Source organism: Mycoplasma sp. P36-A1 (assembly GCF_049478495.1).
In the GTDB taxonomy this organism is placed as follows: Bacteria; Bacillota_I; Bacilli_A; order JAJDGJ01; family JAJDGJ01; genus P36-A1.
In genome coordinates this window covers 1-115,343 of sequence record NZ_CP168083.1, presented here as the reverse complement: position 1 = coordinate 115,343, position 115,343 = coordinate 1, and the positions used below count along the sequence as shown (strand labels likewise).

101 protein-coding genes, 2 pseudogenes, 1 riboswitch and 1 other annotated feature (1 of these 105 running past the window's edge) are annotated in these 115,343 nt (G+C 27.4%); of the genes and pseudogenes, 19 read left to right on the top strand and 84 right to left on the bottom strand.

Going from position 1 to position 115,343, the window contains the following annotated elements; genetic code table 4:
* From ACD762_RS00515 to ACD762_RS00380, 28 genes are all read right to left on the bottom strand, one after another.
* Nucleotides 1-564, bottom strand: the 5' portion of a protein-coding gene (locus ACD762_RS00515) for a CYTH domain-containing protein (RefSeq protein ID WP_423363864.1). Its footprint begins 24 nt before the window's first position; only the first 564 of its 588 coding nucleotides appear in the window; its start codon is at nucleotides 562-564; the stop codon falls past the left edge of the window.
* Between the two features lie 71 nt (nucleotides 565-635).
* Complete coding sequence (locus ACD762_RS00510; RefSeq protein WP_423363863.1) at nucleotides 636-1,622, bottom strand: hypothetical protein; 987 nt, start codon at nucleotides 1,620-1,622, stop codon at nucleotides 636-638.
* 116 nt (nucleotides 1,623-1,738) lie between these two features.
* Nucleotides 1,739-2,350, bottom strand: coding sequence for a hypothetical protein (locus ACD762_RS00505; RefSeq protein WP_423363862.1), 612 nt, complete (start codon nucleotides 2,348-2,350; stop codon nucleotides 1,739-1,741).
* 112 nt (nucleotides 2,351-2,462) lie between these two features.
* Nucleotides 2,463-3,065, bottom strand: coding sequence for a nitroreductase family protein (locus ACD762_RS00500; RefSeq protein ID WP_423363861.1), 603 nt, complete (start codon nucleotides 3,063-3,065; stop codon nucleotides 2,463-2,465).
* A gap of 102 nt (nucleotides 3,066-3,167) precedes the next feature.
* A complete protein-coding gene (locus tag ACD762_RS00495) occupies nucleotides 3,168-3,806 on the bottom strand; it encodes a C39 family peptidase (protein WP_423363860.1) in 639 nt (212 codons plus the stop codon).
* A 14-nt stretch (nucleotides 3,807-3,820) separates the two neighbouring features.
* Entirely contained in the window at nucleotides 3,821-5,182 is a 1,362-nt protein-coding gene (gene ffh, locus ACD762_RS00490; RefSeq protein WP_423363859.1) for a signal recognition particle protein, read from the bottom strand.
* A gap of 150 nt (nucleotides 5,183-5,332) precedes the next feature.
* A riboswitch (SAM riboswitch) is annotated at nucleotides 5,333-5,434 on the top strand.
* 109 nt (nucleotides 5,435-5,543) lie between these two features.
* Nucleotides 5,544-7,022, bottom strand: coding sequence for an exopolysaccharide Pel transporter PelG (pelG, locus tag ACD762_RS00485; protein WP_423363858.1), 1,479 nt, complete (start codon nucleotides 7,020-7,022; stop codon nucleotides 5,544-5,546).
* Nucleotides 7,022-8,431: a GT4 family glycosyltransferase PelF gene (gene pelF, locus ACD762_RS00480; protein ID WP_423363857.1), complete on the bottom strand. Its 1,410-nt coding sequence runs from the start codon at nucleotides 8,429-8,431 to the stop codon at nucleotides 7,022-7,024. Before pelF ends, pelG begins: the two co-directional genes overlap by 1 nt.
* A gap of 1 nt (nucleotide 8,432) precedes the next feature.
* Nucleotides 8,433-10,271: a DUF2194 domain-containing protein gene (locus tag ACD762_RS00475; protein ID WP_423363856.1), complete on the bottom strand. Its 1,839-nt coding sequence runs from the start codon at nucleotides 10,269-10,271 to the stop codon at nucleotides 8,433-8,435.
* A complete protein-coding gene (locus ACD762_RS00470; protein WP_423363855.1) occupies nucleotides 10,261-11,172 on the bottom strand; it encodes a hypothetical protein in 912 nt (303 codons plus the stop codon). Before ACD762_RS00470 ends, ACD762_RS00475 begins: the two co-directional genes overlap by 11 nt.
* Nucleotides 11,173-11,188: 16 nt before the next feature.
* Nucleotides 11,189-12,073 (bottom strand): hypothetical protein, encoded by an 885-nt coding sequence (locus ACD762_RS00465; protein ID WP_423363854.1) that lies wholly within the window; start codon nucleotides 12,071-12,073, stop codon nucleotides 11,189-11,191.
* Nucleotides 12,074-12,090: 17 nt separating this feature from the next.
* Nucleotides 12,091-12,924, bottom strand: coding sequence for a putative glycoside hydrolase (locus ACD762_RS00460; RefSeq protein WP_423363853.1), 834 nt, complete (start codon nucleotides 12,922-12,924; stop codon nucleotides 12,091-12,093).
* 576 nt (nucleotides 12,925-13,500) lie between these two features.
* Nucleotides 13,501-15,243 carry an FAD-dependent oxidoreductase gene (locus ACD762_RS00455; RefSeq protein ID WP_423363852.1) on the bottom strand — a complete coding sequence of 581 codons (1,743 nt, stop codon included), beginning with the start codon at nucleotides 15,241-15,243 and terminating at the stop codon, nucleotides 13,501-13,503.
* Between the two features lie 611 nt (nucleotides 15,244-15,854).
* The gene (gene hutG, locus ACD762_RS00450; protein WP_423363851.1) at nucleotides 15,855-16,865 is read right to left on the bottom strand and encodes a formimidoylglutamase; all 1,011 of its coding nucleotides are present in this window, start codon (nucleotides 16,863-16,865) and stop codon (nucleotides 15,855-15,857) included.
* 135 nt (nucleotides 16,866-17,000) lie between these two features.
* The gene (locus tag ACD762_RS00445; protein WP_423363850.1) at nucleotides 17,001-18,671 is read right to left on the bottom strand and encodes a formate--tetrahydrofolate ligase; all 1,671 of its coding nucleotides are present in this window, start codon (nucleotides 18,669-18,671) and stop codon (nucleotides 17,001-17,003) included.
* An 11-nt stretch (nucleotides 18,672-18,682) separates the two neighbouring features.
* Nucleotides 18,683-19,321: a cyclodeaminase/cyclohydrolase family protein gene (locus ACD762_RS00440; RefSeq protein WP_423363849.1), complete on the bottom strand. Its 639-nt coding sequence runs from the start codon at nucleotides 19,319-19,321 to the stop codon at nucleotides 18,683-18,685.
* 16 nt (nucleotides 19,322-19,337) lie between these two features.
* Nucleotides 19,338-20,591, bottom strand: a complete 1,254-nt coding sequence (gene hutI, locus ACD762_RS00435) for an imidazolonepropionase (RefSeq protein ID WP_423363848.1) — start codon at nucleotides 20,589-20,591, stop codon at nucleotides 19,338-19,340.
* 22 nt (nucleotides 20,592-20,613) lie between these two features.
* Nucleotides 20,614-21,573 (bottom strand): glutamate formimidoyltransferase, encoded by a 960-nt coding sequence (ftcD, locus tag ACD762_RS00430; protein WP_423363847.1) that lies wholly within the window; start codon nucleotides 21,571-21,573, stop codon nucleotides 20,614-20,616.
* 29 nt (nucleotides 21,574-21,602) lie between these two features.
* On the bottom strand, nucleotides 21,603-23,624 hold the full coding sequence (locus ACD762_RS00425; protein ID WP_423363846.1) for a urocanate hydratase: 2,022 nt from the start codon (nucleotides 23,622-23,624) through the stop codon (nucleotides 21,603-21,605).
* Nucleotides 23,625-23,654: 30 nt separating this feature from the next.
* The gene (gene hutH / locus ACD762_RS00420) at nucleotides 23,655-25,184 is read right to left on the bottom strand and encodes a histidine ammonia-lyase (protein ID WP_423363845.1); all 1,530 of its coding nucleotides are present in this window, start codon (nucleotides 25,182-25,184) and stop codon (nucleotides 23,655-23,657) included.
* A gap of 633 nt (nucleotides 25,185-25,817) precedes the next feature.
* Entirely contained in the window at nucleotides 25,818-27,425 is a 1,608-nt protein-coding gene (locus ACD762_RS00415; RefSeq protein ID WP_423363844.1) for a DUF2130 domain-containing protein, read from the bottom strand.
* A 253-nt stretch (nucleotides 27,426-27,678) separates the two neighbouring features.
* The gene (locus tag ACD762_RS00410) at nucleotides 27,679-28,935 is read right to left on the bottom strand and encodes a murein hydrolase activator EnvC family protein (protein ID WP_423363843.1); all 1,257 of its coding nucleotides are present in this window, start codon (nucleotides 28,933-28,935) and stop codon (nucleotides 27,679-27,681) included.
* Nucleotides 28,936-28,967: 32 nt separating this feature from the next.
* On the bottom strand, nucleotides 28,968-29,882 hold the full coding sequence (gene ftsX, locus ACD762_RS00405) for a permease-like cell division protein FtsX (RefSeq protein WP_423363842.1): 915 nt from the start codon (nucleotides 29,880-29,882) through the stop codon (nucleotides 28,968-28,970).
* The gene (gene ftsE / locus ACD762_RS00400; RefSeq protein WP_423363841.1) at nucleotides 29,860-30,558 is read right to left on the bottom strand and encodes a cell division ATP-binding protein FtsE; all 699 of its coding nucleotides are present in this window, start codon (nucleotides 30,556-30,558) and stop codon (nucleotides 29,860-29,862) included. The genes ftsX and ftsE overlap by 23 nt, the downstream gene beginning before the upstream one ends.
* On the bottom strand, nucleotides 30,551-31,666 hold the full coding sequence (gene prfB, locus ACD762_RS00395) for a peptide chain release factor 2 (RefSeq protein WP_423363840.1): 1,116 nt from the start codon (nucleotides 31,664-31,666) through the stop codon (nucleotides 30,551-30,553). Before prfB ends, ftsE begins: the two co-directional genes overlap by 8 nt.
* Nucleotides 31,667-31,671: 5 nt before the next feature.
* Entirely contained in the window at nucleotides 31,672-34,002 is a 2,331-nt protein-coding gene (gene secA, locus ACD762_RS00390) for a preprotein translocase subunit SecA (protein WP_423363839.1), read from the bottom strand.
* A gap of 460 nt (nucleotides 34,003-34,462) precedes the next feature.
* Nucleotides 34,463-34,669 (bottom strand): hypothetical protein, encoded by a 207-nt coding sequence (locus ACD762_RS00385; RefSeq protein ID WP_423363838.1) that lies wholly within the window; start codon nucleotides 34,667-34,669, stop codon nucleotides 34,463-34,465.
* Nucleotides 34,670-34,980: 311 nt separating this feature from the next.
* Entirely contained in the window at nucleotides 34,981-35,976 is a 996-nt protein-coding gene (locus ACD762_RS00380) for a helicase-related protein (RefSeq protein WP_423363837.1), read from the bottom strand.
* A 190-nt stretch (nucleotides 35,977-36,166) separates the two neighbouring features.
* Between ACD762_RS00380 and ACD762_RS00375 the strand changes: the two genes are divergently transcribed.
* Entirely contained in the window at nucleotides 36,167-37,357 is a 1,191-nt protein-coding gene (locus tag ACD762_RS00375; protein WP_423363836.1) for an FprA family A-type flavoprotein, read from the top strand.
* 381 nt (nucleotides 37,358-37,738) lie between these two features.
* Here ACD762_RS00375 and ACD762_RS00370 read toward each other — a convergent pair whose 3' ends face one another.
* From ACD762_RS00370 to ACD762_RS00320, 11 genes are all read right to left on the bottom strand, one after another.
* Nucleotides 37,739-38,797, bottom strand: coding sequence for a hypothetical protein (locus tag ACD762_RS00370; RefSeq protein ID WP_423363835.1), 1,059 nt, complete (start codon nucleotides 38,795-38,797; stop codon nucleotides 37,739-37,741).
* Between the two features lie 693 nt (nucleotides 38,798-39,490).
* The gene (locus ACD762_RS00365; RefSeq protein WP_423363834.1) at nucleotides 39,491-39,736 is read right to left on the bottom strand and encodes a DUF3781 domain-containing protein; all 246 of its coding nucleotides are present in this window, start codon (nucleotides 39,734-39,736) and stop codon (nucleotides 39,491-39,493) included.
* Nucleotides 39,737-40,040: 304 nt separating this feature from the next.
* Nucleotides 40,041-41,921 (bottom strand): DUF2207 domain-containing protein, encoded by a 1,881-nt coding sequence (locus ACD762_RS00360; protein ID WP_423363833.1) that lies wholly within the window; start codon nucleotides 41,919-41,921, stop codon nucleotides 40,041-40,043.
* 1 nt (nucleotide 41,922) lies between these two features.
* On the bottom strand, nucleotides 41,923-42,477 hold the full coding sequence (locus ACD762_RS00355) for a LemA family protein (protein WP_423363832.1): 555 nt from the start codon (nucleotides 42,475-42,477) through the stop codon (nucleotides 41,923-41,925).
* Between the two features lie 121 nt (nucleotides 42,478-42,598).
* The gene (locus ACD762_RS00350) at nucleotides 42,599-43,705 is read right to left on the bottom strand and encodes a hypothetical protein (protein ID WP_423363831.1); all 1,107 of its coding nucleotides are present in this window, start codon (nucleotides 43,703-43,705) and stop codon (nucleotides 42,599-42,601) included.
* On the bottom strand, nucleotides 43,692-44,546 hold the full coding sequence (locus ACD762_RS00345; RefSeq protein WP_423363830.1) for a DegV family protein: 855 nt from the start codon (nucleotides 44,544-44,546) through the stop codon (nucleotides 43,692-43,694). The genes ACD762_RS00350 and ACD762_RS00345 overlap by 14 nt, the downstream gene beginning before the upstream one ends.
* 20 nt (nucleotides 44,547-44,566) lie before the next feature.
* Nucleotides 44,567-45,433: a DegV family protein gene (locus ACD762_RS00340; protein WP_423363829.1), complete on the bottom strand. Its 867-nt coding sequence runs from the start codon at nucleotides 45,431-45,433 to the stop codon at nucleotides 44,567-44,569.
* 3 nt (nucleotides 45,434-45,436) lie between these two features.
* Nucleotides 45,437-46,513 (bottom strand): MraY family glycosyltransferase, encoded by a 1,077-nt coding sequence (locus ACD762_RS00335; RefSeq protein WP_423363828.1) that lies wholly within the window; start codon nucleotides 46,511-46,513, stop codon nucleotides 45,437-45,439.
* A gap of 12 nt (nucleotides 46,514-46,525) precedes the next feature.
* On the bottom strand, nucleotides 46,526-47,119 hold the full coding sequence (locus ACD762_RS00330) for an NUDIX hydrolase N-terminal domain-containing protein (protein ID WP_423363827.1): 594 nt from the start codon (nucleotides 47,117-47,119) through the stop codon (nucleotides 46,526-46,528).
* Between the two features lie 2 nt (nucleotides 47,120-47,121).
* Entirely contained in the window at nucleotides 47,122-48,708 is a 1,587-nt protein-coding gene (locus ACD762_RS00325) for a UDP-N-acetylmuramoyl-tripeptide--D-alanyl-D-alanine ligase (RefSeq protein ID WP_423363826.1), read from the bottom strand.
* Nucleotides 48,708-49,466 carry an alpha/beta fold hydrolase gene (locus ACD762_RS00320; RefSeq protein ID WP_423363825.1) on the bottom strand — a complete coding sequence of 253 codons (759 nt, stop codon included), beginning with the start codon at nucleotides 49,464-49,466 and terminating at the stop codon, nucleotides 48,708-48,710. The genes ACD762_RS00325 and ACD762_RS00320 overlap by 1 nt, the downstream gene beginning before the upstream one ends.
* Nucleotides 49,467-49,836: 370 nt before the next feature.
* Here ACD762_RS00320 and ACD762_RS00315 point away from each other — a divergent pair, with 370 nt between their 5' ends.
* The 5 genes and pseudogenes from ACD762_RS00315 (at nucleotide 49,837) to ACD762_RS00295 (ending at nucleotide 53,959) form a co-directional block, all read left to right on the top strand.
* The gene (locus tag ACD762_RS00315) at nucleotides 49,837-50,943 is read left to right on the top strand and encodes a M20/M25/M40 family metallo-hydrolase (RefSeq protein ID WP_423363824.1); all 1,107 of its coding nucleotides are present in this window, start codon (nucleotides 49,837-49,839) and stop codon (nucleotides 50,941-50,943) included.
* A 764-nt stretch (nucleotides 50,944-51,707) separates the two neighbouring features.
* Nucleotides 51,708-51,866 (top strand): annotated as a pseudogene (locus tag ACD762_RS00310) (transposase); the annotation flags it as partial.
* A gap of 3 nt (nucleotides 51,867-51,869) precedes the next feature.
* Entirely contained in the window at nucleotides 51,870-52,055 is a 186-nt protein-coding gene (locus tag ACD762_RS00305) for a hypothetical protein (protein ID WP_423363823.1), read from the top strand.
* 6 nt (nucleotides 52,056-52,061) lie between these two features.
* Nucleotides 52,062-52,253, top strand: a complete 192-nt coding sequence (locus tag ACD762_RS00300; protein ID WP_423364700.1) for a transposase — start codon at nucleotides 52,062-52,064, stop codon at nucleotides 52,251-52,253.
* A 116-nt stretch (nucleotides 52,254-52,369) separates the two neighbouring features.
* Nucleotides 52,370-53,959, top strand: coding sequence for an IS1182 family transposase (locus tag ACD762_RS00295; RefSeq protein ID WP_423363416.1), 1,590 nt, complete (start codon nucleotides 52,370-52,372; stop codon nucleotides 53,957-53,959).
* A gap of 283 nt (nucleotides 53,960-54,242) precedes the next feature.
* Here the strand turns inward: ACD762_RS00295 and ACD762_RS00290 are convergent, their stop codons facing one another.
* The 6 genes from ACD762_RS00290 to ACD762_RS00265 are packed head-to-tail and all read right to left on the bottom strand — an operon-like array spanning nucleotide 54,243 to nucleotide 60,615.
* On the bottom strand, nucleotides 54,243-55,256 hold the full coding sequence (locus ACD762_RS00290) for an electron transfer flavoprotein subunit alpha/FixB family protein (RefSeq protein WP_423363822.1): 1,014 nt from the start codon (nucleotides 55,254-55,256) through the stop codon (nucleotides 54,243-54,245).
* A gap of 12 nt (nucleotides 55,257-55,268) precedes the next feature.
* Complete coding sequence (locus tag ACD762_RS00285; protein ID WP_423363705.1) at nucleotides 55,269-56,051, bottom strand: electron transfer flavoprotein subunit beta; 783 nt, start codon at nucleotides 56,049-56,051, stop codon at nucleotides 55,269-55,271.
* A 15-nt stretch (nucleotides 56,052-56,066) separates the two neighbouring features.
* Nucleotides 56,067-57,206 carry an acyl-CoA dehydrogenase gene (locus ACD762_RS00280; RefSeq protein ID WP_423363706.1) on the bottom strand — a complete coding sequence of 380 codons (1,140 nt, stop codon included), beginning with the start codon at nucleotides 57,204-57,206 and terminating at the stop codon, nucleotides 56,067-56,069.
* A gap of 5 nt (nucleotides 57,207-57,211) precedes the next feature.
* On the bottom strand, nucleotides 57,212-57,631 hold the full coding sequence (locus ACD762_RS00275; RefSeq protein ID WP_423363707.1) for a MaoC family dehydratase: 420 nt from the start codon (nucleotides 57,629-57,631) through the stop codon (nucleotides 57,212-57,214).
* Between the two features lie 21 nt (nucleotides 57,632-57,652).
* Nucleotides 57,653-59,050 carry a GntP family permease gene (locus tag ACD762_RS00270; RefSeq protein WP_423363821.1) on the bottom strand — a complete coding sequence of 466 codons (1,398 nt, stop codon included), beginning with the start codon at nucleotides 59,048-59,050 and terminating at the stop codon, nucleotides 57,653-57,655.
* 11 nt (nucleotides 59,051-59,061) lie between these two features.
* A complete protein-coding gene (locus tag ACD762_RS00265; RefSeq protein ID WP_423363820.1) occupies nucleotides 59,062-60,615 on the bottom strand; it encodes an acyl CoA:acetate/3-ketoacid CoA transferase in 1,554 nt (517 codons plus the stop codon).
* A gap of 156 nt (nucleotides 60,616-60,771) precedes the next feature.
* Here ACD762_RS00265 and ACD762_RS00260 point away from each other — a divergent pair, with 156 nt between their 5' ends.
* Nucleotides 60,772-61,680 (top strand): LysR family transcriptional regulator, encoded by a 909-nt coding sequence (locus ACD762_RS00260; protein ID WP_423363819.1) that lies wholly within the window; start codon nucleotides 60,772-60,774, stop codon nucleotides 61,678-61,680.
* A 316-nt stretch (nucleotides 61,681-61,996) separates the two neighbouring features.
* Here ACD762_RS00260 and ACD762_RS00255 read toward each other — a convergent pair whose 3' ends face one another.
* The 7 genes from ACD762_RS00255 to ACD762_RS00225 all read right to left on the bottom strand — a co-directional run bounded on the left by ACD762_RS00255 (nucleotide 61,997) and on the right by ACD762_RS00225 (nucleotide 67,853).
* Nucleotides 61,997-63,274 carry a hypothetical protein gene (locus tag ACD762_RS00255; protein ID WP_423363818.1) on the bottom strand — a complete coding sequence of 426 codons (1,278 nt, stop codon included), beginning with the start codon at nucleotides 63,272-63,274 and terminating at the stop codon, nucleotides 61,997-61,999.
* On the bottom strand, nucleotides 63,267-64,241 hold the full coding sequence (whiA, locus tag ACD762_RS00250; RefSeq protein ID WP_423363817.1) for a DNA-binding protein WhiA: 975 nt from the start codon (nucleotides 64,239-64,241) through the stop codon (nucleotides 63,267-63,269). Before whiA ends, ACD762_RS00255 begins: the two co-directional genes overlap by 8 nt.
* Nucleotides 64,220-65,200, bottom strand: coding sequence for a gluconeogenesis factor YvcK family protein (locus ACD762_RS00245; RefSeq protein WP_423363816.1), 981 nt, complete (start codon nucleotides 65,198-65,200; stop codon nucleotides 64,220-64,222). Before ACD762_RS00245 ends, whiA begins: the two co-directional genes overlap by 22 nt.
* Nucleotides 65,181-66,044 (bottom strand): RNase adapter RapZ, encoded by an 864-nt coding sequence (gene rapZ, locus ACD762_RS00240; RefSeq protein ID WP_423363815.1) that lies wholly within the window; start codon nucleotides 66,042-66,044, stop codon nucleotides 65,181-65,183. The genes ACD762_RS00245 and rapZ overlap by 20 nt, the downstream gene beginning before the upstream one ends.
* Before the next feature lie 85 nt (nucleotides 66,045-66,129).
* On the bottom strand, nucleotides 66,130-66,480 hold the full coding sequence (rplS, locus tag ACD762_RS00235; RefSeq protein ID WP_423363814.1) for a 50S ribosomal protein L19: 351 nt from the start codon (nucleotides 66,478-66,480) through the stop codon (nucleotides 66,130-66,132).
* A gap of 131 nt (nucleotides 66,481-66,611) precedes the next feature.
* Nucleotides 66,612-67,121, bottom strand: coding sequence for a hypothetical protein (locus ACD762_RS00230; protein WP_423363813.1), 510 nt, complete (start codon nucleotides 67,119-67,121; stop codon nucleotides 66,612-66,614).
* A gap of 15 nt (nucleotides 67,122-67,136) precedes the next feature.
* A complete protein-coding gene (locus tag ACD762_RS00225; RefSeq protein WP_423363812.1) occupies nucleotides 67,137-67,853 on the bottom strand; it encodes a hypothetical protein in 717 nt (238 codons plus the stop codon).
* Nucleotides 67,854-68,175: 322 nt separating this feature from the next.
* On the opposite strand from ACD762_RS00225, the gene nox reads away from it, so the two are divergent.
* The 4 genes from nox (at nucleotide 68,176) to ACD762_RS00205 (ending at nucleotide 71,787) form a co-directional block, all read left to right on the top strand.
* Nucleotides 68,176-69,522, top strand: coding sequence for a H2O-forming NADH oxidase (nox, locus tag ACD762_RS00220; protein WP_423363811.1), 1,347 nt, complete (start codon nucleotides 68,176-68,178; stop codon nucleotides 69,520-69,522).
* Between the two features lie 676 nt (nucleotides 69,523-70,198).
* Nucleotides 70,199-70,540, top strand: a complete 342-nt coding sequence (locus ACD762_RS00215) for a matrixin family metalloprotease (RefSeq protein ID WP_423363810.1) — start codon at nucleotides 70,199-70,201, stop codon at nucleotides 70,538-70,540.
* A 17-nt stretch (nucleotides 70,541-70,557) separates the two neighbouring features.
* Nucleotides 70,558-71,214, top strand: a complete 657-nt coding sequence (locus ACD762_RS00210) for a hypothetical protein (protein ID WP_423363809.1) — start codon at nucleotides 70,558-70,560, stop codon at nucleotides 71,212-71,214.
* 126 nt (nucleotides 71,215-71,340) lie between these two features.
* Nucleotides 71,341-71,787 carry a hypothetical protein gene (locus ACD762_RS00205; RefSeq protein ID WP_423363808.1) on the top strand — a complete coding sequence of 149 codons (447 nt, stop codon included), beginning with the start codon at nucleotides 71,341-71,343 and terminating at the stop codon, nucleotides 71,785-71,787.
* Here ACD762_RS00205 and ACD762_RS00200 read toward each other — a convergent pair.
* From ACD762_RS00200 to ACD762_RS00175, 6 genes are all read right to left on the bottom strand, one after another.
* Entirely contained in the window at nucleotides 71,776-72,003 is a 228-nt protein-coding gene (locus tag ACD762_RS00200; RefSeq protein WP_423363806.1) for a transposase, read from the bottom strand. The two genes, ACD762_RS00205 and ACD762_RS00200, sit on opposite strands and share 12 nt — an antisense overlap.
* A complete protein-coding gene (locus ACD762_RS00195) occupies nucleotides 71,936-72,691 on the bottom strand; it encodes a transposase (RefSeq protein ID WP_423363805.1) in 756 nt (251 codons plus the stop codon). Before ACD762_RS00195 ends, ACD762_RS00200 begins: the two co-directional genes overlap by 68 nt.
* Nucleotides 72,692-72,786: 95 nt before the next feature.
* The gene (gene deoD / locus ACD762_RS00190; RefSeq protein WP_423363804.1) at nucleotides 72,787-73,503 is read right to left on the bottom strand and encodes a purine-nucleoside phosphorylase; all 717 of its coding nucleotides are present in this window, start codon (nucleotides 73,501-73,503) and stop codon (nucleotides 72,787-72,789) included.
* A gap of 583 nt (nucleotides 73,504-74,086) precedes the next feature.
* On the bottom strand, nucleotides 74,087-75,196 hold the full coding sequence (locus ACD762_RS00185; protein WP_423363803.1) for a glycoside hydrolase family 3 N-terminal domain-containing protein: 1,110 nt from the start codon (nucleotides 75,194-75,196) through the stop codon (nucleotides 74,087-74,089).
* Entirely contained in the window at nucleotides 75,196-75,849 is a 654-nt protein-coding gene (locus ACD762_RS00180; protein WP_423363802.1) for a hypothetical protein, read from the bottom strand. The genes ACD762_RS00185 and ACD762_RS00180 overlap by 1 nt, the downstream gene beginning before the upstream one ends.
* Nucleotides 75,850-75,861: 12 nt before the next feature.
* On the bottom strand, nucleotides 75,862-76,767 hold the full coding sequence (locus ACD762_RS00175) for an ROK family protein (RefSeq protein ID WP_423363801.1): 906 nt from the start codon (nucleotides 76,765-76,767) through the stop codon (nucleotides 75,862-75,864).
* Nucleotides 76,768-77,125: 358 nt separating this feature from the next.
* On the opposite strand from ACD762_RS00175, the gene ACD762_RS00170 reads away from it, so the two are divergent.
* Entirely contained in the window at nucleotides 77,126-77,404 is a 279-nt protein-coding gene (locus tag ACD762_RS00170; protein WP_423363800.1) for an HPr family phosphocarrier protein, read from the top strand.
* A gap of 41 nt (nucleotides 77,405-77,445) precedes the next feature.
* On the opposite strand, the gene ACD762_RS00165 is transcribed toward ACD762_RS00170, so the two are convergent.
* The 4 genes from ACD762_RS00165 to ACD762_RS00150 form a co-directional block, all read right to left on the bottom strand.
* Nucleotides 77,446-78,078: a class I SAM-dependent methyltransferase gene (locus tag ACD762_RS00165; protein WP_423363799.1), complete on the bottom strand. Its 633-nt coding sequence runs from the start codon at nucleotides 78,076-78,078 to the stop codon at nucleotides 77,446-77,448.
* Between the two features lie 2 nt (nucleotides 78,079-78,080).
* A complete protein-coding gene (locus ACD762_RS00160) occupies nucleotides 78,081-79,202 on the bottom strand; it encodes a YibE/F family protein (protein WP_423363798.1) in 1,122 nt (373 codons plus the stop codon).
* Between the two features lie 123 nt (nucleotides 79,203-79,325).
* The gene (locus ACD762_RS00155) at nucleotides 79,326-79,667 is read right to left on the bottom strand and encodes a hypothetical protein (RefSeq protein ID WP_423363797.1); all 342 of its coding nucleotides are present in this window, start codon (nucleotides 79,665-79,667) and stop codon (nucleotides 79,326-79,328) included.
* 425 nt (nucleotides 79,668-80,092) lie between these two features.
* The gene (locus tag ACD762_RS00150) at nucleotides 80,093-81,262 is read right to left on the bottom strand and encodes a M20 metallopeptidase family protein (RefSeq protein WP_423363796.1); all 1,170 of its coding nucleotides are present in this window, start codon (nucleotides 81,260-81,262) and stop codon (nucleotides 80,093-80,095) included.
* Between the two features lie 258 nt (nucleotides 81,263-81,520).
* On the opposite strand from ACD762_RS00150, the gene ACD762_RS00145 reads away from it, so the two are divergent.
* The gene (locus tag ACD762_RS00145) at nucleotides 81,521-82,699 is read left to right on the top strand and encodes an MFS transporter (RefSeq protein WP_423363795.1); all 1,179 of its coding nucleotides are present in this window, start codon (nucleotides 81,521-81,523) and stop codon (nucleotides 82,697-82,699) included.
* Between the two features lie 64 nt (nucleotides 82,700-82,763).
* Here the strand turns inward: ACD762_RS00145 and ACD762_RS00140 are convergent, their stop codons facing one another.
* From ACD762_RS00140 to ACD762_RS00130, 3 genes are all read right to left on the bottom strand, one after another.
* Nucleotides 82,764-83,234, bottom strand: a complete 471-nt coding sequence (locus ACD762_RS00140) for a hypothetical protein (RefSeq protein ID WP_423363794.1) — start codon at nucleotides 83,232-83,234, stop codon at nucleotides 82,764-82,766.
* Between the two features lie 11 nt (nucleotides 83,235-83,245).
* Nucleotides 83,246-86,653, bottom strand: a complete 3,408-nt coding sequence (locus tag ACD762_RS00135; protein WP_423363793.1) for an amidase domain-containing protein — start codon at nucleotides 86,651-86,653, stop codon at nucleotides 83,246-83,248.
* A 66-nt stretch (nucleotides 86,654-86,719) separates the two neighbouring features.
* Complete coding sequence (locus tag ACD762_RS00130; protein WP_423363792.1) at nucleotides 86,720-86,977, bottom strand: hypothetical protein; 258 nt, start codon at nucleotides 86,975-86,977, stop codon at nucleotides 86,720-86,722.
* 172 nt (nucleotides 86,978-87,149) lie between these two features.
* Between ACD762_RS00130 and ACD762_RS00125 the strand changes: the two genes are divergently transcribed.
* Nucleotides 87,150-87,389, top strand: coding sequence for a transposase (locus tag ACD762_RS00125; protein WP_423363791.1), 240 nt, complete (start codon nucleotides 87,150-87,152; stop codon nucleotides 87,387-87,389).
* A 529-nt stretch (nucleotides 87,390-87,918) separates the two neighbouring features.
* On the opposite strand, the pseudogene ACD762_RS00120 reads toward ACD762_RS00125, so the two are convergent.
* From ACD762_RS00120 to uvrB, 4 genes and pseudogenes are all read right to left on the bottom strand, one after another.
* Nucleotides 87,919-89,427: pseudogene (locus ACD762_RS00120) on the bottom strand (AbgT family transporter).
* 1 nt (nucleotide 89,428) lies between these two features.
* Entirely contained in the window at nucleotides 89,429-90,268 is an 840-nt protein-coding gene (locus tag ACD762_RS00115) for a M20 metallopeptidase family protein (protein WP_423363790.1), read from the bottom strand.
* Entirely contained in the window at nucleotides 90,259-90,609 is a 351-nt protein-coding gene (locus ACD762_RS00110; protein WP_423363789.1) for a hypothetical protein, read from the bottom strand. The genes ACD762_RS00115 and ACD762_RS00110 overlap by 10 nt, the downstream gene beginning before the upstream one ends.
* 255 nt (nucleotides 90,610-90,864) lie before the next feature.
* Nucleotides 90,865-92,838: an excinuclease ABC subunit UvrB gene (uvrB, locus tag ACD762_RS00105; protein WP_423363788.1), complete on the bottom strand. Its 1,974-nt coding sequence runs from the start codon at nucleotides 92,836-92,838 to the stop codon at nucleotides 90,865-90,867.
* Nucleotides 92,839-93,339: 501 nt separating this feature from the next.
* Between uvrB and glmU the strand changes: the two genes are divergently transcribed.
* The 4 genes from glmU (at nucleotide 93,340) to ACD762_RS00085 (ending at nucleotide 97,305) form a co-directional block, all read left to right on the top strand.
* On the top strand, nucleotides 93,340-94,701 hold the full coding sequence (gene glmU, locus ACD762_RS00100) for a bifunctional UDP-N-acetylglucosamine diphosphorylase/glucosamine-1-phosphate N-acetyltransferase GlmU (RefSeq protein ID WP_423363787.1): 1,362 nt from the start codon (nucleotides 93,340-93,342) through the stop codon (nucleotides 94,699-94,701).
* A gap of 29 nt (nucleotides 94,702-94,730) precedes the next feature.
* On the top strand, nucleotides 94,731-95,678 hold the full coding sequence (locus tag ACD762_RS00095) for a ribose-phosphate diphosphokinase (RefSeq protein ID WP_423363786.1): 948 nt from the start codon (nucleotides 94,731-94,733) through the stop codon (nucleotides 95,676-95,678).
* Complete coding sequence (gene pth, locus ACD762_RS00090) at nucleotides 95,679-96,242, top strand: aminoacyl-tRNA hydrolase (RefSeq protein WP_423363785.1); 564 nt, start codon at nucleotides 95,679-95,681, stop codon at nucleotides 96,240-96,242.
* A gap of 121 nt (nucleotides 96,243-96,363) precedes the next feature.
* Entirely contained in the window at nucleotides 96,364-97,305 is a 942-nt protein-coding gene (locus tag ACD762_RS00085) for an FUSC family protein (RefSeq protein WP_423363784.1), read from the top strand.
* A 109-nt stretch (nucleotides 97,306-97,414) separates the two neighbouring features.
* On the opposite strand, the gene ACD762_RS00080 is transcribed toward ACD762_RS00085, so the two are convergent.
* Nucleotides 97,415-97,957 (bottom strand): ferritin family protein, encoded by a 543-nt coding sequence (locus ACD762_RS00080; RefSeq protein WP_423363783.1) that lies wholly within the window; start codon nucleotides 97,955-97,957, stop codon nucleotides 97,415-97,417.
* Nucleotides 97,958-98,282: 325 nt separating this feature from the next.
* Between ACD762_RS00080 and ACD762_RS00075 the strand changes: the two genes are divergently transcribed.
* The gene (locus ACD762_RS00075; protein ID WP_423363782.1) at nucleotides 98,283-99,563 is read left to right on the top strand and encodes an ISL3 family transposase; all 1,281 of its coding nucleotides are present in this window, start codon (nucleotides 98,283-98,285) and stop codon (nucleotides 99,561-99,563) included.
* A gap of 118 nt (nucleotides 99,564-99,681) precedes the next feature.
* Here ACD762_RS00075 and ACD762_RS00070 read toward each other — a convergent pair whose 3' ends face one another.
* The 14 genes from ACD762_RS00070 to dnaA form a co-directional block, all read right to left on the bottom strand.
* Nucleotides 99,682-100,308, bottom strand: a complete 627-nt coding sequence (locus tag ACD762_RS00070; RefSeq protein ID WP_423363781.1) for a TetR/AcrR family transcriptional regulator — start codon at nucleotides 100,306-100,308, stop codon at nucleotides 99,682-99,684.
* Complete coding sequence (locus ACD762_RS00065; protein ID WP_423363780.1) at nucleotides 100,308-100,568, bottom strand: RNA-binding S4 domain-containing protein; 261 nt, start codon at nucleotides 100,566-100,568, stop codon at nucleotides 100,308-100,310. Before ACD762_RS00065 ends, ACD762_RS00070 begins: the two co-directional genes overlap by 1 nt.
* Entirely contained in the window at nucleotides 100,568-102,016 is a 1,449-nt protein-coding gene (gene gltX, locus ACD762_RS00060; protein ID WP_423363779.1) for a glutamate--tRNA ligase, read from the bottom strand. The genes ACD762_RS00065 and gltX overlap by 1 nt, the downstream gene beginning before the upstream one ends.
* 12 nt (nucleotides 102,017-102,028) lie before the next feature.
* Nucleotides 102,029-102,619: a rhomboid family intramembrane serine protease gene (locus tag ACD762_RS00055; RefSeq protein WP_423363778.1), complete on the bottom strand. Its 591-nt coding sequence runs from the start codon at nucleotides 102,617-102,619 to the stop codon at nucleotides 102,029-102,031.
* On the bottom strand, nucleotides 102,603-103,094 hold the full coding sequence (gene ispF, locus ACD762_RS00050; RefSeq protein WP_423363777.1) for a 2-C-methyl-D-erythritol 2,4-cyclodiphosphate synthase: 492 nt from the start codon (nucleotides 103,092-103,094) through the stop codon (nucleotides 102,603-102,605). The genes ACD762_RS00055 and ispF overlap by 17 nt, the downstream gene beginning before the upstream one ends.
* A gap of 283 nt (nucleotides 103,095-103,377) precedes the next feature.
* Complete coding sequence (gene serS / locus ACD762_RS00045) at nucleotides 103,378-104,655, bottom strand: serine--tRNA ligase (RefSeq protein WP_423363776.1); 1,278 nt, start codon at nucleotides 104,653-104,655, stop codon at nucleotides 103,378-103,380.
* Nucleotides 104,656-104,699: 44 nt separating this feature from the next.
* Nucleotides 104,700-104,920: a binding site (T-box leader), on the bottom strand.
* A 142-nt stretch (nucleotides 104,921-105,062) separates the two neighbouring features.
* Nucleotides 105,063-105,782 (bottom strand): glycosyltransferase family 2 protein, encoded by a 720-nt coding sequence (locus tag ACD762_RS00040; RefSeq protein WP_423363775.1) that lies wholly within the window; start codon nucleotides 105,780-105,782, stop codon nucleotides 105,063-105,065.
* Nucleotides 105,783-105,848: 66 nt separating this feature from the next.
* Nucleotides 105,849-108,395, bottom strand: coding sequence for a DNA gyrase subunit A (gene gyrA, locus ACD762_RS00035; RefSeq protein ID WP_423363774.1), 2,547 nt, complete (start codon nucleotides 108,393-108,395; stop codon nucleotides 105,849-105,851).
* A 10-nt stretch (nucleotides 108,396-108,405) separates the two neighbouring features.
* Nucleotides 108,406-110,322: a DNA topoisomerase (ATP-hydrolyzing) subunit B gene (gene gyrB / locus ACD762_RS00030; protein WP_423363773.1), complete on the bottom strand. Its 1,917-nt coding sequence runs from the start codon at nucleotides 110,320-110,322 to the stop codon at nucleotides 108,406-108,408.
* Between the two features lies 1 nt (nucleotide 110,323).
* On the bottom strand, nucleotides 110,324-111,400 hold the full coding sequence (recF, locus tag ACD762_RS00025; protein ID WP_423363772.1) for a DNA replication/repair protein RecF: 1,077 nt from the start codon (nucleotides 111,398-111,400) through the stop codon (nucleotides 110,324-110,326).
* On the bottom strand, nucleotides 111,391-111,603 hold the full coding sequence (gene yaaA, locus ACD762_RS00020; RefSeq protein ID WP_423363771.1) for a S4 domain-containing protein YaaA: 213 nt from the start codon (nucleotides 111,601-111,603) through the stop codon (nucleotides 111,391-111,393). The genes recF and yaaA overlap by 10 nt, the downstream gene beginning before the upstream one ends.
* Nucleotides 111,604-111,835: 232 nt before the next feature.
* Nucleotides 111,836-112,522 (bottom strand): YjjG family noncanonical pyrimidine nucleotidase, encoded by a 687-nt coding sequence (locus tag ACD762_RS00015; RefSeq protein ID WP_423363770.1) that lies wholly within the window; start codon nucleotides 112,520-112,522, stop codon nucleotides 111,836-111,838.
* Between the two features lie 183 nt (nucleotides 112,523-112,705).
* Nucleotides 112,706-113,809, bottom strand: a complete 1,104-nt coding sequence (gene dnaN / locus ACD762_RS00010) for a DNA polymerase III subunit beta (RefSeq protein WP_423363769.1) — start codon at nucleotides 113,807-113,809, stop codon at nucleotides 112,706-112,708.
* Between the two features lie 151 nt (nucleotides 113,810-113,960).
* Nucleotides 113,961-115,343 (bottom strand): chromosomal replication initiator protein DnaA, encoded by a 1,383-nt coding sequence (gene dnaA / locus ACD762_RS00005; RefSeq protein ID WP_423363768.1) that lies wholly within the window; start codon nucleotides 115,341-115,343, stop codon nucleotides 113,961-113,963.

The window sequence follows — 115,343 nt, the reverse complement described above, 5'->3', positions numbered from 1 at the left end:
TGTAAGAGCTTCTATTTTAGTTGTTTCACTAAATCGTTGTATTTTATTTTTGTGATTTGCTTTGTATTGTATGTTGTATGTTTCTAATAGACTTACTAGAACATTTTCACTTTCATAGTCTTTAGCTTCAAATTCTATTTCATAATCTTCTATTCCATTATATTTACTATGATCTAATGCAAATGTACCTTGTTCTGTATGCCATTCTAATCTAGTATTTTTAAGTTGTCCTAAAACTATAATTCCCTTTGAAAGATTTGGTAAATACTCACTTATTCCTTCATCAGGATGTGCTAATATTAAATTATAATCATCACTACTTATATCAAAGTTGTGTTCTAATTGGTCTTTTTCTCTTTTTTCTTTTAAGGTTAACTCATATCCTTTAGGCATTGCGATTCTAATTCTTAACGCTTGTTTTTTAGCTGCTAATTGACGATCTTTGGTATCAAAATAGATGTTTGTTTGTTCTATTTTTTCTGCTTTACTTTTTATGTCTTCTTTTATTAGATTATATTGTTCTTTTGTTAGAAGCATTTTATATTCAATTTCTACATTTTCCATAATTTCACTGACCTCTCTTTTAATTATTGTAACATAACTTATTTTATTAAGGCCTTGTAACTACATTATTTTTATTCCATGTTATAAGTTGTAATACTTTTACTGTTTATTACAATTATTTGATTACCATCTAATTCGACTTTATCATTATCATTTAAAGGTAATTCACTATATAACTTATTTTTCTTATCTATTATATATGTTTTATTATTTATTTCATTTACTGAATAATAGTTATTGAATGTTATTGGTTCTATATCAAAATAGTAACATTTTGTAATTTCATCATCACACTGAAGTTGGCTATCTACATGATATGCATATTTATAAATATTTTTAAAAGTATCTTTCTTTTCTCTATTGGTGTTATAACTTTTTCCTAAATCGAATGTTGAAGTGCTTCTTTTAATATTATTCAATATTCCTGGTTGTCCAAGTCCATAAAATGATGCGATATTTCTACCTAAAAAATCACTTGTATATGATATTACCACATTCTTTTCGGTTAATGTTATCGACTGCAATTTAGATTCATTAGTTTCCATAACCATTACTGTTTCTTTATTATTGTTATCAATATATACAAGAGTGTTAGTTCTTTTTTCTTCATTGTAATCTGATGAAAAGATTATTGTATTGTCTACTACTTCAAAATCGCTAACTAAATTATATTTTCCAAATTCTATTATGCCACTTTCACTAATTTTATATAAATGATTACTCGTTGAAAATAATGAGTAGTCTTCATACTCTCTTATTTGTTGTAATTTCTCTTTTGTTTTTATCACTCTTATTATTTTACAGTTATTGTTTATGATTGCATATACTTCTATTCTATTTGTATTTTGTTTTATAAAGTATTTTGAATCATAAAGATTTCTATTTTCAGCATGTTCATAACTTTGGCAAATATTTGTTAGTTCTTTAGTTTCTATATTGCTTAGTAATGTTGTGCTTTCGTTTAATTGATTTAAATTAATTTCTTCTAGTTTCACATTATCATCACAACATCCTGTTATTAAGATTGTCATTAACAATGCAAGTATTATTTTCTTCATATATACACCTCTTTTAGTAAATTATAAGCTTTATTTTACTGAAAGTAAATGTTTATGTTATATTTAGGTTAATTTTATTCCATAAATATGAAGGTAAGTATTTATAATCATTTGTCTTAGTGCATATTGTTTCGATTATGTTGTCTTTGTGTATTTTCATGTTTTTTGCTTTTAACTATTTTTATTAGTATTATTAGGTAAGATATTAGTAATATTACTAATGTATAGTTATGTGTTATTAATACTATTTTCAAATTTTCAATATAAAACTGTAATCTAAATGGTGGTATAAAACTAATATTATTGATGGTATTGAATGAATTATCATAAGTATCACTAAGACTAATATTATATGTATAATACGCTTGATAGATAATTATTAACAAAATACTTACTATTAATATTATTTTATATCTACTATAATCTTTTAATATTTTTCTTTTTAACTTTTTATCATATCTTTCTAACCTATATATATAATAATATATTACTCCTGCAATTAATATTGAAATTGGTATTGTTAAATTATAGATGTTTATTTGTGAAGCATCAAAACTCTTTATGTTTATTATTATTGGAAATAGTTTATTATTAATACTCATTATTGGACTAACTTTCAAGACTTCAATGCACTTTGATGCAAAATGATGCATAAAATATATTTGATAGATACCTATTATTAAGTAGCAAAATGCTATACTTTGTAGTATTTTATTTTCATTTTTCATAAACTGCTCCTTTGCATTATTGTTAATATATTTACATATTATTATAGAGAAATACCACTAAAATTATATTTATTTAATTTTAGTGGTATTCTTTGTATAACTTAATTTTTTATTATTTTATGTATGATACTTTAGAATCATCTCTATCTGGTGCAATAGGATTATCTTGTTTTGTTTTACCTAATAATATTCCTGTTATTGGAGTAAAGTTATTTGGTATTTTAAGTCTTGTCTTAAATTCTTTTTGGCTTTCACTTGCTAAAAACAAGGTACTTGTAGCTGATATGCATGTTGAATATTTATATGATTCTGCAGCTAGTAAAATATTTTCGGTTGCAAGTCCGCAATCAAACTCTGAAAATTTATTATTCATTTCAGCACTTACTACAATTAAGCATGGTGCATTATATAATAAATCTTCTGAAGGCATTTTACTTATTAATTTTTTTATTGTTTCACCTTTTGTTTTAATTGCAATGTCTTTAGAGTTCACCATACTGTTTAGATCTTCTATTTGTCTTTTTTTTATTTCTTCTAGTACTTTTGGATTTGTAATGACACTAAAATGCCAACTTTGTAAATTTCTAGCACTAGGAGCATATATTCCACTCTCCATTATTGTTTCTAATATGTCTCTATCTATACTTTCATTTGTAAAGCTTCTTATGGTTCTTCTTTTTTGTATTAATTTTATAAATTCGTTTAATTTTTCCATATCTATTACTCCTTTTATGTTATATATTTATCATAAAATAATTATGCTATTCATTCAAATAAATCACTTTATATTTATTTTCATAAGAAAAAAGACCACTTTTTAGTGATCTTCTATTGTATAGTATATATTATTAAACATTGGTAGTTTATTATCCCAATATTTTAAAAATACTTTATTATTAAGTTTTCTATTATAATATTTATTAGTTTGATTTTTTACTAATGAATCATATAAATAAACATTGTTTTCATCATATCCTACAACATTTACATAGTGTTGCCATTTCAGACCTTCTCCAATTAATACTATTATTGGAAAACCTTTATTTAGTCTAGTTTTTAGTTGTTTAAAACTACCTTGATTTAATGTTATTTTAAACCCTTTTTCTTCTAAGTAATTACTAATGCTCTCTGGAAGCACATAACCATTTCCTAGTTTGTATTTCATTTCTTCATATACTTTTTTGGAATTTACTTTTATATTACGTGTTCTTAGATTGTAGGCTGTAGCATAACCTGAACACTCATTATATTCTTGCATAGGAAAGCTACTAATTTTTTCACTTAAAAATGTATTAGAGTATTTTACTTCTATGTTATCTTTTAAAGGAAGTTTTTGCTTATATATATCAAATAGTGTAATATTACTATTTGATACTTTTAAGCCTATTGCTAATAGTAGATTTAATACTAAAAATATAGTTAGTAATATTAATACTCCTCTTTTAAAATATTTCATATAAATGAACTTTTCTAAAAGTTCATTCCTCCAAGCATCTTTTTGATATCTTTCATGTTTTTAGGCATTTTTCCATTACCCATCATACCACTCATTTGTTTCATCATTTTCTTCATGCTTTCATGTTCTTTTAATACTTTATTAATTTCCATATTGTTTGTTCCACTACCTTTAGCAATTCGATCTTTTCTTCTTGCTTTTATCAGTTGTGGATTTTTTCTTTCATATGGTGTCATTGATTGAATTATTGATCTTGTTTTCTTTAATTTAACATTAGCTTTTTCTTCATCTTCATCACTAAGTTTTGGCATTCCAGGAATCATTTTAGCAATTCCTCCTAATGATCCAAGTTTACCTACTTGTTCCATTTGGTTTAACATATCTTCTAAATCAAATGATCCATCCATCATTTTATCTGCTGTTTTCTTTGCGGAATCTTCATCTATTACATTTGATGCTTTTTCGATTAAACTAATAACATCACCCATACCAAGCATTCTGCTTACCATTCTATCTGGGTGGAATGTATCTATTTGATCTAATTTTTCACCAGTACCTATAAATTTAATTGGAACTCCTGTAACATGCTTAATTGATAGTGCAGCTCCACCACGTGAATCTCCATCTAATTTAGTTAGTATTGCCCCGGTAATACCAAGTTGATCATTGTATGATTTAGCAACATTAATTGCATCTTGTCCTGTTAATGAGTCAACTACTAACATTATTTCATCTGGTTTTATTATTTGTTTTAAATCTACTAGTTCTTGCATCAATACTTCATCTAAGTGTAGTCTACCAGCTGTATCGACTATTACTAAATCATTACCATTATTTTTAGCATACTCAAAACCTTCTTTTACAATTTCTCTTGGATCTATTTGACCCATTGAGAATACTGGTACATCAAGTTGTTTACCAACAGTTTCTAATTGATCTATTGCTGCAGGACGATAAACATCGGCTGCAATTAGTAATGGTTTTTTTGAATATTCTTTTCTTAATAAGTTCGCAAGTTTCCCAGTTGTTGTTGTTTTACCTGCTCCTTGTAGTCCAACCATCATTAATACCGTTATACCACTTGATTTAAATTTAATTTCTTCTAATGAATCTCCAAATAAATGTATTAATTCATCGTTTACTATTTTTACAACCATTTGGCTTGGATTAAGTTGATTTATAACATCTTGACCTAAAGCCTTTTCTTTAATGTTTGCGATAAATTCTTTTACAACTTTAAAGTTAACGTCTGCTTCTAATAGTGCTAGTCTAATTTCACGGAACATTTCATCCATGTTATCCTGTGTTAATTTATTATTTCCTCTTATTTTTTTAAGTGAATTTTGAAGTCTATCAGACAGATTTTCAAATGCCATTAAAACACCACCTTTTGTTTATTTTTTTCCTATACATTATATCATTTACAGTTCACATTCACAATGTACAACATTGGTAAGTATCCTGTTTTTTTTAGATTCTTTATAATTAAGCATTGATTATTTTAATATTATATGTTATTATTCTTGTAGACATCATGAGAGATGGAGGGACAGGCCCTATGAAATCTCAGCAGCCTGCATTAAGTAAGGTGCTAAATCCTGCAGAAAGATATTTCTGAAAGATGCTTTAATAAGTAATTTAAAGTAGCTTTCATTCAAAGCTACTTTTTTGATGTCTGTACGAAAACCCTTAAATTAACACTAATAGTTTTCATAAAAACCAGCTAAGGCTGGTTTTTTAATTTTTATTTGTTTGATTATTTATTATGTTATGTGATATTTTGTGATACAACATACTCATTCTACCATTTTTTACTGATGTTTGTTCAAAGGTAAATAATTTACAATCTATTTTCTCGATATATTTATATAGGATAATCATTCCATATGAGAAGCTTATCACACCACTTATTATTAGGTTTAATCCATATGCTCCTTCTTTAAATAAAAGATATGTAATTATACTTGCAAGGATATTTGTTATACAAAATATTTTTGAAATCTTTAAAGCTCCTTTTTGATTATCTAAATACATATTCATCATAATTAGTATTAATATGAATCCATTTAATGTTGTTCCTATTATTACTAATTGTAGTATTGAAGAGTTTAATGAGAAGAATATATTTTGTGATGAATATATCCATATTATTGTTAAAGCTATGATACTTATAACTGATTGTAATCTAAATGTTCTTTCTAATTCATTTAATAGTAGTTTATTAAGATAATTTTTGGTGTGCTCTATCATCTCCAAGGTTCCGCCTTTATTTACAAAAGTTAAAAACTTTCTAAAGACTGGGAAAACTTTACTATTTATTGCCATAAAGAAACTTAAATATGTTGGTATTATGATTAAATATCCGATAAATACTGATGTATCATAGACTATATTTACTCTAAAACTTCCTAGTAGTGTTGTACTATCTTGACTGAACCAATATAAGATATTAGGTATCCACATACCAAGTGTATATAGTAAACTTACATACCTTAGATCTTTATATTTATCAAAACTTTCTAACCATGAATATTCTGCTTCTGTTTTACCATATTTTGTTCTTTTAAATATTGATATTGTTTGAAGTATATTACATAGCGAAATTCCTAATATGAATGATAGTAGCATTATAGCTACTTCATAATCTAATTTGAAATTAAGATTCATATACAGTGATACAAACATTGTTATCGTTGCAATTATCATTCCAACAATTAAAAATAGCACTCCATATTTTGTAATTCCTATTGATGCCATTATTGGTTGTACGGTTAAAAAGTATACAACTTGAAGAAATAATAATAGTATTAGAACATTAGTGACTGGTGTTAACTTTGAAAATGTTAGAAATATTAGCCATAATAATAATGCTATTATTATATTGGTTTTTATTATTCCTATCATATTTGGTTGAATATTGGTTGCATCTTTATTATATAGATTATCTGATAGATGCCTTGAAAATACTGTTTGAAAGAAACTTGTTATCAATTGTCCAAAGACAAAGCTATAAGTTATGCATACAGTAAATAAGTTTACTTCTAAAGTATCAGCTATATGATACTTTAATATAAAGTATCTTATTATTAGTACTGTACTCATAATTGCAAGCCAACTACCTATGTTATTAACTATGGTAAAAGCAAAGATATTAAGTTGCTTTGATGCAAATTTTTCTTTAGTTATTCTTTTTAATGAATACTGATTACCTGCCATTAGTTAACACCTGCTCTTTCATATAAGTCATTTATTGATTTCAACATATCTTTAACATTATAATGGTTTCTGACTCTTTCTTTTCCGGCATCACCCATACTTATTAAAAATTCAGGATTATCATATAAGTATTTTATTTTTTCTGCTTTTTGAGTTGGACTTACTGGATTACAGGCAAAACCACTGCTTCCAATATTATCATCTTTAGTACCACTTTGTATTTCTACACACGAACCTACATCTGTTGTTACTGAAGGAATACCAACTGCCATTCCCTCAAGTATACATAATGGTTGTCCTTCTGAAATACTTGAAAGTAACAATAAATCTATTTTAGGTAGATAGTCTTTTATATCAGCTTCTCCTGTAATTGTAATTTGATTATTTAATTGAAGTGATGTTATTAAATCTAGACATTCTTCATAGTATTCATTATTTTCTTCTGTTGGTCCTATTAATGTTAAATGAAATGGTACTTTTAAGTATCTTAATTGATCACAAGTATAGATCATTGTTTTTATATCTTTTATACTTACAAATCTAATTATTGCTCCTAATTCTATTTTATCCTTATTGAATTGATGTCTTTTGATGTTGGATAACATCTCTACATTTACTCCATTTGGTAGTATTGTAATTTTATTACTTTCTGCTCCTTTTTCTATTTGATATTGGGCATTTTCTTCAAACAACGATGTTATTTGGTTACTTTGATGATAGCTCATTAATGATAGTTGATGGTAAAATTTTATCCATATATCTTTAAATATTACTGGTATCCAATCAAATTGTAAGATGTCTTCTTCTCTTTCTCTTGAGTATATACCATGTTCTGATAGTATTAATGGTATTTGATTAAGATAACTATGATTAGCTGCAAATACTCCTCCATAACCGGTTGATACTGCATGTAAGACATCTACATCGTCTATTTTTGTTTGTATTACTTGCAGTAGTGGACTCATAATATTTTTCCATGTCCAAAAATATTCTATAAATGGTTCTGTTCTGTTTTCTTCTTTGTATATTTGTGTAACTAGTTCATAAAATATTTCACTGTGCAAAAAGTCTTGAGTATAGCCTACTTTACTAGTATCATTTAATAATTTATATATTTCACTATTTATGTTTTTGAACCTCATCCAGTTTTTTAAGAGTTCCTTTTCTAAAGCAGTGATTTTTATTTTGTTTTCTTTTCTAGGATATTCATATTGTACTAGTGGTATTTGAGTTACTTTTTTTATATTACTAGGTAATTCATATTTATTTTTTTGTATTTCTTCTGAAGGAGAAATTGCATAAATATAAAATTCATGTTGGGGCATATTAGTTACTATTTGTTGTATCCAGCTTGATACTCCACCTGTTACATAGGGATAGCATCCTTCTGCGATTATTCCTATTTTCATATTAACGCTCCTTTAGTTCAATTTCTAGTACTGGAATATCTGCATTTATTGCCCATAGATTGTCATTCATTTTTACTATTTCTGCTTTCCCATTTTTAATAACTGGTTCTTTATTATCTTCTACTCTTATTACGAATGAACTTTCTATTGGCATGTTATGTTGATATATTGTAATTATATTATTTTTGGTTATTACATCAAAATCACCACTTAAATATTCTTTTAAATATTTTGTTGCTTCTTCTTGAGTGTAACTTTCCATAAATGGATATCTTGTTTTTATAAATTCTTGCATCTTTTCATACTCACTTGATAGTTCTTTCCAAGTTAGTCCATTAGATCTTTTTAAATCAAATGCATCATCTGGATGAATAAAATGTGATATTACTCCCATATTAGCCGATACATCTACTAAGCTGTATTGGTTATAACCTGTAAATTCATATCCTGATAGTGTTCTTGGAAATAAGAATATATTTTTATATCTATCATGTGCTTCAAACTCTGTTACATAGTTACTTTGTTCTTTGCTTCCAAAATATAATCCAGCTATTGTTTCTAACTTCGGAAATACATTGTTTAGTGCATCTACACCTGTTTCAGATAAAATATTTGAAGGGGCTACATATGTCTTGATGTCAGTTTGTGAAAAGATTTTTTTAAGTGTTGTTTTTAATTCTGTAAGACCTTTTTCCATAGCTTTTTGTGATGTCCAAGGTGTATATCCTAAAGCTTTATCTACAGGATCATCTTTTAATAGTAGTGGTTCATGATTATATCCATGTACACTTAGTTCACTATTCATATTTAATAATAATCTTCCATATTTTATAAGTGTGTGTTTCATCGTTGTAAATATTTCAGATATATTTTCTACTTTATTTTCATAGGTTCCTATTATTGCTCCTGTATACTTGATGTTATACTTCTTGGCAGTATTGTACATATCATTCCACCAATAATCTTCATAAAATTCTGCTACAGGCATTTTTGTTTTACCATCTAAAACATTTGTTTCATTTCCTGGAATTGGTGCTGGAAAGTCATCTATATGCATTACTTTTAAACCGGCATGACCTGTTACAAATGAAGGCATCATTATTCCCATTGTTTGTATTGCTAGTCCTCTTTTTAGTTTGTCATTTATGTTTACATTATTCCAATATATTACTTTACCTTTACCAAAGCTATTCATCCATATTAATGGATTGTTTTGACTATCTATTATTCTAGTAGTTGTCTTACTTAGCTCTACTGCTCTTGTTGAGTAAATAAAGGCATCACTATCAGTATCATCTACATTTGAATACCCTGGATAAATATCGTATTTGAAATCTAGTCCTTGGTTGGTTTCATAACTACCTACCTTGTCTATTCCTGTTATGGTTTTTAGTTTTGAATCCTCTATGTTTAAGATATATTGTAAAAAGATTACTCTACCACCTTTTTCTATATAGTAATACAAGTCACTTATTTCACTTTCTGTCAGAGTGTTTTGACTTAATGCTACAATTGAGTATTCTGGATTAGATATCTTATCTAATCTACTCAAATTTACATTACCGTATTGTATTTTAGCATTTTTTAAGGCGTATTTTATATTTGTTTTGATCTCTTTGTTTTCAGGATATTCTGACTTTGCAAAATATACTTTTTGCTTATCTTGGCTATTTTCTGTTTGTATATCAGTATTATATAGTTTTGATGTTTTTTTAATTGGTGCTGTTTCGGTAAATACATCTTGGTATATTTTATCTGAACGATATAATAATATTGCAGCACTAAAAAAGATTGATACAAACAATACTCCGACAATTATTCTTTTTATTTTATGTTCCATGTTTTACCTCTCTTTCTACAACTAATAACAACCGATGATCTTTTTCTGATAATTTATTTGCTTCATTTGTATTTAGTTCTTTTATACATGTTTTTACTAAATTCCAATCTTTTTGGTACAGTGCAATTTTCATTAAATGGAATTTAGTATAATCATCATGATTATTTGTTTCTAACATATTTAAAGCGATTTTTTTTGCTCTTGTAAATTCTTTACTATTCATTAAAAGTAATAAGTAGTAATTTTTTATTTCTATGTTATCTGGATTATCTTTTACTAATGGTATTATAAAATCATAATAATCATTTACTTTCCTTGTATAGTCTTCTGGATATAATAAATGACTTGATAATAATCTTTGGTATACATCACATATTTTGATTGCTGTATCTAGATTGTTGTTATTATTATCATATTCTGTATATAACTCCGCTAATCTTAAATGATATTTATTTATTAAGTTTACAAACATTGTTGCTGAATAGTGTACTATATCTTTATTTTTACTTTTAAGAGCTGCTTTGATATATTTACCTTCATTTTCTACTCTACCTGAAGCTAATTCTAATAATAGGTGTCTTGCTAATTGTGGATCTTTTAGATTTAGACCATCTATTATAGGTGTAATGTCCTGGTCTAGTTTAGCTCTATATGTTAAATCTGTATAGTTAATGAAATCTTTTATTAATAAATCATCATATTTTTTTAACCATTCTTCATGTATATCGTCTTGATTTATATTCAATAGATACATACCTAAAAATATTCCTAGTACTGGAAATATTATTGCTACTAAAATACTATAACTTACTATATTTCTTGGTATATTTTTATTTTTACTTTTTATCTTGAAGAATAGGAGTATACATATAATATAAATTGTTATTGCTAGATAAATCATAATATAACCTCCTATTTTAGTTTTTATCTTTTAAACCTAGTCTTAAACCATAGATTTTAGTAAACATTGAAAATAAAGTAAAGTGTTCTGAACTTATATTAGCTATGTCTACATCATCTATTGCAATTACATATTTTAATTTGTCATTTTCATAAACTGGTCCTAACAATATTGTTTTAGTATCATTATCTAGTAATGGCACTATTGGTAATCTATCTTCATTCATTAATTCTATTAGTTTATTGCTTATTTCTATTTCTTGTTTTTCTTTATCGCTGATTAAATGTGCTGTTTTCCAATTATCGCTTTGATTATTTTGTTCATATATTACTACATCTTTAAAATCTAGTTCTGAGCTAAGTATTTCTAAAGCTGTTTTTTGTAGATTATTATTTGGTGTTTGTTGAAATGTTGTAAGCATATCAAACATTTTTCCTGTTTGATTATCATATACTAATACTTTGTTTTTTAATTTATCTTTTGTTACATTAAGTTGGTTTATAGCTTTTTTTAATTCGCTATTTTCTAATGACAACTCAAAATTTTCATCTTTATTGTAGGCTTTTTGTTCTACTTTGGCAGTTGCCATTGATCCACAAAGGTATGTTAAAACTACTAATGTTAGTAATTGAAATAAATATGTACTATCCCAAAAATATAGTAACAAATCTTCATGTCTTGTTATACCAAGCAACATTTGAGATGCTAAACTTAAACTTAAAGCTATAATTCCTATATATATCCCATAGTAACTTGCAAAAAATACCACACTTACTAGTAATATGTAATATTCTAATTCTTTTGGTATCTGTGGAATAAGTATAAATAATATTGTAATTATACCTATTATGATTACTATTTCTATTATTTTTCTTTTTGTTGGTTTTACATTATTTTCCATTATTATTCTCCCCTTTTCTAATCTAAATTATCATATATATCATTTGGATTAATGCTGTAATCAAATCCAAGTGATCTTGAATATTTTGCATCCTCTTCTGTTCTAATAATTGTTAATACTTTTACATTGTTTTCTTGAAAATATTTAATCCAATTTAAAGACCACTCATCATTTCTAATTTTATCATTTACAAAATCTTCCCAAAGTATCATATCAACATAGTCTTTGGTATGATTTTTAAAAGTTGTAAATCCCCAGTTTTGAATTAGTATTTTTGTGTTTGTTTCTTTTTTTAATTTTATTAAAAATTGAGCTAAGGCATCTTGCATTTCGTTTTGTTCTTTTTTATGATTGTTTAAATAATCATCAACATCTCCTATTGTATCTAAAAATATACCATCATATATTTTTTCAGAAATATTATCATTTGTAAATTTTATTAAGAAATTTTGAAATTCTTTTATCCTTATATCCATTATTACAGTATTCCATTTTTCTATTTTTATTTGTTTTTCATTGATTAATAAGGCATATTTCATTATTTCATATTCATACTTTGATGGATCATATTCTAATACATCTAAATAACCATACACTTTAGTATTAGAATCTCTAATTTTCTTAATACCTAGATTTGTCCAATTTAGTGGTTCTACAATTACATAATCATATTTTTTTAATTCTGTTATTGCCTCATCTGATTCTATTCCATAATACACTTTAAATAATTCGCTTTTTTGGATATTCATTAATTTATTTTCCTTTTTTGTGTTTGATAGTACAGTCGCTATAAAAATTAAAACTATAACAAGTAAAACAATTGCTATTTGTATATTTTTTCTTCCTGTCATTTCTCACACCTTTTTCTCAATTTTAAAGTTAATACAATGTAAATAATTGGTTATTAGAAAAGTATATTTATTAAGCGTTTTGTCTTAAAAGTAATACTTTATACGATTCTATCACACTATTTTTACACTAACAAACGTAACACGATATTTAATATTTGATGTTTTCTTATTGATTCTAATGTTGCAATTAGTCAATTTTTATTCGAAAACTGTCTATTTATTATTATCGTCTAATTAAGTTCATTTTTTACTTGTTGTTGATATATTATAATTATATTATTTGTATTAAAATAAAAAAAGAAATAACCCTTTAAGCAGATGATTTCTTACTAATTATATATTAACTATTTTAGTTTGTATTTTTAACAATATTATTTATATTGATACTTATCGTATTATTTTTATCTATATTTTAATAATTAACCTTATGTATCTTTTGTGTATTTATAAACACCTTTTTTTAAAATTTTTTCTTATAATAAATTTGTTTAATAATTTTATAACTATCCTATTTATTATTTTTATATTGATGTAAAAAAAAGACAAGAACTTTTTCTTGTCTTTTGATTTTTACTATTATTGCTTATTTTTAATATCTTTTACTGCTAAGTATCCATAAGTCATTGCAGGTCCTAATGTTGCACCGGCACCTGCATATGAATTTCTACCTATTCCACATATACAGTTTCCTGCTCCATATAATCCTTTTATTACTTCATTATTGTTATTAAGTATTTGTCCATGCTCATTTGTTATTACTCCACCATTTGTGTCTAGAGTTCCTGCTGCTAGAATTATAGCATAATATGGTCCTTTATCACTAATTGGGTACATACTTGGATTTTTACTAGTATTTAGTTTGTGCTTTGTATTAGGATTTGTTGGAGGAAATGTTGGATATTCCAAATCGTAATTGCTTTCTCCTCGTTTGAAATCTTTATCTACTCCTGTTCTAGCAAATTCATTGAATCTTTCTACTGTTTCTTTTAAATTTTCATTAAAATCATCATCTAATACATAATCTTTTATTGTATGACCGATATCTCCAATATGTAATGCTAAATGCTCTGATAGTTCATCTATTGTTTCACCACTTAAGACATGTGGTGCATCAGCAATATTGGTTGCACTGTATGGTGGAAAACCTGCCCACATTTCAGCTGTTCTTTGATCGAATATTAAATACATAAATCTATTTGGATAACCTGCATAATTTTCATCAAAAACAAAGTGTTTCATTGTTCGATCATTGTAACCTCTTTTTTCATTCATTACACGTTTTCCAAATTTATTTACTTGTATAACACTATCTCCTACTGTGTAAAACATGTTTGAGCTACCATCTGGATTTGCACGATAAAAGTCTAAGATACTTTGTGCTCTAAATGCATTATTCATATGTCCTAAAGGCAAATTATGCTTTTGTGCTATTTCCACTAAATCTCCAGTGTTTTCTTTAACGGCACATCCACCATAGTGAATACCTGTTTGAAATCTTTCCATTAAATCTTTATTTTTTGAAAAACCACCACTACCAAAGATTACACCTTCTTTTGTTTTAACAATTTGATTGTTTACTACGATTGCTTTAACTTGGTTATTTTCTAGGATAATATCTTCAACTCTTGATTCTAAATGAATTTCTACTTTTTCTTTAATTAAAAAATCATGTAATAGTTTGACTAATCCATTACCCATTTGTGGTTTACTATCTTTATCTAAAGTTACTACACTTCTTCCTCTAATACTTTTATTTTCTACTATATTTTCAACATAATCTGTATATGCTTCATTATTATGATTAATATCTATATCATATTTTAGAACTTTATTTTTTTCTAAGTAATCAATCATTACTTTAGCATTATCTATATATGATAGGATCTTGTTATATTTTGATTCATCTATTCCTAAGAAGTCTAATCCAGGATCATATGTTTCTGGATATGCAATTCTTACAAAATATCTCAAGCAATCTTGTTTATTATCTAGTAGTCCATGTTCGATTTGTTTAAGATTTCCAGGAACCCAAATTCTACCACCTGATCTTTTACTAGTTCCTCCAACTTTGTCTGCTTTTTCAAATATCGCAACTTTAAATCCATCTAGATGTGCTGTAATTGCAGCTGTTAATCCAGCTACACCACTTCCAACAATTGCTATATCTAAATCTGTTGCATAATTTGTTTTGTCGTTTATTTCAGTCTCATTTTCTAGTAAGATAAACAAGCTTTGATCTGCATTGCATACTGGGCAGTTTTGTGGTGGCATTACATCGTTATGTATATAACCACAAACTGAGCATTCCCATTTTTTCATATAGTTTCCTCCTGAATTTAATATAAATTCATTTTATCATAAATGTTCAATCAGTTAATTAAAAATGATAATTATTTATGAAATATATTAAGGAATTATTAATCATCATGCAATAAGACATAAAAAAAAAGCTATATTTACTTTAAATAATGTAAATATAGCTTATTTTGTTCATTATATATTAGCGTAAGTTGTGAGTTACAACATTATGTAAGATAAATTTAATTTCTTTTAACATATTAACACTTCTTTCTTTTCTTCTATAATTAACGTTTTGACTTGTTTGTTATCTTAAGTTATGACTAGCGATATTAGATAAAATACGACGTAACATATTAATACCTTCTTTCTATTTGTAATTTTAGTTGTTTTAATTTTTTTGTAAATATAATTAGATTGATTATTATATAAGAAATATTAATGATTAATTATAATTCACTAATGTTTTTTCTTATACATATATTATAGTACTATTTCTATTTGTAAACAACCCTTAATCTTGTATATACATAATATATTCATACTGCATATATATTTATGTATATTTCTTAATTATTAATTTATATGTTTCTGCAAATAAAAACAGTCTAAATTCAGACTGTTTTTTTGTATTATATTATTTTTTCAAACAGATCTAATCCTGCATTTTCAGCAAATTGTGCTACTAAGCCATATATTATTATAGAACCTAGTGCACTTGTAGTATTACTTCTATCTAAATCAGGTGATATTTCTGCGATATCAAATGATACTACTTTGCCACTACTAGTTAGAAATCTAAATAATTCCATAAATCTATCTGGCATAATTCCCATTGGTTGTGGAGCACTAACTCCTGGAGCAAAGGCTGATGAAAAGACATCTGTACATACTGTTATGTAAATGTGATCTAAATCCTTAATAAATTCTGATAAGATATATTCATTTATTTCTTTTCTTTCCATAGTAACATTTCGTGCAAGTATGTGTTTTGTTCCAACTTCTTCTGCATATTTAAATAGTGCTAGTGTATTTCCACTTTTTTGAACACCTATTGTCATATGATTAAATTTTGCATCTATTTTTTGCATATCATTTCTTATTTGTCTAAACATTGTTCCTGATGTAGACTGTGTTGATGGTCTATTGTCAAAGTGTGCATCAAAGTTAATAAAGCCTATTTTTTCTTTATTAAGGTTTATTGCATTATATACTCCTGACATATTTCCATAACTTACATCATGTCCTCCACCTATGACTATTGGAAAGTAACCTTTTTTAAGCAACTCTGCTACTAATTTACCTAATGCTTTTTGTGAATTTTCTACACTATCTACAAATTTAATGTTACCACCATCGTATAATTTTAATTCTTGTGTGAAAGAACATGGCTTATTACATAAGAAATCTCTTACTATATCTGGGGCATTAGCAGCTCCTCTTTTACCTTTATTAAGAGCTATACCCTCATCTACTTTATAACCTATTATTACAATACTATGGCCTTCTGTTGTTTCTGGGATTTCCTTATCTAAATCTAGTGGCTTAATGTATTGATGCCATCTAAAACTGTAGTAATCTTCTTCACTATCTATTCTTCCATGCCACAATGACATATCAGCTTGTTCATAATATTTATTCATTTTTAACATCCTTTGCAATATTATTTTGAAATCTATATTAATTCTAACATAATATTTTTGTTATTTGTGCTTTTAGACCTGATTATCATATTTATTTCATAATTATAAAAAGGGATGCTATGCATCCCTCATTTTTTAGAATAATCCTACTATTTTTCCTTCTTCTGTTACATCCATAGCTTCTGCTGCTGGAACTTTAGGTAATCCTGGCATTATCATTACTGATCCTGTAAGCACTACTATAAATCCTGCACCTGCTGAAACTTTAAGTTCTTTTATGTGGATATCAAAGTTTTCTGGTCTTCCAAGTATTTTTGGATCGTCTGTTAGACTTGCTGGTGTTTTAGCCATACATATCGGTAACATATCTAATCCATTTTTTCTAAATATTTCTAGTTGTGCTAAAGCTTCTTCACTTAGAATTGCTTTGTTAGCACCATAACATGTTGTTACAATTTTTTGCATTTTTTCTTCAAAAGTATCTTCTAAATCATATACATATTTAAAGTTATTTGGTTCTGAACATTTTTCAACAACGGTTTTGGCTAATTCAAGTCCACCTTCGCTTCCTTTTGCCCATACATCACTTTCTACAACTGTTGCACCTTGTTCTTCAACCCATTTAAATAGAGCTTTAACTTCTGCTTCTGTATCAAATAGGAATTTATTAATTGCTACTACAAATGGTAACCCATAAGCTTCAATTGTTTCCATATGTTTTTTTAGGTTGGCGCAACCTGCAAGCATAGCTTCAACATTTTCTTCTTTCAAGTTATCTTTTGCAACACCACCATGCATTTTTAATGCTCTTACTGTTGCAACTATTACTACACAACTTGGTTGTATATTACCAGTTCTAGATACGATATCAATAAATTTTTCACTACCTAAATCCGCTCCAAATCCTGCTTCTGTTACTACATAATCACTTAGTTTTAATGCCATTTTAGTTGCTATTAATGAGTTAGCTCCATGAGCTATATTAGCAAATGGCCCACCATGAATTAACATTGCATTATTTTCTAGTGTTTGTACTATATTAGGATTCATTGCATCTTTCATTACAACAGCAACTGCTCCTACTGCTTTTAGATCTTTAACTGTAACTGGTCCACCTTTTGAATTATAAGCTACAATTATTTTACCTATTCTATCTTTAAAGTCATTCATATCTGTTGCAAGGCAAAGAATTGCCATTACTTCTGATGCAACTGTAATGTAAAACCCATCTTTTCTTTCTACACCATTAGCTTTTGAACCTTGAGCTATTGTTACTTGTCTTAATGTACGATCATTCATATCGACACATCTTTTCCAAGGTATCATATCTAAATCGATATCTAATTCATTTCCTTGGTGTATATGATTATCTAACATTGCAGCAATCAAGTTGTTTGCTATTCCTATTGCATGCATGTCTCCAGTAAAGTGTAAGTTAATATCTTCCATTGGTACTACTTGTGAATAACCACCACCAGCAGCTCCACCTTTAACACCAAATACTGGACCTAAAGATGGTTCACGGATACATCCCATTGTATTAACATTTATTTTATTTAGTGCTTCTACTAAACCAACTGTAGTAGTTGATTTTCCTTCTCCAGCTGGAGTTGGATTAATTGCAGTTACTAGCACTAATTTTCCATTTTCGTTTTTTTCTAGTTCTTTATTGATTGAAGTATCGATTTTTGCTTTATCGTTACCATATTTTACTAAGTATTTAGAGTCTATTCCTGCTTTTGTTGCGATTTCTTCTATGTCAAGCATTGTTGCAGCTTGTGCGATTTCAATATCAGTTTTTGGCATTTTTCTATCTCCTATAGCATTTTTTCAATTATTTTCATATTTGATTCTACAATATCATGCGCTTTAAATTGCATTGTTGCACATTTTTCTAGAAATTCTTTTGCTGCTTTTTCGTCTTTTAATCCTGAAGCATTAATTTTAACATTTAAGATTGAACAATTCATTCCTGCTTCTAATAAGTACATTCCACTTGCTAGATCACTTATTGCATTTGAATTTCCATTTTCAATTAATTTTGGAACTTCATTTAAAGCATTAAAGGCAATTTCTGCTGCTTCTAAAGGTGCTTTTGTTGCTTCTAAAGTTGCATCCTGTATTGCTTGTGATCTAATTTTTTTATCTTCATCTGTTTCTTTTGCTAGTTTGAAGGCTGCCATTACTTTATTAAAGCTTTCAGTATCTTCATCTACCATTTCCATTAAACGATTATAAGAATTTTCTAGCTTATTGAAAGTATCTTTAAAATCTTGTTGAATTTTTTCATCTAATTCTGAAAATTTCTTTTTATTAATTGTTAAGTGTGCCATCATTCTTGAAAGAGCAACACCTAAATTACTTACATAAGCTGCAACGCTTCCACCACCAGGTGCTGGTGCATCTGAGTCCACTGCTGCTGAAAATTCTGTTAATTTCATATCAATTAATTTCATTGATTTATCCCCTTTATTATAGTATTTGTTGTTCGTATACTACTAAATCTCCACCTTTGAAAACATGTTCTACATGATTTGATCCAAAGTTGTATATTGTGAATTCAATATTTGGTGCATTCATTATAACTATATCAGCTTTTTTACCTACTTTTATAGATCCAATTTCATTGCTTTTTTCAACTGAACATGAACCGTTAGCTATTGCACTATTGTACACTTCTAAAGGTGTCATTGAATATCCTCTAGATGCTATTTGTAGCACTAGTTGCATATTAGCATTTGGACAACTTCCTGGATTGAAGTCAGAGCAGATGGTAACTGCAATACCTTTGTCTATCATTTTTCTAGCTTTTGCATAATCTTTTCCTAAATTAAAAGATGTTGCTGGTAATAAGTTTGCAATTACATTTTGTTCAGCCATTTTATCCATGTCTGCTTCTGATGTTGCCATTAAATGTTCTGCACTTATAGCATTTATTTCTGCTGCTAATGCTGCTCCACCCATTGGTACAACTTCATCAGCATGTATTTTTACTTTAAATCCAAGTTCTTGTGCTTTTACTAATATCTTTCTAGATTGTTCTTTGTTGAACACTGCATCTTCTGTAAATATATCTACATAGTTAGCAAGATCTGTTTCAGCAATTTTTGGTAGCATTTCATTTATTACTAAGTCTACATATCCATCTGGATTGTCTTTAAATTCAGTTGGTATTGCATGTGCTGGCATAAATGTATTTATTACATCTATTGGATGATCTTCATTTATTTTTCTAGCAACTTTAAGTTGTTTCTCTTCTGTTTCTATGTTTAAACCATAGCCACTTTTTGCTTCTACTGTTGTTACTCCATGTAATAACATTACATCAGCAACATGCATTCCTCTTTCATACAGTTCATCAAAGCTTGCATTTCTAGTTGCTTCTACTGTATTTAAGATTCCACCACCTTGTCTTAGTATATCTAGATAACCAACACCTTGAAGTTTTAAATCATATTCGTGTTCTCTTGATCCACCAAAGACTAAATGAGTGTGAGCATCTATTATTCCTGGTAATGCAATATTACCCATTGCATCGAATAATTCTGTTTCTTTTTCAACATATTTTGAATAGTCACCTGTTCCAAGTGCTAGTATTTTATCATTTTTGATTACTATATAGGCATCTTCTAATATTTCACTATTCTTAAGTTCTTCCTTTTTTACGGGAAGAACTTGGTGATCTAGTGTATACAGTTTACCTATGTTATAAATTATTGTCTGCATTATATCATTCCATTTCGCTGTATTATTGTAAATAGTATTCGATAATTTTGTCAGTAGAGAATCCTCTAAGCCCTAAATTTTTTGTTACTATTGCTGTTAATTCATCTAAAGTATAATCTTTAAATTTATCTGTTGTTCTTTCTTTTTCATAGTATGCTGCAATGTCTTCTAAACAATTACGAGGTACTAATCCAATAAACTCTGAACCTGTTACTTCTATATCAAATCTTTTAGCTTCCATTTTAACTGCTTCAAAAGCTCTATACACACTTGTTTGAGTATAATCTGTAACATTCATAGTTACTTGAATAAAGTCTTCCATTTCTGCTGGTCCTGCTTGTATACATTTGTATCCTCCGCCACTATTTCTAATTGCTTTTGCTATGAAAGCACAAGCTGGACGATCTTTTGTTGCACAATCTATATTATACGCTATTAAAGCTGGTCTGCAACCAACAGCTGTAACTCCACCTGTTGGATGAATTTGAGCTTTTCCATAATCTGGAGCCCATTCTGGATCTTTTAATTTTTTTGGCATTCCTTCAAATTCACCTTTACGTATTGTTGGTAATTTTTCTCTTTCTGGTTTAGTTGCAGAGTGAGAATAAAGAAAGACTGGTAAATCATATTTTTCACTTATTTCTTGACCACATTCTTTTGAAAGTTCTACAGCTTCTTCAATGCTCATTTCATTTATAGGTATAAATGGAATTACATCTACTGCACCCATTCTTTTATGTTCTCCTCTTTGAATGTTTAAATCTATTAATTCTAATGCTGTCTTTACTGATTCTACTACTGCATCTTTAACTTTTTGTGGATCACCTATTACTGTAACAACTGTTCTATTATAATTTGCATCTGCATCTACATCAACTAATCTTACTCCATCTTTATTTTTAAAGGCTTCTGTAATTTTTTCGATTTTGCTCATGTCTGTTCCTTCTGAGTAATTTGGTACACATTCTACAATTTTAGCCATTTTATGTTCCCCTTATATTTAAAGTATTTTTATTTATTTCTTTTTGCAATAATTTCTTTTACGAAGTTTCTTGTTGCAATATATGGTAATGTTATGTGATCTTTACCCTTCATTTGATCATTGTATTCTATACAAGTTTCAATTGAAGCTTCATTTCTTGCCCAGTTTCTACGAGCAACTCCACCCATTACATCCCAAAGCATTGCTTCATATAGTATTTCATCAACTCTAGTGCTTCCGTCTAATACCATTCCAAAACCACCGTTTATTGATTTACCAACACCAACTCCACCACCATTATGTAGTGCAACTAGTGACATACCTCTTGCAGCATTTCCAGCAAAACATTGTGTTGCCATTTCTGCCATTATGTTTGAACCATCTTTTATGTTTGAAGTTTCTCTAAATGGTGAATCTGTTCCAGAAACATCATGATGGTCACGTCCTAGCATTACTGGTCCAATTTCACCATTTCTAACCATCTCATTAAATTTACGAGCTATATTTGTTCTACCCCATGCATCTTGATACAAGATACGTGCTTTTGATCCTACAACTAGGTTGTTTTTCTTTCCATCTCTAATCCATTTCCAGTTATCCATATCTTGGAATCGTCTATTAGGATCGATTAAGTCCATTGCAGCTTTGTCTGTTGCATCTAAATCTTCATCTTTTCCTGATAAACAAACCCATCTAAATGGTCCATAACCATAATCAAATAACATTGGTCCTAAGATATCTTCTACATATGATGGCCAGATAAATCCATCAAGGTCATTTACTTTATTTTTTGAAATTTCCATTACACCAGCATCATATACTGCTTTCATGAATGAATTTCCATAATCAAAGAAATATGTTCCTTTTGCAGTAAGATGTTTTATAGCTTCAAAGTGACGAACTAATGATTCATTAACTAGTGTTTTAAATTTCTTATGATCTGTTGCTAGCATTTTTGTTCTATCAGCAAATGATAATTGTACTGGACAATATCCTCCATCATATGGTTCATGACATGAAGTTTGGTCTGATAATAAGTCTATATGAATATTGTTTTCTACAGCATATTCTAATAAGTCTACTACATTACCTAAATATGCAATTGCTAAAGCTTCTTTTTCACTTGTTGCTTTATTAGCAACCTCAAAGGCTTCTTTAGCACTTCTTGTAATTACATCTACCCAACCTTGTTCAAATCTTGTGTTTATTCTTGATTCATCAACTTCAGCTACTAAGGCAACTCCACCTGCAATTTTACCTGCTTTACCTTGAGCACCAGACATTCCACCTAATCCAGAAGTTACAAATAATAGTCCTTCCATGTCTTGAGCACCTTCATGTATTTTACGTGAAGCATTTAAAAGTGTTGAATAAGTTCCATGTACAATTCCTTGTGGTCCAATATACATCCAACCACCTGCAGTCATTTGTCCATAGTTTGCAACTCCTAAAGCGGTAACTCTTTTAAAGTCTTCAGAGTTGTCTTTAAGACCTACCATTAGTCCATTTGTAATTACTACTCTTGGAGCTTTTTCATGTGAGTGGAACAATCCTACTGGATGTCCTGATTCAATAACTAATGTTTGTTCATGTGTCATAACTTTTAAGTATTTTTTAACTAAATTATACTGCATCCAGTTTTGGAATACTTGTCCAGTTTCTCCATAAGTTACTAACTCATATGGATATAAAGCTATGTCAAAGCAAAGGTTGTTGTCAATCATTAATTGAAAGGCTTTACCCTCAGTTGTTGATGCTTCGTATTCTTGAATTGGTTTTGGATAAATTGGTGTTGTTGGTCTAAAACGATAACCATATATTCTTCCTCTTGTCATTAATTCTTCTAAGAATTCTGGTGCAAGTTCTTCGTGATATTCTTCTGGAATATATCTTAATGCATTCATTAAAGCTAATTCAATATCGCTATCACTTAATGTTAATTCACGCATTGGAGCACGTCTTATTCCTTGTTCAAATTGTGGTACTTCTTTAGGTATTTCAGTTAATTTAATTTCCATACCGTTTTCAATTGTTTTGTTTTCAATATTCATGATATTCTTCCTTTCAAATTACACTAAATACTAGTTTTCTAATTCTACTACTTTTTCTACTTCTTCTACTATTTTATTTGAGAATACTAATTCATCTACTTTATTCATATCTGGTTTTAGTAATCTATCTGTTCTCATGAATGATACTTTTTCTCTTACTAAATCATAAGCTACTTTTGTTCCAGCACCTAATGTATCTATTTTACGTAAATCTATTGCTTGACATGCAGTCAAAATTTCCATAGATAATACTGATTGTGCATTGAATAATATTTCTCTTGCTTTTCTTGCTGCAATTGTTCCCATTGAAACGTGATCTTCTTGGTTTTCACATGATGTAATACTATCAACACTTGCTGGATGAGCTAAGACTTTATTTTCACTTACTAATGAAGCTGCTGAGTATTGAATAATCATGAATCCACTATTTAATCCACTTTTCTTAACAAGGAATGAAGGTAAACCATTACTTAATTGGTGGTTAACCATTTTTTCTATTCTTCTTTCTGCAATGTTTGCTATTTCTGATAGCGCTATTCCTAAAAAGTCAAATGGAAGTGCCATTGGTTGACCATGGAAGTTACCACCACTTATTACATCTTCTTCTTCTGGGAAAATTAATGGATTATCAGTTACTGCATTTAATTCAATAGCTACTTTAGATTCTACATAATTTATAGCATCTCTTGAAGCACCATGTATTTGTGGTAGACATCTTAATGAATAAGAATCTTGAACTCTTAATTCACCTTGTCTTGTAATTGATGTACTTCCATCAATTAATTTTAAGAAGTTTCTTGCTGTTGCTAGTTGTCCAATATGACCTCTTGCTTGATGTACTCTTGGATCATAAGCATCTTTAATTCCAGTTAATGCTTCAGCACTTAACATTGCTGAAATATCTGCTAATTTTAGTGTATTTAAAGCATCATATGTTGTAATTGCACCAATAGAAGTTAAACATTGAGTACCATTATTTAATCCTAAACCTTCTTTACTTGAAAGAGTAATTGTTTGTAATCCTGCTGCTTTCATACCGTTTTTACCAGTATATTTTTTACCATTGTAGTATACTTCTCCATATCCTAACATTGGTAGAACCATATGTGATAATGGTGCTAAGTCTCCACTAGCCCCAAGTGATCCTTTTTCTGGAACTAAAGGTATTACATGATTATTTAACATGTCAAGTAATAATTGTACTGTGCTTACTCTAACACCTGAGTTTCCTTTTGCTATTGAGTTAGCTCTTAATAGCATCATACCTCTTACAATTTCTATATCTAAGGGTTTACCTACACCAACAGCGTGTGTAATGATTAAATTTTCTTGTAACTTACTTGTATCTTTCTTACTTATAGCTACTTCACAAAGTGAACCAAATCCTGTAGTAATACCATATCTAATTACATCGTTTTCTACGTAATGTTCTACTAAATCTCTTGATCTTTGCATATTCTTAATTGCTTGATCTGTGAATTCTACCTTTGCATCAAATCTTGCTACTTCAATAAATTCATTTAATGTTAGGTTGTTACCATCAATTTTAATCGTTTTCATTTTATTTTTTCTCCTCTCAAAAAGAAATAATTTGTTTGAGTTCATTATATCCTTATAAAATAATAGTATCAACCTATTGCTTCAGTTAATGCACTATTAATTTTATTAATATTGCCAAAAATTTGTATTATTTATTCTAAATTTTGTTTAAAACATACATTGTAACCGGTTTTAGTTAAAAAAACAGTAATTAGAAAGTAAAATACAGTGTCAAATAAAACTATTGTCTTTTTTGTGAACTCGTGTACTTTTCGCTAAAATTACATTTTTCACATGTTTTTATAGTGTTTTTTGCCTTTTTAGAGACTAGTCAACTAATTTTATAATATTTTTATATAATTTACAAATGCAATATATTATATTTTCTTATTTACAATAATGCAATTAAATTTTATATTATCTATTTCTTATATTTTGTTATTTATATATATTATAGTTATTTCTACTAACAAATATTTATCTTCTATATAATATATTGGTTTAATATTTAAGATTTTTATTTTAGATTTATTTCTAATATTACTGAATTATTCATTTTTATCATCTAATTTGGTTTTAAATACTTTTTTAAAACAAAAAAACATGGCTATATTATTAGCCATGTTTAGTATTTTAATTCTTATTTTTTATGTTTTATACTTTGTTTGTTTCAATTAAATCTACATCTACTGTATTTTTTAAATCATCAAATTTTTCTTTCATTGTTGGATTCTTTTTAACTAGTTTTTTTATTGTTAGATCTTCTGCTTTATTATTTGCAAGTCTTAATTGATTTTCTGAAGTAAGTAAACTTTTTTTAACTTTTTCTAAACTAGCAATTGATTTATCTATGTCTATAATAGCTTTTTCAAAGTTATTACTTGCACTTAGATAATTTTTTTCAAATGCTGATTTAAACGTATTTAGATCAGATTCAAAGTTTGTTACATCGATATTTTGTTGTCTTATTAAATCTAATTCATTTTTGTAGTGTAATGATCTCATTGCAGCATTTCTAAGTAGTGTTATTAGTGGTATAAAGAATTGAGGTCTTATGACATACATTTTATCATACTCAAATGATACATCTACTATGCCTTTGTTATATAAGTCACTATCAGCTTCTAATGTTGATACTAAAACGGCGTATTCACATTTTTTATCTTTTCTATCTTTATCTAATTTTTTGAAGAAATCTTGATTTTTATGTTTACTTGATGTATCGTCTGCTTCATTTTTCATTTCAAACATTATTGAGATTATTTCTGTACCATTTATATCGTTTTCTCTATAGATATAATCTCCTTTACTTCCAGATGCAACATCATTATCTTTATAGAAGTTGGCATTTGGAAATGCACTCATTCTTATACTATTAAACTCATTCTCACAATGTAATTCTAAACTTTCTCCTATCATTTTAGTTGATTGTTTAGCTTTAAAGTCTTTATAAAAGGCTACTTCTTCATTCTTTTGATTTATAACCATTTCATATTTTTCTTTCAATGCGGTTTTATCAAGTTCTATTTTTATATCTTTTAATTGTAATTCACTTTTAAGCTCAATAATTTCTTTTTCTTTACTTGATTGTAAATTTTGTAGTTCAAATTTATTATTATTTTCTATGTCGTTTATTTTGTTTTTTAGTTTTTCCATTTCTTCATTTTTAGAATTAACTGCTTTTTCTTTTTCTGCTTCTTTTGCAGATTCTATTTGTTTTGCTTTTGCTTCAAGTTGAACTATTAATATATCTTTATCTGCGATTTTTTTATCATTTAATGATTGGTTTTTTTCTAATTCTAGTTTGTTGTCATTTAATAAACCATCTATTTTATTATTTAAAGCTACAAGCTCTTTGTCTTTATCAATTATTGCCTGTTTTATTTCTAGTTCTTTTTGCTCATAATATGATTCTGCTTTTGTTTGTAGTTCTTTAATCATATTGTTTTTGGTGTTTATTAATTCATTCATTTCATTTTTAGCATTTGTAACTGCTGCTTCACTGTCTTTTTCTTTTATTAATATTTCACTTTTTAAACTTTCTAAATCTTTATCTTTTTTGGCAAGTTCTTGCTCAAGACTATTCTTAGCTTTTTCTGTGATTAACTCTTTTTCATTTTCATGTTGTTGATCTAGTAGCTTTATTTTTTCTTCTACTTCTTTTGAAAACTCTTTTGTTCGGACTTGTGCTAATATATCTGCATAACCTGCTTCATCAATTGTAAAGCTTTTATGACAGTGTGGACATTTTATTTCGTGCATTATTTAACTCCCCTTCTATATTGTTAATTATAACATTTGATATTGCTGTATTTATGTAATATATATTACTTTATAATTATTGTTTTTACTAGTTCTTTTGTTTAGATTTTAAATTATTATATCTTTAAATTAAGTTGTATTTAATATAAAAATACGTATATTTATATTTATTAAATCTAAACTAATTAGGTTGTTATAAAAAAAGGAGGTAACTATTGTTACCTCCTAGTGATTGACTTAATGTCGTTTAGGATTAATATGATTGTCCATATTTTAAACCGAATACTGAATGTGGTTTAAGTCGACATACATTAGAACAACTACCTACACTTGCATAACCTAGACCAAAATATAAATCTCCATTTGCTCTATAAGTGTTTATAACATTTTTTAATGATTTTCCAGTATGCTTAAATATTTCCATATGTAGATGAGGTCCCGTTGAGTTTCCTGTTGATCCTACATAGGCAACTGTTTGTCCTTGTTTAATTGAAGAACCAAAGTTTGCATATCTACTCATATGTCCATATACAAATGTATATGTATCATTTCCGATTTGGTGTGCTGTTACCATATAGTTTCCATAACCTAATCCATTACCTGTTAATAGTACTACTCCATTTGCAGGTGCTTTGATTGGTGTTCCTGTATTTGCCGCAAGGTCAATACCTGGGTGCCAACCTCCACCAAAGCTTGCTGGATAGTACCATGCTGTTGCAGTTACAACTGCATGTGAAACTGGAATTTGTAGTGTTCCTGATTTACCAACTTGAGCTACTAAATCATTAATATTTAAATTGTTTAACTTGCTATTATAAACTGATTTCTTTTTGTGCTCATCTTCTAACTTCACAAATAAATCTTTTTCTTTTTTACGATATTCAGTTAACATTTCATTTTGTGTTTTTTCATATTCTACTAATTCTTTTTGCTCTTTTTCTAATTGTACTTTTTTCTCTGCTAGAGAGCTTTTAAGTGCACTTAAATCTTTTATTGATTCTGTGTTTGAAAAGTTAATTGCATTTATACCATCCATTTTAGTGAATAAATCATCTAGACTTGCTGAGCTCATTAGAAAATCTATTACAAAATTTTCGCCATTAATTTCTTGCATTAATGCAATTCTAGATTTTATTTCAGCTTCTAATTTTTTGATGTTTTCTTCTGCAATTTTTATTTCTTCATTTGTTCTTGTTACATCTTTTTTCTTTGTTTCTATTAGTGCTGCATTTTTATTGATCGCTTCTAGTAATTTAGAAATATCTCCTTTTATTGAGCTTATTTCACCTTGAATAGACTTTGCTGATGCTTCACTATCTGATTTTTGTTGTTTTAGATAGCTTTCAAATGCAGTACATGTTTTTTTATTAGCGTTAAAACTTGATCTTTTAGCACATAACTTTTGATAGTGAGCTTCATTAGCAGAGAAATCTATTTCTGCATTGACATTGATTAATGATATTGAAGCTGTAAACAAACCTAAAGCTAAAACTGCTTTTACAAATTTCATATGCAACCCCCTATTTGTAAATTTCAGTTATTCTATACTTTTAAATATCTACTTACTGAAATAAGTGATCCTACCATACCTACAACTGCACCTATTACTAATAAACCAAGTGCTACTAGTTCTACTTGAGAAGTTGGAGCAAGTATTAGGCTTGATGATACAAATCCATTGCTATATTCTGCCATTAATTTTTCATAAGCAAATAATGTAGCAACTATTGGTATTATTGAACCAAGTATACCTATTAATATTCCTTCTAATATAAATGGGAATCTAATATATCCATTTGAAGCTCCTACTAGTCTCATTATAGATATTTCATTTTTCCTTGCATAAATAGTAAGTTTAATAGTATTTGAAATTAAGAATACTGCTAGTAATATTAATGCTGACATGAAAAATAACATTACTCCTGAAACTTTATCAAATAGTTCCACTAATTTGTGAATTCCACCTGTTCCATAGTTTACAGATTTTATTCCTTCTATTGCTTGTATTTTCTTTGATATTCCATCATAGTCACTATTTCCTTCAGCTAAGGTAATTTTATAAACGTGTGACATTGGATTATCATCTTTAAATCTTTCATAAATAGAGCCATTTTCTCCAACTGATTGAATATATTTTTCAAATTCAACATCTTTGTGTACAAACTCTACTTTTGAAACGCCATCTATAGCTCTTATTTTATCCCCTAGAGGATCTTTTTTAGTATCGGCATTATAGATATTTTTTTCATCATAACCATTATCAACTAGTGCTCTAATTGTTATGTTTTGTTCAATTGAATCCATCATGCTATTTACATTTAATGATAATACTGAGAATAAGGCAACTAAAACAAGTGTAACTGCTACGGCTGTAATGGCTGAGAATGACATCCAGAAATTACGAAAGATTCCTAGTACTGCATTTTTTAGGTGTCTACCAAGTTTGTAGATTATCATTATATCCACCACCCATCGTATCGTGGCTAATATAACCACTTTCTATTGTTATTGTTCTATGCTTATAAGTATTAACCATTTGTCTATCATGAGTAACCATTACTATTGTTGTTCCTCTATGTGAGATTTCTTCTAATAGGTTCATGATTTCTTTTGATGATTCTGGATCTAGATTACCTGTAGGTTCATCGGCGATTACTACTGCAGGATCATTGATAATTGCACGTGCTATTGCAACACGTTGTTGTTGTCCACCTGAAAGTTCATGTGGAAAGGCTTTTGCTTTTTCTTCTAATCCAACTAATTGTAGTACATTAAGTACTTGTTTTCTAATTTGACTAGGATGTTTCCCAATAACTTCTAAAGCAAATGCAATATTTTCATATACTGTTTTTTTAGGTAGTAATTTGTAATCTTGAAATACTACTCCAATATGTCTTCTATAATGTGGTACTTTTCTATTAGGTAGTTTATTTACCACAATGTTATTGACTTCAACTGTTCCTGAAGTCGGTCTTTCTTCCCTGTATAGCAACTTGATAAAAGTTGATTTCCCAGCCCCAGTAGGTCCGATTACATAAACAAATTCCCCTTTTCCTATAAATAAAGATACGTTGTTTAATGCGTGAACACGACCTTTACGATACATTTTGGTTACGTTTGTAAATTTAATCATTGTATCACCTTCCTTTGCTTGCTCTTAAAACCGAATTTATTACTTCATCTAATTTACCTGATAATACATCACCTGGATTGCTTGATTCATAATTTGAGCGGTGATCTTTTATCATTGAATATGGATGAAATACATAGGTTCTTATTTGTGAACCGAAATTCACATCTTGACTTTCTCCCTTTAACAGTTGCAATTGCTTTTTCTTTTCTTCTAGTTGCTTTTCAACTAGTTTTGCTTTTAAGACTTGTAGTGCTTCTTGTTTATTTTGCAATTGCGAACGTTGATTCTGACTTGTAACAACAATGTTTGTTGGTTTATGACTAATTCTGACTGCAGAATCTGTTGTGTTAACAGATTGTCCTCCAGCACCACTAGATTTGTAAGTATCTATCACTAAATCATTTTCGTTGATTTCTACTGTATCAACATCTTCTAATATTGGTGCAATACTTACCATTGCAAAAGTAGTATGTCGACGATCACCATGATCAAATGGCGAAATTCTTATCAATCGATGTACTCCTTTTTCATTTTTCAGTAGTCCATAGGCATAGATACCTTTAACTTTTAAAGTTATGCTTTTGATTCCCACATCAATAGCATAATTTGCACTTACAATTTCTATTTTAAAACCTTTGTCTTTTGCATAAGCTAAATACATCTTGTACAACATATCTACCCAATCTTGACTTTCTGTTCCACCAGCACCAACATAGATTTCTACCAAAGCATCATTTTTATCATATTCTTCATCTAATAATAGTAATATTTCAAACTTTTCATATTGTTTTTGAAGTTGTAAGATGTTTATATTTAATTCATTTAATATATCAATGTCTTCATCTTCATTATACATTTTCAAGTAGTCTTCTATATCACTTATTAAATTTTTAATATTATGATGTCTAGATAATATATCTTTATTAGCACTAAGAGTTGCTGTTGTGCTTGCTACATGTTTTTGATCTGAATAAAAATTTGGATCTATCATTTGTTCTTCAATTTCTGTTACTTTTTTATTTAGATCATCTAAATAAACATCATCAACCAACAGTTTAAGCTGTTGGTTAATGTGTTTAAGTATTTGTTTTATTTCATAGCTTTCCATCTAATTTACCTTTTAAATGTTAAATTCATCACTGAGAATGTAACATCACGTGAAATTGAGACGAAAAGTTCATCAAATAGCTTATCTCCTTCATCACGGTATTCTTGTACTGGTGATTTTTGAGCATAAGCTCTTAAGTGAATTCCTTCTCTTAATTTAGACATTGTATCTATATGCATCATCCAGTAATTATCAATTACTGAAATTAATATTAATTTTTCGATTTCACGATATTTTGAAGAATTTTGTGATCTTACTTCTAACCATTTAGTTTTAGCTTGATCTTTTAAGTATGCTTTTAACTCATCAAATGATTTATCTTTAATTTCTTCTTTGTTCATTGATTTTGGTTCAAAAATACGTCCTTCTAATGTCGTTACTAAATTATCAATGTTAACTGTACTTGTTTCATAATCGAAATTTTGTCCTACTATAACATCTATTGTATCTTCTATCATTGATAATACTGTATCTTTCATTGCTTCAGCATTAAGAACTTTATCTCTATCTTCATACATTCTATTACGATGTGCACTAATGACATCATCATATTCTAATAAATGTTTTCTTATATCAAAGTTATATCCCTCACCACGTTTTTGAGATCCTTCAATTGCTTTTGATAATATTGGACTTGTTAAGGCTTCATCACCTAAACTTTGATCAAATGTTTCTCTAAGCTTTGGACCAGCAAAACGTAATAATAATTCATCTTCAAATGAAATATAGAACACAGAAGTTCCAGGATCTCCTTGACGACCTGAACGTCCACGTAATTGGTTGTCAATACGTCTTGATTCGTGTCTTTCACTACCTACTACTGCTAAACCACCTAATGCTCTTGTTTCATCTGAAAGTTTAATATCGGTACCACGACCAGCCATATTAGTTGCAATAGTTACTGATTTTACTTGACCTGCTTTAGCAATTATATCGGCTTCTCTTTCGTGATTCTTAGCATTTAAAATTTCATGAGGAATTTTCAATTGTTTTAAAAATTGTGATATTTCTTCTGAAGTTTCAACTGCTACAGTACCAATTAATACTGGTTGACCTTTATCATATCTTTCTTTAACATCATCAGCTAATGCTTTGAATTTTGCTGATTTAGATGCATAAATTCTATCAGGTTGATCTACTCTAATTACTGGTACATTTGTTGGAACTTCAATTACATACATATTGTATGTAGTAGAAAATTCTTCTTCTTCTGTTTTTGCTGTACCAGTCATACCAGCTAATTTATCATAAAGTCTAAAGAAGTTTTGGTAAGTAATTGTTGCCATTGTTTGTGTCTCTTCATTGATTTTGACACCTTCTTTAGCTTCAATTGCTTGATGTAGACCATCAGAATATTGTCTTCCATCCATAATACGTCCAGTAAATGAATCAATAATCATTACTTCTCCATCTCTTACTAAATAATCAACATCGTTGTGCATTATATAATTAGCTTTTAATGCATTATTAATATGGTGTACTAAAGCATTATGTTCTAATTCATATAAGTTATTAATTTTAAAACTTTTTTCAGCTTTTTCAATTCCACTTGCTGTTAGAACTATACTTTTAGTTTTAGCATCTATTTCATAATCATCTGGTTTTAATCCTTTTGCAAAAGTTGTTGCCATTGTATATAACTGTTGCGTATTCATTTGACCACCTGAAATAATTAATGGTGTTCTTGATTCATCAATTAAGATAGAGTCAACTTCATCGACTATGGCAAAGTTTAATCCTCTTAATGCTCTTTGATCTAAGGTTTGCACCATGTTATCTCTTAAATAATCAAATCCTAATTCTGAGTTTGTAGTATATGTAATATCTGCTAAATATGCATCTTTTTTCATATTAGAATTCAATTCTTGTTCATTTAATCCAACACTCAATCCTAACCATGAAAAAACCTGACCCATTTCTTGATAGTCACGCTTAGCAAGGTATTCATTTACTGTAACAATGTGAACTCCTTTACCACTTAATGCATTTAAATAAGCTGGCATTACTGAAGTTAAGGTTTTACCTTCACCTGTTTTCATTTCCGCTATATCCCCAAAGTGCATTACTATTCCACCTACTAGTTGCACAAAGAATGGATAAAGTCCTAATGCTCGTTTACACGCTTCTCTTGAAACGGCAAATGCTTCAACTAAAACATCATCTAGTGTTTCACCCTGTTCTATTCTTAACTTAAATTCTCTTGTTTTATCTTTTAACAATTCATCGCTTAGTGCGCTCATTTCATCCTTTAAAGCATCTACTTCACGAGCGATATTTTCTACTTTAGCGTAGTGTCTTTTTTCCAAGTTAAAAAACTTTTGAAAAAATGAAGCCATCATATCATCTCCTATCTTTTTGATTATAGCATTTTTACTATTTAAAGTTTATGTATACTGTATATACTAAACTATCTTTCTATATTATATTCTTTAATTAAAAATTCCCCTATTAATATTTCAATAAATTACTTTTATAATATAGTTTATATAATAATCATATAAACAAGTGTAAAAATGTTTCTCTTTAATTTTAACATTTATTTTAACACAATGAAATACTTAATAAATAATTGAATGTATTTTTTATAATGATTATATTTTGTATTTATTGTATAGTTGACTATATGTAATTATTTTAGTTTTATTGAATATTTATTGTGTGCTTTTAACATAAATTCACGTACTTTATTATTTTCTTACATATATTTAGTTAAATTTTTATACAATATTAGTGATCGATTATATGATTATTATGTGAATATATAGCAAAAAACAAGCCTTTAGGCTTGTTTAGATATTATAAGTCATATTTTGTGCTTTTTGTTCTATAGCTTCTGAAAAATTCATAACCTGATATATATAAAATCATTCCTGCTATATTTGCAATAATCGGTATATCTACAACATTTACATATTCAATAAGCGTTGTTATGATCATTGGTAAAATCAATATAAAGAAGATATCTTTATTATTAAACTGATTATATGTTACATTTCTTTTCATTTAATTCCCTCACTCAATTATTTTCGTTATAAAACTAGTTTCATATCTCAACTTAACTCTATTCTATTCTATTTTGTTTTAATTTTCAACGATTATTATATATTTTTTTTATATTTTTTTTATTTATTTTACATTTAAACATATAGATACTTTTTTTATAACTATTCTAGACTATATGATAACTAGAACTTCTTTTATGGTTAGTTTTATAAAGATATTATTAAATATTTATTTAATTAATAATATTATTGATAATTTTTATTTATAATCTTGTGACATAATTTTTAAAAATGATTTGTATTTTTTACTACTTATAATGAAGTAATCTTATAGTTTATTTCTTTTATTTTTTTTATACTATTATATATATCATCATTAATATCATTACATAAATAGTATATTTCACCGGTTGTTTTTTCAAAGTGTCTTCCTACTCTACCACATATTTGAATTAGGACTTTCTCATTAAACACTTTTGCATTTGCATCATAGATAATTACATTTACATCTTTTAAAGTTATCCCTCGCTCTAGTACTGTAGTTGTAACTATTATATTATATTTTTTATTTTTAAATTCATTAATTATTTTAGTAATATTACTACTACTATCTATATAAGCTGTTTTTTGTTTTATAATCTTTAATAAGGTATTAATTTTTTTACCTGTTTTTTTTGTTGGTACATAAATTATCATTGGATCATGTTTATGTATCTTTATTATTTTATATATTAGAAGTATGTATCTACTTTTATGACTTTTTAATATTTTAGGTACTGGCATAACTTTTAAATGGTGTCTATGATATATTTTTAGTATTTTAAGGTTCATTTTATAATATTTTGCAGGTACTGTTGCTGAAAGATATATAAATTGTTTTGAACTATTACTTGCAGCCTTTTCTAATTTAAAATTATCTATATAGGGAAAGGCATCTATTTCATCTATAATTAATATATCAAATTCATTATTATATTTTGATAATTGATGGGTTGTTAAAAACACTAGTTGTGCATTGGCTTTATATTGATATCCTCCATAAATTAATCCAAAGTCTTCACTATTAAATACATCCTTTATTCTTGTGTAGAGTTCTATTAGTAGTGCTTTTCTAGGACACGCAAACCCTATTTTCATTTTTTTATTTAAACATACTTTAATTGTTTCAAGTAGCACTTCTGTTTTTCCAGCACCACATACAGCATCAAGTAATACATTTTCATTTTGCATAACATATTTTAATAGTAATTTACTAGAATTAGCTTGATACTGATTTAATTTAAAATCTAATTTATAATTGTATTTCATTTTATCACCTAAATATTATATGTATTTATATAGATAAATCCTAAAAGTTTGATATAAATTATATGATTATAATTTTTTATTATCAATTTGTAAAAATTATATGAATTATTAATGGAAATATTCTATATTCTATATATTATTGCTTCAATAGTTATATAATAAGACTAGAGTTAGAAAAGGAGTTATATATATGATAAAAGTTAATAAAATAAAAGATAATATATATCAAATAAGAATTATTGATACTGCAGAAAAATCATTCCATGGTACTTTGTTTCCAGTTAATGATGGGGTAAGTTATGCTTCTTATTTGATTTTAGATGATAAAGTTACTTTAATAGATACTTTTGAATTAAAATACGCTGATGATGTGATTGTAGAATTAAATAAGTTATTAAATAATCGTATGATTGATAATATTATTATTAATCATGTTGAACCTGATCATTCTGAAAGTTTTCAATTGATTCATGGTATGTATCCTGATGCAAGTGTATATTGCTCTAAGAGTGCTGTTAGGGAAATGCAAGAAAACTTTTTTATGGATGTAGCCTATAACAATGTTGGTTATGGTAATGAAATTTCTACTGGTGAATATACTTTGAGATTTTTTGAAACTCCACAAGTACACTGGCCAGATAATATGTGGACTTATTTAGTTGAAGAACAAATTTTATTTTCAAACGATGCATTTGGTCAATTAATTTGTGATGATGTTTATTCTGATAAAGATATCTCTTTTGAAAAATTATTAGCTTATTCTAAGGAGTATTATGCTAATATTATTTATCCTAATAATCCTGCTGTAAAAAGAACTATTGATAAATTTATTGCTGCTGATTGGCATGTGAAGTTAGTTGCTCCTGGTCATGGTATTATGATTGAAGAACATTTTTGTGATCTAATAGAACAATATCGATATTTATCAAGTGCAAGTAAAGTAAATAAAGCTGTTATTGTTTTTGAAACTATTTGGGGTAATACTAAGTCTGAAGCTTTAGAGATAGAAAAGGTCTTTGCTGCAAATGGCATTGAAACTAAAGTATTTTATTTATCTAAATCAAGAGTTAGTGAAATTATCACTGAGATTGTAGATGCTAAATATTTAGCTTTAGGTACTGGAGTACAAAATAATGGTATATTCCCTATCATCGCTGATTTTGTAGAACGATTAAAAGGATTAAAAGCTACTAATACTCATGTAATTGTATTTGGTGCATATGGTTGGTCTTTTGCACCAATTAAAGAGTTACAACAACGTTTAACTGCTGCAAAGTATCCTGTATTTGAAAGTGTGCCTTGTATTAATTTTAAAATTAATGATGAAAAGAAAAAAGCAATCGAAGATACTATTAATTTATTTATTGAAGAAACTAAATAAATTTATAATACAATTATATTAAAGGGTAGGACATAATGTCCTACCCTTTAAGTATGTTATAAGATTTTGTTCATCATCCGAATCTAAATAATCAAAAGATATAAAATATGAATCTAAAACAATGATGTAAGAAAAATAGGTATATTATAAATGAACTCATCTATATATAGATAAGATTATAATACTTTCATTATCTCTTCTATTAAGATGGATTTAAGTACTTTATAAATATCCAGTTATATTAATCTCTATGAATGATGTAGTATTCTATCTTGTATCTTTATAAGTATATTCTTTCCTACTACTTTTTTATATATAAACTATAAAAAAGTAGATATTCTAAGAATTAATCTGAGTTATATCTACTTTAAAATATATATACTATAATTTTATGAAAGAAGGATAGCTATCCTTTAAATCTAAAGATTGAATATTACCTATTACAGTTCTTTCATGTGTATTTAAATCATATTTTATGAAGTCTCTATTTTCTGTAATATAATGTAATATATTATTTGTTAGATGATATGTTTTAATAGTTGCATCTTCTTTTACTAAATGTGAAGCTACTTTTTCTAATTGATCATTATATAACGTGATTTTATTTATACTATTAATTGATACTAAAAATCTTGATGATTGAAATCTAAAATTATCAACATGTATGTTTTCATCTTTATCTAAATCTAGTACTTTTGTGATATTTCCTGTGAATTTGTTATAGGCTACTATTTCTTTACTATCTTTATCAGAATGCATGCTATAAGCTGAATTGTCTTTGTATATTGAGTATGGTTGAAAACCTATATTTTTAATATCTCTAATATCGGAGTAGGTAATTTTAGTTGTTTTTCTATTTACTTGTATTTTTTTTATATTTTGTGTTTCATTGTTCAAAGCAAATATATAATAATAATTTGAGTCAATATTTGTTTCCATTACATGGTAATCACTTAAATTAAAATTTACATCAATATTCTTGTAGCAATTTTTATTGTGTTGCAAGCTTAATGTATTATTTTGTTCATTTACCTCTACTGCTAAAAAGTGATTATTGTTATAATATACTGTTTCATAACTAAATTTATCACTTAAACATATTTCATAATTTACTATCTGATTATAATTTTTATCGTAATGATATATATTATTTTGATTAGCAAAAAGAAATTTTTTAGTTGTAAGATCTTGTCTTACTATATTAGTTGTTTGTTTATCTTGATTTTTATATTCTATTTCTTTTAATACCTCTAAATTATCATCTGCGACTACTAATCTAGTGTTTTCATCTTCTGTTGTTGCATTATAATAAAATATAAAACTACTCTCATCACTTAAAGATGTTATTGGTTTTTGTCTCATACTGCTACTACTGCATCCTAATACTATAAACATCATTGTAAATAGCACCATTAATTTAATATTCTTTTTTTTCTTCATATCTTCACCCTATTCTTTAAACTACTTAAAATCAGCTATATTAAATAATTAATTAATAATTAACATAATTATTTTATTTTTTTATCTAAATTTTAATAATTCTTTCTAGAATGATTATAACAAATAATTAGTAGTATTCCTAGTATTAATGATATAAAAAAACCATTTTTTATTATTTTTTGTTGAAAAATAATGATTTTTAGATTGTTAATTGTCTATTTGTAAGTTTATTTAAATATAGTAAAATTTATACTGCATTGGTTATTAATCATGCTTTGCAGCGTTGTCTATTATTCATATAAAGTTTATAATTTACTCAATAGAATAGCTGATAAATTGAAAAAGTTTATTATTAAAAGTCTCTTACTTCATTTAGTTTTGCCATTCTTTATCTTTATACTAAGTTTAATTACATAAAATTAATTCGTTTAGTTATTACTCGCTAGTATGTTAGTGAACTTCACAAACATTAGGCAACATCTTTTCAATTTTGTTTGCATATCATTAAAAATATCGTTCATTTAATCACTTCAATCTTATTTTAGGTAAAAAAAAGCAGTCAATACTAAGAGTAACTGTTTTGTGTATGATTATAAAATTATTGAAATCTTGAATAGGTATCAAGATTTCAATAACTGAAATATCTCTATTACTATGAAAAAGATAGTAGTATTTTTCAAATTGTAGATTAGTTTAGTGTTTTATCTTATGAGCAGTGATAACAGTATAACTATATGCATTTACTGTTATAATACAATTATCAATACTTACATACCAGTTTTTACCTTTTCTTGTGATTATTGCATTAGAAAGACTAATTTTTTCTTTGCACCATTCAATTACATTTTCTACATTCAAAGATAAGTTTCTTTTAATTCTAATAACTCCAAGTTCAGTTGTGTGAAGTCTTTCTAAGTTTTCTAGTAATTCATTTTCCATATTTTGATACCTCGTTTTTCATCAAAGTAATTTGTATGTTTTATATCCTTATTGTAACATTCTCATATCAGTACCACAATAAACTTTTATGCTAGATAATCTTGTTGAACAGTTCTAACAGTACATCTTATAAATGATTAAGTAAGAATACCTAAAAGTGTGTATTACATATATTAATATCTTTGATTTTTTGTTAGATGATAACTTCTAATAAATACGATGAAGATAAATACATAAAAAAAGAGAGTAATTTCTTACTCTCTAAATTATTAATAACTAAGATTATTTGGGTTTGTTTGAATGACTACCAAGAGCCACCTCCACCTCCACCAAATCCTCCTCCTGAGAATCCGCCGCCACCAAAGCCTCCTCCACCAGAGAAACCACCTGTTCCTTTTCCTGATGTATTTGGCATAAAGTTTGCTGCTGTGTTTAGATTATTTAATGAACTATTTAACATTGAATAAAATAATATGTTATTCATTGGTGTAGTTGATAAATACCAATCTGGTTGAACCATATTTATATTTTCAAAGTTTTTTATCCATTTATCACTTACATTTAGTACATACGCATATGGTAATATGTTATAGAAATATGTTGGATCTTTTTCAACTAGCATTTCTAATTTATCTTTTTGTGCTTGTACTATAAATTCTCTTAAACCATAAATATTTCCTAATAGTTTTGTAGCATAGTCGGTTCTTTTATCCATAAAGGCTACAAAGCCTAATCCAACTACTAATGCTGCAATTACTATTAATGAATACATTAGACTTACTTGAATACTACTCATAAAAAGTAAGAATATAACACTAATAATAATAAATAGTATAACTACTATAATCATATTTCGATTGTTTGTACTTGCATTTTTTACTTCTCTATTTTTAAAGGCTACTAAATATGCTCCATTTAACACTAAAACCATAACAAAAGTAATTGCTCCTATTATCATACTTATAAAAATATCATAATAGTAATTGTTAGTATTTATTGCTGCAAATAGTGCTATTGAAATTGCTAAGATTAAGCCAGCAAATATTTGAATACTAGTTGCTTTGGTATGTCTTAGTTGCTTATCTTCTATGAAGTATGTTTTACCTAAATCATGTTCTACTAATATTTTAGCATTAAAGTATGCTTCTGGCATTTTATCAGTTGACACTGTATCTTCTTCAATAAATAATGCATTAAATAGTGATTGTTCTACTTGCGTTTCACTTTTATCAATATCTTTTACTTTAATAAAATTAAATTTCTTATCCTTTTTTTCTTCTATCTTTAAATATCCTTTAGATGCCCAGTATATAAATAATGATGTTATATCTTTACTTTGTACTGCATTATCTGCTGCATATCCAATTAATAAACTTGACATTCCTTCTGGTGGATAGAAGTTAACTACTGGTATTATTTTATCATCTTTACCATATATTCTAAATAATACTCCTAGTATCGCAACTATTAATACTACTAAACCACCTAATCCTATTTGAGTGGTTGTATAATCTGGATATATAAAATAGCCATTTTCTAAATCTATTAAGACTGTTAAGGCATTTCCAGGATCAATAGTTTTGTCATAAAATCCTGTTATTGTTGTTTTTTCATCATTTAATTCATAGTTAACATCTTCGGCTTTTCCACTCTTTGCTTCTTCTGTAACTCCATAAAATAATGGCTTAGTATTAAATGCCTTTGGCATTTCTACTTTAAAGTCAACATTGTTTATTGGTACACTCCAACCATTTCCTATTAGATTGAAATAAAACATGTTGGTACCACCTAATCCTAAGTCTCTGGTTCTAACATCATAAGAATATTCATATAGTACTGTTCCACTTACATATGTATCTGGATCACCTATTCTTATAGCTACATTATCGCCAGATTCAGTTTCAAAGGGATAATCCTTAACTTGTATATTAGTTATTGGAAAATAGTATTCTTTTGTTTCTCCACCAAAGTTCATTTCATATCTTTGAGGTATTGTTGCATACATACCATGACTTAAAGAATCAAAAGTATACTCTACTTTGTTGGTAACAGTATAAACTCCATCTTCATGTACTTTAACACTTATATCAAAATTATCGATATATTCTGCAGCTTTAGCATTTACTGGGTATAGTATTGTTAGAAAGAATACTATTGCTACAAATACCTTTTTAATGCATCTCATTTTAAAACTCTACTTTAACATTTTGTCTTGCTTCTTCGCTTTGAACTTCATACATTGGTTCTTGAGTGAATTTAAACATTCCAGCTACTACATTGCTTGGGAATGATTCAATTTTAGTATTATAAGTTCTTACTACTCCATTGTAATAACTACGTGCATTAGCGATGTCTGTTTCAACATTGTTAAGTTGATTTTGTAAATCTAAGAAGTTTGTATTTGCTTTTAGTTCTGGATAATTTTCTGCTAAAGCAAATAATCTTCCTAAAGCGTTTTGTATTTCACCTTGTGCTTCTACTTTTGATTCTATTGTAGTTGCATTTACTGCACTATTACGTGCTTTAATAACATTTTCAAATGTTTGATTTTCATGTTTTGCATAACCTTTTACTGTTTCTACTAAGTTTGGTATTAAATCATATCTTTTTTGTAAATATACATCCATTGTTGAGAATGCTTCTTGAACTTGGTTTTTCAATGCCACCAATCCATTATAAATTGATACTCCATATATTGCAATTAAGACTATAATTGCAAGTATTATTAATATTACATACATATATTTTCCTCCTACGTTTTTTATAATTATACCATTTTTTTTATTTTTATTCTTTATAATAGCTTATATACAAGCTGTATGACTTATTATTTACATAAAAAAACAGGATTAAAATCCTGTTTTATTTGTCATCTTTTTTATTAAAAAAAGAAAAGTTATAGTTCAATAATTGATCTTCTTCTAGTTTTAAGTCTTTAGGTAAAGACATTTTACTTTTACTTAAGTCTGAGTAATTTACAACATTAATTTCTTTAGAGTTGATACAGTACATATTTGTCGAAGTTAATGATGGAACTACTCCATCACAAATGTTTGATAGTAATGTAACTTTGTTGTTATTATCTATTTTCATTAATCCAATTTCACTATTTACATCAATTATTGGATTATTACTTTCTTCATTACTTTCACTTGATACAACACCATATGTTACCATTGTTGAGCCATCTTCTATTTTCAAACTATCAAAGATGAATGTTTCATCTGAAGCTATTTGTTCTAAATCAATTAGTTCATTTTCTTTTACTTCTGATATTTTAACTATATTATCTTCTAAGTTTTCAATTATTACATTCACTTTTTCACTATTAACTAAAATATTTGATATTGTTGTTTCATCATCAAATTCATATAGTTTTGTTTCTGTTGTTTCTGATAATTTTCTTTTAGATAATATTGATGAATATTCGCCATCTTTATTTTCTGAATCATAAACATAGTAAAGTGTATCATTGTCTATTTTAGTTAGTATAATTGCTTCATCTAGCTCATAGTCTTGTACTTTTTGATAATCTGAATCTAATTTTCGTAGTATTTTTTTACTTTGTTGTCCTGTACTTACTGAAGATATAGTTAAATATGTATTATCATTATCAAAATTAATACTTTCAATAATCCAATTGCCTTTTAAATCATCACATGGATTAATTGTTTTAGCACTACCATCTTCTTTATATACTTGTAAAATACAACTAAATTCATCTACTACTATACTATTGTCAGAGTTATTAAACTTAGTATTCTTGTATACTCCATGTTTTAGGTTTGCATATTCTTTTACTTCACTATTGTAGTAAAGTTTAGCATCATTTATTTTTTGTAGTGAGTCTTCACTACTTTCTTTCTTGAATACTACCATGCCTATATCATCTACACTATTAGCTGTGCCCCCACATGCAGTTAATAATAATAACAGTAATGATAATATTATCTTTTTATTTTTTAGCAATTTGCATTCCTACTGTATTTAATCCAGTGTGAACTCCTACTGTAGGGACTAGAGTCTTTTGAACTACTGTATTATTTGGATATCTTGTATTTATATCTTTAAGTATCATTTCGCTTGCTTCTTGTGCATCAAATTGTGCAAGTAAAATTATATAATCTTTTAAATCTTTTACTTCTGCTAACATTAAGTCTACCATTTTTTTATAAGCTTTTTTTGATGTTCTTACTTTATCAGCAATCATCATTTTTCCACCATCATCATTATTAAGTTGTAGTATTGGTTTTATTTGTAACATTCCACCAATTTTGGCTGCTGTTGCAGACATTCTACCACTTTTACTTAAGTGATTTAGATCATCTACTATTAACATAGTTTTTGAAAGTGCTAAATCTTCTTGAACATGGTTTATTGCAACAATTGGTTGCATGTCATGATTTTCAATTAAATCTCTTACTTTTAATAGTGAATTTAGTTGTGAATATCCAACACTTTTTGAGTCTATAACATGTAATTCAAAGTTTAATAATTCTGCTTGAGCCTTAAAGTTTTCTTGTGTTTTTGATAATCCTGATGCTATGCCTGAAAAGATTGCTCTTTCATAGCCATCATTTTTAAGTTTTTTTATAAGATCTTCCATTAAGCCTGGACTTGGTTGTGATGTTGATGTTTGTTTATTTAATTCTAATGCATTATATAAATTATCTATATCTAGGTTAACACCTTCTTGGTAATCTTTATTATCAATAATGATATTTAATGGTAAAAAATATAATCCTAGTTCTTTTGCTTCCTTTTCACTTAAAAATGAAGCACTATCTATAATAAATGCTGTTTTTCTCATTGTTATTCCCCCTATTTTTATTATTTAAGCATTGAAATATCTACTATTTGTAATCCTACTGAATCTAATCCAACATGAACTCCAATTGTTGGTGAAAGGTTATATCTTTCTATTTCTAATTCTGGATATACTTCATGTACTATTTTCTCTAGCTCTTTTGCTACATCTTTACCATAGAAATCTGCTATTAAAACAACACTATTGTTTAGATTAAAAGGTTTAAGTGTTAACTCTACCATTTTTTTCAAGGCTTTTTTTTCTGTTCTAACCTTTTCCACTGAATCTATTTGTCCATCTTTTTCTAAAACGAGTTTAAGTATTGGTTTTATTTTTAACATACTTCCAAGTGCTGCTGCAGCTGGTGTAATTCTACCACCTCTACTTAAATGAAATAAGTCCCCAACTGAAACTGTAGTCAATGATTTTAAAGCTTCACTTTCTTGAACATACTTTATAGCTTCTTCAATTTCCATTTTATCTTCTTCTATTAATTTTCTTGCTTTAATTAAAGGATATTTAGAGGCATTACCAACACTTTTAGAATCTATATTATATACTTTAAAACCATCTTCTTTTGCAGTATTAATAACATTTTCTTGTGTTTTTGATAATCCTGATGCTATTCCAGAAAATACAGCTTGATCATATCCCTCACTTTTAAGTTGTTCTACTAACTGTATCACTTCTCCAGGACTAGGTTGTGATGTTGAAACATTTCTTTTGTTTTCAATTGCTTCTTTAAGCATATCTAAGTCTAATGTTTTTCCTTCTAAATAGTCCTCTCCCTCAATTATTACATGTAATGGCATATAATGAAATCCTAATTTATTTGCTTCTTCTTCTGTCAAAAAAGATGAGCTATCAAGTATGTATGCAGTTTTCTTCATTTTTTAATTCTCCTTATCTTTAATAAATATGTTTTTAATTTTATTTATTATATTTAATATTGGTCGATAGTTTTTTGAAATCATTCCCGTTTTCTCGACAAATAATTCTATTATCACTGCTATTACTATTAACATTGCAAGTGATACTCTTTTATTTATTAGATAAATATAAGATACTTGTGAAAAGTAAAAGGTAATAGTGTATATTGTTAATACTGTTTTTAATTGTGTTAAATTCATTTTGTACATTAGTGTATGATGCAGATGTTCTTTGTCTGGTGTTGAAAAGGAAACACCTTTTAATCTTCTTCTAATTATCGATAAAAATGTATCTAGTATTGGGATAGCTAAGATGAATATAGCTGGTCCTAGTGTTAAAAAGGCTGATGATTTAAATCCTAATAAGGAAATTGTTGCAATCATAAATCCTAGAAAGAGAGCTCCGGTGTCTCCCATAAAAATACTAGCTGGATAAAAGTTATAATAGAGAAAGCCTATTACTGAGCCTAAAAGTAGAAGAGATATTAAAACGATATCTTCTCTACCAAGAATAAAGGCCATCATTGCAAAGGTAGATAAGATAATTGTGCATACTCCTGCACATAATCCATCTAATCCATCTATTAAGTTAACTGCATTAGTTATTCCTATAATCCATAATATTGTTATGAATGTTGAGAGCAATCCAAAATTGATGACAAATCCACCAGGTATATTAATATGACCTATTCTTATTTGTCCATAAAAGACTACTACTAATGTTGCAACTATTTGAAATAATAGTTTATTTCTTGCACTCATTTCTACCATATCATCTATAACACCACTTAAAGCTATGATAAAACCACCCATTAGCATTGCCATAATTGCTCGATCACCTTTTACGGTAAAAAGACAACCAATCATAAAGGCACTATAAATAGCAAGTCCTCCTAAACGTGGGGTTACTTTTGTATGTACTCTTCTAGCACCAGGTTTATCTACTATCCATAATTCTTTAGCTACTATTTTTACTACTGGAACTAATAATAGTGATGAAATAAGGGCTATTGCAAATCCTATGACATATGTACTTAACATGTAATCTTTCCTTTAATCAAAATATGGTTTTCTTTTTCCTTCATAAACATCAAATACTATATCAAGTTCTTTTATATCGTTTTTAAATGATAATGCTGGTAATTGTTCTCTTTTAAAGAAGTCTACATCATCAGTTTCAATTAATATATTGTCTACTTTATCTATAATTTTTGCACTAATATAAATAGCATACTCACTTACTGAAGTAGCATGAACTTTCGAGCGGTTAAATATTGCTAAAAGATCTTGAACTTCAACATTATAACCACTTTCTTGTAATACTTCTTCTATACCATTTATACTCAAATTCTTGAATACTTCACACCAGCCTCCTGGTATAGAGTATTTCTGTTCTTTTATTTCTCTTACTAATAAATACTTACCTTCTTTTTCTACTATTACCCTAACACTAACATTAGGTGTTGGATAAATATCTTTAACATAGTAATTATCTCTATCTAAATTAATGTTTTGATAATCTTCTAACATTTGTTTAGATACCTTTTCTATTTCATCGTAATTTTCTAATGCATATGGATCTTGAGAAAAAGTCTTACCAATTTTAGCAATAGCTTGCATTCTTAAGATATATTCTATCATTTCCATTATTAATTATTAAAGGCATCAGGTAAGTCATTTTCTAATAATACATAACTACCTGGCTTTCTGACTTTATTCATAACATTAAAGGCATCATATATTTTATTAACAACATATACATTTTTCATGTTAAAGCCAGTTTCTTCTAAACCATCATATATTGGTTTAGTTTGTTTTCTTCCTACTAAAATTACGATATCTGCTTTTGATTTAAAATACTCTCCAAAACTTTTATTATAGTATTCTTGCTTATCACCTAAATCTATCATTCCAGGTGTAATTACTATTCTTTGACCTGGCATCATTTCTAAAACATCTAATGACATTTTACTTGATACTGGATTTGAGTTAAAAGCATTATCTATAATTGTAAAGTCTTTTTGTTTTTTTACTTCTAATCTATTAGGAATATAATTTAATTGCTTTATAGCAATAATTAATTCTTTAACTGCAATATCAAAGTGAATTCCTATAGCAATTGCTGCTAATATATTATATATATTATGTCTTCCTAGCAATCTAGTTTCAAAGTGAATATCTTCATTATTTATTGCAACATCAAATGAAGTTCCATCTTTAGAATACTTTATATTTTTAGCCATAATATCTGCTTCATTATCAATTCCATACCATATTTGTTTAGCTTTACTTGTGATATTATATTCTCTTATAAATTTCTCATCTTTATTTAAAACGACTAAGCCATTAGCATCCATTAACTCTACCATCTGCATTTTTTCTTGAATGATATTTTCTTGCGTTTTAAATGTTGCTAGGTGTGCTTGTCCAATTGATGTAACTATACCTATTTGTGGTTTAACAAAATTAAACAATTCTGTTATTTCACCAACTTTATCAGCACCCATTTCACAAACAAATATCTCATGTATTGGTTGTAAATAATTATTAATTGTTATTGAGATTCCTAATGGTGTATTAAAACTAGCTGGTGTAACTAATGAGTAGTATTTTTTTGATAATATCTCATTAATAATGTTTTTACTACTAGTTTTTCCATAACTTCCTGTAATTCCTATTTTAGTAAGATTGTTATAAGAAAATAGCTTATCTTGCGCTTTTTTCATAAAACGCTTTTTAAAAGTATTTTCTATTGGATAATTAATTATTGCTACTAAAGATATTACATGCATTTGATATAAATTAAAGATAAACATTAAGAATATTAATAGAAAATAATTACTTTTAATAAAGTACAAAAGGATAATAAATAATATATATAATATTATCCATGTGAAAATTTGTCTTTTAACCCTATTAGTATAAACTAAAGGTTTTATTACTGTTTTATATTTATTTTTATTTGTTTGATTAATTACCTGAATTGCAATAACACTTGCGATGCAAAAAGTTCTTACTTCAAGTGAGAATGGTGGTATTGAAAGTATAGCAATGATAAACCATGTAACCATAATATATAATGGATATGTTTTAGTAACATTTGCTTTTTCCCACTGTCTAAGTCTTACAAGTTCATATCTATTTTGTTGAAACATATGTAATGCTTGCAACATAAACCTTACTACTAATACTGTATAAGTGATTAGGGCAAGAATTGTTAAAATAAATAATATCATTATTTATCATCTTCCTTTCCTAAAAATTCCAACATATCTTTATTAAATCTATCGATATTTTCTAAATATGCATAGTGTGTAGCATTTTGATAAATTTTAAGCGTTGCATTGTGCATCTTATCTTCCATCACTTTTGCCATCCACACAGGTGTTGCATCATCATTAGATCCAAATATTAGTAAGACTGGGCATGTTATTTTACCTAAATATGATTCTAAATCTTCATTTACAGCATTCTTTAAAATACCTTTCATCACTGGTGAAGAATTTTTATAATCTTCACTTCCTGCATTATCCATTGCCTCTTGAATATAATATTTTATAAAGGGCACATTTTTAAATATTTTAAAGAATTTGTATGTATAAACTCTAAAGTAATACAATGGTGTTTTTTTATCAATTAGACCTGCAGCTCCTGTTAACACCATTTCCTTTACAGGATTTTTTCGTGCTGCATACTTTATAGCTATTCTACATCCAAATGAATGTCCTATAATAATTGGATTGTCTATATTATTTATTTTCACAAATTCTTCTAAAAAATTTGTATAATCATCTATTGTATATGCCTTTGATGGTTCATCGCTATGACCAAACCCAGGCAAATCTATATTGTATACATGATATTGGTCTTTTAAACCTGCAACTATTGAATACATCATTTCTAAGTTTTGACCCCAACCATGCATTAATATTACTGGTTGTCCATGACCTATTTCTTCATAGTTAATTATCATATTATCTATCGTAACTTCCATATAACTCTACCTTTCTATATTTTAAGTTTTCTTATCTATTATAACATGTTTTATAATTTCAATGCTACATACATTTATAATTAATTGCCTAGTGTCCTTTTTAAAATCTTCTATTTATCTTATTATTATATTAATAACTAAAACTCACAACAAGAACAAAAAAACACTATCTAATCATTAACTTTTTTACACATAGTTAATTTCTATAACTATATTGAAATATACAAGTTAAACGTATTCTTTATTATACAATTATAATAGTTGCACAATTTCATGTTTTACAAGTTAATTAACAAACTAATATAGCATATTGTGAAAATTTGGTTTATAATGTTATTAGTTAAATAATTAGTTTATAGGAGGACATATTATGATTAATACAAAAAGATTAGTAGATAACTTTTTAAGTTATATTCAAATCGATAGTGAATCTGGAAATGAAAAAGAAATGTGCGATTATCTAGCAAAACAACTTATGGAGTTAGGTTTTGAAGTAATTATTGATAATGCTGGTGAAAAAATTGGTTCTAATGGATACAATGTTTTTGCTAAAATGGCTGGAGATAGTTCTAAAAAACCATTATTATTATCTGCTCACTTAGATACAGTAACTCCTGGTAATGGAATTAAACCTATTATTGATGGTGATTTAATTCATACTGATGGAAGTACTATTCTTGGTGGAGATGATAAAGCTGGAGCTGCAATAATTGTTGAATGTATGCAAACAATTGTTGAGAATAATTTATCATCTAGACCTGTAGAAGCTGTTTTTTCTATCTTTGAAGAAGGTGGACTTAAAGGAGCTAAGAACTTTGATACTACTCAATTAACTGCTCAAGAAGGTGTTGTTATTGACTCTGGTGGTCCAATTGGAACTATCATTACAAAAGCGCCTGCTCAAGATGCTTTTAAAGTTTTAATTCATGGTAAACCTGCTCATGCTGGTCTTGCACCTGAAGAAGGTATAAGTGCAATTCAAATTGCTGCTAAAGCTTTAGAAAACATGAATTTATATCGTATAGATGAAGAAACTACTGCAAACTTTGGTTATATTTGTGGTGGTGGTGCTACTAACATCATTACTGACTTAGTTGAACTAAGAGGTGAAACTAGATCTTTAAGTATTCCTAAATTAGAAAAACAAACTGATTCTATGATTAAAGCTTTAGAGGATGCTGCTATTGCTTTAGGTGGAACTACTGATATTGAAGTTACAAGAAATTATGATCCATTAGTAATTGATGAATCTTCTAATATTGTTGTTGAACTTCAAAAAGCTTTTAAAGCTAATAATTTAGAACCTTTACTTAAATCTACTGGTGGTGGTAGTGATACAAATGTCTACTATGCTGGTGGAATTAATTGTGTAAATATTTCATGTGGTATGGACAAAGTGCATACTACTGAAGAAAAAATATCTATTTTAGACATGGAAAATACTGCAAAATCATTATTTACTTTATTAACTCAATAATAGTTAAATAATCGAGTAGATACTAATCAGTCTTTTAATTAGATCACTCACATACCACCATACATACCATTCGGTATACGGCGGTTACAATTTTTTTATATGTTACCTTTGATTATATAGTTAGTTTAGATTTAAGTAACCTAAATTTTCTAAATACTCGTTGGTTAATGAACGACTTAATATAGGACTGTTGGATATTCTCCACAGTCCTTTTCTTGTATTTGCATATTACCCTGCCTTACCTTTGGGTATACCTAATTTCACAAGATTATTAAACTTTGTTTTGTTTGGCAAACTCATCCAATTTATAATACCTTATATGATCATGTTCTTCGAGTCAAGATTTTGTCTAGAACTTTCTTTTGTTGAGACTTGCGACTTTCTCCATGTTTTCGACTAGTGGTTTGTAGTTACAAACCACTTCAGTAAACTTTCATCACATAGTTAAATGACATGTTCCTCACACACAAAAAAGCCAATATTCTTTCTGTATTACGGCTTTTTTTGTGTTATTTTATATATTCACATCTGACATTTAAGTTACTATTATATGTAAAATTATCGATACTATAGGCTTTTATATTGAACCTATCTTTATTAAAATCATTAATATTAAATGCATCTTTATTAAAATCATTAATATTAAATGCATCATTAAAACTTAATATATCCAGATTAAATATTGAATCAACAAGAAATACTTTTGTATATATTGTAATTGATATATATACACCTTATACTGAAGTAATTAAAAATATCTTTCCCATGCTAAAATAACATTCGATAGATTTCATATTTATCAGAATTTAACTAGAGCCTTTAATAAAACTAGAGTTGTAATTATGAATGCAGATGAAAAAAATAGAAATAAGTTCAAAAATTTTTGAAAACCTATATTACAGTTAAAAAAGAATCTTTCATAAGTGATGTTTAAGCATGCAACCTTTAATTATAAGTTTACAAACAATAAAGCAATTCTAAATTATTTAATCGAGAATAATGAGGACTTTAAAAATAATTATGAAATATATCAAGATTTACTATTTTCTTTAAAATATAATAATATGGAAATTTTTAAGAAAACAATTGATCAGCCTAATAAATTAGCTTAAGATAAAATTAAAACTTGTATATCTACCTTTATTAAGTATTTTGAATATATAAAAGATAGTTTCAGTATTAAGTATAATAATGGAATAATAGAAGGTACAATATCTAAATTCAAGAAGTTAAAAAAAATATCTTGTGGCTTTAGAAGATTTGAAAGATTAAAGACTAGAATAATGATACAAGAATTATTAATTGTATAGAAAAAGCATAAAAAAAAGGGGCTGTAATGCATTAGCATATATAGTCCTATACAATAAAAGGAAGAATGTTTACTCAATGTAGAGAAAACATTCTTCCTTTTTAGTATAATTGATATATGAATACCGAATTACTCAATAACAATTATGCTTTTAATTATAAACCAGTTCAGCTTATTTTACCACTAGAAGTAGAAGTAATTTCACCAGCTGATGATGTAGTACATTCATTTGTAGAACTAATGAAAGGATTTAATTTATCAAAATACATAACTCGATCATACCATAGAGGTAATCAAGGGTATGATCCTACAATGATGTTACTAGTTATTTTATTTGCATATACTAACCAAATTTATTCTTTAAGAAAAATAGAACAAGCATGTAAAACAGACATACGATTTATGAGTCTTTGTAATATGAAGACTCCATCTCACAATGCTTTCGCAACATTTATAAATGAAAATTTAGTTGATAAAAATATAGAAAATATATTTTATGATATAAATAAATATATTATCTCTTGTGATGATTCAATTGATACTTCAAAACTTTATATAGATGGTACTAAATTTGAAGCCAATGCTAAAAAGACTAGTTTTGTATGGCGTAAAGCTGTTGAAAAATTTCAACAAAAACTATTTACTAATGTTTCAACTTTCATAGTAGAATATAATAAATGTTATGATCAATATTTTCCAGTTAAAAATAAATATAAATCAACATACTTAAAAACAATAGTAGAAGATATTGAAATAAATATAAAAAAACAAAAAATTGAGTTTGTTTATGGAAAAGGATCTAGAAAACACGATTTACAAAGAAAACATGAAAAAATAAATGATTATTATTCAAGATTAGCTAAATATGAAGAACATTTTAAAATATTTGAAAATAGAAACAGTTACTCTAAAACTGATCATGATGCCACTTTCATGCACATGAAATATGATTATTATAACAATACTGGAGTTTTTAAACCAGGGTATAATATCCAAGTAGGAGTTTCAAGTGAATATATAATGGTTGCAGATATATTTCAGTGTGCCAATGATTTGAGAACATTCATTCCATTAATGGATTTGTATAAATCTAAATATAAAAGTTATCCACAGTATCCAGTAGGTGATGCTGGATATGGTAGTTTTGAAAACTATAAATATTGTAAAGAACACAATATGGAATTAACTTTAAAATACCCATTATTCAATAAAGTTAATTTTGATAAAACTTTTGTTAAGAAGAAAAAATATCAAGCTATTAACTTTAAAACATCAGAAAATGGATTCAAAATTTGTCCTGAAAATCAAGAGTTTAATGTTTTAATAAGTGAAAATATAATAGATGTAAATGGCTACGGAAAAAAACAATATAAATATGAATGCACTAAATGTAATGACTGTCCAGTCAAATCAGAATGCACTAAAGCTGCAGGAAATAGAATGATAACAGTTACACCTGAGCTTGAAGAAATGTACAAAAAAGTAAATGAAAACCTTACAGGAGATTTTGGTAGTAACTTAAGAAAACAAAGAAGTATCCAAGCAGAAGGAACATTTGGAATAATTAAACAAGATTATCAATACACTAGAATACATAGAAAAAAGATAGAGAATGTCAAAACTGAGCTTTTACTAATATGTATAGGATATAACATAAAAAAATATCATAATAAAAAAAGCAGAATTAAGCTTAATTGATATATTTAAACTTAATATCGTGATAGGCTTTTTAATAATGCCTTTTTTTATGAAATATACTAATAACTGAACAAATTCTGTATTAAAACTAAAAAAGCTATAATGCATGATTATTAAATCAATGCATTACAGCTCCTTTTACTAACTCATGTATCAAATAGTAAAACTTCATCCTATTGACAAAGAGCCATTAAATTTATAGAAAATTATACAATCTTTAGTAAATATATGTTGAGTTGTACTGTACTAAAAAAGTTAATTGTGTTTTTAAAGTTGTATAATTTGCTAGCTTTTATTTAGTAGCTAATTGTTCTACTAATTTTGGTAATACTTCAAATAAGTCTCCTACGATTGCAACGTGTGCTACATCAAAGATTGGTGCATATTTATCTTTGTTTATTGCTATGATAAAGTCTGCTTTGTCCATTCCTGCTGTATGTTGTACCGCTCCTGAGATTCCACATGCTATGTATACTTGTGGTCTTACTGTTTTCCCTGTTTGTCCTACTTGGTTTGGTTTGCTTATCCAGCCTGCATCTACTGCTGCTCTTGATCCTGCTACCACTCCACCTATTTTATCTGCTACTTCTTGTAGTACATTGAATCCTTCTGCGCTTCCTACTCCACGCCCTCCTGAGATGATTATTTCTGCTTTTGAAATATCTACTCCTTCATGTACTCTTGCTACAAATTCTAATACTTCTTCATTGATGTCTGCTTTTGTTAGTTTCGCATCAAATTCGATTATTTCTCCAGCTTTATTGTAATCTGGTTCGTTTTTATTCATTACTCCTGGTCTTACTGTTGCCATTTGTGGTCTATGATCTGGACATATTATTGTTCCAAATAAGTTCCCTCCAAATGCTGGTCTTGTTATCCATAGTAATTTGTTTCCTTCATCTTCTGGATCTACTTCGATTATTGTTGCATCTGCTGTTAATCCTGTTTGTATTCTTGCTGCTACTCTTGGTCCTAAATCTCTTCCTAGTGTAGTTGCTCCTATGAATAATCCATCTGGCTTATATTCTTTTATTATTGCTGCCATTGCTTTTGTATATGGTTCTGGTACAAAGATATCTAATGTTTCATCATCTACTACTATTACTTTGTCTGCTCCATATGCTATTACTTCTGTTGCTAATTCTTTTACTTTGTTTCCTAGTAATATTCCCACTACTTTATATCCGTCTGTTCTTTTTACTAGTTTTGTTGCTTCACTGATTAATTCTAATGATACATCAGCGATTTTTCCTTCTTTTTGTTCTATAAAGACATAATAGTCTTTTGCTAATTCTATATCGTACATCAAGCAATCCTCCTAAATAAAGTGTCTTTCTGCAAGCTCAGCTTTGATTAGGGCTGCTGCTTCTGTAGCTGTTCCTTCAAATGGTTGCGCTTTAGCACTTGCTTCTTTTGTAAATGTTTTTCTTACTTTTGTTGGTGATCCTTTTAACCCGATATTTGCTAAATCTACTTCGATATCTGCTAAAGTCCATTTTACTATTTCGGCTTCATATGCATCAACTATTCCTGCTGTATGCATATATCTTGGTTTGTTCATTTCTTGTAATGCTGTTATTAAACATGGTAGTTGCACTTTTACTACTTGATATCCATCTTCAAATTGTCTATGTACTGTGATATCTGTGTCGCTTATTGCTTCTACTTTTTCTACGTATGTTACGTGAGGTATGTGTAATTTCTCTGCTGATTGTGGTCCTACTTGTGCTGTATCTCCATCTATTGCTTGTCTACCAGCTATTATTAAATCGTAATCTAATTTTGCTAATGCTCCTGCTAATGTTGATGATGTTGCCCATGTATCCGCTCCTGCAAACTTTCCATCTGATACTAATATTGCCATGTCTGCTCCCATTGCTAGGGCTTCTCTTAACATGATATCTGCTTGGGGTGGTCCCATTGTTAAGACTGTTACACATGCTCCGTTTTGATCTTTTATTTTTAGTGCTTCTTCTAATCCAGCTCTATCATCTGGATTCATTATACTTTTTACACCATCTCTTATTAGTGTACCTGTTTCATAATTAATTTTAATTTCTGTTGTATCAGGTACTTGTTTTAATAATACTACGATATTCATCAAGTCTACCTCCTGTTATTTTAATAAAGCTGCTGAGATTACCATTCTTTGTACCTCAGAAGTTCCTTCATAGATTTCTGTTATTTTTGCATCTCTCATCATTCTTTCTACTGGATATTCTCTTGTATATCCATATCCTCCGAATAATTGGACAGCTTTTGTTGTTACTTCCATTGCTGTTTCTGCCGCAAATAATTTTGCCATTGCTGCTTCTGTTGTGTATGGTAATTTCATACTTTTTGCAGTTGCTGCTTTATATACTAACAGTCTTGATGCTTCTATTTTTGTGTTCATATCTGCTAATTGGAATTGTGTATTTTGGAATGCTGATATTGCTCTTTTGAACTGTTTTCTTTCTTTTGTATATTTTACAGTTTCATCTAGTGCTCCTTGCGCTATTCCTAGTGCTTGTGCTGCTATTCCTATACGTCCACCATCTAGTGTTTTCATTGCAATTCCAAATCCTTTTCCTACTTTTCCTAGTAAGTTTTCTTTTGGTATTCTGCAATCTTTCATTATTAATTCTGTTGTTGCTGATGCTCTTATTCCTAGTTTTTCTTCTTTTTTACCAATTGAGAATCCTGGAGTTGTTGCTTCAACTATAAATGCTGAAATCCCTCTTGTTCCAATTGATTTGTCTGTCATTGCTATGATGATATATATATCGGCAACTCCACCATTAGTTATGAAGATTTTTGATCCGTTTAATACGTATTCGTCTCCTTCAAGTACTGCTGTTGTTTGTTGTCCTGATGCATCTGTTCCTGCGTTTGGTTCTGTTAATCCAAATGCTCCTAATTTACTACCATTTGCTAATGGTACTAAATATTTTTGCTTTTGTTCTTCTGTTCCAAACATATAAATTGGACTTGCACATAGTGAAGTATGAGCTGAGACGATTACTCCTGTTGTTCCACAATATTTTGATAATGTTTCAACACACATTGCATATTCTAAATCTGTTGCTCCTGCTCCTCCATATTCTTTTGGGAATGGAATCCCCATAAATCCGTATTTTTTTAATAATTCAACTGTTTCAGTTGGAAATCTTTCTTCTTCATCGATTGCTGCAGCAATTGGTTCTACTTCTTCCTGCGCAAATTTTTCAAATAGTTCTAAAAACAGTTCTTGTTTTTTAGTTAAAGTAAAGTCCATTATTTCTATCCTTTCTTTGGTGGCATAAGTGTAGCAGTCCCCTCGATCACTACAACTCCATCTTGATTAGTACATTTTGTTGTAAATTTAACGATATTTTTTTCAGTAAGCATTTCACTTACTTCTACTGTTGCAGTAATTGTATCGTTAAAATATACTGGTCTTTTAAATTTCATATTATTTTCCATGAAAATAGTACCAGGTCCAGGCATTTGCATACCGAACACTGTTGAAATTAAAGATCCACATAACATACCGTGGGCAATTCTTGCTTTAAACATTGAGTTTTTTGCATATTCATCGTTGATATGTGCAGGGTTTAAATCTCCACATACACCAGCGAAAGTGTAAACATCACTTTCTGTGATTGTTTTTGTGAAACTAGCATTCATTCCTAGTTCTAACATATCTATTGTATAAGACATGATTATTCACTCCATTCTTTCTTAATATAAACCAGTTACGTAGTAAAATGCAATTACAACTACTACTGAAATAATTGGTGCTACTATAGTGTTAAACGCAATATCTTTATATGATTCTTTGTGAGTTAAATGAGTAACTGTTAATAATGTAATTACTGCCCCACAATGAGGTAAACTATCTAAACATCCTGCTGCTAATAAAACGACACGGTGAACTACTTCTGCTGGGATTCCATAAGTGTTCATTAAAGTTAGGAATTCATCACCAAATGTTTCTAATGCTAATGCAGTACCTGCTGATGATGATCCTACAACTGCAGCTAAACATGTTGTAGCTAAAGCCATTTGTGCTAATGGTAAGATTGGTAATCCAATTAATAGTGTTTTTAATGTTGCAAAACCTGGCATTAATTTGATAACTCCACCATAACCATTTTCTGAACCTGTATTGAAAATTGGAAGTAATGATCCAACTGTTCCTTCTGTTAATGTTTGGTTTACATTTGAAATGTATTTTTTGTAAACGATTAATCCTAAAATTGTTGAGATTGAAATTGATGCTGTAATTGGCCAAATTGGGTTAACTACTTTTAATGCTGCATCCATATCTACTGGATATTGTCCTGTGAAATATTCAATCATATTTGGTTGGAAGAACCACCAAGTAAAGAAATAATTTAAGATAAATACTAAGATCATTGGTAAGAAACTCATAAATACTGAAGGAAGTTTGCTATCTTCTTCATGTAATACGATATGATCATTATGTTCTCCATATCCTTCTGAAACTGCTTCAGCTTGTTTTGCTCTTCTTGTTAAGTACCACATACCTAATCCAAATACTACTAATGCTGCTATTATACCAAGTATAGGTGCTGCATAGATTGTTGTTCCTAAGTATTTTGTCGGGATTGCATTAATTGATTGTGGTGTACCTGGTAATGCTGTCATTGTAAATGTAAATCCACCTAATGCAATTGTTGGTGCGATTAATCTTTTTGGAATATCTGCTTTTCTAAATAGCTCTACTGCTATTGGATAAACTGCAAATACTACTACGAATAAGCTTACTCCACCATAAGTTAGTATTGCTGTTGCTAATACTACAATTAAGATGGCTTTTTTATCATCAATATATTTTGTTAATGACATTGCAACTACTTTAGCTGCTCCACTGTTACCCATTATTTTCCCAAATATTGATCCTACTAAGAACAATGGGAAATATGATTTAACAAATGATACTAATGAAGGCATAAAGTCTTCAGTTAATGAATAAAGTGGGTTTGTTCCAGTTGCAATAAATGCCGTTATCATTGCAAGTACTGGAGCAATCATGATTACACTCATACCTTTGTATGCAAAATACATTAGTGATAGTAGAGATAATACAATAATTACTACGCCTAAAATGTCCATGTTTAATCCTCCTATTTAAGTTTTAGGTTCATTTTATCTTCATTGAAGATTGATGAATCCATGATTTTTAAGTTTTCGCTGACTACTGGTCTAAAATCCATTTCTTGTAGTACATCTTTTTCTAAGTCCATTCCTGGAGCAATTTCGATTAATCTTAATTTTTTGTTTTCTCTATCTAAATCGAAGACAGCTCTTTCTGTTACATACAATACTTCTAAATTATTATCTATTGCATATTGACTTGAGAATGTAATTTGTTCCACATTTTCAATGAATTTCTTTGTGTGTCCTATTTCGTTTATTTTTAATTCATTGTTTTCTACTGTTAATTTTGCTCCTGCTTTAAATGTTCCACAGAATATTACTTTTTTAGCGTTTTGTGAAATATTAATGAAACCACCTGCACCTGCAATTTTAGGGCCAAATTTTGATACATTTAAGTTTCCATATTGATCTGTTTGTGCTAATCCTAAGAACGTACAATCAATTCCATTACCATCGTAAAAGTCAAATTGATAGTTTTGAGTTAAGATCATTTCTGGACACATACTTGCTCCAAAGTCTAATCCACCTTGTGGCACTCCACCAATAATTCCTGGCTCAACTGTTGGTGTAAAGTGTTCTTCTACACCTTCTTCATTTAAGACATTTGCTACCATCTCTGGAATTCCTATTCCATAATTTAAAACAGCATCAGATTTTGATAATTCCATTGCTGCTCTTCTAGCAATAATTTTTCTATCTGATAATTTTACTGTTGGTAGTTTAATTTCTTTACCTGAGTTTTTTACAAATTCTTCATTATAATCTGTATGGAATGTTTGCATTTGATATTCTGGATTAGTTGCAACTACAACATAATCAACTAAAATTCCTGGAACAACAACTGTTTTTGGATCAAATGTTTCATCTACAACAGCTTCAACTTGAACAATTACTATTCCTCCATTATTTTTAGCCGCTTGAGCCATTGATAAACTATCAGTAATTAATGGTTCTTTAGCAAAACTAATGTTTCCTTTTTTATCAGCATAAGTTCCTCTTATTAAAGCTACATCTGCATTAAATGAGCTGTATTTTAATAATTCACTACCATCATCATCAATAAATAATTTAACTAAATCATCTTTACACTCTTTGTTTAGTTTACCACCCTCAATTCGTGGATCTACAAATGTGTTAAGTCCTACCTTTGAAACTATAAATGGCACTTTTGCTGCACTTGTTCTAATTAATCTTGCCATTATTCCTTGAGGGAAGTTATAAGCAGCAATTTTATTTTCAAATACAAGCTTAGTGATTTTTGGTGAAAGACCATAATGTCCTCCAATAGTTCTTTTTACTAGACCTTCGTGTGCTAAGTGATTTAATCCTTTATCTTTTCCATCACCTACACCAGCACAAAAGATTAATTCTAAGTCTTTTGGGCTTTGTTTTTCTAAGTAATTTTTTTCTATTTCTAGAAGTAATTCTTCTGGAACTCCCGAACCAATAAATCCACTTACCATTACTGTAGCTTCATTTTTAATAAGGCTTGCAATTTTACTACTTGCAATTATCTCCATTTTTTTATCATCCTTTCAATCAGCATTTCTTCTGCTAACTTTATTATAGGATTTGCAACTCTATAATTAAAATATATAAATTTTATAATTAACTTCAAAAATATTTATTTTCATTGTATACTTAATTTATGATATAATAGAAAAAGGTGACTAAAAATGATAGATTTACAAAAACTGTATTATTTTGTTGGTATTGTTGACAGTGATTTAAAGCTTTCTAAAGCCAGCAAACATTTAAATATTTCTCAACCTTCATTAAGTATGACTATTGATTATTTAGAAGAAAGATTTCATGAGAAATTATTAGTAAAGGAAAAAAATAAGTTTGTACGTTTAACTTTAGCTGGAGAAAAACTTTATAAAAAATCAAAAGATTTACTAGAAAATGCTAATCAAATGGTTATTGATATTGAAGATGCTGATTATTTATCAGGACATTTATCAATTGCTATTCCTCCAGTTACACAACCAATTGTAACTCCAAAAGTTATTCCTCAATTCAAAAAAAAATATCCTAACATTGATGTTACAATCTACGAAGAAGGTGCATTTATTGGGCGAAATAGGCTATTAGAAGGCGAATTAGACTTTGGATTTTTAACTTTATTTTTATCAGAAGATGAGTTTGATTCCTTTGTTATTTATGATAGTGACTTAGTTTGTATGTTAAGAAATGATCATCCATTAGCTAGTAAAAATGTCATTTCTACTAAAGATATTGCAGCTTATCAATTGATTGGTTTAAATGAAACATTTACTCTTTATAAGATGATTGATGTCTATTTTAATAATCATGGATCTAAGCCAAATTACTTTCAAACTACTTCTAGATGGGATTATGCTTTAGAGATTGTTTCTAATAATCCAGAGTATAATTTTCTTACTATTTTACCACTTCCACTTTCTAAAATTTATAATAATGATGACATGACTTATATTAAATTTTTTGATAAATTTAAGTGGCAAGTAAACTTATCATATAATAAAAATAAACTTTTAAGACCAGAGTGTTTACTGTTTATTGACTTTGTGAAAAAATTCTTTAATAGTTCACAAGACAAATAAATACCATATCTTAACACTCGTATAACACCATTTAGTATTTATTAATCTTATGAATTTATAAAAAAAATCAATAAATAGCATTAGTATAATTTACTTTTGTTGTTTATTGATTTTCTATATAAGTTTAGTTGATAGACTTTAGTTAATAAATAATTGTCAAATGGTATTTTTTTATAATTTTCCTTTATTTTTTTATACAAATCTCTCTAGATATATACATAATGAATAAAAAATGTACTTATTTATTGAAAATAATAATATGTATTATAAATTAATCATATAAAAAAATCACGTTTTTACGTGATTTTCTTTGTGTTTATCCTTGAGTATATTTAAATAATAGGTAAATAATTACTGCTATCATTATAAGAAGAACTGTATTTATTACCATATCTATTGTAGATCTTTTCTTCTTTTTTTTCGTTCCTTTTTCTAAATCACTTAAATCTAATGTTTTAGTTGACATAGAATTTTCATCATTTGGTCCTAATGCCATGCTTAAAGTATCACTTAATCTTTCATTATTTCTTTTTGTGTTACTCATTATTGTATTTTCTGTATCTATTTGAGGTTGGGTATTGATTATTTGTGTATCATTAGTATGATGACCTTGATCATTATCATCATTTATATGAGTATCTTCATATTCTGCTTCATGTGAAAGTGATTCCATTTGTGAATTTAAATGTTTAAATAGATCTTGTGTATCTTGTATTTCTATTTCATCAGTAATATCATCATCTTGCTCTTGATTATTTGTAAAGAATTTTGAAAACATTAATGTATCATCTAAGTTTTGGGGTTCTTCTATAGTATCAGTTTCTGGTATTTTAACTTCTGGTTCTTCTATTTCTGCTTCTATTTCTGCTACTTCTTCTTTTTCTACTGCTTGTTGTTCTCTTGATGCTATACCTTGTCTAATTTGATCTAAGAAGTTTTCATTTTCTCTTGTAAAGTCTGTTACTACATCATAGTTAACGATATCCTCGTTATTATTAACTTTATCAAATTCATCTTTTAAATCAGTTGGCTTAGTATCTGGAATTGTTTCTATTTCATCTTTTACTATTAATGAAGAATTATCTCTTTCTTGAGAAATTGATTTAGGTTCTATTATTTCTATATCATCTTTTTCTTTAAGATCACTATAGTTAACTTCTTTAGCATCTACACTTTTTACAGAAATGCTGTTTTCTCTTAAATTCTCATATAGCTTTCTAGAATTAGCTTCAAAACTGAATGCACCTTTTTGTTTATTTGAATTTGTTGGTTGATTTTTATCAACAATTATTACTTCATCTAAATCAATAGGTTGTTCTTTTTCACTATTTCTATTTGAAATTTGATTTTTAGCAATTTCTTCTTTTATATTTTCTACACTATATTTAGGATCATTATTTTTGATGCTTTCTTTTAGTTCTGATACTGAAATTACCCTATCGAAAGGATTATCTGTATTTGTTTTCTTGGTACCTCTTAGCTCATCAAAGTACTGACTTGCATCATTGGTTACCTTTTTATCTTCTGCTTTCTTTTCTTCTACACCAAGCATTTTTTGATATTCGGCATCACTTTTAACTCTACTTTTAGCCAATTTCATCACCTCTTATATTGATTTTACTTGCAATCTCTTTTATTTTTCTAAGTCGATGGTTCATACCCGATTTAGATATATTTTCATTTGTTATGTCATTATATATTTCACATAATTCATTTAAACTTGCATCTGGGTTTTCTAATCTTACTTTAGCAATTAATCGAAGCTTTTCTTCTAGTGCATCCAATCCTATTGTTTTTTCTATATTACTTATCATTTCAATTTGTTGGTTTGCTGCTTTTTGAACTTTTTGTTCATTTGCTACATCCATATTATTCATTCTATTTAAAGAATTAATAAAATCTCTTTGTAGTCTAACATCTTCATAATGAAATGTCGAGCTTGTGGCTCCTATATAATTTAAAAAATCAACTATTTCCCTTGATGATTTTAAATATAGCACATAATTTTTTCTTCTTTGTGTCATTTTAAAGTTAATATCTAAAGGATAACGGCCTTTATTAAGCTGTTCTATCATTTTCAACAAATTTAATAAATGCTCTTTATCATTTGATTGTATTTCTAAGTGATAATTTGAGTTTTGTGGTGAGTTAACTGATCCTGCTGCTACAAAGCTACCTGCTAAATAAGCTTTATGACAACCTTCATTTTTTAAGTACTCTTTTGCAATTACATCTGTAAAGGTAAATCCGTCCATCAATTTTAAATCATCTAATATCATTAAGGCTTTATCTACAATTTTTAAGGTATAAACATTTCCTTTATTTAACTTCATTTTTTTTGACACTATAATCTGTGTTTCTATCTTATATACTTGTTTAAGTATTTCGTATATATACTTAATTATTGTGACATTTTCAAATGATATATTGACACTTACACCACTTTTATTTATTCCAAGTGTGCTATTAAGTTTTATTATAGCACTAATAAATGCCTTTTTACAACTTTCATCTAAATCATTTTGACAAAGTTCTATTTTTACGTCTCTTGAAAAAGACATGAAATATCCTCTCCTAGTAATTTCTTTATTTTTTTGGGACTATGCATTATTTTATTTTCTTCATCTATTTTTGCAATATCATATTCTATAATTTTTATTCTCTTATCAATTTTCTCTTTATTATAAATTACTGGATATGCTTTTTTATGTGAGTATCGTTCTAGAGCTTCTTGACTAATCTTTTGATTATTCACTATTATAACATCTATTCCAAGAAAACCTAAATGGTTATTGATTGATTCAACATAATCACTTAGTTTATAATTATCTGTTTCTCCAGGCTGTGACATTAGATTTGCAAAATATATTTTTCTTGCTCGTGATCGATACAGTGCTCTTCGTATTTCAGGGATAATTAAATTTGGAATTAAAGATGTATATAATGAACCGATACTATATATTATTATATCGGCTTTGCGAATAGCTAAAACAGCTTCTCTTGTTGCAATAACATTATTTACATACTCTATTCGCTTTATTTTTTGACCTATTTTTCCAATTTGTTTTTCGCCTACTACTTCTTGATTATTTTCTAATGTGGCCTTTATATCTACTACTTGGCTTGTACTAGGTATTATATTACCTCTAACATTGAATATCTCTGATAGACTCTCTATTGTTTTTATCAAATTACAATCAGTAGATTGATAAAGACCAGCTATCATTATATTCCCTAATGAGTGGCCACTTAATCCACCTTTATCAAAACGATATGATAACATTTTATCCATGTCAGATGGTGCATTAGACAATGCTAATAATACATTTCTGATATCCCCAACTGCTGGCATGTTTAATTCTTCTTTTAATGTTCCAGTACTACCACCATTATCTGCAACTGTAACTATACAATCAATTCTTAATCTTTCTAAATCTTTTATTCCTTTTACAAAGTGTGATAAACCTGAGCCACCACCAATACATACAACATTTAATATACTAGGTGTTTTTCTTCGCATTTCGATGATCTGTTAAGACACTATAACTTTTTTCATAATGTCTTGCTAAGTAATTAGCAATTGTAACTGAACGATGTTGACCTCCAGTACAACCAATACCAATTACTAAGTAACTTCTATTTGTATTTTTTTGTTGTTGTATGCAATAATCTAAAAATGGAATAAGTATATTTAAAAATTCAGTTGTTTGTGGTTGTTTTAAAACATAATTGTATACCTCTTTATTATTACCTGTTAATTCTTTTAATGCTGGAATATAATATGGATTTGGTAAAAATCTAACATCAAAAGCATAATCTAGATCATTTGGTATACCATGTTTATATCCAAAAGATACAAAATCTATAATAAATCGAGGATCAATCATTTTATCAAAAGACCTTTTTAGTTTATTTCTAAATTCATCTACAGTTAAATCAGTCGTTTCAATTATTATTGTTGCAAATTGTTTAAATATGCTTAGCATTTCTTCTTCTTGTTTTATAGCATGTTCTAATGACTCATTCAGTACTGTTAATGGGTGTTTTTTTCTAGTTAGTTGATATCTTTTTATTAATTCTTTTTTGGAAACATCTAAATATACTATTTTAAATTTTAACCAATCTAAACCACCTAATCTATCTAATTGTGCTTTTACTTGATCTTCTGTTAGTAATAGTGTGTTAATACTTATTGAGTACTTAAGATATTTTGAATTACAATTCAAATCTACCATAACTTCATATAAGCTATTTATTGGTAAGTTATCTATTGTATAATATCCTGCACTTTCAAAATAGCGATTTGCTGTAGTTTTACCAGCACCACTCAATCCTACTACTATGATTAGCTCTTTTACATCCATATTGACCCTCCTAGTTCTTGTTATCTATATTTTATCATATTATATAATAAAAAAGAGTGTTGCCACTCTTTTGTTGTAATAATTATTATCTTCTTTTTTCTTTAATTCTTGCAGATTTACCTGATCTTTCTCTTAAGTAGAATAATTTATTACGTCTAACTTTACCACGTTTAATAACTTCAATTTTTTCAATTTTTGGTGAATGTATTGGGAAAGTTCTTTCTACACCTACACCGTTTGAAATTTTTCTAACTGTATAAGTTTCTGCGATTCCTCCACCTTGACGTTTAATAACTACACCTTCAAAGACCTGAACTCTTTCACGAGTACCTTCAATGATTCTTACGTGTACTTTTACACTGTCTCCAGAGTTAAATTCTGGAAGATCTGTTTTAAGTTGTTTTTTTGTTAATTCTTTTACAATTCCTAAATTCATTTGCTTCACGCTCCATCTGTATGTTAATTGCTTCTGTGAATATACTATATATAGCCAGCGCACAAAAGATTACCTTTTATAATAAGGCTCTATTATTTTACCTTATATTATTAATATTTGCAATACTCTACTTATGAAAAACGTTTATTTTTTAATATAAGGGCCGCCTTATATTTATAGATTTCTTTTACTATTGAGCTATCTACTTCATATTTGCCTTTACCTAAAACTAAACTATCTCTTATTTTAAGGTTGATGTCTATTATATCTAAGTATTTTACATTACACTCTTTATTATATTCTTTTTCTAAATTAATATTTATTGCTACTATCCAATTTTCTATTGCTTTAAAAAATTCATTACTTTCTAAGTTATCTAAATCTTGTAATTTAGGAATATCTTTTTCTAACCAAAGTAAAAGGTCATCTTCTTCTTTTATTAGATAGGGATTTTCTAATATATCTTCCATAAATTCTTCTTTAGTACTTATTATTTCAAATAACTTATCAAATACTTCTCTAGTTATAGCTCCTGCCTTTAGATTTTCAAGCTCTTTTATATTATTTGAAAATAAGTCTAGATATATTTGTTTTAATGCTACTGCTTTATAATCTTCTTTATCTATAACTTCAAAGCTCATTTGTATACTTCCTTTCTAGTTTATCTTTTTAAAGTATCCATCAAAATATTGTACATATTGATTTTTATATAAATTAATTTTTTGTTGTTCATCTATTATTTCATTATATTCTTCTTCAACACCAATTGGACCATTATATATTTCTACAAAGCCATTCATATCTTCTTCATCGCCCACTACATATAATCCTTCTTCTATATCATACCCTACTTTATACATTGCTTCTTTAATATCATGTTGTGGATTTAAGCTTTCATATAATTCTTTACCACTATTATAACCTAAGTCTTTAATTTGATCTAATGTAAGTAGAAGTCCTCCTTCAAGCATAACTTTAAAGTCTTTTTTTATGTAAACATAACCATAACTATAGATCATTCTTGAATCAAAGAGTTCATTGTTATTCTTTACCAAATCTAAATAGACATCTTCACTTAAAGCAAGAATATAATATTCATTTTCTTTAATTGTTCCAGGTTCATACTCACCTGCTTTTATTCCAATTTCTTTAATTTTTTCTAGTAAATCAGTATTAATATATTTAATTGTTAATTCTTCATCAATTATTTCTAAATTCTTGTTGTGTATTTCATTTATTATATTGATTAATTCATCATTTGTAATATTACTATCTAGCTGTGTTTTTATATTATCTAGAAACCAACTTGGAGGATTTTCATTAATTTCCTCTAATATTTGTTCAACTTTATATATCATATAATCACTTTTCACTTGATATCCTCCTACATTTATTTATATTTATTATACTATAGATTTTGCACAGTTGCTTGCTTATGCAAAAGAATATTTATTTTATATCATTTTTTGTGTGCTCTTTTATTTTTATTGTATATGTAATTTCTGTAAAAATGTACAATAAATTATTATTTTTTCAAATATATGTTTATTTGTTTGTTTTTTCACAAGTTATAGTCGTGTTTGTTGTTGATTTAGCATTAGTTAATTGCTATTATTGTTTTATAAATACACTAAATATTTGAAATGTGTATAATGAATTAATTTTATGTACAAGTACGAAAGGTGGAGAACACAAATGGAAAAAATAATAGTAATTGGCGCAAATCATGCGGGGACTTTTGCAATAAATACAATGCTTGATAGTAAAAAAGATATTGACCTTGTGGTTTATGATAAAAATGACAATATTTCATTTTTAGGTTGTGGTATGGCATTATGGATTGGTAATGTAATTGATAAACCGGATGGATTATTTTATGCAACTCCTGAAGTTTTAGCAGAAAGAGGTGCTAAAATCAACATGAAACATGAACTTGTTAAAGTTGATTTTGAGAACAAGGAAGTTGTTGTTAAGGACTTAGCTACTCAACAATTAAAAACTGATAGTTATGATAAGTTAATCTTAGGTCTTGGATCTTGGCCAATTTTACCTAACATTAAAGGAATAGATTTAGAAAATGTTTTTTATGCTAAGATATATCAAAATGCTATTGATGTAATTGAAAAGTTAAAGGATCCAAATATTAAACGTGTTGCTGTTGTCGGTGCTGGTTATATTGGTGTTGAGTTAGTAGAAGCTTTTAAAGAAAATGGTAAAGAAATTATTTTGATTAATGATCAAAATGTTTTAAATAATTATTATGATGTTGAATTCCAAGATATGATGAAAAATAATCTTACAGACAATGGAATAAAACTATCTCTTGGTGAGTTTGTAACTGAAATTAAAGGTGTAGATAATAAAGTTACATCTGTAGTTACAGATAAGAATGAGTATGATGTTGATATGGTTTTAATGTCAATTGGATTTAAACCTAATACAGATTTACTTAAGTCTACTAATATAGAGCTTGCATCTAATGGTGCAGTTGTTGTTAATGATCAACAACAATCTAGTATAAATGATGTTTTTGCAATCGGTGACTGTGCTAATATTTATTCTAATGCAACTAACTCACAAGAATATATTGCTCTTGCTACAAATGCAGTAAGAACTGGTATTGTTTCAGGTTACAATGCTGTTGGTATTCCTGTACACATGCAAGGTGTTCAAGGAAGCAATGCCATCCATATATATGGATTAACTATGGCTTCTACTGGTATTAGTGAAGAAGTTGCTCTTAAAAAAGGTATTGCAGTTGATCAGGTTACTGTTGAAGAGTGGATTAAGCCTGAATTTATGCCTGACAATCATAAAGTTAAATTAAAAGTAATCTGGGAAAAAGATAGTAAAAGAATTATTGGGGCTCAAATGGCAAGTGAATATGATATTACTCTTGCTTTACATTTCTTCTCTTTAGCAATTCAGCAACAATATACTATTGATAAACTTGCTTTAACTGATTTATTTTTCTTACCACACTTTAATCAGCCTGCAAATTTTATTACTAAAGCTGGCTTAGTAGCTTTAACTAAGTTATAAAAAAAAAGCTGTAATGCATTGATTTAATAATCATGCATTATAGCTTTTTTAGTTTTAATACAGAATTTGTTCTATTATTAGTATATTTCATATAAAAGGCATTATTAAAAAGCCTATCGCGATATTCAGTTTAAATATATCAATTAAGCTTAATTCTGCTTTTTTTATTCTGCTAATTTTTTCTTCATATTTCCCCTTATAATATCCAATATAGTATTATTATAAAACTATTATTCCTTTTTTTGAGAATTTATCTATTTTAATTTTTATGAGATATAGATTTGCTTATTAATGACAAATTAGACAGTATGAGTGACAAATTAGACAGTCTATCTATTATTTTATAATAAATTATATTATAGTTTTAGTTAAAAGAGGAGGGCACAACTCTATATTTAATTGATAATTAATTTAATTTTTTTAAAAAAAGAGAGAGAATATGAAAATGAAAAAAAGTCTTGTACTATTGTTAATGATGGCTCTTATATTTACTTTTGGTGGTAATAGTGTAAGTGCTACAACGAATAGAAATATAAAATAGAAAAAGAATCTATCGGGTGGTGTAGGCAACATATATTATTGGTTTCACTCATCAGTACCAGCGAGTTATAAAACAAGAACTCATAATTCAGCAAATAATTGGATATATACAGGTTTTGGTGCTAATCCAATATATATGTATCATGCTTCTAATAATAAGAATACAAAAATTGATATGTATGCTGGTTATAAGGGGGAAAATGGTGTGTTGGGAACTACAGTAAGTTATATAAATCAAACTGCTATGCCTGCAAAGGATAAGGATAAGAAAAATTGGCATTGGGGGAAAATAACATTGAATAGAACATATTTAGAATCAAACTCTAATGCAAACAAACAGCGTGTAATAATACACAAAATGGGACATGTTATGGGGCTAAAAGATATTAATAAAACAAGCTCAATTATGCATTATGACAGCAGAGGAGGAATGAAAGTTACAAAAGATGCTCACAATGCAATTAATCAAAAATATTAATATAAGGAGGTAAGGTTATGAAGAAAAAAGTTACTGCACTACTTACAATAGCATTCATAGCTATATTATCAGTTACATATTTAACTACCAAAAATAAGGAAAGTGACAAAAGTCTTAAAAACGATGTAGAAAGAAAATATGTATATGAATTTGATGTAGAAAATTCTTATGTATATGACGGTACACCAAAAACTTTATATAAAAAAGCAGATTTAGTAGTGATAGGTACTATTAAAAATGAAGAAAACACAGAGGTAGCTGAAGATGGAAATATTGCAACTAACTATGATATAAAAATAGAAGAAGTTGTAAAAGGAAAATATAAAAAACAAGATATTGTATTAAATAATGCAGGTGGAGAAGTTCAATTGGATGAATATTTAAATGAAGCAGGAGATTCTATAAAAAATAAATCATTCTATAAAGAACCAACTTCTGAAGAATTAAAACAATATGTTAAAGTTACTAGTGAAGATGATGCAATGATTAAGAACAATGAAAGAAGATTATTCTTTATTTCATACGATAAAAAGTTAAAAAAATATTACATTCTAAATAATTCTGCGGGAGCTCTGTTATCAACAGCAAATGGAAAAGCAAGAAGTGGTGATCTTGATAAATTTATAAATATTAATGAAGATACTGTAAAAGTAGCTGTAAGTGATTTAAAATAATTGAATCAATGAGAAAATCAAAAATATCGGGCAAATTGATAGTTAGATTATTAACTTGCCTTTTTAATTATTTAAAAATATTTTGTAAATTTTATAGTATGGTGGCAAATATGAATATTTCAAAATATGTTGAAAATCTCTAAAAATAAAACTAACTGGTATAGAAGAAGAATTAATAAATATGGTAAAATAATAAATTTAGCAAAAAACAACGTTATTTCATATAGTGGAAATAGCCCATCAGTTAAATATATAGCTACTAGTGGACTTATAAGAAAGTATTATGTTGATGAACTAGGAAATGATGTTACAAAAGATTTTTACATGGAATCAGTCTTTCTAGTTATTAAAAATATACTACTTCCAAATGAAGTTTCTTTTGTAATAGAGTACCTGGAAAATTGTGTATGTATTGAATTATTAAATGAATTAATTAAATATATGGTAACTAATTATGAGGATTTTAATAGACAGTCCCTACATTTAGTACATTCACATTTATACATTCATATTTATATTGTTTTTTTCCGTAGCCATTTACATCTATTATACTTTCATTTACTAAAACATTAAAAACGTGATTTTCAGGACAAATTTTGAATTCATTTTCTGATGTTTTAAAGATAATTCCATATTGTGTTCTTTACAATATTTATAATTTTCAAAACTACCATATCCAGCATCACCTACTAGATACTGTGGATAACTTTTATATTTAGATTTATACAAATCCATTAATGGAATGAATGTTCTCAAATCATTGGCACACTGAAATATATCTGCAACCATTATATATTCACTTGAAACTCCTACTTGGATATCATACCCTGGTTGAAAAAACTCCAGTATTGTTATAATAATCATATTTCATGTGCATGAAAGTGGCATCATGATCATTTTTAGAGTAACTGTTTCTATTTTCAAATATTTTAAAATGTTTTTCATATTTAGCTAATCTTGAATAATAATCATTTATGTTTTCATGTTTTCTTTGTAAATCTCCTTTTCTAGATCCTTTTCCATAAACAAACTCAATTTTTTGTTTTTTTATATTTATTTCAATATCTTCTATTATTGTTTTTAAGTATGTTGATTTATATTTATTTTTAACTGGAAAATATTGATCATAACATTTATTATATTCTACTATGAAAGTTGAAACATTAGTAAATAGTTTTTGTTGAAATTTTTCAACTGCTTTATGCCATACAAAACTAGTCTTTTTAGCATTGGATTCAAATTTAGTACCATCTATATAAAGTTTTGAAGTATCAATTGAATCATCACAAGAGATAATATATTTATTTATATCATAAAATATATTTTCTATATTTTTATCAACTAAATTTTCATTTATAAATGTTGCAAAAGCATTATGAGATGGAGTCTTTATATTACATAGACTCATAAATCGTATGTCTGTTTTACATGCTTGTTCTATTTTTCTTAAAGAATAAATTCGGTATTCATATATCAATTATCCTAAAAAGGAAGAATGTTTTCTCTATATTGAGTAAACATTCTTCCTTTTATTGTATAGGACTATATACGCTAATGCATTACGGCCCCTTTTTATTCAGCAAATTCTAATGCTATTTTCATCATTTCATTAAATGCTTCTTGTCTTTGAATTGAAGTTGTTTCTTTGTGTGTTACTAAATTGTCTGAAATAGTTAATAAACATGCTGCTTTTTTATTAGAATATTTTGCATTTGCAAATAATGCAAATGATTCCATTTCTACACATACTGCATTATGTTCTTTGTAGATGTCATTAAACTCAGCTGCTTCAGCTCTGTAGAAAACATCACTAGAATGTATAGTAGCTTCTTTTACTTGTATATCTAATTTACTTGCATATTCTTTTGCTCTATCATTTAGTTCTGAACTTGCTTGCATGTATTCTTCATTGTATTTAAAGGCTACTTTTGCAAATGATGACTCTGACCAAGCTTTGTCTACAAGAACTACATCAAATAAATCTAATTTATCTGTATATGCCCCTGCTGATCCTATTCTGATTATATTTTCAACATTATATGTATTGTATAGTTCAAATGAATAAATACCAATTGATGGCATTCCCATTCCTGAACCCATTACTGATATTTCTTTTCCATTATAAGTTCCTGTGTATCCAAGCATTCCTCTTACTGCATTAAATTGCTCTACGTTTTCTAAAAATGTATCTGCAATGTACTTAGCTCTTAATGGATCTCCTGGCATTAATACTGTTTTTGCTATTTTAGCTGTTGGATTAATATGTGGTGTATTTTTAAGTTCACTCATATAAAGACCTCATCTTTCTATATTTTTGTATATATTATAGCATATCTTTGTTTATATAACCCTATCTTAATAACATGTTATGTCATATTTTTAAAATTTATAATGCTATTTTTTATTTTTTTGTACTTTGCTATTGTTTTTAATTCTAGTTAAAGTTAACTAACTATTTAATAACATTTCTTATTTCAAGGCATAAATTTTTCACTAAATGTTTACCGCATTTACACAACAGATTGCAATAAATAGTCTATAATACTATTTGTAAGGAACATTAGCCTTACAATATTCTTCATAAATTCCCCCAGTAGAAAGGACACCATTCCCAAGGTGTCTTTTTTCATTTTTTAGTATAAAGCAAATTATTTTTTTAATTTATACTTATACGATATAATATAGTTGTAAGGAACATAATACCTTACAATATTCTTCATAAATTCCCCCAGTTTACTTGAGAGGCCCTCAAGGGCTTCTCATTTAATTTATATTTTGGCGGAATTGTAGTTAATTATATTAGCTACAAAAAAAAGAGCTTTGACTTACTTGTTTCAAGAAAAGTTAAGGCTCTTTTTATTTGTTATATAAACTATTTAATTAAATTTAAATCATATTTCATATTTAAAACTCTAGTTACTGATTGATCTATTTGATCAATTGATATTTCTTCTTTTTCGATTGCTTTAATAATATATGGTATTTGTTGTTTATAGTGTGATGTCATTACCATATCATTACCTGCCTGTATTGCTTTTAGTGCTGCTTTTTCTTGAGAAACAAATTCAGCAATTCCTGCCATATCTAAATCATCTGTCATTATTACTTTATCAAAGTTTAGTTCATTTCTAAGTATATCATGTACTTTTGAAGATATAGAAGCTGGTTGTGTTGAATCAATAGCATTAACTATATTATGAGATACTAATATACTATCTGCTTGTGCATTAATACCAGCTATGAATGGTAAAAAATCTGATTTTCTAAATGTTTTTAATTTTTTTGAATCAGTTACTATCTCTACATGACTATCTTTATTGTTACCATATCCTGGAAAATGTTTCAATGTACTACCCATTTGATTTTCTTTCATTGTTTCTACAACAACTTTAGCATATTCACTTGTTTTTTTCGCATTTAAACCAATTGTTCTATCATATATAAATGCATCACTATCTGTTGCAACATCTACTACAGGTGCAAGATTTAAGTTTATCCCAACTGATTTTAGTAATTGACTTTTTGCAATTGTATCTTCTTTTATAGCTTTCATTCCATTTTCTTTATAAAGTGTTTGTGGAGATTTAAACGCTTTTTCTACAAGTTTAGAATAACTTAATCTAGAAACTGTACCCCCTTCTTCATCTATACCAATAAGCATAGGAATATCTAATTCTTTTTGTAAGGCTTTATTTGATTTAGTTAAGCTATCAAGTGTTTTATTTTCTAGATTATCACTAAAAATAACCATACCACCTAAGTGATACTTTTTAGCATCTTCTATAGCATTTTCAACTGGCATCCTTACTATAAAAAGCTGTCCAATTTTCTCTTTTAGAGTCATCTTATCTAATATCTCATTAACTCTTATCTCTTTTTGGGTTTTTACTGGTTCTATTTTATCGTCTTCTTTTTTAACATTATTACTAGAACATGCACTTATTAGTAGCAATAATACTAGAGTTGTTATTATTTTTTTCATTAGTCTAACAATCTTGTAGATTGTTCATCACTAATAACAGTTACATTTTTATGTGTAAATAAATTAGATACCATTATTTCTGTAGATTCATATCCTTCAAAGAACTCTTTAATTGTTTCATCAATTCCGTCTTCGCTTGCTAATACATATATCTCTTTTGCATTTAGAATATTTGCATAACCTATATCAAATATTTTTTCATATTTATTATCATTTAAAGATGATAAGTCTGTTTTAACATCTTCTATATTTAATAATTGTAACTTATCTTCAAAAGCAATGTCTTTGTAGTTAATTGTAATATCACCTTTTTTATTCATTTCTACAATAACAATATCTAAATCTATTTGATTATTATTTTCATTTAGATATTCAATCTGGAATGGTTCTAAATCTTGATAATATTTATTAAATCCTGTATTAGGTTGTTCATTAATAAAATTATTTAAAGCATAAAATACTACTTGTTTAGAATTCAATTGTTCATTTTCTAATTGAACTTTTAATAATTTTATTAAAGCTTCAATATTAATACCATGACCTATTCCTACTTTTAGATATTCATTTTCTTTTAAATCGTCTGTTTTATCCAGTATAAAACCTACCATTACATCTGCTATTTGATCTTTTGTTTCTACTTCTATTAATTTCATCTTATTCTCCTTTTAGTTATTTTCTATATAATTGTAAACGGCTCCAATCATACCAGAGTCATTTTTATTTTTTGTTAGTCTTATTTCTAAATTATGATATTGTACAAGTGATATCTTTAAATAATTAGCAATAGTATTGTTTAACATTGTTTTATTTGCTAATCCTCCTCCGACTATTACTTGATCAAGATCTATTATAGTATTTACATTATCTATTAATTTTGATAAATAATGACTTTGTATCTCCATTATTTTATTTGCTAATGCATCATTCTCACTCAAAGCATTATAATAAAGAAATCCATTAATATTATCACAATTTAGTTTTGAATATGGATATTCTTTTTGGTAGTAATTAATTAAATTTTTAATTCCTTTTAAAGAAACTATAGTTTCAGCACAACCTCTTTTTCCACATCCGCATAAAAAGTTATATTTTTCATCTATTTTTAAGTGTCCTATTTCACTACTCATTCCCCTATTTCCAAGTATAACTTTATTATTTATAACAATAGCTCCGCCTAAGCCTGTTCCAATTGTAATTATCAAATAATTATTATTTTTATTTAATTTACTATTATATATTTCAGCTATTGCTGCAGCATTACCATCATTGATTCCTATTGTGTTTAAATTTGTATATTCTTTCATTATTTGATTAATATTAATATCTTTGATATTAATATTAGGCATTTCACTTATAAACCCATCTTTTTTTATAAATCCAGGAACTGTTATGCCAATTCCTTCATACTCATTGTTAATATTGTTTTCATTTACTATTTTTGCAATTTCCAAAAGTAATTCTTCACTGTATTTTTGTGTATCGATAATTATCTTTTTAAAAAGTTCTAAATTATTATTGAAAAAACCTATTTTTGTGTTTGTTCCGCCTATATCAATTCCAATATATTGCATTTTTTACCTCCATTATAATCATAATTATAACATATATCTATTTTTAGTTATGGTGAGTTGTTGTCTAATTATAGAGTATCACCATTTTTTCTTTTTCTATTTTTATAAGTATAACAATATTATATAATCATCTATTAAAGATCATAACAAACATATTATAGAAATACTTACTTATTTAAGTTTATAATATCACTAAACTCTTCTATAAATTTATGATAGCTTTTAATGTATATAGCATATTAAAGCTTTGTAAGACTTATTTCTACTTTACATTTAACTTTACACATACTTTTTGTTATTTTTTATACAATTGTTTTTATAGAAAATATGCGTTATAATAAAGTATGGAGTGATAATGATGCAAACAATAAAATTACAAATTATTGAACCAATTGGTATTCATGCAAAAATTGCAGCAAACATTGTAAATGTAGCCAGTCATTTTAATAGTGATATAACTATTATTTGTGATAATAAAAGTGCTAATTTAAAATCTATTTTAAATATTCTTGCATTAGGTATTGCTAATGGTCAAAATATTGAAATTACCATTGATGGTTCTGATGAATATGAGGCAGCTCATAGTATTACTGAATTTTTTATTGAAAAACAAATAGCTAAAGTTATATATTATTAGTTTTAATATATATTAAAAAAAAGAATTATAGTTGTCTTTACTTAGACAATTATAATTCTTTTTTTATTTGTTGCTTCTATTACAAATAGACTAGCTTTTATTCCTGTTAATGCCACACGGTCTTTTAGAAACATATCATTTGTTTTTATTTCTAGTAAGTTTTCTTCTAATATTTTTACTAGTTGTTCTCTATCAAATCCATTGTGTATTCTTTCATTTTTAACTTTGTTATTTATAACATAATCTATTATTATTAAGTGTCCATCATCATTTAGTCTTCTTGATAATGATTCAAGACACTTCTTGGTATCTTTTATGTGTAAAAGTGTCTGTATCACAAATATATAATCAAACTTTTGACTATCTTTTTCTATATTTAAATAGTTATAATTATTTGTTTTCACATTAACTATATTAAAATTTTTTATTTTTTCATCTATTACTTTTAACATACATTCTGAAATATCATTTAAAGTTATTGACTCAAATTCATTAATTAAAGATAATCCTACTAGTCCTGTTCCACTACCTACTTCAAGTGCTGTTTTAGACTTTGTATCATTTAGTAGTGATTTGATTTTGTATGATATTTGATTTGCGATATAAACTCTTTCTGAATTATCATAATTAGTTGACATTGCATCAAATAATTGTCTTGTTATATCTTGATCCATATTTATTCCTTTACTTTCTTTTTCTTTCTAAAACTCAGGTTAGTTGAATTCATAATTGTTGCACTGACAAAAGATGTTATTGGTAGTGTTGCTAAAATACCAAAGCTTCCTACTATTGGTTGAAATAGCTCTAAAATGAACTCTTCTCTATTTATTAATACCATTATATCTGTTTGATATGTTAGCATTGTTATTACATTTATAAAGCTTGAACCTATATATGCTAAGATTAGTGTATTTACCATGGTTCCATTTATATCTTTACCTATATTGTTTCCTGATTTTATTAATTGTGCTGTACTCATATCAGGATTTGTTTCTTTTAATTCTGCTATTGAAGCTGCTATTGATACTCCAATATCCATTACTGCACCTAACGATCCTATGATTATCATTGAGAAAGTAATTGCTTTAAAGTCTAGTTGATGCTCTCCTAATGTTGCTGATAAAAAGAACATATCTTCTGAGCCTATTCCACTTAGGAATAAGAATCCTTCTGTTGCAAACATTATTAAGGCTGATACAAATAATCCTGCAATTATACCTATACCTGCTGATAGTGATTTTTTACTTGGACCATATACTATTATCATTGTTACTATTACTATGAATAAGCAAGCTAAAGTACACCATAGGTATACATTCATTCTTGATAATACTGCCGGTAGAAATACTAAAAATAAGGCTGCAAGTGTGAATCCTAATGATATTACGGTATTAAAACCTTTAAACCTAGCATATATAATTACTGCAATTAAAAATACTACTACAAATATTATAAAGTTTGGTAAACGGACAAAGTCATAAAATGAATAATTAACATTATCATACATTGTTCCACCATGGTTTAGTATTACTTTATCTCCAGCAAACACTCTTCCTAGTTTATCTGCTGCATATCTATCCATTAAACCTGTTTGTTCTTTTCCATCTTCATCTAAAAATGTAAAGAATACTCCTGAGTCATTATTTTCTTTTACTTCTTTTACTTCTGCTCTTACAAAATTAACATCTTGATCATTAGGCACAAAGTACATGTCTTTACTTGTATATTTATATGCTGCAAATAATATTATTACTGCTAACACTCCTGTTATTAATTTTATTATTGTTTCTTTTTTCATTATTTCCCTCCAAGTTACTATTTAATACATTATATCATAAAGTTGAGTTTCATGATTTGTAGTTTTTTTAGTAATATTGATAGAAATAATTTAGTTTAATTAGTAATATTTTTAAATAATTTACTATATCTTTATTTTGTAGTAACTAAGTAAATTATTTATTAAATATGTTAGTGTCAGTAGTAATGCTAGAATTGCATTACTATATATTAATAATATAACAGTAATAAATATTGGAATACCTAATATAACATTTCTATTTGCTTTTTTGGTAATATCACTATAATATTTATCTAGTTTTTCAATATTTGTTTCAGTATTAGGGGTATTAGTTATCAGTTTTAGTTTTTCAAAAAAATTATAATTTTTACATATTGAATGATGTTTCATTAATAAGTCTATTACAATTGGAATTTGCATTATCAATACTATTACTAATATCAAGTACTCTTGTTGTAAATCCATTATTTTCTTTTGTATTTAATTATTGTTGAAATGATTATTACTATAACTGCTATTACTGTTGCTAATACTTTATTTTTATTGTTAATTTTCATTAGTCATTCTCCATTTATTTAAATATTACTTCAAATAATTTTACTTATGTAAATATTATTCTATTTGTTATTTATATTTAATATTCTATCTGCTTTTTTTATGGTTGTTTTGATTAAATCTCATCCTCTCTATTTTTTTATTCTTCTATCTTTTTATTTGCTTTGATTTATATTATTCCCAAAAGTTTTGAATCTTAATTGTATATATCTATAATTTACTATATTTTTAAATATAAGTAAACACTATCAATATATAATAAATATTTATTTGTTTTTAAGTTTACTGTCAGTTGAAAAATAAAATGCACAATTACAAATCATGCATTTTATCTTTTATTTAAGGTAATCTAGGACTATTTGTGTAAATACTGCTACTGATGTTTTTAATGATTCATCATTCCACTCAAAGTATGGATTATGTGCTATTGGTTTTGGTTTACCTGTTTCTGATATTCCTACATAGATAAATGTACTTGGTACTTTTTCTCCAAGATATGAAAAATCTTCTCCACCCATTTTTGGTTCTTCTAGTTTTATTAGATCTTCTTTATTTATAATTTTACTAATTGAGTTATTGGCAAGTTCTGTCAGTTCTTTATTATTTATTACTGCTGGAAATTCTTTTATATACTCAAACTCATAAGTACAATCTGTTGCTAGTGCTTGTCCTTGTAATATTTTATCCATTGCTATTTGCATTTCATTTATAACATTTTGATCAAATGCTCTAATTGTTCCTTCTATTTCTATGGTATTTGGAATTACATTAAAAATATCTCCACCATGAAATTTAGTTATTGATAAGACTGCTGGATATAATGTATTTATATATCTACTTCTTATATTTTGCATTAGTGTGATTACATTGGCTCCAATTACTATTGGATCAACACTCAAATGAGGTGTAGCCGCATGCCCTCCTCTACCTACTATCTTTATTTTAAATCTATCTGTTGCTGACATCATTGCTCCAATTTTAGTTATTACTTGTCCTCTGTTAGCTAATGACTCTAAATGTATTCCAACTGCAGCATCTACTTTTGGATTTTCTAGTATTCCAAGTTCAATCATTTGTTTTGCTCCACCATCTTTTTCTTCAGCCGGCTGAAACATCAATTTTACATTTCCATGTAATTCATCTTTTAAATTGTTTAATACCATTGCAGCTCCCAATAAACCTGCAACATGTCCATCATGCCCACACGCATGCATTATCCCTGATATTTTTGATTTATAATCTACATTTGCTAATTCATCTATTTCTAATGCATCCATATCTGCTCTTAATAATATTGTCTTACCTGGATATTTACCCTTTATTAATCCTACTACACCTGTCTCAAACAATTTATGGTTTTCTATCGATAATTTATTTAATGTTTCTATAATTATTTTTTGTGTTTTGTATTCTTGCATTCCTAGTTCAGGATGCATATGTATTTCTCTTCTAATTTTAGAATAGTCTTGATAATATTTATTTATGATTGTTTGTACATCTTTCATTTTGTTCTCCTTACTTTTTTAGGAATTTTACTATTATTTTATTAAATTTTAGTGTATTTTTTCTTAAATAATGCTATGATTTCAATAGTATTACTTATTGTAAATATTTATTTTAATTATTATTATTACCTGGGAAATTTTTTAATTTCAAGTATTGACTATTTCCTTTAATAGTGCATTATGTAATAATTAAACAATTAAATTATCATCTATTTATAATAATTTAGTATCTATTTATAACTAAATTGGAGTGTTTATATGATTGTTAATATTAATAACAATAAATTATTGAATATTAGTTACAGTAGCTTACAAGCTTTATATTGGATGTTATTTTGTTCTTTATCTGCTTTTGCTTCTATTTTTCTTTTAGCAAATAATCTTGAAAATAATCAAATAGGAATAATTTTAGCTAGTTGTAATATAATAAGTGCTGTTTCACAACCTATTCTAAGTAAAATCATTAATAGTAAATGTAGATTGACTTTGAAGAGCTTACTATTATATTCTAGTATTCTTCTTTTCTTTTGTACTTTGTTGATGATAATATTTAATGATAATCTAGTTATTAAACTAATTGCTTATATTTTGGCTTTTATCTTAATATATAGTATTCAACCTTTTGTTAATGCATTAGGATTTGATTATGCTAACAGTGGTCATGAAGTTAATTTTGGATTTTCTAGGGCAATTGGTTCTTTAGCATTTGCAGTAGCTTCATTTATAATTGGTAACTTAATTGCTATATATACTATAAATATTTTTGCTTATATTATTTTATTTGAAGTCATTATATTCTGCTTAATTATTTATATTTTGCCAAATCAAGTACATACTGTTGAAAAAACAACTATTCATTCTAAAAATTTCTTTGCTACTTATCCTCAAGTTACATTGGTATTAATCGGAACTATGTTTTTGTTTATATTTCACACTTTTATTGTTTCCTATTTAAGCCAGATAGTCTCTGTTTTTAATGGTGATAGTTCTACTGTTGGTACTCTTTTAACTATTGCAGCTATTAGTGAATTACCCGCTATGATCTTTTATGAGAAACTACTCAAATATAAAAATAGCCAGTTTTGGATGTTTTTATCTGCAGTATTCTATTTAATTAGAAGTATAATTATTTATACTGCAATTTCTATTGCAATGGTTGGAGCATCTCAATTATTACAATCTTTAAGTTTTGCATTATTTACTGCTTCTTCTGCTTATTATATTAATTCTGTTTTAAAACCTGATGATAGAATTTTTGGACAAACAATATTAATGGTTTCTATTACTGTTGGGTGTGTCTTTGGTAATCTAATTGGTGGACAGTTACTATTATCATATGGTGTTTCTACTATGTTATTAGTGGGAATTATTGCTTCAACTTTAGCTGTTGTTTTTATTGGAATTGGATGTAATAAGAGATTTTATAAGCAAAAATAAAAGAATAACAAGGACAAGTTTTAATTGTCTTTGTTATTCTTTTTTCTTATATTTATTTTTTTATTTATAGCTGCTTTTTAATAATTGATTGTTTATTACTTGATGCTACTAAGTATATTTGAATTATTATTATTATAGATTGTACTATGAATAGGCTAAAGAAATAAGGTTCTGTTTTAAAATAAAATAAACTTACGCCTTCACTATATTCTATTTTAAAGTTAAATAATATTTCTAGATATGTACATATTATTACTAATAAACCTAAGCTTGCAAGTATATTTAATGCATTTATATAGTTCGTATTTTTATTAATGTCACTTTTCTTTTGGTTAATATATAATTCATAAATATTTGTTGTAATTATAGTTATAACTAATATTAAGTTTAGTGATATGAATAACATGAAAAGTTTGTTATTGTATAATTCTATATTTGAATATGAAAACATATTTAACTTTGAACTGTAAAATAGATATGTTATATATAATGTTACAAAGGCTAGTATTGTTAATATTAAGTTTTTCTTTTTCATATAAGTCCCCCTTAAAATTTTATTATTTTAAAATTGTGTGTTCTAGCAATATTTAACCATCCTCTTGCTTTACCTTTTTTTGTTGCATCACCAATATAATTATTAGTGTGTTGTGCAATTGTTAAATACCCTTTTTTCTTATTCTTAGCTACTATGTATGCTACATGATCCCATCCACCATCTCTTCCAGAGTCATATGCAATTACATTTCCTTCTTTTGCATAATTTTCTATATTATTCCATTTAAAATTTTTAACAAAATTTTTACTTTGTTTTTTAGTTGACCAGTAATGAACAAAAGTATTAGCGTTTATCCAACTTACCGATTTTGTATAACTATATTTGTAAATTTTACTACCACCTTTTCTAATAATTTTTCTTTTAGACTTTACCCACCAACCCATATTTCTACTTCCGTTAACTTCTTGTTTAATTTTTCCACCTCTATTTAATACATACGATACAAAATTAGTGCAATCATATTTTTCAACCTTAACATTTTCTCTATACCAAACATTTCCATTCCTCTTTGCAAATTTTACCGCCTCATTAATATTATATTTATTAGCTTTATAAATTATAGAGTCACTATTATTGTTTTGTTCATTATCAGGAACAATGCTACTTATTTCTTGTAGTATGTCAGTGTTTTCAACGACATTATTTATTTCAATGTTATGATTATAAGCATCTGTTAATTCTTTTATTTCAGAATCTACTTTTTTATTTTCATATATATCAAAAAATGTTGATACTTCGTTATTTTTCAACTCAATATCTTTTAGTTCTTGTGTAGTAAAATTATTACTATTGATATATTCATCATATGCTACAGAGTATAAATTGTTTAGTTTTTCTGGATCATTATTAGTAACATCTATATTAAGTTTAGACAAATATTCACTATTTTGATTGTTGAACTTTAGTAAGGCTTCTTCATTATTTTTAAAATGACAATAGTCTGTTACTTTAGTATTATCATTTAAAGTTAATGTATCACCTGAAACAACTTCACCATACATACTATGATTACAATCACTACTTACTTCTTGTAGTTTATTATTTAAGTCAGAATATGTATATAGATTGATTGTATTAAATGATTGTTGATAAAGTTCACTATTATTTTTAAAACTTAGAACATAAATACCTTCATCTTTAATTATATTAGTTAATTCTTGTTCTATGTTATTATTATCTATCTTTATTTTAGAAGAATTATCTATATTTTCTAATTTAGTTATATCAATATTATCATTTTTAAGTTCTTCAATAAGACTATTATAGTCATAAAGATAGTTGTATTCATCTATTTTACTTAAATTATCTGATGTAACTTTAAAATAAGATATTTGATAATCATTTAGCTTACTAATATTTATTGTATTATCTTCGTTTATAAAGATTGATGGTAATATATCGTTTAAAGTTTTATCTTTTAATTTAAAACTATTTATCCTAGTATCTTCATAATGTTGGTTACCAATAAAAGTTTTAAATGAGGTAGTACTTAACTCTGTAGGATCAATATTAGTATCAGTAAAGTTATTTTGGCTAATGTTAATATCTTTTTTAGCTAAAAAGGCTTTATATAATAAATTATCTAAGTATGATATATTATTGTTACTTAAATTTAATGATTGTAATTGATTAATAAAATTATCAGTTAATTTTATGTCTGTCAATGCATTATTAGCTAGGTTAATTGTTTTTAATTTAGTTAAGTTATTGATATTATCTGCTATGTAATTCAAATTACAGTTATTTAATTTTAGATTATTTAAATACATGAGATTTTCAATACTACTATCTATTTCAAAAATATTTATATTGTTTAAATCAATACTTTTTAGACCTTTTAATTTAGTTATATCACTCATACTTAATGTTTCATTATCATTAGTATTGTTTAGGATTAGATTATCTACAGTATATAAATCTTCATAAAAGATATTTGTATAATCTTTGAAATATGAATCTTTTATATATTTATTTACTGTTGTATTATTAATTATTTTATTTAAGTCAATATTTTTTAAATCATGAAAGGTTGTTACTTCAGTAATTGGCTCTACTTCATATGTATCAACAGTATTTTCTAAATGATTATCTGCTACAAAGTTATCAAAATCACTCTCACTTAGATATTCATCATCATATGCTGGTTCAGCTGCTTCTGCTTGATTTTCTATAAGCAAATCACTATCTGTAAATTGAAATTTTTCAGTTGAAGTTAATGTGTTTTTATCGTATTTATACACTTCAAGTTTATCTTTTTTGTTATTTTGATAACTACTTAACCATAGAATATTAGAATTTTCATCTATTCTTTTTACTTTATCTATCTGATTATTCATATATGAAATTTCTAGAATTTTTTTACTGTTATTTGTATTATATTGTTCTAGTTTAATCTTAATACCAGATTTATCGAAGTAAAGTGCTTCTATTAAAATAGATTTTGTATTATATAATTCACTTTTTTCTAAATAGTTTTCGTCTTGATTATAGTAATCTTTTTTATATACTTTGTTATTGGTATTGTAATAATATATATTAATTATTTTACCTTCTGCTGAGCAGCTAGTCTTTGTATCTATTTGATCATTTTTATATTTAATAAATGTTGTTTTCTTTCCATTATTATCATATAACGTTTCGTTTAACTTAGTGTTCACTTCAGCACCTGTATTATTTAGATCACTACTTATATTATTAGCAGTGGTATTATAATAGGTTCTAACTCTTAAATATGTTCCATATTTAGAATAGTTTATTTCTTTTTCTTTTCTACCATTATCATAGTATTTTATGTAGTAGCTTCTTATTCTATTATCACTATTACCTATATACATGATATCTTCTTTTACTTTACCATTATCATAATAGTTTGTGAGTGTTTTTAATGAACCATCTACTTGTTGTTCATATGTTCGATATTCTGTTTTAACTCCTTTTGTATTATAGATAGTACTTGCTAGTAAAATATTAGGATTAGTTCCTTTGTAAGTACGATACATACTTTTTATATTGTTTTTATAATTTTGATATTCTGTATTGTTTAGCCAGTTTGTTCCTTCACTATTAAAGTTTGCGACGTTTGTCACATAGTTAGGATCTTTACCTGCCCAGTATTTTCTTTGTTTATTAACATTTTTACTATCTTGAGTATATGTTGTAGTATAAATATAGTACTTACCACTTGCATCATAGTTACTTGAATTTTCTCTATGATTAGTAGCTTTTGTATTACCATTGTAATCTAGTTTATAATCTACTGTTTTATCTTGGCGATATCTTGTAGTATAAGTTTGTAGTAAATACTTTGTATCTACTGTTCCTTTCTTTTCCCATTTGTAGGTTCTTTCGTATTCTCTTACATTACTTCCTTTCGTATAAAATGTTTGTTTACGATTCATTTGCGATACTTGCACATCAAAAGCATACCATCGCTCTTCTGATTTAATTTTTTTGGTTGATGCAGTTTAACATGTTCTTTGTATTAGTCTACCAGCACTATTATACTTATCAGTTCTAGTACTTGTACTATCACATAACTTGTTACTTGATCTTATTCTTGGATCAGCTTTTGATTCATTACTATACTGATCAAGCATCTGATCATACTCTGGTTGAGTATAATCTGTATACGGTCTAGCATAGGTGTTTTCTTCTGCAGCATTAATCCCATTGAATAGTAATACATTTAATAGGATAACTATGTATATAATTTTCTTTTTCATGATCATATCTTCTTTCATATTAGAATGGATAAAGCTATAATCAAATACGTATTTGTTACATATTATGATAGTACATTGTTTATTATTTTTAAATTGTGTTAACTAAATATTAACATTAGCTTATTTGATGTTTAACATAAAAAATATGTTGATTAGTTAAGTTTATAGTAGTTTGTTTTATCTAGAATTTAGTATTATATTTTGTGATATTAGTGCAATCAATGTAAGTGAAGCAATGATAAATAAGATAACCGATAATGTATTACCCATTGCTTTAGAGTGGCAAAATAGACCATTAAATACTGTATATCTATTAATCTTTATTGATTATATTCAATATAATGTAAAGGATAGTAATATGTTTAATTATGTACCTAAAACGGAAAAATTATGTATGCTACCAATACAATAGAAAGTTTAAAAAGCGCATTTAGAAAGTTAACTAAAACACGTAAATTATTCTCTAGTTATTCAAGTTTATTTAAATCATTATATGTAAGCGTCAAAACAAATACATACTTGCAAACTCAAAATGAGCACTTAACTCGATATTTGAATTAAGTGCTCATTTTGTTGGTCTTTTAAAAATATAATAGCTCTTTGACAACATGATCATATATGATAATATATAAGAAAGAGTAGATACTAAATAAAAAAGTATCTACTCTATATTCAACTATCTTGAAGATAGCACTTTACACAAAAATTCTAAACTCCATCGTATTTATGATAATTCAAGTAATTCTGTATTATAATTAGTCATGACAAAAGTCTCCTTATTAATTTATTTTGTTTCTCAGCGTTATTTTAACAAGGAATATGATTTTTGTCTTTTTTATGAAATAGAAAAAGCACTATAATATTATACTTAGGTTGATAGTACCCTCTAATGAATATTATAGTGCCTTCTTTTTTTATGCTGGTCCTAGTGGTAGTCCTAGTTAGAAGAATATTAAGAACATTATTATCCATAGTAGTCCAAATACGATTGAATATGGTAACATGCTTGATATTATTGTTCCCATTCCTATGTCTTTTTTGTATTTACTTGCAAATCCTACTACCATTGGAAAGTATGGAAATAGCGGTGAGATTGGATTTGTTATTGAATCTCCTATTCTGTAGGCCATTTGTGTTGCAGCTGGATCTTATCCTAGTAACATGAACATTGGTATAAATATTGGTGCTAACATTGCCCATTTTGCACTTGCACTTCCGATAAATAGGTTTACTATTCCACAGAATACTATGAAACTTACAAATAATGGTCCACCTGTTAGTCCGATGTTTTTTAGAAAGTCTGCACCTTTTACTGCTAGTATTATTCCTATGTTACTTTGGTTGAATAATGCTATAAACTGTGATGCTGCAAATGCTAATAGGATGTATCCACCCATTTCTGATAGCGATTTTTCTATTAATCTTACTGCATCTGAACTCTTTTTTATTAGTTTTGAACTTATACCATATAATAGACCTGGTATGAAGAATAATAGTGTTATTAAGGGTACTATTCCACTCATAAATGGGGCATCACTTTCTAGTAGTGATCCTGTTGATCCTACCATGAATGGTTTTCCATTAATCGGTATGAAACATAATGCTATTATTATTGCTACATAGATTAAAATAGCGATATAAGCTTTTTTTAATGCCTTTTTTTCTACTGATGTTATTTCAGTTAGATTATGATTTTCATTATCTGCAATGTATGTATCTTTTTCAAATCTGGGTGCTACTATTTTTTCTGTTACTAGTGTACCTGCAATTGTTAAGACAAATGTTGAGGCTGCTAAGAAGTACCAGTTCATTGTTGCTGATAGTGTTATATCTGGATCTATTGTTTGTGCTGCTGGTAATGTAAATGATGCTAGTAGTACATCTAATAAGTTTACGACTAAGTTTGCAGAAAATCCGGCTGCTACACCTGCAAATGCTGCAAAGATTCCTACTATTGGACTACGTCTTGTTGATAGAAACATGATTGCTGCAAGAGGTGGAAGGATTATAAATCCTGCATCACCTGCGGCATTTGCACAAATTCCGATAAAAAAGACCATGAATGTTAGTAGTTGTTTAGGTAATCCTAATATACTACTTCTCATTGCGGTTTCCATAAATTTAGTTTTTTCAGCTATACCTGCTCCTATCATTACGACAAGTACTAATCCTAATGGTGGAAAGTTTTGAAAGTTTCCTACAAAACTACCTAGATATATTTTTAGTTGGTTTACTGAAAGTAGGTTCATTGCTGTTAGTGTTTCTTTTGTTCCTGGATGTACTACTGATATATTGGCATTTGACATGAATAGTGACACTATCATGATTATTCCACATAGTATAAAGAATATCATTACTGGATCTGGTAGTTTATTTCCTATTTTTTCTATACCATTTAAGAACTTACTGAATAATCCGATTTTTTTTATTTCTTTTGTTTTTTCTGGCATTTTAATCTTCCTTTCTACTTAGATAGTCTATTGCTATTTGTGCTAGTGCTGCACTTGATATTTTTAAAGCATCATCATTCCATTGAAATTCTGGATGGTGATGTACTGGTGCTGGTTTGTCTTCTTCAGCTATTCCTACAAATAGAAATGAACTTGGTACTTTTTCACATAAATATGCAAAGTCTTCTCCACCCATATTTGGTTCTGGTAGATCTTCTACGTTATCTTTTCCAATTATTTTTGCAACTGAATTTCTTGCTAATTCTGTCATTGCTTTATCATTAATAACTGCTGGATAGATTTTTTTATAGTTTAATTCATATGTACTATTGTTAGCGATCGCTTGTCCTTTTAATATATTTTCCATTATTATTGGAACTTGTTCTCTTACTTCTTTATCAAATGATCTTACTGTTCCTTCTAATACTACTTCTTGTGGAATTACGTTAAAGGCATCACCACCGTGGATTGTACAAGTTGATATTACTACTGGTAATAGTGGATTTATTTTTCTTGAAACGATATTTTGTACTTCAGTTATTGTATTTGCAGCTATTACTACTGGATCAATACAATATTGAGGCATGGCCGCATGGCCACCCTTACCTATTATTTTTATTTCGAATTGATCTGGTGCTGCCATCATTGGACCGTCTTTTACGTATACTTTTCCTTTAGGAATTGGTCCCCAAAGATGTACGCCAAATGCAGCATCTACTTTTGGATTTTCTAAGACTCCTAATGCGATCATTTGTTCTGCTCCACCTTCTTTTTCTTCACCAGGTTGAAACATTAGTTTTACGTTTCCATTAAAGGTCTCTTTTAAATCATTTAAGATCATAGCAGTTCCAAGTAACCCTGCAACATGTCCATCATGTCCATAGCATGCATTAAGCCTTTAACTTTTGATTTATATTCAACATTTGCTTGTTCATCTACTTCTAGTGCATCCATATCTGCTCTTAGTAGTACTGTTTTTCCTTTACCTTTTCCTTTGATTAGTCCTACTACTCCTGTGTTAAAACTTTCATAGTATTCTATTCCTAAGTTATCTAAGGTTTCTTTTATTAGTTTTGATGTTTTATATTCTTCATATCCTGTTTCTGGATTTTGATGAATTGTTCTTCTGATTGATGCATACTTTTCAAAATATTTGTCTGCGATTGATTTTATACTTTCCATTACTATCAACTCCTATTTTTAATTTAGTTCATATTACTCCCTTACTATTTTTTTCACAAGTGTAATTATGTATATTTCATGTACTGTCAACAATTATTTTTGTATTATTTATATAACTATATAATTATATTGTGTTTTATAACTTTCTTAACTTTTTACTTACATTTTGTATAAACTAAAATGTTTTTTTATATTTTAAGGTTGATAGGCATAAAAAAATACTATTCAATGTGGTTGTTGAATAGTATTTTTAGTTTAAATGTCTAATTCTAGTTGCATTATCGCATCTCTAATATCAGCTGCTGCTTCAAAGTCTAATGCTTTAGCTGCATCTTTCATTTCTTCTTTTAATTTATTGATAAATGCTTCTTTTTCTTTTGGATTCATATTTTTATATTTTTTGCTTACATCTGTTTCTGTATCTTCAACATCTTTTCCGCGTATATTTTCTCGTATTGCTTTTTTTATTGTTTTTGGTATGATATTGTGTTCTTTGTTATAGGCATCCTGAATACTTCGTCTTCTTTGTGTTTCATCGATTGCTTCTTTCATACTATCACTTATTTTGTATCCATACATTATAACGCGACCATTACTGTTTCTAGCTGTTCGACCTATTATTTGAATTAGTGATCTTTTTGATCTTAAGAATCCTTCTTTATCGGCATCTAATATACATGTAAGTGATACTTCTGGAATGTCTAATCCTTCTCTTAATAGGTTTATTCCTATTAAAACATCATATTTTCCTGCTCTTAAATCATTTATTATTTCTATTCTTTCTAATGATTTTACTTCATGATGTAAATGGGCTACTTTTAATCCTTTTTCTTTTAAGTATCTTGCTAGTTCTTCAGCCATTTTAACTGTCATTGTTATTATTAATGTTCGTTCATCTTTTTCTATTTGTTGTTGTATTTCATCATATATATCTTCAACCTGTCCAACTGGATTTCTTACTTCTACCATTGGGTCTAGTAAACCTGTTGGTCTTATTATTTGTTGAACAACTTCATGATTTACATTTTCTAATTCAAAATCTCCTGGTGTTGCCGATACATATATTTTTTGATTTGTCTTTTCTAAAAATTCATCAAATCTTAATGGTCTATTGTCTAAAGCACTTTCTAATCTAAAACCATAATCAACTAGTGTTTGTTTTCTAGATCTATCTCCATTATACATCCCCCTAATTTGTGGTAACATGACATGCGATTCATCTATTATTGTTATAAAATCTTCTTTAAAAAAGTCTAGTAATGTATATGGAGATTCACCTTGATCACGTAAATCCATATGTCTTGAATAGTTTTCAATTCCAGGACACATACCATATTCTTTTAATAGTTCTATATCATGGGTACATCTTTGCTCTAATCTTTGCTTCTCAAGCATTTTTCCTTCGCTTTCAAAGTAATTTAGTCTTTGTGCTAATTCGGCTTCTATTCTTTTAACTGCTTCTTGCATTCTTTCTTTACTTGTAGCATAACCATGTGCTGGGAAAACTCTCAATGTTTTATATGATTCTATCTTTTTCTGGTTTATTTTATCTAACATTGCAATTGATTCAATTTCATCTCCAAACATTTCTACGCGATAAAAAAAGGTATCAGCCCAACTTGGAAAGATATCAACTATATCTCCTCGTAGTCTAAATGTTCCTGGTGCTGGTTCCACATCATTACGTTTATATTGACGATCCACTAAATTATTAACTATTTCTTTTCTGGTAATTTCATCACCTTCTCTAAAGGTATATACCATAGATTCATATTCAGATGGTTCACTTGCACCATAAATACATGCTACACTTGCAACTACTATTGTATCATTTCTTGAAAGTGCTGAGTTTATTGCTGACCCTCTTAGCATTTCTATTTCTGAGTTTGATTTTGTTGTTTTATCTATATATGTATCAGTTCCTGGTTTATAAGCTTCTGGTTGATAAAAATCAAAATAACTTATAAAATATTCGACTCTATTATCTGGAAAAAATTCTTTTAATTCACTATATAATTGACCAGCTAATGTTTTATTATGTGCCAACATCAATACTGGTTTATTTAAATTTTTTATGACATTTGAAATTGTAAATGTTTTCCCTGTACCAGTTGCACCTAATAGTACCTGTTCTTTTTTGCCCTCATTTATTCCTTTTGTAAGTTCTTCTATAGCTTGAACTTGATCTCCCATTGGTTTGTAGTCTGATACAAGATTATATTTTTCCATTTTCTCATTCCCTTCTATATTTTTATACTTATTATTATATCATTATCTATACTACATTATACACTTATGGCTTTTGTGTTTAGTTTATTTATATTATTATCCTAAAATAAAAAAATAATCGTATTTATTTCCTTATTTTAGGATATGTCTTTCATTTCATGAATTTGATTGTATGCTAGGTTATAGTTTCTGTTATATAATCACTTTTCTATTTTTTTATTGTATATTTCCATATTTTTATACAGTTTAAATTTGATTACTTGTACTTTGCTTGAAAATATAATGTACAGCATTTAAAATTGAAAAGGTGTATAGTTCAAGACATATTTATTGAATATTAGTAATATCTATAATTATTTACATTAATTGAATTTATTATATTTATAGAATTGTGAGTATTTAAGTTAAAATGTTAGCGGTATGTGAATTATTTAGGATATTTCCTTGGTAATAATTCACAATTGAAGTGTTTATTGTTATAATTAAATGAGAGGTGATTAGATGAAAATTAATGCAGTTGTGCTTGCAGCAGGTGCAGGTACAAGAATGAAGTCTCGCTATCCAAAAGTCATTCATAATGTTTTGGATAAACCGATGATTTTGCATGTTATAGATAATTTAAAAAAGGCTAATGTTTCTGATATTATTTCAGTTATTGGATTTCAATCTGAAATGGTTAAGGATGTAGTTTTAGATAAGAGTAAGTATGTTTATCAGACTGAACAACTTGGTACTGGACATGCTGTTATGATGGCAAAAGAATTATTAGAAGATGTTGATGGAATTACTATTGTAATTTGTGGAGATACTCCACTTATATCTAGTTCTACTATTGAACAGTTAATTAAGTATCATGTAGAGAAAGAAAATAAGGCTACTATACTTACTGGTTCTTTAGAAGATGCTTTATCATATGGAAGAATTATTCGTGATAAAGATGATAATGTTCAAGCAATTGTTGAATGTAAGGATGCAACTCCTCAACAATTAAGAATATCTGAATTTAATACTGGTACATATATTTTTGATAATAAAGAATTGTTTAAAGCTTTATCTTTAATAGGAAATAGTAATGCTCAAAATGAATATTACTTAACTGATGTAATATCTATTATGTATGAAAACAACTTAAAAGTTGATGGTTTAATACTTCATGATTTAGAACAAACTATTGGTATTAACGATCGAAAAACTTTATCTTTTGCAGCTTTAATGTTACAAACACGTATTAATGAGTTTCATATGTGTAATGGTGTTACTATAGTAGATCCTAAAAATACTTATATTGGTAATGATGTAACAATTGGAATGGATACAATAATTTATCCAAATACTATGATTTATGGTAATACTGTTATTGGAGAAGATTGTTATATAGGTCCTGATACATATATAGAGAATTCAGTTATCGGTGATCATAACTCAATAGAGTTTTCACATATAACTGATACTGAAATTAAGAATAATGTTAAGATTGGTCCATTTGCCCGAATGAGAGCAAATGTAGTTATAGAAGATGATTGTAAGATTGGTAATTTTGTAGAGTTTAAGTCTACTACTTTTAGCAAGGGTAGTAAATCTGCTCATTTATCTTACATTGGTGATGCTACTGTTGGTAAAAATACAAACGTTGGTTGTGGAGTAATCACAGTAAATTATGATGGTGCTAAAAAGCATCAAACAATAGTTGGTAATGACTGTTTCCTTGGTTGCAATGCAAATTTAATTGCACCTGTTAATATTGGAGATGGTTCATTTATAGCAGCTGGTACTACAGTAACTGATAATGTTCCAGTTGATAGTTTAGCAATTGGTCGAAAACGACAAATTAACAAAGAAGGTTATTTTTCTAAGGAAAAATAATTAAAAAAATTTAGGAGGATTTATTCACAATGTTAGAGGACACTTTAATTTTTTCATTAACTAGAAGTAAGGAGTTAGCACAAGAGGTTTGTACAATTCTTGGTTTAGAAGCTGGTCTAGTAGATGTTCATAAGTTTGCAGATGGAGAGACACTTATTGAATTAGGTCAATCTGTTCGTGGTAAAAATATTTATATCATTCAATCTACTAGTAATCCTGTCAATGAGTCATTGATGGAACTTTTAATTATGATGGATGCTTGTAAAAGAGCTAGTGCAAAATCAATAAATGTTATTATGCCTTATTATGGGTATTCAAGACAAGATCGTAAAGCGAAACCAAGACAACCAATTACATCTAGATTAGTAGCTGATATGCTACAAACTGCTGGTGCAGATAGAGTTGTTACATTCGATCTACATGCTCCACAAATTCAAGGATTCTTTACTATTCCAATTGATGATATTTATGGATTACCTTTATTAGCTACTCACTTTACAAAAATGGCTGAGACAGAAGACTTAGTTGTTGTATCTCCTGATCATGGTGGTACTACTAGAGCTCGTAGCTTAGCAAAAATACTTAATTGCCCTATTGCAATTATTGACAAAAGAAGACCAAAACCAAATGTTATGGAAGTAATGAACATTATTGGTGATGTTAAAGGAAAGACTGCAATTTTGATTGATGATATGATTGACACAGCTGGTACTATTTGTGCTGGTGCTAAAGCAATTAAAGATTTAGGAGCAACTAAAGTTTATGCTTGTTGTACACATGCTGTTTTATCTGGACCTGCTATTCAAAGACTAGAAGAATCTGTAATTGAATATATTGTCACTACAAATACAATTGAATTAAGTGGCGAAAAACAAATTGATAAAATACAAGTATTAAGTGTTGCACCAATTATTGCTGCTGTAATTGATCATATTGTTCAGGCAAAACCTGTTAGTTTAGCAGTTAAAATTGGTTAAATGAAATTAATTGTAGGACTAGGAAATCCTGGTAAAGAGTATGAAAATACTCGACATAATGCTGGATTTCTAGTAGTTGATAGTATTTGTAAAAAATTGGATATTTCTTTAGATAAAGAAAAGTTCAATGGATTATATTATCAAGGATTTGTCAATAATGAAAAGGTTATAATACTTAAGCCTCTTACTTACATGAATCTAAGTGGAGAATGTCTTATTAAATTTGCAGATTATTTTGATATAAATGATGAAGATATTTTAGTTATTTATGATGATATGGATACTGAAGTTGGTAAAATTAGACTTAGAGCTAAAGGTTCTAGTGGTGGACAAAGAGGTATGAAAAATATTATCCAACATTTTAAAACAGAGCAAATTTCAAGAATACGCGTCGGTATTGGTAAGAAAACAATTCCAGATGTAAAAGATTATGTCCTATCAAAATTTAGAGAAGAAGAGATTGATATATTATCAGTTGCAATTAATACTGCAAGTGATGCTGCTATTGATTTTTGTTCTGAAAGTTTTGATTTAGTAATGAATAAATTTAATAATAAAATCTAAAAAGAAGACTAGTAATTTATAATTACTAGTTTTCTTTTTTCATTTTATAGTTTTTTTAATATACTATGCTTTGTGATTTAGTGGAAAAATGCTATTATTAATATTAGAGAAGGAGGTAATTATGCGTCGAATTAAAAAAATAGTACGTTATATAAAGGATAATTTTCCTTTAAGAATCATTAAGACATGTATAGGTTTTTTCATTAGTTTAATTACTGCTCCCCTATTTGGTATTGATTCATTTTTTGCAGGAGTTGGTTCTTTAAAAACTATGCAACAATCAATTTATTTATCAATTAATGAAATACTAAATCAAACCTTTGCAAACATTATTGGGGTAGTTTTTGCAATTGTCTTTTCTTTACTTTTTGGTATTAATGCTTTTAGTGTTAGCATCGCTATCTTTTGCTTATTTTTAGTAATTAAACATACTAATATTCAAGAAACTTATTTAACTGCAGCATTTGTCTTATTTTCTATACTGTATTTATCAAATAATATGGAATCACTATTTGATCGTTCATTTATTAGAATTGTTGCAAATATCTATGGTATGTTTGTTGCTTTATTAGTTAATATTATTCTTTTTAGACCAAAAAAAGGCGATGATTTAAATAAGGTTGTAAAATATTTAAACAGGTTTATACATATTTATATGGCTAATGATCAAGATGAATATTCAGCTTTAGCTATAAATTCTTATCTTAGTGACCTTAAAGATGAACGTGATATTATTAAAAAAGAATTAAAGTTGAGATTTATATCAAAAAGTAGAAAAAATATGTTGTTAGAAAGACTTAAAGAAGTCGAACTTGTTTTATCTCAGGTAGATGTTATAGTTGAACTACCTTTACTTTCTCCAGATTTAAGAGATGAGATAATTCCTGTTCTTAAACAATTAGATTTTATTCGTCATTACGAACAAGATAAATCTAAAATTCCAAATATACGAGATCAGATAAGAAAAATATATTTAAACAATACATCTAAATATGACTTCTTTTCAAATTCAAGTTTTCTAGCCTCATTAAATGATTATTTAAACAAACTATATGAATATTAATATCCTTATATTTCTTGTACATAAAATTAAAGTAGAGATAAATTAAAAAGTTGTAACACATTATACAATTTGTACTGTGTTACAACTTTTTTTTGTTATTTTAATTTGATTATTGGAAATATCTTTTTAATAATCCTTGTAAAGCTTTACCATGTCTAGCTTCATCTTTAGAGATTTCATGAACTGTATCATGGATTGCATCTAAGTTTAGTTGTTTTGCTTTTTTAGCAATTTCCCATCTTAATTCGCATGCTCCATTTTCACCATGAATCATTTTGTTTAAGTTTTCTTTAGTAGTACTGAAAATTTTGTCTTGAGCTAACTCTTCAAATTTTGCAGCGTGATCTGCTTCTTCCCATGCTATTTGTCTTAAAACTTCACCAATTTCAGGATATCCTTCTCTATATGCAACACGTGCCATAGCTAAGTACATTCCAACTTCAGTTACTTCTGCATCAAAGCAGCTTAATAATCCTGCATAAATTTCAGCATCTACACCTTTAGCTGAACCTAATTCATGTTCTTGAGCCCATACTAAATTTTCTTCATCTATTTCAACTTCTACAAATTTTTCTGGTCCTACACCGCATAATTCGCATTTATGGTTTGTGTCTTGAATATGACCACAAACTGTACATTTATATTTTTTCATTTTCTATACCTCCCGTTTTAACTACCTTAATTATACGAAACTTTACACAAAAAAGCAATATATTCTAAAAAATTTAACTGTATTATAACATTGTGACTATTATGTGGCGTTTTTGTTTATAAGGATATTCTATGTATTGGTAGTAAAAATTAGAAAAAGAAGGTATATTAGCATATGCTAATTTGGTTCTATAATTTATAGGGTGGAATAACAAATTCAAGTATTACTTGAAATGTTATCCACCCTTAAATTGTTAATATAAAGAAAAAGACATTTATCTTTGTTATAATTTAAGCGACAAAACTAAATTAAGGAGATAAATGTCATGATTAATAATAACATAATTAATAAAAACAATAAAGAATTAAAAGAAATTATTGGAATTAAAGACTCCAATATTAACATATATAAATTTCAAGATGAAAAAATTAAAGATAATATTTCTAAAGTTTTTTATGGAATTCTATTTTTTAATGATAATGTTTGTCCTAAATGTAATAAAGTTCATAATAAATTTTATGTACATAATAAAAAAGTATCTCTTATTAAATTACCTATGGTTTCTGGTTTTGATGCTTATTTAAAGCTTACTAAAACTCGTTACAAATGTATGGAATGTAATAAAACTTTTATTCCTGCTAATACTCTAACAAATCCTGGATGTTTTATTTCTAATAAAGTTAAATATCTTATTGCTCTTAAATTAACTGATATGCTTACTTGTACTTATATTGCTAAAGATCATAATGTATCTACACATTCTGTTTTTAGAGTATTAGATACTTATGCAGAGGCTGCTAAATCTACTACTATTAAATCCTATTTACCAAAAGTACTTCATTTTGATGAGTTTAAATCTACTAAAGATGCTGATGGCAATATGTCCTTTGTTATTATGGACGGTGAAAAAAGAAAGCTACTAGATATCGTAGAAAACAGGCAAAAAGCTTACTTAGAGAACTATTTTAGCTACTATACAAAAGAAGCTATTGATAATGTTGAATATATTGTAATTGATATGTATACACCTTATATTGAAATCATTAAAAATGTCTTTACTAATGCTAAAATAATATTAGATAGATTTCATATTTATCAGAATTTAACTAGAGCCTTTAATAAAACTAGAGTTGCAATTATGAATGCAGATGAAAAAAACAGAAATAAGTTCAAAAATTTTTGGAAACCTATATTACAGTTAAAAGAGAATCTTTCAGAAGTGATGTTTAAGCATGCAACCTTTAATTATAAGTTTACAAACAATAAAGCAATTATAAATTATTTAATCGAGAATAATGAGGACTTTAAAAATAATTATGAAATATATCAAGATTTACTATTTTCTTTAAAATACAATAATATGGAAATGTTTAAGAAAACAATTGATCAGCCTAATAAATTAGCTTCAGATAAAATTAAAACTTGTATATCTACCTTTATTAAGTATTATGAATATATTAAAGATAGTTTCGATGTTGAGTATAATAATGGAATAATAGAAGGTACAATATCTAAATTCAAGAAGTTAAAAACAATATCTTGCGGGTTTAGAAGATTTGAAAGATTAAAAACTAGAATAATGATACAAGAATTATTAATTGTATAGCGATAAAGGATAAAAAAAGGATACAACATTTCTGTTATATCCTGTACTAACTCATATATCAAATTGTAAAATTCCACCCTATTTGACAAAGAGCCGCTAATTTACCTTCTTATACTACCTATTGTCCTGTTAAATATTCTATTATCATATTCTCAAAAAACATACACTCTTCTTTATATTTTTCTTTATCTACTTTAATTCCGATTGTAATATTTGATAAATAACCATATAAGCTTCTATAAATTAATTTTGCTGTTTCTTTACTATCAATAGTTTGTTTCTTAAATTCTTTAGTTTTTTCACCTAAATCAATTAACATTTTTATTTCATTTATAAATGCTATATGCATATCATCAGAATCAACATCACTTAAAGGTGTTTTTAAACGATAGCTTAAATAAATTCTTACTTGTGTTATAAATAAAAAGTCAGTCATATGGCTATAATAACTTTCAAAGTTTCTTTGAAGTAGTGATCTCATATTTTCTGTTGCTGATAAATCTTCATTATACAGTAAATGAAAATCTGGATCTACCTCTTTTGTTATTTTTGTCATTAGATAATATAATAAATCGGTTTTTGATTCGAAATAATTATAAATTGTTCTACGTGTAATATTACATGCTTCAGCTATATCATTCATTGATGTTGAAGATATCCCTCTTTCAAGGAACATCTTATATGCTTTATCTATAATATTCTTTTTACGCTTTGATTTTGTGCGTGATAATTTTTCTAAATCCATTAGTCTATTATCTCCTTTTTCTCTATAATTTCATACATTTCTGCTGCGTTTTCTTTTTTTACTTTTTCTTCAACTTTTAATACTTTTAAAATTAGTTTATAATCTCCAAATCTAATTTCTAAGTTATCGTTTTCTTCTACTATTGTTGATGGTTTCGCAACTTTATCGTTTATTTTCACTCGTTTTTTTTCAACTATTTCTTTTGCTACAGCTCTTCTTTTTATAATTCTGCTTACTTGTAGGAATTTATCAATTCTCACTATAATAACTCCAGTGTCTTATCTATATTTTCAACAGCTTTTTCTTTTCCATATAATTCTATAACTGTTGGTAAATCTGCACCACTTTTTTTACTTGAAACAGCAAGTCTTATTGGCATAAATAATCCTTTTCCTTTTGCTCCTACTTCTTTTCCTACTGCTTTAATATCTGCTTTTAATTTTTCTTCATGGAAGTCTTCTTCAGATAATATTTTTTCCTTAAAGGCTGTTAATACAGCTGTTGCATTGACTTCAGTTAAAAATGCTATATCTTCTTCACTTAAACTATGTGCATCAAAGAATGGTTGCACTAAAGGTACTATTTCTGCTGCATAGTGTAATTGAGGTTTAAATAAAGTAATAATTAGTTGTTTCCATTCTGTACTCTTTTCAGATAAATCGAAAGCTTTTTCAATGTATGGTAAGACAAAATTATATGTATCTTCTTCAGATTCTGCCTTTATATATTCATTATCAATCCAATGTAGTTTCTTTTTATCAAACATTGATGGTGATTTTGATAATCTTTTTTCATCAAACATTTCAATAATTTGTTCTTCAGTGAATATTTCTTCTTCTATTTCTGGTGACCAACCTAATAAAATAAAGAAGTTGAATAATGCTTCAGCTTTATAACCTTCTTCACGATATTGACTAACAAATTGCATAATTGTTTCATCACGTTTAGATAATTTTTTTCTATCTTCATTAACAATTAATGTTAAATGACCAAATTGAGGCGCTTCAGCTTTTAATGCTTCATAAATCATTAATTGTTTTGGAGTATTTGATATGTGTTCTTCACCTCTGAATACATGTGAAATCTCCATTAACAAATCATCAATAACTACTGCAAAGTTATATGTTGCTATTCCATTTGATTTAATAATAACCCAATCTGAAATATCTTTTCCTGTAAATGATACATCTCCTCTTACAATATCATTCCATTTATATTCTGCTTCTTGATCAACTGCAAATCTAATGGCAGGTTTTCTTCCTTCAGCTTTGTATGCATCTTTTTGTTCTTGTGTTAAATTTTTACAAGTACCTTCATATCTAAATGAAAATTGTCCTTCTTTTTCTTGTCTAGCACGACTTTCATCTAATTCTTCTGTAGTACAATAACATTCATATGCTAAACCTGCATCTACTAATTTTTGAGCATACTCTCTGTACAAATCAAGTCTTTCTGTTTGTCTATATGGTCCGTATTTACCTGGATTAATAGGTGACTCATCAGGAATTATACCAAGCCAAGCTAAGTTATCTAATTGACTTGCTTCACCATTCTCAATATTTCTTTCAATATCTGTATCTTCTAATCTAAATATAAAGTCTCCTTTATGATGTTTTGCATAAACATAATTAAATAATGCTGTTCTAGCACCACCTATGTGTAAATGTCCTGTTGGACTTGGTGCATATCTTACTCTTACTCTTCTCATCTTAAAACTCCTTTATCTCCAATAATTTCTTCTAATTTTTTTATCGTATACGTATGCTGAAACTACTCCTGCTAATAATCCAAAGAAATGACCAGCTAAGCTTACTCCCGGTGTTAAAGATATTAGTACGTTAATTAATATCACCGGACCATATGCTCTTAATAAGTCATTATAGCCTTGTTTACTAAGTTTATATGCATAATATAGTAATATTCCAAATAATCCATAAACTGCTCCAGAAGCACCAATTACGATAGTATCTGTAAAGAATGTTACTCCTAAACCACTAACTATTGCTGCAATGAAATAAGCTATGATTGCAAATTTTTCACTAGTAAATCTTATTACTGGATCTGCTAATGAATATAGTGCTAACATGTTCATTCCCAAGTGTATTAAGTCAGCATGTGCAAATGCATATGTGATTATTCTATACCATTGGTTTTCTCCTAATACAAATGGGCCATATGCCCCTAATGTTAAATAAGTATACTGACTTTGGCTAACACCTGATGCTGCATAACTTGAACTAGCCATCATCATAATTGCATATACTACAATATTTAATGCTATGATAATTATAAATTTATTGTTTCTCTCCATTTTTTACAAGTAGCGTTACTGCTTGTGCTACTATCCCTTCCCTTCTTCCAACGAAGCCAATTTTTTCTCCTCTTGTAGCTTTAATATTAAGTAAATCATTTTCTATCTCTAATACTTTACATATATTAGTTTTCATCATGTCAGAGTACTTTTTTATCTTTGGTTTCTCCACTAATATTAATGTATCAATATTACATATTGAATAATTCACTTGTTTCATATAAGCAACAACTTCTTTAAGCATTTCTAATGAACTTCTATTTTTATTTGAATTATCTTCATCACTAAACCAGGTTCCTAAATCGCCTTTGCCTAATGCTCCAATAATAGATTCAGTAATTGCATGAACTAATATATCTCCATCGCTATGAGCAACTGTACCTAAATCTGATTCAATTTCTACCCCACCTAGTATAAGCTTTTCATTACTTAAAAGTTGATGTATGTCAGTCGATTGACCAATTCTAATATTCATAGTTATCTCACCCCTTACTGCTAAATATATTGTACATTAATTGTGTAAATAATTAAATACAATAATGTATAAATTTAGTGAATCTTTTAAGTTCATATCAATTTTTTTTACTATTCTATTTAATATGATATTATTTCTTGAATTATACGTATTTTCTAATAGTTATAGACATTAATACAATTATATTTATTTATATACTCTACTAATTATAATGTGTAAATTCTATACATTTAACTATTTATTTACATAAAAAAACCTCACTATTTCTAGTAAGGTTTTAAGCTTATAACTCTATTTTTGTTACTCCACCCATATAAGGAATTAATGCTTCAGGTATAGTTACTGTACCATCTTCATTTTGGTAATTTTCTATTAATGCTGCAAATGTTCTTCCAACAGCTAATCCTGATCCATTTAATGTATGAAGGAATTCAGCTTTTTTCATATCATCTGTTTTAAATTTTAAATTCATTCTACGTGCTTGGAAGTCTTCGCAATTTGAACAACTGCTGATTTCTCTATATGTATCAAAACCTGGCATCCATACTTCAATATCATTTGTTTGTGCTGCTCCAAATCCCATATCTCCTGTACAAAGTGTAATAACTCTGTATGGTAATTTTAATGCTTTTAAAATATTTTCTGCATAGTCAGTTAATGTATCTAATGCTTCATATGATTTATCTGGATGAGCATACATAACCATTTCTACTTTATTAAATTGATGTTGTCTGATAAGCCCTCTTGTATCTCTACCAGCTGATCCTGCTTCTCTTCTGAAACAAGGAGTAACTCCTGTAAATTTCTTTGGTAATTCTGGATTAATTAATGTTTCTCCAGCATTATAGTTTGTAAATGGAACTTCAGATGTCGGAATTAACCAGTAGTCTGTATCATTTACTCCAAACATATCTTCTTCGAATTTTGGTAATTGTCCTGTATTAAACATTGTTTTTGTATTTACCATATATGGTGGAACATATTCAGTAAAACCATGTTTTGTTGTATGGAAATCTATCATAAAGTTATATAAAGCTCTTTCTAATCTAGCACCTTGTCCTTTTAATATCGCAAATCTACTTCCTGTAAGTTTTGCAGCTCTTTCAAAATCAACTATATCTAATGCTTCTGCAACTTCATAATGTGGTTTTGCTTTAAAATCGAACTTTGTTCTTTCCATAACTTCTCTTAGTAAAACGTTGTCATCTTCATCTAATCCAACCGGAACTGTTTCACGTGGAACATTTGGTGTATTTGCCATTATCTCAAATATTTTTAAATCTAAATCCTTTACTTGATCATCTATTGATTTAATATCATCTGCATAGTGATCTACTGTTGCCATTATTTCAGTGACATCTTCGTTATTTCTTTTCATCTCTCCAATTTTCTTTGAAGTCTCGTTTCTTAGAGCCTTATATTCTTCTACTTTGTTAAGTAGTACTCTTCTTTCCTCATCGTATTTTACTACATCTTTAAGATTACTATAATCTTGACCTCTTGTATTTAATTTCGCAATTAAACCATCTACATTTTCTCTAACTAATTTAATATCTAACATTTTCTTATCCTCCTATGTTTTTTTTACAAAAAAAGACTTCCTCGTCTAGGGACGAAGAAGTCGTGGTACCACCCTAATTTATTGTTTCACGTGAAACAGTGAAACAAACTCAAACGTTAACGGTGTCTAGCCGTGAATGAATACTAACTTAAGTTTTCATCATTCAACTCCTTGGTTGATTTCAATAATTGTATTACTAGTTTACACCATACACTAGCTCTCTTTAAATACTTAATTACTTACTTATCCAGATCATTGCTTTTTTTATTTCTTGCAAGTATTATAGAACACTAAAATACTAAAGTCAATGATAAAAGAAATAATTTTTATTTTTAGTCATATATTAAGCAATTATCATTAATTTTATTTATTTATACATGCATATTGATATAATTCTTTAATATAATTTATTTTTTAAAAATTGTTTTTACCATTGATATTGATGCATGAGTTAATGCTTGTGGATACTTTTTGAAATTCTTGAGTGAACCTGTAAGCGAATCCTCATGCTTTACATACACATATTTTATATCAGTTGATATGTAAATACTTTTTGTTTTTGGATATATTTCACTAAAAAGATAAATATCCTCAAACATTAATTCTGAATTAAATCTAATATTATTATCTATTAGAAGTGATCTTTTAACAGGTTTATTCCAGGACCATGATTGTGATAAATATAAATATGGACTTTCTTTTATTGTTGTAAGTTTATCTTTTTTTGCGAAATTCCATACTTTTTTTCTTTTACCAAAATTTGTTTCAAAAACACTAAATATATATAAGTCTGGTTTATATTTATTTAAATCTAATGCTGCTTTTTCAAATGAATATTTATTATAAATAAAATCATCAGCATCAACAAACCATATATATTCATGCTTTGCATGCTCTATACCTAGATTTCTTGCAGCACCATGTCCTTGATTTATTATATCAAATATTGTCATATCTATATTAGCATGTTTCTCTTTGAATTTGGTAATAAGTTTTAATGTATTATCTGTTGAACCATCATTAATTATAATTATTTCATAATCTATGAATGTTTGATCTGCAATACTATTTAAGGCTCTTAGAACAAATTTTTCTGAATTATATGCTGGTATTATAATACTAAGCATTTTAAATTTTCCTTTCTATAAAGGGAATATACAATGTATATTCCCTAACTTTAATATATTAAATAATTATACAATTTCTTTTGTTTCTTCTAAGTTTTCACTATCTTCTTCTACTTCTGGAGAAGCTTGAACAATACTTACTGTTGATACTGTATGACCTTCATCAACTTTAATTATTCTTACACCAATACTATTTCTTCCTATAGTGTTAACTTGTTCTAATGATACTCTAATCACAATTCCAGAACTAGTAGAGATTATAGCATCTTCATTACCATAAACAGCTCTTAAATCGATTAAATTACCATTTTTCTCTGTAATATTAAGGGTTTTAACTCCTTTTGCACCTCTGTTTGATTTTCTATACTCTTCAACATCAGATAATTTACCATAGCCATTTTCACTCATTACTAATATTTTATTTCCTTCAAGTGATGTTGCTAAACCTACTACCTTGTTGTCACCTTCTAAGTTTATTCCTCTAACACCTGCTGCAGTTCTACCCATAATTCTTATTTGATCTTCATCAAATCTTACTAATTTACCATTGGTAGATCCAATATAGATTTCAGCTTTTCCATCTGTTAATTTAACCCCAAACAGTTCATCATCTTCTTTTAGTGATATTGCTATTTTACCTGATTGTCTAATTGAGTCAAATTCTGATAATTTAGTTCTTTTTACTGTACCATTTTTAGTAGCTAAAAACATATAACGATCTTCTTCTGAATCTTTAACACTCATTAATGTTAATATTGATTCATCTTCATCTAATTGAAGTAAATTGACTATTGGTAGACCTTTTGCTGTTCTAGTAAATTCTGGTACTTGATAACCTTTTATTCTATACACTTTACCTTTATTTGAAAATGCAAATAAGAAATCATGTGTTGATAATGTTATTATTTGATCTACATCATCACCTTCATTAGTGCTCATTCCTTTAATACCTCTTCCTCCCCTATTTTGGATTCTGTAAGTATCTTCTGGAAGTCTTTTTATATAACCATTAGTTGTCATTGTAATAATGATATCTTCTTGTGGTATTAAATCTTCATCTTCTAAATCAAATGAACCAGCAATGATTTCACTTCTTCTTTTATCAGCAAATTTATTTCTAATCTCTTCTAATTCTTCACCAATTATTTCTAAAACGCGGTAATGATTATCTAAGATATCTTGTAAATATGCCATTGTCTTATGTAACTCTGTTAATTCTAATTCCAGTTTTTCTCTTGCTAATCCTGTTAATCTAGCAAGTCTCATATCTAAAATAGCTTTGGTTTGAGCTTCACTTAGTCCAAATTCTGCTGATAATTGACTTGTTGCTTCAGCATCATTTGCTGAACCTCTTATTATAGAAATAACTCTATCAATATTATCTAAAGCTATTTTTAATCCTTCTAAAATGTGAGCTCTATCAGCTGCTTTTTTCAATCTGAATTTTGTTCTTCTTACAATTACTTCTATTTGATGATCTAGATATAGTTTAAGCATTGGTTTTAAGCCTAATAGTTCTGGCTTACCATTTACTAATGATAAAGCATTTACATTAAATGAAGCTTGTAATGATGTCAATTTATAAAGTTGATTTAACAAAACTTCAGCATTAACATCTTTTCTAAGTTCAATAACAATTCTAATACCATTTCTATTTGATTCATCTCTTAAATCAGTTATACCTTCTATTCTTTTTTCACGTGCTAAATCGGCTATTTTTTCTACTAAACTAGCTTTGTTAACTTGATATGGAATTTCTGTAACTACAATTCGTTTCTTACCATTTTTCATTTCTTCTATATCAGTAACTGAACGCATTATAATTGGTCCACGACCTGTTTCAAATGCTTTTCGTATTCCTGATTTACCTAATATTAAAGCACCTGTTGGAAAATCAGGTCCAAATATATATTTTTCATGAAGTTCATTAGTAGTTATTTCTGGATCATCCATTAATGCTTTGATAGCATCAATAAGCTCACCTAAGTTATGAGGTGGAATATTGGTTGCCATACCTACAGCTATTCCTGATGCACCATTTGCTAATAGATTTGGATATCTTGAAGGCATTACTGATGGTTCTTTTTCTCTTGCATCAAAATTATCAACGAAATCTACGGTATCTTCATTTATATTTTCAACTAATGCCATTGCTATTTTAGACATTTTTGCTTCAGTATAACGCATTGCTGCTGCTTCATCACCATCTATAGATCCAAAGTTTCCATGACCATTTACTAATGGATATCTAAAACTAAAGTCTTGAGCCATTCTAACCATTGCATCATATACACTACTATCACCATGTGGGTGATACTTACCTAAAACTTCACCGACTACTGTAGCACTTTTACGATATTGTTTATCAGCATATAGTCCTATAGCATTCATTGCAAAAATAATACGTCTATGGACTGGTTTTAATCCATCTCTAACATCTGGTAGTGCACGAGCAACTATTACTGACATTGCATAATCTAGAAATGAAGTTCTCATTTCATTTGAAATATTAATACCAATTACTTTATCATATTCTTTTTCTTTTTCTACAGACTCATCTGTTTGAGTTTCTAGTTGTTCATCTACATTTTCATTATTTTTATTTTCTTCCATGATTAGCCTCCTAGATATCTAAATTTTTAACATACACTGCATTATTTTGAATGAATTCTCTTCTAGGCAGCACATCATCTCCCATTAACATTTCAAATACTTTATCAGCTTCTAGCGCATCATCTAAAGTAACTTGTAATAAAATTCTATGTTCTGGATTCATTGTAGTATCCCATAATTGTTCAGGGTTCATTTCTCCTAACCCTTTATATCTTTGTAAATTAATTTTTTGATTTAAATTAAAATTATTTTTAAGACTATCCATTTCATCATCACTATATGCATATTCAACTTTGCTACCTTGCTCTAATTTATAAAGTGGAGGTTGTGCAATATATAAATATCCATGTTCTATTAATGGTCTCATAAAACGATAGAAAAATGTAAGCATTAAAGTTCTAATATGACTTCCATCTACATCAGCATCTGTCATAATTACAATTTTATGGTATCTAGCTTTTTCTATATCAAACTCATCACTTATACCAGTTCCAAGAGCAGTAATCATTGATCTAATTTCAGCATTAGCAAAAACTTTATCAATACGAGCTTTTTCTACATTTAAAACTTTTCCTCTTAATGGTAAAATTGCTTGTGTTCTTGAATCTCTACCTTGTTTTGCACTACCACCAGCACTATTACCTTCGACTATATATAGTTCACATTCTGCAGCATTTTTACTTGAGCAGTCAGCTAATTTTCCTGGTAAACTAGAAATTTCAAGCGCACTTTTTCTACGTGTTAGTTCTCTAGCTTTTTTTGCAGCAACTCTAGCTTGTTGGGCTGTTACTGATTTTTCAACTATTTGTTTAGCAACTGCTGGATTTTCTAATAAAAAGGCAGCCATTGCATCACCAAATACTTTACTTGTAATACCTCTAACTTCTGTATTACCTAATTTAGTTTTAGTTTGACCTTCATATTGAGGATTAGGATGCTTAATTGAAACAATTGCAGTTAATCCTTCTTTTGTATCATCTTGAGAAATACTGTCATCATTTGTTTTTATTAAATTATTAGTTCTAGCATAATTATTAATTACACGGGCTAAAGCCATTCTAAACCCATCTTCATGTGTTCCACCCTCATATGTATTAATATTATTACAGAAGCTATATAGATTAGTAGAGTATGTTGTATTGTACTGTAAAGCCACTTCAACAACTATTCCTTGTTCTTCAACCTCTACATATATAACATTTTCAAAAAGTGCTTCTTTATTTTTGTTTAAGTATTCAACATATTGTTTAATTCCACCTTCATAGTGAAAAGTTTCTGATTTTTCTTCTTCTCTATCATCACTTAAAACAATTTTTATACCTTTGTTTAAGAAAGCTAATTGATTTACTCTTTCTCTTAATATTTCATATTCATAAACAGTAGTTTCAGTAAAGATTGTTGGATCTGCTTTAAACGATACAACAGTACCAGTTTTATCATAGCCACTATCAATTATTTTCAAATCTTCAACCGGTTCTCCACCATTGACAAATTTTTGATAATATTTGTTACCATCTCTATAAACAGTTACATCTAAATATTCAGATAATGCATTTACAACACTTGCACCTACACCATGAAGTCCACCTGAAACTTTATAACCGCCTCCACCAAATTTACCACCTGCATGTAAAATAGTATAAACAGTCTCTACAGTAGATTTTCCAGTTTTATCGTTTAAATCAGTTGGAATACCTCTACCATCATCTGTAACAGTAATTATGTTATCTTTACCAATTGTGATTGTAATTATAGATGCAAACCCAGCAAGTGCTTCATCTATTGAATTATCGACAATTTCCCATACTAAGTGGTGTAAACCTCTAGAAGAAGTTGTACCTATATACATTCCTGGACGTTTTCTGACCGCCTCTAAACCCTCTAATACTTGAATGTCACTTGCATCATAATGATTATCTTGACTCATATTAAGCCTCCTTTACTAATCCCTGTTCAATATAAAATAATTTTGAATTATTAATTATATCTTTTTCTAAAGCATCAACATTTGTTGATGTTATAAATGTCTGTATATTCTTATTTAAATACTTTATTAAATTTGTTTGTCTTGTATCATCTAATTCAGATAACACATCATCTAATAATAGTATTGGATACTCTTTTGTTTTGTCATAAATAAAGTCGACTAAAGCTAATTTGATTGCTAAAATCACACTTCTTTGTTCACCTTGAGATGCGTATATAGAAACATTTTTACTATCTAGATACACTATAAAATCATCCCTGTGAATACCAATATTACTAACTTGCATAGTAATATCTTTATCTCTATTTTTTAATAATAATTCTTTAAAATTGGTTTCCGTATTTAGATTTGATAAAAGCTTTATTTTTATAGATTGTGATTTATTACTAATTTCATTATATTTTTGATTAATGAAATAACTAAGTTCACTAATAAACTTCTTTCTTTGCTTATAAATACTTAAAGCATATTGTTCCATTAAAGTATCAAGTGCATCTAATATATAAAAATCAACCTTACTACTTTTCAGTAAAATATTTCTTTGTTTTAGAATTTGCTGATACGTACTAAGATCATTTAGATATTTTGGATATATTTTTGATAGTTCAATATCCATCATCTTTCTTCTATTGCTTGGTCCACCTTTGAGCAACTGTAAATCTTCAGGAACAAATAAAACTGCATTTAATAAGCCAATTACATCTTTAAATTTAGTTTGTGAATTATTATTAATGCTAATATTTTTTTTATCATTAACATAAGAAAAATATATATTGTAATTAAAACTATGTTTTTTAAAACTACCAGATACATAAAAGTCTTTGTGATCATAGTTGCTAATGTAATTTAGTTTACTTGTTTTAAAACTTTTAGTAATTGAAAGTAAATAAATAGCTTCAAGTAAATTTGTTTTACCTTGTCCATTTTTTCCAATGAATAAATTAATATTCTCACTAAAAACTAATCTATCATTAACTAAATTTCTAAAGTTTTGATATTCTAAATTATTTAAAATCATTCGATTATAAATTCATCATCTAAGACAATAATTACATCTGAAGGATATAGTTTTCTCCCTCTTCTTGATTCCTCTTCATTATTTACTAAAACAGGATAATCAGCTAAAAAATATTTAGCTTCTCCACCACTTCCTATAATAGACTCATTTTTAAGTAATTGAGTTAATGTAATATATTCTGTATTAATTTTTACTTTTTTCATATAATCATTCCTTATTAAAAATATGTATAAAATACTAAACTAGAAACTTTAGTATATGTATAATATTATACCATATTTTAGCTTTATTTTCAAATTATTGTATAGTTTATATCATAGTAAAAAGCCTTTAAAATAAAGGCTTTCTTAAGTTGTATTAATAATTATGTTTATTAATAAATATAATAAAATTAAAGCTAATAACCTATCACAAAGTTAGGCTATTTACTGTATATTATTTTAGTATACTTAAAATTTGTTGAAGATTGTCTATTTCATAGGTAGCTTTGAAATCAGTTGTATTTTCAATGATATTTGGATTATACCAACATGTATCTATACCTGAATCAATACCACCTTTAATATCAGATTGTAAACTATCTCCAATCATTAACGTACTTTTTTTATCAAAATTCTTAATGTTAGTAAAGCAATATTCAAAGAAATTAATATCCGGTTTATTAAAGCCTATTTCTTGGGAAATAAATAAGTCATTAAAGTAATTTATCATTTTACTTTTTACCAGTCTAGAATATTGAGTTTTACCTACACCGTTTGTAGCCGCATATATTTCATATTTTTCATTTAAATTTTGTAGTAACTGCATTGCACCTGGAATTACATAAGCAGCATCTTGTAATTGTAAACGATAATAATCATCTACCTCTTTACCATCTACTTTGATATTATATCTTAAAAAAAATTCTTCAAATCTTAATTTTAAAACTTGTTTTTGATCTATTAAATTTTTTTCAAACATACTCCAATATTTGTGATTTATAGTATTATAAATAGCATATTTTTTTTCATCAAAATCTAAGTTATATTTTAACATAACATTTTTAATTCCATGATACTCTGCTTTATGAAAATCTAAAAGAGTATCATCTAAATCAAATAATAGAAATTTATATTTTTTCATTTTTTCTCCTTTGTATTATATTAATTAAAACTACCATTAAATATAACACGTATTTTAGCCTTATATAAGAATATTATAAATATTTAATAGTATGAGAGCTTTATATCATAAATTAAGCAATATTAAGTGCTTAATTACAAATAATGATATTTCAAAATAAAAAGTAACCCGAAGGTTACATTATTAATATGTTTTGATTGGTAAAATTAGTTGAATAGATGTTGCATCATCATTTTCATTTGTAATAATAAAGGGACTCATTGATCCATTAAAATGGAATATAACATCTTCACTATTAAAAGATTTTAAAGCCTCTGAAACATATTTAGAATTGAAAGATAATATAATTGGTTCCCCTTCAAATTTCACAATATCAACATTTTCTTTGATAGAACCTAATTCTTGAGATTTAGAAGATATTGTTAGCTTATCCATATTTCCATCTATTGTTACTGTGTAATTAGATTGCAATGACATTATAGTTGCTCGATCTAATGCACTTTCAATATGCTTTTTATTTAATTCCATTACTGTTCCAAAAGAAGATGGTAATAGTTTTGAAACATCTGGATAATTACCAGATATCAATCTAGATTGAACTATTATTTTTCCTAAATCAAATAAAATTCTTTGTTGATTAATATAAACTTTACATTCTTGTTTATCTAAAAGTAGTTTAGCTACTTCATTTAGACATTTTGAAGGTACTGTGATTTTAAACTCAAATAAATTTTCTAATTTAATGTCTTTTTTTGCAAGTCTAAAACTATCAGTAGCAACACAAGTTAATATACTTCCATTACTAGACATATTAACACCTGTCAATACAGGTCTAATTTCTTCACTGCTTGTAGCAAAAACAGTTTCACTAATAATAGACTTTAACATACTTGATTCTAGGTTTAAATTATCTCCATTCATTGCAAAATCAATAATAGGATAATTATCAGTACTAATACCATTAATCTTAAATTCACTATTATTACTTTTTACAAGTAACATAGTTTCATCTATTAATTCTAATTCTAAATATTCATCATCAATTTTTCTTGTAATATCTACAATAAATTTTGGAATTACAATACTACCTGTATTTATAATTTCTAAATCATTATCAATAATACATTTAATAGTTATATCTGAATCACTACCAATTAAAGTTAAAGATGTATCTTCTAATTTAAAATAGATACCATTTAACGAATGTACCGGTGATTTAGAATTAACTACATGATTTACTTTACTTAAGCCACTTAAAAAAGTACTTGTTTTAATTCTCATTTTCATAAATTTATTTACCTCCAGGTGTATGTATATATAATATTTTATTAAATAATAATAATAAAGGGGCTAATTTTTTGTGGATAACTAGCTATATCCCTTTTATTATAGCAAAAAACTATGTGGATAAACAGTGGATAACTATGTGTATAGATACCTAAGTTTTCAACAATTCCTTAATATCTTCAATAGCCCCAATATATTCAGCATCATTTGTATCAATGAATTTTTTTATCTTATTGTATCCAGACATTATTGTACTATGATCTCTATTACCATAACAGTCTCCTATTTTTTCAAAAGGCATATCTAATAATGTACGGCATAAATAAAAGGCAATGTGTCTTGGAGTTACTAATGCTTTTAATCTAGATTTTCCAATTATATCTTTTTTATTTAAATTATAATATTTAGAAATAGTATTTAAAATATCATCTTTATTAATAATCTTATCTACTGCAATTGGTTCTATATTTCCAAGAGCACTCTTAACAAAATCCATTGAAAAGCTTTCAGCATTAATATCTATACATAATAACATAATAGTAGTTAAAGCACCTTCTAAACCTCTTACATCCTTAGAAAAGTTATTTGCTATATACTCTAAGGCCTCATCAGTAATAATATCAGCAGCACAATCTCTACCTAAATCCGTTTTTTGGTGATATTCAAGTTTAGATCTTAATATTTGAATACTAGTTTCTACATCTAAAGGATCAATACGTACTGTTAAACCTTGACTAAATCTAGAAATCATACGATCAGTCATACCATCTAACTCACCTGGACTAACATCACTAGTAATAACAATCTGTTTGTTTTTTTCATATAAATTATTATATATATTAAAGAAACTTTCCGTTGTTTTCTCTTTAGATTTTAACATTTGAATATCATCTATAATTAAAAGATCGATATTTTGATATTTATGATCAAACCAGTTTTGATCATAAATCTTATCAGTTTCTTTTTTACTTATCAATTTTTGAAAGTCATTAATTAAAGTATTACTTGAAACATACAAAGGTCGCATATTAGGTTTATCTGATTTAATTTGATTACCAATTGCTGTAACTAGGTGTGTTTTTCCCATTCCAGGATTACCATAAATAAACAATGGATTATAAGCAGTACCTGGAGCAGAAGCAACTGCACTACTAGCCCTTCTAGCAACTCTATTATTAGTACCAACAACAAAATTATCAAAACGATACTCTTTATTTAAATCATCTATATAGCTAGGCGTTGCTTCTTCAATTATGACACTAGAGCCAATATGTTCAATATCATCTTCAGTGATAAATTTTATTTTATAATTAGAACTAGCTACTTCCTGCAAGTAAGACTCAATTGTTGTTTTAAATTGCTTGGCAGTTGCTACAGCTATTGCATCTTCTAATACTACATATGCATATTCATTATCTAATTTATGAAGAGTAGTAGGTTCTAATATTTCTTTGAATGTAAAACTAGATATTTCATCAGAATTTTTTAAATTTTCTAAGGTTTGATACCAAATAGCATCAAGATTAGTAGACAT